The 91,373-nt window shown below is 69.8% G+C and carries 74 protein-coding genes, 1 tRNA gene and 1 pseudogene; 48 read left to right on the top strand and 28 right to left on the bottom strand.

The genetic code is table 11. From position 1 onward, the window contains the following. Positions 1–281: 281 nt before the first annotated feature. Together ACWIFB_RS13310 and ACWIFB_RS13305 are read right to left on the bottom strand one after the other, a co-directional pair. On the bottom strand, positions 282–908 hold the full coding sequence (locus tag ACWIFB_RS13310; protein ID WP_454058498.1) for a hypothetical protein: 627 nt from the start codon (positions 906–908) through the stop codon (positions 282–284). A gap of 163 nt (positions 909–1,071) precedes the next feature. After that, the gene (locus tag ACWIFB_RS13305) at positions 1,072–2,670 is read right to left on the bottom strand and encodes a TROVE domain-containing protein (RefSeq protein WP_454058497.1); all 1,599 of its coding nucleotides are present in this window, start codon (positions 2,668–2,670) and stop codon (positions 1,072–1,074) included. Positions 2,671–4,430: 1,760 nt separating this feature from the next. Here ACWIFB_RS13305 and ACWIFB_RS13300 point away from each other — a divergent pair. Both ACWIFB_RS13300 and ACWIFB_RS13295 read left to right on the top strand, forming a co-directional pair. After that, positions 4,431–5,096: a hypothetical protein gene (locus ACWIFB_RS13300; protein ID WP_454058496.1), complete on the top strand. Its 666-nt coding sequence runs from the start codon at positions 4,431–4,433 to the stop codon at positions 5,094–5,096. Between the two features lie 213 nt (positions 5,097–5,309). Further along, the gene (locus ACWIFB_RS13295) at positions 5,310–5,648 is read left to right on the top strand and encodes a hypothetical protein (RefSeq protein ID WP_335673440.1); all 339 of its coding nucleotides are present in this window, start codon (positions 5,310–5,312) and stop codon (positions 5,646–5,648) included. 247 nt (positions 5,649–5,895) lie between these two features. On the opposite strand, the gene ACWIFB_RS13290 is transcribed toward ACWIFB_RS13295, so the two are convergent. After that, the gene (locus ACWIFB_RS13290; RefSeq protein ID WP_042330399.1) at positions 5,896–6,246 is read right to left on the bottom strand and encodes a metalloregulator ArsR/SmtB family transcription factor; all 351 of its coding nucleotides are present in this window, start codon (positions 6,244–6,246) and stop codon (positions 5,896–5,898) included. Positions 6,247–6,346: 100 nt separating this feature from the next. On the opposite strand from ACWIFB_RS13290, the gene arsB reads away from it, so the two are divergent. The 7 genes and pseudogenes from arsB (at position 6,347) to ACWIFB_RS13255 (ending at position 12,531) form a co-directional block, all read left to right on the top strand. Then, a complete protein-coding gene (gene arsB, locus ACWIFB_RS13285; RefSeq protein ID WP_454058495.1) occupies positions 6,347–7,474 on the top strand; it encodes an ACR3 family arsenite efflux transporter in 1,128 nt (375 codons plus the stop codon). Beyond that, positions 7,471–7,857, top strand: a pseudogene (locus tag ACWIFB_RS13280) (arsenate-mycothiol transferase ArsC); the annotation flags it as partial. The gene arsB and the pseudogene ACWIFB_RS13280, both read left to right, overlap by 4 nt. Positions 7,858–7,896: 39 nt before the next feature. Further along, positions 7,897–8,295 (top strand): arsenate reductase ArsC, encoded by a 399-nt coding sequence (locus ACWIFB_RS13275; RefSeq protein WP_425647215.1) that lies wholly within the window; start codon positions 7,897–7,899, stop codon positions 8,293–8,295. Beyond that, a complete protein-coding gene (locus ACWIFB_RS13270; protein WP_017838565.1) occupies positions 8,292–9,632 on the top strand; it encodes an FAD-dependent oxidoreductase in 1,341 nt (446 codons plus the stop codon). Before ACWIFB_RS13275 ends, ACWIFB_RS13270 begins: the two co-directional genes overlap by 4 nt. A 12-nt stretch (positions 9,633–9,644) precedes the next feature. Beyond that, the gene (locus ACWIFB_RS13265; protein WP_454058494.1) at positions 9,645–10,274 is read left to right on the top strand and encodes an arsenate reductase ArsC; all 630 of its coding nucleotides are present in this window, start codon (positions 9,645–9,647) and stop codon (positions 10,272–10,274) included. A gap of 66 nt (positions 10,275–10,340) precedes the next feature. Beyond that, positions 10,341–11,504 (top strand): MFS transporter, encoded by a 1,164-nt coding sequence (locus tag ACWIFB_RS13260; RefSeq protein WP_454058493.1) that lies wholly within the window; start codon positions 10,341–10,343, stop codon positions 11,502–11,504. A 16-nt stretch (positions 11,505–11,520) separates the two neighbouring features. Next, on the top strand, positions 11,521–12,531 hold the full coding sequence (locus ACWIFB_RS13255; RefSeq protein ID WP_454058500.1) for an ArsO family NAD(P)H-dependent flavin-containing monooxygenase: 1,011 nt from the start codon (positions 11,521–11,523) through the stop codon (positions 12,529–12,531). A 20-nt stretch (positions 12,532–12,551) separates the two neighbouring features. On the opposite strand, the gene ACWIFB_RS13250 is transcribed toward ACWIFB_RS13255, so the two are convergent. The 3 genes from ACWIFB_RS13250 to ACWIFB_RS13240 form a co-directional block, all read right to left on the bottom strand. After that, complete coding sequence (locus ACWIFB_RS13250) at positions 12,552–12,818, bottom strand: helix-turn-helix domain-containing protein (RefSeq protein WP_394277812.1); 267 nt, start codon at positions 12,816–12,818, stop codon at positions 12,552–12,554. 272 nt (positions 12,819–13,090) lie between these two features. Next, complete coding sequence (locus tag ACWIFB_RS13245) at positions 13,091–13,999, bottom strand: MaoC family dehydratase (protein ID WP_452101032.1); 909 nt, start codon at positions 13,997–13,999, stop codon at positions 13,091–13,093. Positions 14,000–14,005: 6 nt separating this feature from the next. Next, the gene (locus tag ACWIFB_RS13240; RefSeq protein WP_454058492.1) at positions 14,006–15,355 is read right to left on the bottom strand and encodes a 3-oxoacyl-ACP reductase; all 1,350 of its coding nucleotides are present in this window, start codon (positions 15,353–15,355) and stop codon (positions 14,006–14,008) included. 125 nt (positions 15,356–15,480) lie between these two features. Between ACWIFB_RS13240 and ACWIFB_RS13235 the strand changes: the two genes are divergently transcribed. Both ACWIFB_RS13235 and ACWIFB_RS13230 read left to right on the top strand, forming a co-directional pair. Continuing rightward, positions 15,481–16,794, top strand: a complete 1,314-nt coding sequence (locus tag ACWIFB_RS13235; RefSeq protein ID WP_454058491.1) for an acetyl-CoA C-acetyltransferase — start codon at positions 15,481–15,483, stop codon at positions 16,792–16,794. Positions 16,795–17,041: 247 nt separating this feature from the next. Then, positions 17,042–18,973: a VanW family protein gene (locus tag ACWIFB_RS13230; RefSeq protein WP_454058490.1), complete on the top strand. Its 1,932-nt coding sequence runs from the start codon at positions 17,042–17,044 to the stop codon at positions 18,971–18,973. A 466-nt stretch (positions 18,974–19,439) separates the two neighbouring features. On the opposite strand, the gene ACWIFB_RS13225 is transcribed toward ACWIFB_RS13230, so the two are convergent. Beyond that, positions 19,440–21,278: an acyl-CoA dehydrogenase gene (locus ACWIFB_RS13225; RefSeq protein WP_454058489.1), complete on the bottom strand. Its 1,839-nt coding sequence runs from the start codon at positions 21,276–21,278 to the stop codon at positions 19,440–19,442. A 236-nt stretch (positions 21,279–21,514) separates the two neighbouring features. Between ACWIFB_RS13225 and ACWIFB_RS13220 the strand changes: the two genes are divergently transcribed. Further along, entirely contained in the window at positions 21,515–22,828 is a 1,314-nt protein-coding gene (locus ACWIFB_RS13220) for a methyl-accepting chemotaxis protein (RefSeq protein ID WP_454058488.1), read from the top strand. 101 nt (positions 22,829–22,929) lie between these two features. On the opposite strand, the gene ACWIFB_RS13215 is transcribed toward ACWIFB_RS13220, so the two are convergent. The 3 genes from ACWIFB_RS13215 to ACWIFB_RS13205 form a co-directional block, all read right to left on the bottom strand. Then, on the bottom strand, positions 22,930–24,351 hold the full coding sequence (locus tag ACWIFB_RS13215; protein WP_454058487.1) for a phytoene desaturase family protein: 1,422 nt from the start codon (positions 24,349–24,351) through the stop codon (positions 22,930–22,932). Between the two features lie 139 nt (positions 24,352–24,490). Then, positions 24,491–24,564, bottom strand: a tRNA-Gly gene (locus tag ACWIFB_RS13210). A 73-nt stretch (positions 24,565–24,637) separates the two neighbouring features. Beyond that, positions 24,638–24,931, bottom strand: a complete 294-nt coding sequence (locus ACWIFB_RS13205) for a hypothetical protein (RefSeq protein WP_452101039.1) — start codon at positions 24,929–24,931, stop codon at positions 24,638–24,640. A 231-nt stretch (positions 24,932–25,162) separates the two neighbouring features. On the opposite strand from ACWIFB_RS13205, the gene ACWIFB_RS13200 reads away from it, so the two are divergent. From ACWIFB_RS13200 to ACWIFB_RS13185, 4 genes are all read left to right on the top strand, one after another. Further along, entirely contained in the window at positions 25,163–25,966 is an 804-nt protein-coding gene (locus ACWIFB_RS13200; RefSeq protein WP_454058486.1) for a hypothetical protein, read from the top strand. Positions 25,967–26,152: 186 nt separating this feature from the next. Further along, a complete protein-coding gene (locus ACWIFB_RS13195; protein ID WP_454058485.1) occupies positions 26,153–26,923 on the top strand; it encodes a hypothetical protein in 771 nt (256 codons plus the stop codon). After that, entirely contained in the window at positions 26,904–27,467 is a 564-nt protein-coding gene (dcd, locus tag ACWIFB_RS13190) for a dCTP deaminase (RefSeq protein WP_230928621.1), read from the top strand. The genes ACWIFB_RS13195 and dcd overlap by 20 nt, the downstream gene beginning before the upstream one ends. A gap of 147 nt (positions 27,468–27,614) precedes the next feature. Further along, positions 27,615–29,015 carry a UDP-glucose dehydrogenase family protein gene (locus tag ACWIFB_RS13185; protein WP_454058484.1) on the top strand — a complete coding sequence of 467 codons (1,401 nt, stop codon included), beginning with the start codon at positions 27,615–27,617 and terminating at the stop codon, positions 29,013–29,015. A 347-nt stretch (positions 29,016–29,362) separates the two neighbouring features. Here the strand turns inward: ACWIFB_RS13185 and ACWIFB_RS13180 are convergent, their stop codons facing one another. Together ACWIFB_RS13180 and ACWIFB_RS13175 are read right to left on the bottom strand one after the other, a co-directional pair. After that, on the bottom strand, positions 29,363–30,616 hold the full coding sequence (locus tag ACWIFB_RS13180) for a pyridoxal phosphate-dependent aminotransferase (RefSeq protein ID WP_454058483.1): 1,254 nt from the start codon (positions 30,614–30,616) through the stop codon (positions 29,363–29,365). An 89-nt stretch (positions 30,617–30,705) separates the two neighbouring features. Further along, entirely contained in the window at positions 30,706–31,797 is a 1,092-nt protein-coding gene (locus ACWIFB_RS13175) for a GAF domain-containing protein (protein ID WP_454058482.1), read from the bottom strand. 68 nt (positions 31,798–31,865) lie between these two features. On the opposite strand from ACWIFB_RS13175, the gene ACWIFB_RS13170 reads away from it, so the two are divergent. Further along, positions 31,866–33,683 carry a flavin-containing monooxygenase gene (locus tag ACWIFB_RS13170; RefSeq protein WP_452099933.1) on the top strand — a complete coding sequence of 606 codons (1,818 nt, stop codon included), beginning with the start codon at positions 31,866–31,868 and terminating at the stop codon, positions 33,681–33,683. A 124-nt stretch (positions 33,684–33,807) separates the two neighbouring features. On the opposite strand, the gene ACWIFB_RS13165 is transcribed toward ACWIFB_RS13170, so the two are convergent. Then, on the bottom strand, positions 33,808–36,987 hold the full coding sequence (locus ACWIFB_RS13165) for a (Fe-S)-binding protein (RefSeq protein WP_454058481.1): 3,180 nt from the start codon (positions 36,985–36,987) through the stop codon (positions 33,808–33,810). Between the two features lie 177 nt (positions 36,988–37,164). Beyond that, positions 37,165–38,787, bottom strand: a complete 1,623-nt coding sequence (locus ACWIFB_RS13160) for a S1 family peptidase (RefSeq protein ID WP_454058480.1) — start codon at positions 38,785–38,787, stop codon at positions 37,165–37,167. A 225-nt stretch (positions 38,788–39,012) separates the two neighbouring features. Here ACWIFB_RS13160 and gdhA point away from each other — a divergent pair, with 225 nt between their 5' ends. The 7 genes from gdhA to ACWIFB_RS13125 all read left to right on the top strand — a co-directional run bounded on the left by gdhA (position 39,013) and on the right by ACWIFB_RS13125 (position 46,924). Then, entirely contained in the window at positions 39,013–40,362 is a 1,350-nt protein-coding gene (gene gdhA / locus ACWIFB_RS13155; RefSeq protein ID WP_454058479.1) for an NADP-specific glutamate dehydrogenase, read from the top strand. 390 nt (positions 40,363–40,752) lie between these two features. Beyond that, positions 40,753–42,606: a molecular chaperone DnaK gene (gene dnaK / locus ACWIFB_RS13150; protein WP_452099929.1), complete on the top strand. Its 1,854-nt coding sequence runs from the start codon at positions 40,753–40,755 to the stop codon at positions 42,604–42,606. After that, on the top strand, positions 42,603–43,181 hold the full coding sequence (grpE, locus tag ACWIFB_RS13145; protein WP_452099928.1) for a nucleotide exchange factor GrpE: 579 nt from the start codon (positions 42,603–42,605) through the stop codon (positions 43,179–43,181). The genes dnaK and grpE overlap by 4 nt, the downstream gene beginning before the upstream one ends. Before the next feature lie 109 nt (positions 43,182–43,290). Beyond that, positions 43,291–44,472 (top strand): molecular chaperone DnaJ, encoded by a 1,182-nt coding sequence (dnaJ, locus tag ACWIFB_RS13140; RefSeq protein WP_454058478.1) that lies wholly within the window; start codon positions 43,291–43,293, stop codon positions 44,470–44,472. Next, positions 44,469–44,894, top strand: coding sequence for a heat shock protein transcriptional repressor HspR (locus tag ACWIFB_RS13135; protein WP_344993139.1), 426 nt, complete (start codon positions 44,469–44,471; stop codon positions 44,892–44,894). Before dnaJ ends, ACWIFB_RS13135 begins: the two co-directional genes overlap by 4 nt. Before the next feature lie 150 nt (positions 44,895–45,044). Beyond that, on the top strand, positions 45,045–45,902 hold the full coding sequence (locus ACWIFB_RS13130) for a carbon-nitrogen hydrolase family protein (protein WP_452099926.1): 858 nt from the start codon (positions 45,045–45,047) through the stop codon (positions 45,900–45,902). Continuing rightward, complete coding sequence (locus ACWIFB_RS13125) at positions 45,899–46,924, top strand: hypothetical protein (RefSeq protein ID WP_454058477.1); 1,026 nt, start codon at positions 45,899–45,901, stop codon at positions 46,922–46,924. Before ACWIFB_RS13130 ends, ACWIFB_RS13125 begins: the two co-directional genes overlap by 4 nt. Positions 46,925–46,964: 40 nt before the next feature. Here ACWIFB_RS13125 and ACWIFB_RS13120 read toward each other — a convergent pair whose 3' ends face one another. Next, entirely contained in the window at positions 46,965–48,308 is a 1,344-nt protein-coding gene (locus tag ACWIFB_RS13120; protein WP_454058476.1) for an FAD-binding oxidoreductase, read from the bottom strand. Between the two features lie 94 nt (positions 48,309–48,402). After that, positions 48,403–49,080, bottom strand: coding sequence for a hypothetical protein (locus ACWIFB_RS13115; RefSeq protein ID WP_454058475.1), 678 nt, complete (start codon positions 49,078–49,080; stop codon positions 48,403–48,405). Positions 49,081–49,234: 154 nt separating this feature from the next. Between ACWIFB_RS13115 and ACWIFB_RS13110 the strand changes: the two genes are divergently transcribed. Continuing rightward, entirely contained in the window at positions 49,235–50,299 is a 1,065-nt protein-coding gene (locus ACWIFB_RS13110) for a DUF368 domain-containing protein (protein WP_454058474.1), read from the top strand. A gap of 4 nt (positions 50,300–50,303) precedes the next feature. Here ACWIFB_RS13110 and ACWIFB_RS13105 read toward each other — a convergent pair whose 3' ends face one another. Then, positions 50,304–51,575, bottom strand: a complete 1,272-nt coding sequence (locus tag ACWIFB_RS13105) for a hypothetical protein (protein WP_454058473.1) — start codon at positions 51,573–51,575, stop codon at positions 50,304–50,306. A gap of 209 nt (positions 51,576–51,784) precedes the next feature. Between ACWIFB_RS13105 and ACWIFB_RS13100 the strand changes: the two genes are divergently transcribed. Beyond that, entirely contained in the window at positions 51,785–55,192 is a 3,408-nt protein-coding gene (locus ACWIFB_RS13100; RefSeq protein WP_454058472.1) for a DEAD/DEAH box helicase, read from the top strand. 37 nt (positions 55,193–55,229) lie between these two features. Here the strand turns inward: ACWIFB_RS13100 and ACWIFB_RS13095 are convergent, their stop codons facing one another. After that, a complete protein-coding gene (locus ACWIFB_RS13095; RefSeq protein WP_452099919.1) occupies positions 55,230–56,021 on the bottom strand; it encodes an ROK family protein in 792 nt (263 codons plus the stop codon). Positions 56,022–56,331: 310 nt separating this feature from the next. Here ACWIFB_RS13095 and ACWIFB_RS13090 point away from each other — a divergent pair, with 310 nt between their 5' ends. Next, positions 56,332–56,964, top strand: coding sequence for a hypothetical protein (locus ACWIFB_RS13090; protein ID WP_454058471.1), 633 nt, complete (start codon positions 56,332–56,334; stop codon positions 56,962–56,964). Between the two features lie 30 nt (positions 56,965–56,994). On the opposite strand, the gene ACWIFB_RS13085 is transcribed toward ACWIFB_RS13090, so the two are convergent. Then, the gene (locus tag ACWIFB_RS13085) at positions 56,995–58,167 is read right to left on the bottom strand and encodes a polysaccharide deacetylase family protein (RefSeq protein ID WP_454058470.1); all 1,173 of its coding nucleotides are present in this window, start codon (positions 58,165–58,167) and stop codon (positions 56,995–56,997) included. Between the two features lie 207 nt (positions 58,168–58,374). After that, positions 58,375–59,205, bottom strand: a complete 831-nt coding sequence (locus ACWIFB_RS13080) for a hypothetical protein (RefSeq protein ID WP_454058469.1) — start codon at positions 59,203–59,205, stop codon at positions 58,375–58,377. A gap of 222 nt (positions 59,206–59,427) precedes the next feature. On the opposite strand from ACWIFB_RS13080, the gene clpB reads away from it, so the two are divergent. The 7 genes from clpB to ACWIFB_RS13045 all read left to right on the top strand — a co-directional run bounded on the left by clpB (position 59,428) and on the right by ACWIFB_RS13045 (position 68,394). Then, positions 59,428–61,980, top strand: a complete 2,553-nt coding sequence (gene clpB, locus ACWIFB_RS13075; protein ID WP_452099915.1) for an ATP-dependent chaperone ClpB — start codon at positions 59,428–59,430, stop codon at positions 61,978–61,980. Between the two features lie 151 nt (positions 61,981–62,131). After that, positions 62,132–63,016 (top strand): sulfurtransferase, encoded by an 885-nt coding sequence (locus tag ACWIFB_RS13070; RefSeq protein ID WP_452099914.1) that lies wholly within the window; start codon positions 62,132–62,134, stop codon positions 63,014–63,016. A 60-nt stretch (positions 63,017–63,076) separates the two neighbouring features. Then, on the top strand, positions 63,077–65,233 hold the full coding sequence (locus tag ACWIFB_RS13065) for a hypothetical protein (protein ID WP_454058468.1): 2,157 nt from the start codon (positions 63,077–63,079) through the stop codon (positions 65,231–65,233). A gap of 142 nt (positions 65,234–65,375) precedes the next feature. Next, entirely contained in the window at positions 65,376–65,933 is a 558-nt protein-coding gene (gene pyrE, locus ACWIFB_RS13060; RefSeq protein ID WP_454058467.1) for an orotate phosphoribosyltransferase, read from the top strand. Positions 65,934–65,935: 2 nt separating this feature from the next. Beyond that, complete coding sequence (locus ACWIFB_RS13055; protein WP_452099911.1) at positions 65,936–66,694, top strand: lysoplasmalogenase family protein; 759 nt, start codon at positions 65,936–65,938, stop codon at positions 66,692–66,694. Beyond that, the gene (locus tag ACWIFB_RS13050) at positions 66,691–67,380 is read left to right on the top strand and encodes a TrmH family RNA methyltransferase (RefSeq protein WP_452099910.1); all 690 of its coding nucleotides are present in this window, start codon (positions 66,691–66,693) and stop codon (positions 67,378–67,380) included. The genes ACWIFB_RS13055 and ACWIFB_RS13050 overlap by 4 nt, the downstream gene beginning before the upstream one ends. A gap of 18 nt (positions 67,381–67,398) precedes the next feature. Continuing rightward, on the top strand, positions 67,399–68,394 hold the full coding sequence (locus tag ACWIFB_RS13045; protein ID WP_454058466.1) for an MsnO8 family LLM class oxidoreductase: 996 nt from the start codon (positions 67,399–67,401) through the stop codon (positions 68,392–68,394). Here the strand turns inward: ACWIFB_RS13045 and ACWIFB_RS13040 are convergent. Beyond that, positions 68,380–69,030 carry a DedA family protein gene (locus ACWIFB_RS13040; RefSeq protein ID WP_454058499.1) on the bottom strand — a complete coding sequence of 217 codons (651 nt, stop codon included), beginning with the start codon at positions 69,028–69,030 and terminating at the stop codon, positions 68,380–68,382. The two genes, ACWIFB_RS13045 and ACWIFB_RS13040, sit on opposite strands and share 15 nt — an antisense overlap. 190 nt (positions 69,031–69,220) lie before the next feature. Here ACWIFB_RS13040 and fbaA point away from each other — a divergent pair, with 190 nt between their 5' ends. Continuing rightward, a complete protein-coding gene (gene fbaA / locus ACWIFB_RS13035; protein ID WP_452099908.1) occupies positions 69,221–70,264 on the top strand; it encodes a class II fructose-bisphosphate aldolase in 1,044 nt (347 codons plus the stop codon). A 240-nt stretch (positions 70,265–70,504) separates the two neighbouring features. Here fbaA and ACWIFB_RS13030 read toward each other — a convergent pair whose 3' ends face one another. Then, positions 70,505–71,092, bottom strand: coding sequence for an Rv0361 family membrane protein (locus ACWIFB_RS13030; RefSeq protein ID WP_452099907.1), 588 nt, complete (start codon positions 71,090–71,092; stop codon positions 70,505–70,507). 181 nt (positions 71,093–71,273) lie between these two features. Here ACWIFB_RS13030 and ACWIFB_RS13025 point away from each other — a divergent pair, with 181 nt between their 5' ends. Continuing rightward, the gene (locus ACWIFB_RS13025; RefSeq protein WP_454058465.1) at positions 71,274–72,668 is read left to right on the top strand and encodes an outer membrane protein assembly factor BamB family protein; all 1,395 of its coding nucleotides are present in this window, start codon (positions 71,274–71,276) and stop codon (positions 72,666–72,668) included. Positions 72,669–72,879: 211 nt separating this feature from the next. Here the strand turns inward: ACWIFB_RS13025 and ACWIFB_RS13020 are convergent, their stop codons facing one another. After that, on the bottom strand, positions 72,880–74,610 hold the full coding sequence (locus tag ACWIFB_RS13020; RefSeq protein WP_454058464.1) for an alkaline phosphatase D family protein: 1,731 nt from the start codon (positions 74,608–74,610) through the stop codon (positions 72,880–72,882). A gap of 52 nt (positions 74,611–74,662) precedes the next feature. Then, positions 74,663–76,117: an NAD(P)-binding domain-containing protein gene (locus ACWIFB_RS13015; protein ID WP_452099904.1), complete on the bottom strand. Its 1,455-nt coding sequence runs from the start codon at positions 76,115–76,117 to the stop codon at positions 74,663–74,665. A gap of 344 nt (positions 76,118–76,461) precedes the next feature. Here ACWIFB_RS13015 and ACWIFB_RS13010 point away from each other — a divergent pair, with 344 nt between their 5' ends. Together ACWIFB_RS13010 and ACWIFB_RS13005 are read left to right on the top strand one after the other, a co-directional pair. Next, the gene (locus ACWIFB_RS13010; protein ID WP_452099903.1) at positions 76,462–76,878 is read left to right on the top strand and encodes a DUF3151 domain-containing protein; all 417 of its coding nucleotides are present in this window, start codon (positions 76,462–76,464) and stop codon (positions 76,876–76,878) included. Next, positions 76,835–78,124, top strand: a complete 1,290-nt coding sequence (locus tag ACWIFB_RS13005) for an FUSC family protein (protein WP_454058463.1) — start codon at positions 76,835–76,837, stop codon at positions 78,122–78,124. Before ACWIFB_RS13010 ends, ACWIFB_RS13005 begins: the two co-directional genes overlap by 44 nt. Here ACWIFB_RS13005 and ACWIFB_RS13000 read toward each other — a convergent pair. Continuing rightward, on the bottom strand, positions 78,069–78,725 hold the full coding sequence (locus tag ACWIFB_RS13000) for a hypothetical protein (RefSeq protein WP_454058462.1): 657 nt from the start codon (positions 78,723–78,725) through the stop codon (positions 78,069–78,071). The two genes, ACWIFB_RS13005 and ACWIFB_RS13000, sit on opposite strands and share 56 nt — an antisense overlap. Positions 78,726–78,856: 131 nt before the next feature. Here ACWIFB_RS13000 and ACWIFB_RS12995 point away from each other — a divergent pair, with 131 nt between their 5' ends. From ACWIFB_RS12995 to ACWIFB_RS12980, 4 genes are all read left to right on the top strand, one after another. Then, positions 78,857–79,684 carry a LamB/YcsF family protein gene (locus ACWIFB_RS12995; RefSeq protein WP_454058461.1) on the top strand — a complete coding sequence of 276 codons (828 nt, stop codon included), beginning with the start codon at positions 78,857–78,859 and terminating at the stop codon, positions 79,682–79,684. Between the two features lie 12 nt (positions 79,685–79,696). After that, positions 79,697–80,467, top strand: coding sequence for a 5-oxoprolinase subunit B family protein (locus ACWIFB_RS12990; protein WP_454058460.1), 771 nt, complete (start codon positions 79,697–79,699; stop codon positions 80,465–80,467). Next, positions 80,464–81,366, top strand: a complete 903-nt coding sequence (locus ACWIFB_RS12985; RefSeq protein ID WP_454058459.1) for a 5-oxoprolinase subunit C family protein — start codon at positions 80,464–80,466, stop codon at positions 81,364–81,366. Before ACWIFB_RS12990 ends, ACWIFB_RS12985 begins: the two co-directional genes overlap by 4 nt. A 111-nt stretch (positions 81,367–81,477) precedes the next feature. Beyond that, positions 81,478–82,764: an adenylosuccinate synthase gene (locus tag ACWIFB_RS12980; RefSeq protein ID WP_259842917.1), complete on the top strand. Its 1,287-nt coding sequence runs from the start codon at positions 81,478–81,480 to the stop codon at positions 82,762–82,764. A gap of 81 nt (positions 82,765–82,845) precedes the next feature. Here ACWIFB_RS12980 and ACWIFB_RS12975 read toward each other — a convergent pair whose 3' ends face one another. After that, a complete protein-coding gene (locus tag ACWIFB_RS12975; RefSeq protein WP_454058458.1) occupies positions 82,846–83,133 on the bottom strand; it encodes a hypothetical protein in 288 nt (95 codons plus the stop codon). Positions 83,134–83,549: 416 nt separating this feature from the next. Between ACWIFB_RS12975 and ACWIFB_RS12970 the strand changes: the two genes are divergently transcribed. Further along, on the top strand, positions 83,550–84,509 hold the full coding sequence (locus ACWIFB_RS12970; protein ID WP_454058457.1) for a hypothetical protein: 960 nt from the start codon (positions 83,550–83,552) through the stop codon (positions 84,507–84,509). A gap of 162 nt (positions 84,510–84,671) precedes the next feature. Here ACWIFB_RS12970 and ACWIFB_RS12965 read toward each other — a convergent pair whose 3' ends face one another. After that, positions 84,672–85,067: a GntR family transcriptional regulator gene (locus tag ACWIFB_RS12965; RefSeq protein WP_454058456.1), complete on the bottom strand. Its 396-nt coding sequence runs from the start codon at positions 85,065–85,067 to the stop codon at positions 84,672–84,674. Between the two features lie 2 nt (positions 85,068–85,069). Continuing rightward, a complete protein-coding gene (locus ACWIFB_RS12960) occupies positions 85,070–86,167 on the bottom strand; it encodes a CaiB/BaiF CoA transferase family protein (RefSeq protein WP_454058455.1) in 1,098 nt (365 codons plus the stop codon). Between the two features lie 256 nt (positions 86,168–86,423). Here ACWIFB_RS12960 and ACWIFB_RS12955 point away from each other — a divergent pair, with 256 nt between their 5' ends. The 5 genes from ACWIFB_RS12955 (at position 86,424) to ACWIFB_RS12935 (ending at position 91,262) form a co-directional block, all read left to right on the top strand. Further along, complete coding sequence (locus tag ACWIFB_RS12955; protein ID WP_454058454.1) at positions 86,424–87,233, top strand: hypothetical protein; 810 nt, start codon at positions 86,424–86,426, stop codon at positions 87,231–87,233. Positions 87,234–87,340: 107 nt separating this feature from the next. Then, a complete protein-coding gene (gene purT / locus ACWIFB_RS12950) occupies positions 87,341–88,576 on the top strand; it encodes a formate-dependent phosphoribosylglycinamide formyltransferase (protein WP_454058453.1) in 1,236 nt (411 codons plus the stop codon). Between the two features lie 53 nt (positions 88,577–88,629). Further along, complete coding sequence (locus tag ACWIFB_RS12945; RefSeq protein WP_454058452.1) at positions 88,630–89,193, top strand: DUF1648 domain-containing protein; 564 nt, start codon at positions 88,630–88,632, stop codon at positions 89,191–89,193. Between the two features lie 205 nt (positions 89,194–89,398). Next, positions 89,399–89,803, top strand: coding sequence for a hypothetical protein (locus ACWIFB_RS12940; protein ID WP_454058451.1), 405 nt, complete (start codon positions 89,399–89,401; stop codon positions 89,801–89,803). Continuing rightward, entirely contained in the window at positions 89,781–91,262 is a 1,482-nt protein-coding gene (locus ACWIFB_RS12935; protein ID WP_454058450.1) for an alpha/beta hydrolase, read from the top strand. Before ACWIFB_RS12940 ends, ACWIFB_RS12935 begins: the two co-directional genes overlap by 23 nt. Positions 91,263–91,373: the final 111 nt, after the last annotated feature.

Below are 91,373 nucleotides of genomic sequence, written 5' to 3'. Positions count from 1 at the left end.
CCTCATGTGTTGATTCTGCCCCATAAACCCCTACCGAAGCGGCTCCTGCGACAGAACCCGTCAAGACGACTTAGTGAGACGCGGGTAGGTGGCCGAAGGCCCAGGAAAACGACTCAAAACCGGCCACCGTCCTGGGCGGTGTCGAGTGTCTTAAAATACTGTAGGTAGATGGGACGATTGGTTTTAGCCGCGGCACTGGGGCCCAGGAGGGCGAACGTGTGCCCGCACGAGATCGCGATGGACGATCGCACAGGCGCTTGCTCGCCGTTTCTGCCCGCCCATCAAGCGACGCTGGCTGACCGTGGCGAGGACAGCGCGGCCGCGAATGCCAGGCCAAGAGCCGGCGCAGCGAGCACCGCGGCTACGAGAATGCCGAACACCTCGTGCACCAGATAGAGCAGCGGAGGAGCTGCAGCGAAAAGCGTGGCAAATGCTGCGGCGGGCTTGGCCAGGTTTCTTGTGGGCCATGCGCCGATGCCTGCGGAGAGGGAGGCGATGAGGTAGGCCATTCCGGCGCCGAGCACCCACGCCTTGTCCTCGGTGTCAGGTTGGGTACCGACTACGAGGAATGCCACTGCGGGGACGACGAACCACGCTGCTGCAACGCCGAGCATCGACCGGCCGAGACGAAGCCTTGCGGGCGGAAATCCTCGACCGGAGCCCCACCACACCGCCAGAGCAAAAATGACGACGGTAGACAGTGCCCACGAAGTGGCACCGGGCACCGCGCATCCCAGCCCATCTGGTGTGACGCCGTAGGCAGCGCGGTACTGCTCGTGGATCCGTTGACAGACGTCGGCTCCGGCTAGAGCTCCGGGGATTACCCCGAGGAACCACGCCAGGAGTCCGAGAACGGCGAGCTGGCCCCAATGCGCCGCAAGAGAGTCCTGCGGCAGCTCTTCAGCCATTGCTTCTCCTCGTTGTCCTTCTTATTGTCCCGACGCCCCCGGCCAGCGACGTCGGCGTGGCGACGATCGGGTCGGGCAGTCGTGTGTGACGGGGGCGTACGCCCTCGGGCCGACGCGCAGCCGTGCTCGCCAGCCGGTGCCGAGATCCGAGGGGAGATCGGTGTCAGATGTCGCCGCGGGCGAAGCCCGAGATCAGTGAGGGGGTGGCCGAGTCGAATCCGGCGATATCCAGCATTCCCGCGTCGGTGGGGTCGGCGATGGTGAACTCGGTGGCGGTCATGCCCACCACGATCAGCTGCGCCTGTGGATTGATCTCGCGTCGGTACTGCTGCAGCGCTTGATGTGGGTGGATTCGTCCGGCCCACGTCTCGTTGTCGGTATACACGGTGAAGACGTCGACCTCCACGCGGTTTTCCAGGGCCCACGTCATGGGTAGTGCGCAATCGGTCCTCCCGAAGGGCAGGTCACTGACTGCGCGAAGTGCATCGTCGAGGCGTTGGCGTGGACTGATGGGCAACTCACTGAGCCCGGTGTGTGCGCGGGCGAACCAGGTCTGCGGGCCGGTGAACCCCACGATGTGGTGGTCCGGTTCGGTTGCGGCCGTAACCAGGGCCAGTGCTGTGGAGGCTTCCCGGGCCGAGAGCGGCATTCCCGAGATGGGGGCCGTCATCGAACCGGAGACGTCCAATGCCAGCAGGTGACGTGTGTTTGAGGGTTCTACCGCCTCGAACGCTGCGTAGAAGGCGGCGTCGAGGGCGTCGACGATAGGCGCCGACGGCGACCATTCGCTCTCGCCGCGGGCGCTGCGGCCTGAGGCGTAGGTGCGTTGCGCGAGCAGAACAGAGATCGGGTGCACGCGAGCACGGGTGAGCCGGTCGACGTCGGTCAGTTGCGCGGCGACCGCAGCGGTACGAGAGCCCATCGGTGTGAGCAGGCCCAGTCGGGTCAACCGGGGGAGCTGGCGAAGCAGCGCCGTCTGCGGCACCCCGGCATCAAGTAGCGCCTCCCAGGTCTCGGGCCGACCCAGCGCCGAGTCAGGCAACATCTCCCAGGACAAGCCGTATTCACGGACAAGGGCGGGGATATCAGCGCCAGCGTGTTGAGCGCGTTCGAATCCTTCGACGATCGCCGGTACGGCATCGACGGTGCCGCGGACGATGTAGTCGAACAGTCCACGACGTTCGGCGTCCCCGGTGACAGGGTGGGCAAGGCGCAACAGATCACGGTGCGTCCATCCATGCCGCTGCCGGTACTTTATTGCCTGGTAGGCGACCTGGTCGACCGCAGGGGTGAGGTACCAGTTGCCCACCGCTCGGCGAAGACCACGCCCCCACCCGCGGAACTGCTCAACGTAGCCAGCGAACAGGAACAGATGCGTGCCGGTGCGCGCCACGTCCGGCAGTGCCTCAAGGGCTGCCGCGCGGCCGGTGTCATCGCCCAGGGAGGCCGCGGCCGCCAGAGCAAATAGTGCCGGGTTCTGCCTCGGAGCTCGCCCGGCCTGCGAGATCGCCACAATCTCCCGGACCAGATCAAGTGGCCGGTTGCGGGCAAAATCCACTACTAAATCGGCGTTGTCTTTGGTCAGGTCCCGAGCCGAGGCGTAGTAGGTGCCCCCCTCGGTGCCCAGAACCAGGAACCGCCGCAACCGAATCTCGGGAGTGACGGTGAACGCGAACCCGCCAGCACTGTTGCGGGCCTGCCGAGGATCGGCCTTGTCCTGCTGCGCGGTCCGTCTGAAGTTGAAGCCGGAAAGGATGTCCATCCGAGACCTCCATTGCCTGGCGTGGTGTTAAGGGATGCGGGCGTGTGATCTCCCACCGGACTTTTACAGAAGGTAACCGATGAAATCCGGCCCGCATCCCTAAGACCTGCAAAGGCAGGATGATCGCGCTGGTCTATCGATCAGGCCACCCCACCGTGTTGGCCCGGCGCCGAAATGCTGACCCCAGACCTTCCCCCTTATGTTAACGCCCCATGGTCCTCGGGTCGGGCTTTCCTGCCCGACCTGACTACCCATCGGGTCGGCCGCCTACGCCCGGGGCAGTAGGTGGGCCTGGTTGCGTCCCGCCGGGGCGAGCAGGGTGATCGGTGCGCTCGCCGGCGGCGGGCGCGGTCTTGGTCCTTCCGGGGCGCCGGTGGCTGGGTGGGGTCTCACCACTGGGTTCGACACCCAGAGACCGCAGAGAGCGAGAACGAGCCTGATTGATGGTGAAGCTGGATCTCGACGGTGTTGCCTTCGTCATCGGCGAAGACGTGCCGTCGGGTGCCCGATATAGTGCTCATCGACTCGCGGGTGTAACCGTGGGCGTTAGCGGCAGAGCGCGCGACGGCGACGGCGACATCCCAGTCCTGAGACAATACCGACGGGAGCCCCCGTTCTCCGATGTCGTATTGCTGGCCGGTGGACCCACCCTGGCCACGGCACGTGGTGAACCGGGCCTGCGTGCGCCGAGTCCAGCCCCCCACCGGCCTGCGTCACGAGTGCGTCCTCAACGTCGGCGCCGACCGCGTCAAGAGAGCTCGTCGTGCGCTCGGCCAGCGATGCCGGCGCCCACGGCAGTCCAGTTGTGCAGGAACTGGTCACCAGCAGGCATGACACCGCCCATGCGAGCGCTCCCACACCCCGGTACTTCATCGCGTTATCGTCGCATGGGCCCGCAAGATGTGGCTCGGGATCTATGCTGGACCGATGAGTGCCTGGTCTTATTGCGAGGGCGAGGGCTGGCTGGTCGCATGACACAACCGCGTCGCGGTCCGATCGTAAAGATTTTAGCGGTCATCGTCTTGGTCGCGGTTGGGTTAAGTGCTGGGAGTACTTGGGTCCGGGAACACGAATTGTGTGGCCACACTTGGGCGGGGCCGGGCGAGGATGGCAGGGACGGTGCGTTGAGGGTCGACCGTGCGAGCGGACAGCCCTGGTTGGAGGATGCACGCCCGCCGGCCCCACCCGTCGATACGGTTCGTTTCACGAGCGCTCCGCCGACCGCTCGGTTCGAAGTAATCGAACCGATTTCATGGACGCCCGTGCAGGGAGCCGAAGTCATCTTGGCTGCAAACGTCTCGAGCAGCCGAGGGGAATTCGTCACGACAGTTTACGAGGACCCGGATATGGTCCGGATCGACCTTCGCCGAATGTCTGACGGTTTGATCTGTGATGCAGCATCCTCTGCGCAGAACCAGAGGCTCGAGTTCCGGGTTAGCTTGTTGGGAGCCGTCGGGTACCGAGAAGTACTTCGAGCGGGTCCCGGCAGATAGCTGGCCGCGCCGGTGGACTAGTTTGCAAGGCCAACTTTGGTGGACGAGGGGTGGCCTTCCGCGATCGCAGCGTTGCCCCGGCATCCTTAGCTTTACAGAACGTCGAATTACCGGATGTCGCCCCCTGTGGGCGTCGCCGTTGTCGTGTCGGAGCCCTTCGGTGGTAGACGCGGCGCGGGACTCGGGGCCTGGGCCGGGTGCTCCACGACCGTGGTCGCCATTGTGGAATCAGCTGTTTCGTGGCTGCGCAGCCGTACCGTGAGTGATGTGACTGTCGATTACGCGCAGCGGTCTGGTCCTTGGCGGCGACGGCGGTTCCTCGCGGTCGATACCGCGTGGTGGTCCAGTCGGCGGGTGGCGATCGCGTTGTCGGTTGTCGTTGTGCTGGTGTTTCTTCCAGCGGTGATGCTTGTTGCTGACCATCCTTTTCTCCTCCGGCGGAACATCGAGCAGGGCGACGTGTTCATCTACTCCATTTTCGCGGTGCCGGTGTTGGGTGTGCTGGGTCTGTTCTGGTTGTCGCTTGTGGTGATGGCTCTGGCCCGCCGGGCACGCTGGACATGGTGGATCGTCGCCCCCGTCGTTTCTGTTCTGGCCTCGACCGCGGTAGTTCTGTTTTTCCCGACCCCCGGGTTCACTGAATCGCGTGACGAGATGGACGCGCTCGTGGCGCAAATCCGTGCTGATCCACCGGAGCGCGGTTTCCAGTCCTACGACCCGCCGCGGCAAGTTGGTGCAGTCGAGATCCGTTCAGTGGACGCTCGCACTCCGGGCGAGGTGAGAGTGTCCGACGCCGACACGTCCTTCTTCCAGGTCTCCGGATGGATCTACCGCGACGGCAACGGTGCCCCGGCCACACCTGGTGAAGGTCGCGAGTCCGACACGCTCGAGCACATCGACGACTCGTGGTGGAAGTACTCCTACACATGGTGACCTCCGGGGCGCTGCGGCGGCGGCGCAGCAGAAGGATTTGGCGCCTGCAGCTGTCACAGTCACAGGGGGATGCGCGTCCGCCCGTGCTCCAGTAGGCGCGGTCACCACCGGGTGCGGTATCGACCTGTCTTCGCATGGCCGGGCCACGCATCGGGAATCTCGAGCAGAGCGGTTCCAGGGCGCTGGTGGTGGCCGGTGTTCTAGCGTCTGGCCATGAGGGATCAGACAGTTCGAGGCGTGCTGGTTGGGGCAGGATGGGCGGTGCTGTCGGCTCCTGCGGCGGCTGGCCTGACGGCCCTTGTCTGGCAGTTTCCGTTGGTCCTGGCAGGCACCGAGGGCGGATTTGGGGCTGTACCCGGCGCGATAATCAGCATGGTCCTGTTCATGACGCTGTTCTCGTTCTTCGCTGGCATGGCCGCTATCGGCGCCGTGGGGGCCGGAGCCGGCTATTTCGTGCGGGAGCGCTCTGCCGTGGCAGCCGCGATCGCCGGCATCGCTGTGGGCGTGGTGGCAGCGCTGATCGTCGCAGTCGCCGACGTCTACCTCACGTAGGTGGTGCGCACCCGCTGCGCGTCCGACTATCTAGCGGGCCACGTCACCAGGGTGGGAGCCCAGGGGAACAGGCCGGAACTTGACATAAGACCTGGTTACCGGCCGTGGTGTACGTGCCATAGATGGGTAGGCATCCAGCCACCTGCATTCTGGCAGCGACTCACTTTCGCGGGCTGCAGCTGCGTGGTCCGCGTAGCGACTCCGGCCGGATTGCCTACTGGTGAAACGGCTACCGCTCCGGGTGGCCTCAGGCCAAGTCTAGGAAGCGGCGTAGGTCGACGAACGTCTCGTGCACGACTGAGTAGTGTGCCCACTTGCCGCGCTGGTCTCGGGTCAAGAGTCCTGCGTCGACGAGTTTCTTGAGGTGGTGGCTGATCGTGGGCTGGCTGATGTCGACCACGTCGAGTAAGTCGCACGCGCACACCGACTCGCAGCCTTGCGCGGCGATGTGGGACAGCAGTCGCAGGCGTGTCGGGTCCGCCAGTGCTTTGAGCGTGCGCGCCATCTGATCTGCGGTCTCGGCGGTGATCGGAGCTGATGACAGGGGGCAGCACTCGTTCTGCGTCCGAGTCGGAAGGACGTCGTTTGCTGAAGTCATTTCCTCGATCACCTCACCTTGAACAATACATTGACACATGCCGATATGTGAGCATAGCCTCCAGCATAGACGTTCATCGATATGAGGGAGTTTCGTGCCAATGAGCACCACCACAGCCCGGGCTGTTGCGCCGGTCGCCAAGAAGATGTCGTTTCTCGACCGCTACTTGGCCGCATGGATCCTCGTGGCCATGGCCGCCGGCCTGCTGCTCGGGCGCTTCGTCCCAGGCCTGGATGCCGCATTGGACTCGGTGAAGATCGGCGGCATCTCGGTGCCGATCGCGATCGGCCTGCTGGTGATGATGTATCCGGTCCTGGCGAAGGTGCGCTACGACGAGACCCACAGGGTGACCGGCGACCGCAAACTCCTCACGCTGTCGCTGATTTTGAACTGGATCCTCGGGCCGGCATTCATGTTCGCGTTGGCGTGGATTTTCTTGCCGGATCTTCCCGAGTTTCGTACCGGGTTGATCATCGTGGGACTCGCCCGGTGCATCGCGATGGTGTTCATCTGGAACGACCTGGCGTGCGGGGACCGGGAGGCCGCCGCGGTACTGGTGGCGATCAACTCGGTGTTCCAGGTCGTGGCGTTCGGCGCCCTGGGCTGGTTCTACCTGCAGCTGCTCCCCTCCTGGCTGGGGTTGGAGACCACCTCAGCGCAGTTCTCCGTGTGGTCCATCGTGATCTCCGTGCTGGTCTTCCTCGGCATCCCCCTGCTGGCCGGTTTCCTCACCCGCGTGTTGGGGGAGAGGGCGAAAGGACGGCACTGGTACGAGGAGACCTTCCTTCCCCGGATCGGCCCGTGGGCGCTGTACGGGTTGCTGTTCACCATCGTGTTGCTGTTCGCCATGCAGGGCGAGGCGATAACCTCGCAGCCGCTGGATGTGGCCCGGATGGCCGTGCCGCTACTGCTGTACTTCGTCCTGATGTTCTTCTTCAGCTGGTTCGTCTCCAAGGCGGTGGGGCTGAACTACGCCAAGTCGACCAGCGTCGCCTTCACCGCCTCGGGTAACAACTTCGAACTCGCGATCGCGGTGTCGATCGGCACCTTCGGTATCGCCTCGGGCCAGGCCCTGGCGGGTGTGGTCGGCCCGCTGATCGAGGTTCCTGTTCTGATCGGGCTCGTCTACGTCGCGCTCTGGGCTGGCCCCCGACTGTTCCCGGGAGATCCAACCCTTCCGCCACCTCGCACGGACCCGGCCCGCAACACCGAAGGAGCCCGGTCATGACCAGCACTCCCAGCGTGTTGTTCGTGTGCGTCAAGAACGGCGGCAAGTCCCAGATGGCGGCCGCGCTCATGCGCCTGCACGCCGGGGAGGCGATCGAGGTCCACTCCGCGGGCACCCGGCCCGGTTCCGCGGTCAACGCCCTAGCCGCGGAAGCGGTCGCCGAGCTCGGCGCCGACATGTCCGACCAGACACCCACGGCCATCGACTCCGAGCTGCTTCGGCGGGTGGATCGCGTGATCGTTCTGGGAGAGGAAGCCCAGGTCGAACCGGTCGACGGGATGGCGGGCACGATCGAGGTGTGGGATACCGATGAGCCCTCCGCCCGCGGAATCGAGGGGATGGAGCGGATGCGGTTGGTCCGCGACGACATCGACCACCGAGTACGCGATCTGCTCGCAGAGATCACCAATGGCAAGCCATGCGTGTTGTTCGTCTGTGTCCACAATGCCGGGCGTTCCCAGATGGCCGCCGGCTACCTCTCGCATCTGGCGGGGGACCGGATCGAGGTCCTCTCCGCCGGTTCGCAGCCAGCCGAGCAGCTCAATCCCGTCGCGGTGGAGGTGATGGCAGAAGAAGGCATCGACATCACCACCGCCACACCGAAGGTGCTGACCACCGACGCGGTCAAGGCCGCCGACGTGGTCATCACGATGGGCTGCGGAGACACCTGCCCGGTCTTCCCGGGAAAGCGGTACGAGGACTGGGAACTGGCCGATCCAGCCGGTCAGGGCAAGGACGCTGTCCGCCCGATCCGCGACGACATCAAGCGGCGCATCACCACCCTGATCGCCGAACTGGCACCGAAGGAGAACACCCAATGAGCACGAACTTCAACGAGCTTCCGGTAGTAGTCATCGGCGCCGGCCCCGTGGGGCTGGCCACGGCCGCGCACCTGCGAGAACGGGGTCTGACCCCGTTAGTGCTCGAGGCCGGCGCCACCATCGGCGCCGCTATCGAGCAGTGGGGGCACACCCGCCTGTTCTCGCCCTGGCAGTACGACATCGACAGCGCCGCCCGACGCCTACTCGAGCCCACCGGCTGGACCGAGCCCGACCCGGACGCTCTGCCCACGGGGCACGAGCTGATCAAGCACTACCTGGCCCCGCTCGCCAAGCTCCTGGGCGACGATGTCATCCGCACCGGCGCCCGCGTGGTGGCGGTTTCCAGAGAAGGAATCGACAAGACCCGCTCGGCGGGCCGCGAGCAGACCCCGTTCCTGGTCCGAGTCCAGGCCGCTGATGGCGCCGTGACCGATGTGCGGGCCCGCAGCGTCATCGACGCCTCCGGAACCTGGGGCCAGCCCAATCCGCTCGGCCGCTCCGGTCTACCCGCACCCGGTGAGAACGCGGCGATCGACAAGGGCCTGATCACCGCGCCGCTTCCGGCCGTGACCGGGTCAGAGCGCGACCGTTTCGCCGGACGTCACGTCCTGGTCGTGGGGGCCGGACACTCGGCCGCCAACACCCTGCTCGACCTGGTTGACCTCGCGAAGCAGGACCCTGCAACGCGGATCAGCTGGGCGGTGCGCACCCCTGAGGTGTCGAGCGTCTACGGAGGCGAGGACCGCGATGAACTGGCGGCCCGCGGAGCGCTCGGCACCCGCCTGCGCGAAGCCGTCGAGTCCGGAGTGATCGAGGTCCACACCTCCTTCACCATCAACGAATTCACCCCGAAGACCGACAATCTGACCGTGCACGCCAGCACCCCACAGGGTCCCACTCGACTCGAGGTGGACCTACTCGTCCCGGCCACCGGATTCCGCCCCGACCTGTCCATCCTGTCCGAGCTTCGGCTCGCTCTCGACCCGGCCGTGGACGCTCCGTATCAGCTCGGGCCGCTGATCGATCCGGAGTTCCACTCCTGCGGAAGCGTGGCACCGCACGGCGAGAGCCTGCTGGCGCATCCCGAGACCGGCTTCTACATCGTGGGAATGAAAAGCTACGGCCGGGCACCAACGTTCCTCATGGCCACCGGCTATGAGCAGGTCCGTTCCATCGCCGCCGCACTCGCCGGTGACCGGGCCGCCGCCGATGATGTGCACCTCGACCTGCCCGAGACCGGAGTCTGCTCCACCGACCTCGGTGGCTCGTGCGATGCACCGGCAACCCCACAACTGATCTCGCTCGGCGCCACCACCTCCACCTCTTCCTGCTGCTGAAAGGTCCCCGCCATGACTATCGACGCACCCGAATTGGACGTCCACGTCCTGCAGCGCACGGCCGATGACCTCGCTCGAACGTACGAGGGCATGTTCTCGGCCGAGACCATAGAGCGGTACGTCTTCGAGTCCTACACCGCGCTGGCTCGCACGGCGACGATCAAGCGGTATCTCGCGGCGCTGGCCCGAAACTTCGCCTCAGACAGGCTCCGTGCACTGGCGTTGTCACAGGGCAAGATCCAGTCGACCGTCCCACAAGTGCTGTTCGTGTGTGTCCACAATGCCGGCCGCTCCCAGGTTGCCGCGGCCCTGCTCAAGCACTACGCCGGTAGCGGCGTCGAGGTCCGGTCAGCCGGTTCCCTGCCGGCTGGCGAGGTCGACCCCCACGTGGTGGAGACGCTGGAGTCTCGCGGAATCGACATGGCGGGGGCGTTCCCGAAGCCGCTGACGGACGACGTGGTGCGGGCTGCCGACTACGTCATCACCATGGGGTGCGGCGATGCGTGCCCCGTCTATCCGGGCAAGAACTATCTGGACTGGGACCTCGCAGACCCCGCAGGTCAGGGCCCCGAGGTCGCTAACCAGATCGTCGACGACATCGACGAGCGAGTCCGCGCCTGGTGGGCAACGGTTCAGAAGTAACCCACCGCGACCCAGTGGCCACACACTACGTTCGATCCGGTGTCCCCAGCAGCTGCGAAACCGCATATGCCTGACCGGCCCCGCGGCGGGCTCGCGGCGCTGTGTATCGCGCAGACCACCAGTTGGGGCCTACTGTTCTACTCCCTGCCCGCCGCAGTCGCACCGATCTCCCAGGAGACCGGCTGGAGCGACACCGCCATCACTGGGGCACTGTCAGCCGGTCTGCTCGTCTCGGCGATCGCGGGCCTGAAAGTGGGCTCCGTTCTGGATTCCCACGGTCCACGCACGGTCATGACCCTCGGAGCGGTCATCGGGGTGGCCGCGCTGGCACTGGTGGCGTGGTCGCCCACCCTGCCCCTGTTCTATCTGGCCTGGCTGGCGGCAGGTTTAGCCCAATCGGCTGTGCTCTACCCGCCCGCGTTCGCTGTCATCACTCGCTGGTACGGCCCGCGACGAGTCGGCCCCCTGATGACGCTTACACTCGTCGCCGGACTGTCCTCCACTGTCTTTGCCCCGCTCACTGCCTACCTGATCGAGCAGTTTGGTTGGCGCACCAGCTACCTCATCATGGCCGGCATCCTCGCCGTCGTATCTGTGCCCCTGCACGCCTTCTTTCTCAACTCCACCTGGTCCGGCACCGGCAGCGAGCCGACCGTGCAGCAGTCCCGAACCGAGATCCGCCAAGTCACCAGAACCCGCCAATTCCTCACCCTGCAAGTAGTGATGACGGTAGCCACGTTCACGCTGTTCGCCGTCACGATCAACCTCATCCCGCTGTTGCTGGAACGAGGAATCGACTACTCGACCGCAGCACTGGCCTTCGGACTGGTGGGCGCAGGACAAGTCATCGGCCGGCTCGGCTACCCATCACTGACCCGAAGAACCACACCCCAACACCGCACCCTGGTGATCCTCGGCGCCGGCGCACTCGGCCTGTGGGGTCTGGCGACAATTCCCGGCCCGACCTTGGTACTGATCGCTCTGGCCGTCGGCACGGGCGCGGCCCGCGGCTGCCACACCCTTCTTCAGGCCACCGCCGTCTCCGACCGGTGGGGCACCCAAAACTTCGGCGCCATCAACGCCTTATTCAACGCACCGATGACCGCCGTCACTGCACTCGCGCCCGTGTCCGGACCCCTATTGGCCAGCCTCGTCGGGGGATACCCCGCAATGGCGATCGTCATGGCAGTCCTGCTCACCATGGCCGCAGCACTAAGTGCCCGAACGTGAACAGGAGCTGACCACCATTTGTGCCACATCCCGCCCCGCAGATCACTGCGAGGCAATCATCATCGGCGGCGGGCAAGCAGGCCTGGCCACCGCCTACTACCTGCTGCGGGCAGGCGTGGACATCCTCGTTCTAGATGATCAACCCAACCCCGGCGGGGCATGGTTGCACGTATGGCCGTCCCTGCGACTGTTCTCCACCGCCGAGTTCTCCAACCTGCCGGGCTGGCCGATGCCCCCTTATGACGGGTTTCCACCGGCCTCCCATGTCGTGGACTATCTCGCTGCCTACGAACAGCGCTACCGGATTCCGGTCCAGCGCCGCGTCGCGGTCGATGAGGTGACGTACGAGGACGGCATCTACCACGTTCGGGCGGGAACTAAGTCGTGGACAACCGAGAACGTGGTCGCGGCCACCGGGACGTGGTCCGCCCCCTTTGTTCCCTCCTACCCAGGAACCTTCGCCGGCACGCAGTGGCATTCCGCCAACTACCCCGGTGCCACTCCCTTTCGAAGTACCACGGTCGCGGTCGTGGGCGGCGCGAACTCCGGCGCCCAGATCGCCGCAGAACTCACAAGCGTCGCCAAGGTGACCTGGTACACCCGTCAGCCACCACGCTGGATGCCCGATGAGGTCGATGGACGAGTACTGTTTCGCCGCAACCGACTACGTGCCCTTGCCCTGCAGCGCGGGGAGCCCGACCCCGGGACAGACTCAGCCTTAGGAGACATCGTCGTCCTGCCCGAGGTGCGCCGCGCCCGCGACACCGGACGGCTGCAGGCCACACCGATGTTCACCTCACTGGATGAGATCGACGCCGAGCACCTGATCTGGTGCACGGGTTTTCGCCCCGCGATCGGGCCGATACGCCGACTGCTCGACCACGGTCGACCAAAGCATCCGGGACTCCATGTGGTCGGCTACGGCGACTGGACCGGCCCCGGAGCGGCAACGATCACCGGTGTGGGGCCCTATGCCAAACAGGCTGCCCGGAGAATCGCCGCATCAGTTGGCAGAACCGTGAAATAGGCGCAGCCACCAAGGGGCGGTCATGCCGGTACGCCTGATAATCCGTCGGTGTCGTCGAGGTAGCCGACATCGCGCAAGGCCGCCTCGAGAACCCGGATATACGGAAGATGCAGTTCGGTAGCCATGCCGTCGAGGGTCGTTCGGGCTGGCAGGCCGCGCAGTCCGCGGGTGCGCCATAGGTGCAGATTCTGGCGGGTGATCCCGATTCGGCGGGCTAGCTCGGACTCGCCGACGCCGTAGGCGCGTTTGTGGGCGTCGATGAGCTCGACCAGGCGAGGGGTCTCCATGCTCTGAGTGTCCGCGTGCGCCACGGGTACCGTCAAGGGGTAGTTAACCGTTCCGGCAAGGGTAACTTTACAGAATATAAGTTACCGGCGTGGGTGTCCCGGCTGGTGGGGAAGGGTTTCTTGGCCTCGTCGTCGGGCCAGATCGTGGCGTGGTTGGCCGATGGCGCACCAGGGTGCAATGCCCGTTTGGTAACCGACAGAAACCCCGGCCACCTGCCGGATGAGCCAGCAGATGACCGGGGTTCAGTGTGGAAACCGCGAGTGGAGTGAGGCTAGAGCTCCTCGAGCGTCGCCGTGGCGTGCACGGTGCCCAGCTTGCGGGGATTGCGCGCGGTGATCGTCCAGGCCGGATCGCCTGCGGCCACCGCACGCCGGGCGTAGACGCCCAGCTTGGCCGGCAGGACCACGGGCTTGCCGAACTCGACCGAGTAGCGGGCCCGCTCCGGGATCTCGCCCTCGACCGATCCGAGCAGCGTCGCCGCCGTCCACATGCCGTGGGCGATCACGTTCGGGAAGCCGAACGCCTTGGCGCCCAGACCGGAGACGTGGATCGGGTTGCGGTCACCCGAGACGGACGCGTACTCCGCGATCTGCGCCTCGGTGACGGACTTGACCACCGTGGGATCGCCGATCTCCTCGGCGGTCGGCGGCTCGGGCCGCGGCGGACGCGGCGCGTCCTTGGCCGGGGTCAGGGACGTCCGGCGCTTGGACAGCATGCTGGAACGCTGGAGCCACGCGGGCTCGTCGTCGTCGCCCGTCCGGATCTCCGTGACCACTTCCACCAGCAGCCCCGACGGGTGCTCGCGCAGGTTCTCGGCGTGCGACCGGATGGACAGCTCGTCACCGACGCGCAGGGCGCGGCGGGAGGAGATCTCGTTGAGCAGGTGCACCGACCCCATGGCCGGGAACGGGAAACCCGGGTCCAGCATGAGCTGCATCGTCAACGGGAACGACAGCGTGAACGGGTACGTCAGCGGTAGGGCGTCGCTCAGGCGCAGGCCGCAGACGCGGGTGTACGCGGCGAGGTTGGCCACGTCGACCTTCACACCCGACACCTCGACGCCCTTCGCAGGCAGCGACGTGGCGTCACGGCTGCCACCCACGACGGGCACCGAGCCGAGCGCGGCCCTGCCGTACTGCGACAGCAGGTTGGGGATCCCGGGGAGCTTCCTGTACTCCATGTCAGATCACGCGCCCAGCAGCGACTGGCCACACACGCGGATCACGTTGCCCGTGACCGCGGAGGAGGCGGGGCTGGCGAAGTAGGCGATCGTCTCGGCCACGTCGACCGGGAGGCCACCCTGCTGCATCGAGTTCATACGGCGGCCGGCCTCGCGCGTGGCGAAGGGGATCGCGGCGGTCATCTGGGTCTCGATGAAGCCCGGGGCCACGGCGTTGACCGTGACCTTCTTGGACGCCAGCTCGGTGGAGGCGCCGTCGACGAAGCCGATCACGCCGGCCTTGGACGCGGCGTAGTTGGTCTGGCCGCGGTTACCGGCGATGCCGGCCATCGAGGACACGCCCACCACGCGCGAGCCCTCGCCCAGCACGCCATTCTCGGCGAGCTCGGCGGTGATGCGCTCGGGGGCGATCAGGTTGACGGACATGACCGAGTCCCAGCGGGCGGCGTCCATGCCGGCCAGGGTCTTGTCGCGGGTGATACCGGCATTGTGGACCAGGATGTCGATCGTGCCGTCGTGACGGTCCTTGACGTGCTGGGCCAGGACCTCGGCGGCGTCGGCGGCCGTGACGTCCAGCGGCAAGGAGGTGCCGCCGACCTTGTTGGCGGTGGCCGCGAGCGACTCGCCGGCGGCCGGGATGTCGCAGCAGATCACGTGCGCGCCGTCGCGCGACAGGACCGCCGCGATCTCGGCACCGATACCCCGGGCCGCGCCGGTGACGACGGCGACCTTGCCCTCGAGCGGACGGTCCCACGAGGCGGGGGCGCTCGCTGCGCCGGCGCCCACGGTGAACACCTGGCCGTCGACGTAGGCCGACTTGCCGGACAGGATGAAGCGAAGGGTGGACTCCAGGCCCGAGGCGCCGGTGTCGGCATCCGCGGACACGTACACCAGCTGCACGGTGGCGCCGCGCTTCATCTCCTTGCCGAGCGACCGGGTGAAGCCCTCGAGCGCGCGCTGGGCGATGCGCTCGTCGACCGCGCCCGTCTCCTCGGGGGTGGTGCCCAGCACCACGATTCGGCCGCTCGGGGCGACGCGACGCACGACGGGGTTGAAGAAGTCGAACAGGGAGCTGAGTTCCTCGGGGGAGCGGATGCCCGTGGCGTCGAAGACCAGGCCGGCGAACTTGCCCTCGGCGTCCGCGCCGGCGATCTCGTAGTCGCCCTGCAGCATGTCGCGCACGGGCTCGACGAGGCGACCCTCACCGCCGACCAGTACCGGGCCGTGGAGCGCGGGCTGGCCCACCTCGTGGCGGCGGAGCTGCTCTGGCTGCGGGAGACCGACCTTGCCGGCGATGAATGACCCGGGGGCCGAGGTGACGAACTGGGAGTAGAGGTCGAGGTTGCCCTGTGCCATGGCGATCATCTCCTGGGGAGTTTCGGTAGTGCGGGGTCGACAAGTAACTTACTCCCGAGTAACAATACTCGTTGGGCCGCGCTTTGGGCCAACGGATACCGAGAAGAAAAACGGGAGTGACACACGTGACCACCAGCCCCCGCAAGGTCGCCATCGTCGGCGGCAACCGAGTCCCCTTCGCGCGCTCGAACGGCAAGTACGCGGACGCCTCCAACCAGGACATGCTCACTGCCACGATCGACGGCCTGGCCGCCCGCTACAACCTGCAGGGCAAGCGCCTCGGCGCCGTCGCCGCCGGCGCCGTGCTCAAGCACGCCCGTGACTTCAACCTCACTCGTGAGTCGGTCATCGGCTCCGTGCTCGACTCCTCCACCCCGGCCTACGACGTGCAGCAGGCCTGCGGCACCGGCCTGGCCACCGCCATTCAGATCGGCGACCAGATCGCCATGGGCCGTATCGACTCCGGTATCGCCGGCGGCTCCGACACCACCTCGGATGCCCCGCTCGCCGTCAATGACGACCTGCGCAAGATCCTCATCAAGGTCTCCGCCGCCAAGACCAACCTTGACCGGATCAAGCTTCTCGGTGACATCCGCCCGCAGGCGATCGTCCCCGAGCAGCCGCAGAACGCCGAGCCGCGCACCGGCCTGTCGATGGGCGAGCACGCCGCCATCACCGCCCGCGAGCTCGGCGTCTCCCGCGAGGACCAGGACGCCCTGGCCGCGGAGAGCCACAAGAACCTCGCCGCCTCCTACGACTCTGGCTTCCAGGACGACCTGGTCACCCCGTACCTGGGCGTGCAGCGCGACGACAACCTGCGCCCCGACTCCTCGGCCGAGAAGCTGGCCAAGCTCAAGCCCGTCTTCGGCAAGCGTGACGCCGAGGCCCACGGCACCGAGGCCACCATGACGGCCGGCAACTCCACCCCGCTCACCGACGGTGCCTCCGCGGTGCTGCTGGCCAGCGAGGAGTGGGCCAAGGAGAACAAGCTCCCGGTCCGTGCCTACCTGGTGGACTCCGAGACCGCCGCGGTCGACTTCATCCACGGTCACGACGGCCGCACCCCGGACGGCCTGCTCATGGCCCCGACCTACGCGGTGCCGCGCCTGCTCGAGCGCAACGGCCTGACCCTGCAGGACTTCGACTTCTACGAGATCCACGAGGCCTTCGCCTCGCAGGTCCTGGCCACGCTCGCGGCCTGGGAGTCCGAGGAGTACTGCACCGAGCGTCTCGGCCTGGACTCCGCACTGGGCTCGATCGACCGCAGCAAGCTCAACGTCAACGGCTCCTCGCTGGCGGCCGGCCACCCGTTCGCCGCGACCGGTGCGCGCATCCTGGCCGCCACCGCCAAGCTGCTCGAGGAGAAGGGGTCGGGCCGCGCGCTCATCTCCATCTGCGCCGCCGGTGGCCAGGGCGTCACCGCGATCGTCGAGCGCTGACGCCGCGGCGGATCCGACGCGGCCCGGCACGTCGGGCCCGTCCGCCGTCAGATAAACGTATCCTCGATCCAACAGGTCACGGGCTGATCCCGTGAGTGAGTGCAGCCCCCGCGTCCGGCGCGGGGGCTGCACTCATCGGTACCGGTCCGCCATAGTGGACCCAGTGGTTCGGGTGGGGCATCCCACAAGGACCGGTTTCGGCGGCCCGCCGGGCCGGTGCCGCCACCCGTGAGGAGCGTGAGAGCGCGTGGACGATTCCACCACCCACGACGGCGGCCCGGCCCGCCCCGTCGAGATCGAGGGTGCGGCCCCTCGTCCGGCTGCGTCCGATCGCCGCCGATACCGGGTGCGGTCACGCTGGATCTACACCGCCGTCGGGATCTTCATGGGACTGGCGGTGCTGTACGGGTTCGACCTGGTCAACAGCATCGGCCGCGTGCCGCGGGGGACCGAGGTCGCGGGGATCAACGTCGGTGGGATGCGCACCGTCGACGCCGAACAGCGCCTGATCACGGAGTTGGGGCCGCGGGTCGACGAGGAGGTGGACCTGCGCGCCGGCGTGGTGTCGACGACACTCGACCCCCGGGCGGTCGGCTTGTCCGTCGACTGGCAGGGCACCCTCGACCGCGCGGGCGAGCAACCGCTCAACCCGTTCACCCGCCTGATCAGCCTCGTCTGGACCCGCGACGTGGGGATCGCGAGCGTCATCCCGGACGAGCGCCTCACCAACTTCCTCGAGCGCCTGGCACTGCAGGCCGACTTCGAACCCCGCGAGGGCGCGATCTGGTTCGACCAGGCGAAGGTCCGCTCGGCGATCCCGCTGGACGGACAGCGCCTGGAGATCGAGAACTCGCGCGACGCGGTGCTGGAGAACTGGCTCAACGAGGACGGGGTGGACCTGCCGGTCGAGTTCACGCCGACCGAGACCGACGCCGACGAGGTGCGTGCGCTCATCCGCGAGGTGGCCGAGCCCGCCGCGTCCCGCGATGTGACGCTGTTGGCCTCGCGGCTGCGGCCCGACGGCGCCGAGCCGCCCACCGAGACCATCCCCACCCGGATGCCGGTACCGCCGCCCGCCCCGGGTCAGCCGCGCGCCAACCCGTCCGAGCGTGAGATCGAGATGGTGGTCCGCGACGACCCCGATGCCGTGCCGGTCGAGTTCCCGAGGGACCGGATCGGCGAGTACCTGTCCTTCGTCCGCGAGGGTGCCGTGCTCGAGCCACGCTTCGACGCCGATGCCGCCAAGGGGATCCTCGAGCCCCTGCTGGAGGAGACCGAGCAGGAGGGCCGAGACGCCACCTTCTCGTTCAGCGGCGACACGGCCACGGTCGTGCCCGCCGTCCAGGGGCGCACCATCGAGTGGGGTCCGCTCCTCGGGGCGCTGCCGGGTCAGCTCACCGATCTTGAGGGTCCGCGCGTCATGCCCGTCAGCTACGTCGGCCGCGACCCGGAGCTCAGCACAGCGGACGCCGAGAAGGCCGGGATCCGGGCACCCGTCGGCGAGTTCACCGTCGCGGTGGGCGCGAACGGCCAGGCGCAGTCGATGATCGCGGAACTGGCCGGGCACTTCATTCCCGCCGGCGAGAGCTTCTCCATGGAGGCGGTGGCCGGAACCGCGTCCGGGGACACCTCCGCGGACGCCGTGGCCACCGCCCTGTTCAATGCCGCACTGCAGGCCGGCGCCCAGGACATCCAGCGGACGCCCAGGGGCGTCGACAGTGACGCCTTCCCGGTCGGCCGCGACGCCACCGCCGCGGCGGACGTGGGATTCCGCAACGCGCAGGGCACCGCCCTGGTGATCGACGCCTCCGCGAGCGCGAGCTCGGTGACCGTCCGCCTCTGGGGCACGCCCGAGTACGACGTGCGCATCTCGACCTCCCCGCGCACCAACATCCAGCCGCCGCGGACCCGGGTCGTCACCACGGCCGGCTGTACCCCGTCCGCGGGTGAGGACGGCTTCACCGTCAGCATCACGCGGGTGGTGATGCGCGGAAACGACCGGGTCAGCTCGGACAGCTTCTCCTCGACGTACCCGCCCCGCGACCGGATCGAGTGCCGGGGAGACGACGCACCCCCCGCACCCGGCGAGGACGCCCCTCCGCCGGGACCGCCGGCTCTCGAGATCCCGGGGCTGCCGCGCATCGAACTCCCCGGCATCCCCGGGCTCCCCGGCAACTGACCGCGCCCGGCCTCGTACGCCCACCCCCTTACGCCCCGCGCCCCTTACGCCCCGCTCCCGTACGCCTCGCCCCGACCGAGCAACCCGCCGTTGCAGGACCCGAGCCCCGCGGTTGCAAGACAGGCGTCGCGAGTTGCCTGACAACAGGTGCGATCTTCGGCGTGGATTCCGCGCCATTCGTCGTGCAGCCGGGATGGGATGTCTTGCAACCACTGGGCGGGGCGGGGCGGGGCGGGGTTGGGGGTTGCCGGTGACGGGCCGCGCGCGGGGCGGGGGCTGGCGGCTCTGGGGCGCTGGCGGATGCGGACGGGGTGAGCTGAGTGGGCGAGCTGAGTGGCGGCCGGCCAGACGACAGTGGGCCCCGCGCCGTGGTGGCGCGGGGCCCAGAGTCGGCTCAGGCGCGGGGCCCGTCCGGGACGTGCCCGCTCAGAGTTCTCGTGCGACTTCTGCGTGGGCGCGGTCTAGATCAGAATGCGGCCTCGTCCAGCTCCATGAGGTCGTTGCCGAGGTCGGCGACGATCCCGCGGGTGGCGGTCAGCAGCGGGAGCTCGTTCTTGGCAAACCAGCGGGCCGCCGCGATCTTGCCGTTGTAGAAGGCCTTGTCGTCGTCGTTGGCGCCCTCGAGGGCTCCGAGCGCGACCTCCGCGCCTTCCAGCAGACGCCAGCCCATGACCAGGTCGCCGAAGGCCATCAGCACGCGCACCGACGCGAGGCCGATGGTGTACAGGCGCTTCGGCTCCTCCTGCGAGCCCATCAGGTGCTCGAAGCAGGTGCCGAGCATGGCCTCGACATCGCCCAGGGCGGTGGCGAGGCGCTCGCGCTCGGCGGCGAGCGCGCCGTTCGAGTTGTCGTTCTCCAGGAACTTCTTGACCTGCGCCGACACGTGGCCGACGGCGGTGCCGCGGTCGCGGGCGATCTTGCGGAAGAAGAAGTCCTGCGCCTGGATCGCCGTGGTGCCCTCGTAGAGGGAGTCGATCTTGGCGTCACGGATGTACTGCTCGATGGGGTAGTCCTGCAGGAAGCCGGATCCGCCGAAGGTCTGGAGCGACTCGGTGAGCAGCTCGTAGGCGCGCTCGGAGCCGACACCCTTGACGATCGGCAGCAGCAGGTCGTTGACGCGGTGGGCCATCTCGGCGTCGGCGCCGGAGACGCGCGCGGCGATGGTGTCGTCCTGGTGGGCGGCGGTGTACATGTACACGGCGCGCAGACCCTCGGCGAACGCCTTCTGGCGGATCAACGCGCGGCGGACGTCCGGGTGATGCATGATGGTGACGCGCGGGGCGTTCTTGTCGGCCATCTCGGTCATGTCGCCGCCCTGGACGCGCTCCTTGGCGTACTCGAGGGCGTTGAGGTAGCCGGTCGACAGCGTGGAGATGGCCTTGGTGCCGACCATCATGCGGGCGTGCTCGATGACGTCGAACATCTGACGGATGCCCTGGTTGAGCTCGTCGCCGCCGATCATCCAGCCCTTGGCCGGGACGCCGTGGCCGCCGAAGGTCAGCTCACACGTAGTGGAGACCTTGAGGCCCATCTTGTGCTCGACGTTTGTGACGAAGACGCCGTTGCGCTCGCCCATCTCGCCGGCCTCGAAGTCGAAGTGGAACTTCGGCACGAAGAACAGGGACAGGCCCTTGGTGCCGGGACCGGCGCCCTCGGGGCGGGCCAGGACCAGGTGGAAGATGTTCTCGAACATGTCGTCCGAGTCCGCCGAGGTGATGAAGCGCTTGACGCCCTCGATGTGCCACGAGCCGTCGTCCTGCTTGACGGCCTTGGTACGGCCCGCGCCCACGTCGGAGCCGGCATCAGGCTCGGTGAGGACCATGGTGGCGCCCCAGCCGCGCTCGACGCAGGTGGTGGCCCACTTCTTCTGCTCCTCGGTGCCGTTCTCGTACATCACGGCGGCGAAGGACGGGCCGGCCGAGTACATGTAGGCGGCCGGGTTCGCGCCGAGCATCATCTCGCCGGTGGCCCAGACCAGGCTGCGCGGGGACGGCATGCCGCCGAGGTCCTCCGGGAGGCCCATGAGCGTGTAGCCGGCGTCGTACCAGGCGGCGAAGGACTTCTTGAAGTCCTCCGGGATCGAGACCGAGTGGGTCTCCGGGTCGAAGACCGGCGGGTTGCGGTCGGCGGAGGCGAAGGACTCGGCGACGGGACCCTCGGTCAGCGTCTGAACCTCGCTGAGGATGCCCTTGGCGGTCTCCGTGTCCATGTCGCCGAACTCGCCGGCGTCCAGTGCCTCGTTGATTCGCAGGACCTCGAAGAGGTTGAACTCGAGATCCCGGACGTTGCTCTTGTAATGACCCATATCGGTCTTCTCCGTTCGGAGTGCGGTGTCATGGATTTGGTTATGCCGGTCGAAACGCTGCAGGTCGCGGCCGCATGCCGGAACCTACTCGCCGGTAACAAGATCGATGCTAATGGGTTGTCAGCAAACAGTCCAAGGTGAGGGATGGCTCTGTTTTTCCGTTGTCATTCTGCAGACCTCGGGCCGAGTCGTATGTGCTGGTCACGATGAGCGTGAGAGTGGGGCATCATCGGCATATGTCAGATATCCAGCCGAGGTTCCCCGGTCCGTCGTCGGTAGTCGGTGCCGCGACCCGCCTCGTCGCGTGGGAGATCCGCGTCGCGCGGTACATGTGGTCCATCCCCGCGCGCATCGCGCTCCTGCTGGAGGATGCCGAACTGATCGTGGCCAGGGTCAATTCGATCATCGCCAACATCGACCGTGCGGTGGCCGCGGTCGACCAGGTCATCCTCGCCGCGGCGAACTCGGTGGACGAGGTCGACGACACGGTGGCCCGCGTCGGCCGGACCGTCACCCGCGCCGAGCTCGCGGTCGGTGCGGCGGAGGGGATCGTCGCCCGCGTCGAGACCGCGGTGAGCAGGGTCGAGCCGGTGGTCGACAGGGTCGAACCGATCGTCGGCCGGGTGGAGACGGTTGCCGGCCACGTGGAGAGGTTGGTGCTGCGGGTGGATTCGGCGGTGACCGACGCCGAGGGGTTGGTGCTGCGGGTGGATTCGGCGGTGACCGACGCCGAGGGGTTGGTGCTGCGGGTGGATTCGGCGGTGACCGACGCCGAGCAACTCGTGGAGCGCGTGGCGGCTGCGGTCGGTGACGCCGAGGAGCTCGTCCTGCGGATCGATTCCGCGGTGGGCGCCGCCGAGCAGCTGGTGCTGCGTGTGGACTCGACAGTCGGCTCCGCCGAGGGACTGGTGCTGCGTGTGGACTCGACCGTGGGTGACGCCGCGCAGCTGGTGCGCCGGGTCGCGACCGCGGTCGGCGACGCCGAGGACCTCGTCCTGCGCGTCGACTCGACGGTGGATTCGGCGGACGGCCTCGTCGTGCGGGTCGACTCCACGGTGGGCGCCGCCGAGGGCGTCGTCCTCCGAGCTGACTCGACGGTGGGGGACGCCGAGCAACTCGTGGAGCGCGTGACACCCGTCCTCGAACTCGTGGAGACCACCGTCGCGGAGGTGCGCCCCGTCCTGGAGGAGCTGCTCCTCGAGGAGGGCGCCCTGTCGGATCAGGCCAAGCTCATCGCCACCCGGGTCACCGAACTGCTGGTGGTGGCCGACGACGTGGCCACCAAGCTCATGCCGGTCGTGGGGCGGGTCGCCGACACCGTGGACTCTGACGACTTCGAGGCCGTCCTCGACGTGATCGACAACCTGCCGGCGATCATCAAGGCGGTGGAGACGGACGTCCTGCCGGTGGTCAGGTCTCTCGACACCGTGGCGCCGGAGCTGTCCGAGATCCTCGTGGTGGCGAACAACTGCCTGGAGGCGCTGAACGGCATCCCGGGTTTCCAGCGCCTGCGCCGCCGCGGCGGGGAGGGCAACAACAGGCTGACCTAGTCGGTCGCGCGGTCGACCGGCCGAGCGTCCGTGTCGGAGTAATTCTCCACGGGCCCCTGCGGCGTGGTGATCAGCATGACGTCATTGTGCTGCGCCCGCCGTCACCGCGATCTCAGATGCTCCAGGGCGGAGCGGGCGGCGTTCCACCCCGCCATCCCGTGGGCGCCGGCGCCGGGCGGGGCCGCCGCAGAGCAGATGTACACGCCCGGGATCCCCGCCGAGTAGGGGTTGAGGGCCACCCGGGGGCGGAAGACCAGCTGGAACGGCGTGTTGGCGCCGGTGACGATGTCGCCGCCGACGAAGTTGGGGTCATAATCCTCGATCTGCTGGGTCGACAGTGACCGGGTGGAGCGGATCCGGTCCCGGAAGCCCGGTGCGAACCGCTCGATCTGGTCGATGATCGTCCGGGTGGCATCACCGGTCCACCCGGCGGGGACGTGGGCGTAGGCGTCGACGGGATGGACGCCGTCCTTCGCGCGGTGCGGGTCGGCGACGGACTGCTGCCCCACCAGGATGAACGGACGCTCCGGCATCTCCCCGCGCACGACCCGCCGTTCAGCGTCGGCGATCTCGGGAAGCGTTCCGCCCACGTGGACCGTGCCCGCATGTCGGGAGGGCTCGTGGGCCCAGGGGATCCCGCCCTCCACGGCGAACGCCACCTGGAACGCGGCGGGGCCGTGCCGGAACCGTCGATAGGCGCGGCCGACCCGCGGGGGCAGGTCGTCGCCGAGGATGTCGGCGGCCGCGGAGGGGGAGGTGTTGAGCAGGAGCAGGTCGGGGCGGCCCAGCTCGCGGTGGTCCCGAACGGAGACGCCGGTCTCGATCCGGCCTCCGAACTCGGCGAGGCGGGTGGCCATCGCGGTAGTGATGGTGGACGAGCCGCCGGCCGCCACCGGCCAGCCGTACCGGTGCGCGGCGGTGCCGAGGGCGACGCCGATCGCCGACGACATCACCGAGCCCAGGGGGCGGAACGAGTGCGCGGCCACGCCGGCGAACAGCGCCCGCGCCTCCTCGGACTCCCAGCGGCGGGCCAGGAGTGCGGCGGGCAGTGCCGCGTACAGCCCGAACCTCGCCAGCGGGACCGGGTGGCCGGGCACGTGGACCAGCGGCTGCAGGAACTCGTCGACGATCTGGGGAAACCGCCGGGTCAACGGTCCGAACATCCGGCGGTAGGACTCGTTGTCGTCGTCGCCCAGTTCCCCGGCGGTGCGGTCCACCGATCGCCACACCGACGCGCCACGTCCACCGTCCAACGGGTGGGAGTACTGGACCTCCGGCAGCGACCAGCGCAGGCCGTAGTCCTCGAGGCCGAACTGGCGGCTGAAGCCGGTGTCGACAGCCAGTGGGTGGAACCCCGAGCAGTGGTCGTGCAGCAGGCCCGGCAGCGTCAGCTCGCCGGACCTGGTGCCGCCGCCGATGGAGTCGGATGCTTCCAGGACGGTTACATCGACTCCACCGGCGGCCAGTGTCAACGCGGCTGCCAGACCGTTGGGCCCGCTTCCGACGATGATTGCTGAGGGCATGGGATCAGTTCTATCCCACCGTGGACTCGTCGCGACGGGTCACGGCGGACCTGTCGGCGAGCGGCCCCTCGCCGCGTCTGCGGGGATGGCTCCGCAAAATGAGGAATGTCCCGGACCAACGAGGATCCGGGACACTACTTGGAGCCGATGACGGGAATCGAACCCGCGCTGTCTGCTTGGGAAGCAGAAGTTCTACCATTGAACTACATCGGCACTGCCCGCTCGGGCTGGTTCAGGTTAGCACGCCCCCGCCGCGCATTACCGCCGCGGGTCGGTCGCGCTGCTCCTACTTCTCGTCGGTCGCGGGCTTCTCGGCGGACTTCCGCTTCGCGGCGGCGGCCTTGCGGCGCGCGCTCGACGTCATGGGCCGCCTGGGCTGGTCGAGCGAGGCGCGGGGCACGAAGCCGAACCCGATGCCCCCGATCACGGCCACCGCGATCGCCCCGATGATCCACGGGGTGAGCGACATGTAGCTGGTGATCCCCATCAGCACGATGAGTACGGCCAGTCCGACGCAGACCCACGACCACACGGTCCAGCGCCAGACGTACTTGGAGGGCTCTTCCCTGAACTCGTCCATGCGCCCCATTTCACCACGTCAGCCGGGGTCGGTGCACATCCGGTCGCTGCAGCCGGGGCCCCTGGGGTCCCCCGTGCGCCCGGTGGAGGACGTTGATGTGTCCAGTTTCACGCACCCGTTTGTTACTGGCGGGTAGCATTTCGGCCGACGAGAGCGCTTAATGAGGAGGGCGGTCCGTTTCAGGGGTCGGAGTATCGACCGGCGGATGCCACCCTGCCCTGGAGGTGCGCGATGAACGACGTGACGCAGCAGCCCATCGCCGAGCGTGTCCGCACGGTGCTCGCCCGCGGCGCGGTCGGAACGATCGAGGCCGGGATCCTGCGCCGTCCACTGCGCTCGGCACGTGTGCGTGACGACGGCGTCGTGGTCCTCGTCGTCGACGTCAACGGCATGTCCCGCGCCGTCGGGGACGAGGCCCGCGTGGCCGCCGTGGGCGCCTCCGCGACCGTCGAGATCGTGGACTCCGTCTGTACCGGGCGCTGCCGTGGTGCCGCCCCGCGACCGTCGTTCGCGCTGGACGGCCGGCAGGTGGCACGTCCCGAGGGGTGCGACGACGACTGCGCCGTCATCCGTGGGGTCGTCACGATGTCGGGGATCGTCACCGCGTCGTCCGATGCGCGTCGCCGCCGTCTTGTGGCTGCGGACGGTGGCTCGATGAGCCCGGCCGGGGGCCTGGGTTCTATGCGCCTGAGCGAGCTGCAGCCGCTGGAGATCACGTACCTCGGCAGTGACGGCGTGGACATCGTCTCCCGCGCCGAGCTCGCCGCGGCGCCCGTCGACCCGATCGGCGTGGACGAGCAGGCCTGGCTCCGCCGGATCGGGGCGGACGCCGGATGGGCTGCGCGTCTGGCGCTGCGTGCCGGACGGCAGATCGCCGGCACGAACCCGCGGATCGTCGGCGTCGACGGCCGCGGCCTGGACCTCGACGTGGCCTCGGTCGGCGGCGGATTCCGCGAGGTCGTGCGAGTGCCGTTCTCGCAGGTCTGCCTCGATTCCGAGATGCTGCGCGCCGAGCTCGAACTCCTCGATTCCTGACCCTGTCGGACCGGTCCGCGCGGATAATTTTCTGCTGAGTTTCCGCCAAGTCCTTGCGTTGTAGGTGAGCCTTACCTAAGTTGATCGGCGCGGGTAGTCACGTCCCCGCCCCCGAACCGTTCCGGCGCCAATCCCTGAGGCGCCGGAACGGGCCGGGTACCGATTCCACGAGAGGGGTTCGACTCCATGCGATCACTGGTGGGGCCCGTCCCCGAACCTGCCGAGCGCGTCGGTTCCGCACTCCGCCGCTGCGGCCGGGCAACGCTGACCATCGGGTCCGGCACCCCGGCCGTCACCGTGACGCTGGCGCATCACGCCCCCGGGACGGCAGACCTCTGGCTGGTCATCCCGATGGCCGACGCCGCCGCGATCACCGCCGGGGGGCTGTACGCCCGGCTCGAAGTCCTGGACGTGATCCTCGGAGGGGTCGCCGACGGGCGGTGTCGTCGTGTCGTCGTCGTCGAAGGCCGGGTCGAACTGCCCGGCGGCCACGCGCAGCGCCACGTGGCCACCCACATCGCCGTGGACCTCCCCGACCCCTCACTGCTGGGCGTCGGCGGCGACCTCGCGCTGGTGCGGCTCCGCGCCGACCGGATCGTCCTCACCGACCACGACGGCGTCACCGACATCGAGCCCGACGACCTCGCCACGTCCGGCCCCGACCCGTTCGCCGACCTCGAGGGGCACTGGCTCGACCACCTCAACGATCCGCGCTGCCGGATCGTCCCGCGGATCGCCATGCGCGTGTGTCGCTGCCTGCCCGCGCAGCGACCGCTGCTCGTCGGAATCGACCGCGCCGGCGTGGACCTCGAGTTCACCGACCGCGACGACAACACCCACCGGCAGCGGCTGCCGTTCGCCGAGGCGTGCACCGAGGTGGCCGAGTTGGGGACCCAGATCCGATTGCTCGCGGGCGGGCCGCGGTACCCTCTGGATCGTGCTGCTCTCCGACCGTGACCTTCGTGCCGAGCTCGCCGACGGGCGGGTCGCGCTCGACCCGTTCGACCCGTCGCTGATCCAGCCCTCGAGCATCGACGTCCGGCTCGACCACCGGTTCCGCGTGTTCAACAACTCGCGCTACACCCACATCGACCCGGCGCAGCAGCAGGACGAGTTGACCGAACTGGTCGAGGTGTCAGGCGGCGATCCCTTCGTCCTGCATCCCGGCGAGTTCGTCCTGGGTGCCACGCTCGAGCGGCTCGAACTGCCCGACGATCTGGCCGGACGTCTCGAGGGCAAGTCCTCGCTCGGGCGGCTCGGCCTGCTCACCCACTCCACGGCCGGGTTCATCGACCCCGGCTTCGGCGGGCACATCACGCTCGAACTGTCGAACGTGGCCAACCTGCCCATCACCCTGTGGCCCGGGATGAAGATCGGCCAGCTCTGCCTGTTCCGGCTGTCCAGCCCCGCCGAGAACCCGTACGGCAGTTCGGCGATGGGCTCCAAGTACCAGGGCCAGCGCGGGCCGACGGCGTCGAAGGCGTACCTCAACTTCCAGTGACAGCGCGCCGGGGCCGGTCCGGCGGTCCGCGCGCACGTTGGCAGGCCGGTGGGGGGCCGGTCGGGGCCGCCGAGAGTTCATCGGGCGTCGCCCGGCGCGTCATCCTGAGTCCTCCGACCGGTTGACCGGGGTCGATAGCATGACGACATGCGTATGACCGTCTTCGGAACCGGATACCTCGGCGCCACCCACGCCGCCTGCATGGCCGAACTCGGTCACGAGGTGCTCGGGGTGGACGTGGACGCGGTCAAGGTCGACCGGCTGTGTCGGGGCGAGGTCCCGTTCTTCGAGCCGGGCCTGCCCGAGATCCTGTCCAGGCACGTCGAGTCGGGTCGGCTGCGTTTCACCACCGACTACGCGGAGGCCGCGGAGTTCGCGGACCTGCACTTCATCGGTGTGGGCACGCCCCAGCGCAAGGGCGACTTCGCGGCCGACATCTCGCACGTGGAGGACGTGGTGGCGCGGCTGGCGCCGCTGGTGAGCCGGGACGCGGTGATCGCGGGGAAGTCGACGGTGCCGGTCGGGACGGCGGCGCGGCTGCAGGAGATCGCCGACCGCTCCGCGGCTGACGGCGTGCGGGTCGACGTGGCGTGGAATCCGGAGTTCCTGCGCGAGGGCTTCGCCGTCGAGGACACCCTGCGGCCGGGCCGGATCGTGGTGGGCCTGTCCGATCCGGAGTGCGCGGCCAGGGCGCTGATCGACGAGGCGTACGCGCCGATCATGGAATCCGATCCGTGCCCGGTGATCGTCACGGACCTGGCCACCTCCGAGATGGTCAAGGTGAGCGCCAACGCGTTCCTGGCCACCAAGATCAGCTTCATCAACGCCGTGTCGGAGGTCTGCGAGGCCGCCGGCGCCGACGTGACCGTGCTGGCGGATGCGATCGGGATGGACCCGCGGATCGGGCGCAAGTTCCTCGGCGCCGGCCTGGGCTTCGGCGGCGGCTGCCTGCCCAAGGACATCCGGGCGTTCATGGCCCGCGCCGGTGAACTGGGCGCGGCGCAGGCGCTGACGTTCCTGCGGGAGGTCGACACGATCAACATGCGGCGACGCGACAAGATGGTCGACCTCGCGGCCGAGGTGTGCGGCGGGACGGTGATCGGCAAGACCGTGGCGGTGCTGGGCGCGGCGTTCAAGCCGAACTCCGACGACGTGCGGGACTCGCCGGCGCTCAACGTGGCCGGCATGCTCTCGCTCAAGGGCGCGCGGGCCGTGGTGTACGACCCGCAGGCGCTGGACAACGCCCGGGCCCTGTTCCCCACGCTCGCCTACGCCGACTCGGCGCTGGAGGCGTGCGAGGGCGCGGACGTGGTGCTGGTCGCGACCGAGTGGGGCGAGTTCGTGGAGCTGGACCCGGCCGCGGTCGCGCGGGTCGCGCGCGGTCGGGTCCTGCTTGACGGCCGCAACTGCATGCCGGGCGAGCGGTGGCGGGAGGCGGGCTGGACCTACCGGGCCCTCGGGCGTGGTGTGTCCACACCTGCCGACGCCCGGGCGCTCGCCGGAGTGGTGGCGGCGGCTGTCGGAAGCGCGGCGATGGCCCGGGCCTGACCGGCTACTGCGTGCGCGGTCGCATTTGCCGGTCGCATCTGCCCGCTCGCGTGTGCGCGACGCCGTGCCCCCGAGCCGCGATGTCGCGGTTTGGTTGCACCACTGCGAAGTTTCGGACTGTTCCTCGCGGTGCTGCAATCAAGCCTCACCGTAGCGTCGACAAACGGCTGGGCCGGCGAACGGGGCAGGCCGGGCGGGTCCGACGCCCCGTCGAGAAGAGCATTCCGCACACATCGCCCGAGAGCGGGCGCGCGGAACGCTCTTCTCGATGACGGTTACTGGCGGTGTGAGGGTTACTGGCGGTGTGTGGGTTATGGGCGGTACGGGCGCTACTGGCGGTACGGAGGCTACTGCCGGTACGAGCTGAGGAAGTTGCCGATCCGCTCGATCGCCACGCCCAGGTCGCGGCCCGGCGGCAGGGTCACGATCCGGAAGTGATCCGGGTCCGGCCAGTTGAAGCCCGTGCCCTGCGTGATGAGGATGCGCTCGCGCTCCAGCAGGTCCAGGGCGAACTGGCGGTCGTCGTGGATCTCGTGGACGTTCGGGTCCAGCTTCGGGAACACGTACAGTGCGCCCATCGGCCGCACACAGCTCACGCCGGGGATGGAGTTGAGCTTCTCCCACGCGATGCCACGCTGCTCGTGCAGGCGCCCGCCCGGCTCGATGAGCTCGTCGATCGACTGGTACCCGCCCAGGGCCACCTGGATGGCGTGCTGCGCCGGCACGTTGGGGCACAGGCGGGTCGAGGCCAGCAACTCCAGCCCCTCGAGGAACCCGGCGGCGTGTGCCTTGGGGCCGGTGATCGCCATCCAACCCGCTCGGTAGCCGGCCACACGGTAGGTCTTGGACAGGCCGTTGAAGGTCAGCACCAGCAGGTCGTGGGCCAGCGTGGCGATGGACGTGTGCTGGGCCTCGTCGTAGACGATCCGGTCGTAGATCTCGTCCGCCAGGATCAGAAGGCTGTGTTCGCGGGCCAGGTCGACGATCCCCTGCAGGACCTCTCGCGAGTACACTGCGCCCGTCGGGTTGTTGGGGTTGATCACCACGATCGCCTTGGTGCGCGGGGTGATCTTGGCGGCGATGTCCTCCAGCGACGGGTTCCAGTCGTCGGACTCGTCGCAGAGGTAGTGGACCGGCTTGCCGCCGGACAGCGAGGTCATGGCCGTCCACAGCGGGTAGTCCGGGGCCGGGATGAGGACCTCGTCCCCGTCGTCGAGCAGCGCCTGCATGGTCATGGTGATCAACTCGGACACGCCGTTGCCGAGGAAGATGTCGTTCACGCTCAGGCGCGGGAAGTCGGGCACCAGCTCGTAGCGCGTGAAGATCGCGCGCCGGGCCGACAGGATGCCCTTGGACTCCGAGTACCCCTGCGCGTGGGGGAGCGCGGCGATCATGTCGCGCATGATCACGTCCGGCGCCTCGAACCCGAAGGGCGCGGGGTTGCCGATGTTGAGCTTGAGGATCCGGTGGCCCTCGGCCTCCAGCTGGTTCGCCCGCGCCAGCACCGGCCCGCGGATCTCGTAGAGGACGTCCTTGAGCTTGGAGGACTGGTCGAGCGGGCGCGGCTGGTGGTGCGTGCGTCCCGGGTTCTCAGGCGTCATACCTGCCGATTGTGCCACTTCGGCGCGGGTGCCCGGCATCACGTGCCCAGCCGGCGGCAGGGCCGGGCCTCCGGGCCGGATCGACGCGGTCAGATCCCGTATCGGAGGTCGACGATCGCCGGGATCTCCGAGTCCGGGAGAAGCTCGTCGGGATGCTCGACGCGCAGAAAGTCCACACACTCGCGCTCGAGCGGACACAGCGAGTACGGCTGGGACTCGATCGACAGCCCGGTGGCCCGGCGGAGACGACGCACCTCACCGCGCACCGTCGTGGTGGCGGCCGGATCCTCATAGAGAGCCTCCGACAGCGCCCGCGCCGACCACGCCTCACGGGAGGCCAGCAGCGCCACGAGTTCGGCCCGCCGGGGCGTGAGCGGGATCGAGGTCCCGTCCGCCCGGATCACGGCTGGTTTCCACCCGAGCAGTCGGATCGCGGTGACAGGGTTGGAATGGTCGGCCGGGACGTGGCCGGGTGCGTGGGCGGCGGCGTTGTCGTCGTCGTGCCCGGGGCCGGCGGCCGCGGCGGGGAATGACGGGAGCGCGGCGAGCAGGGACTCGGCGAGTCGAGCGCCGCAGCGCACCAGCGCGGCGGTCTCCACCGACGAGAACCGCAGCGGGTGGGACACGTCGAGGACCCCGATGACCCGCCCCCGCGGATCCCTGATCGGACTCGCAGTGCACGTCCAGCCGTGGTGGGCGCGGACGAAATGCTCGCCCGCGGTGGCGTGGGTGAGGGCCCCGGTTTCGAGAGCCAGCGAGATGCCGTTGGCGCCGATGCCCTTCTCGGACCAGTCCGCGCCCTCCGCGAACGCGATCGAGTCCGCGCGACGCAACGCCTGCGCGCTGCCCGCGCGCCACAGCACGCGCCCCCGGGTGTCGGAGACGACGACGAGGTGGCGTCCGGCGGCCGAGGTGTCCGCCACCGATGCCACGACCTCGGCCGCGACCCGGTGCAGCGGCGTCATCTCGCGTGCGGTCGCGAGCTCGTCCCGCGACAGGACGCTGCGCGGGACCTGCTGGTCAGGGGAGATTCCCGCGTCCCCACTGCGTTGCCAGGCGCGCAGCACACGGGAGTCCAGATCGGGCGTCTGACCGCCGGCCAGCGCTATCTCATGGGCCTCGATCGTGCGGGCCGCGAAGGCGCCGGGGTCGGAGAACCGCAGCGCCGATTGCAACGACATTGCCACCCCCTGGGGAAGACAGTGTGATCTACGTCATTGAAACGCTACAGCAGAGCGAAGGAGTGGGTATGACCCAGACGACCGAAGCGCCGGCACAGGCCGACAACGCCGACCGCGCCGTGGAGACGTGGCTGGCGGAGTTCGGCGAGGCGTTGAGTGCGGGTGACACGGGCCGGGCGGCCGGGATGTTCGAGACCGAGGGGTGCTGGCGCGACTTCGTGTCCTTCACCTGGAACCTCCGGACCCTCGAGGGGCGTGAGGAGATCGGGGAGATGCTCGACTGCCAGCTCGCCGCGGTAGCCCCCACCGGCTGGGAGCTCGCGGAGCCGGCCGCCGAGTCGGGCGGCGTGATCGAGGCGTGGATCAATTTCGAGACCGCGGCGGGTCGCGGCTGGGGCCACCTGCGACTGCGCGACGGACGGGCCTGGACCCTGCTCACCACGCTGCAGGAGCTCAAGGGGCACGAGGAGAAGAGGGGCCGCGACCGCGACAAGGGCGTCGAACACGTCATCCGCCGCGGACGCCGGACCTGGCTCGAGCAGCAGACCGAGCGGCGGGAATCGCTCGGCTACACCGAGCAGCCCTACGCGGTGATCATCGGCGGCGGTCAGGGCGGGATCGGCCTCGCGGCCCGGCTCAAGCGGCTCGGCGTGCCCACGATCGTGATCGAGAAGAACGAGCGCGCCGGCGACTCGTGGCGCAAGCGCTACAAGTCGCTGCACCTGCACGACCCGGTCTGGTACGACCACCTGCCCTACATCCCGTTTCCGGACGACTGGCCCGTGTTCCCCGCCAAGGACAAGGTGGGGGACTGGCTCGAGCACTACACCGCGATCATGGACCTCGACTACTGGTCCGGGACGCAGTGCCTGGGCGCAGAGTTCGACGAGACGACAGCGACGTGGCGTGTCCGGGTCGACCGGCGGGGCGAGGAGATCGAGCTCAGGCCGACCCAGCTGATCTTCGCGCTCGGGGTGTCCGGCTACCCCAACATCCCGCACTTCGACGGCGCCGAGGACTTCACCGGCGACCAGTGGCACTCGTCCGAGTTCACCGGCGAGGGCGACGTCGAGGGCAAGCGCGCCATCGTGATCGGTTCCAACAACTCGGCCCATGACATCTGCGCCGCCCTCTGGGATCACGGTGCGGACGTGACGATGATCCAGCGCTCGTCCACCCACATCTCCCGGAGCGAATCGCTGATGTCGCTCGCGCTCGGTCCCCTCTACTCGGAGGAGGCGCTCGACGCCGGCGTGACCACCGAGAAGGCGGACATGCTGTTCGCCTCCTGGCCGTACCGGCTGCTGCCGGACGCGCAGATCCCCGTCTACGACCAGATGGCGGAGAAGGACGCGGAGTTCTACGACAAGCTCCGGGACGTCGGGTTCGACCTGGACTTCGGAGAAGACGGGTCGGGCCTGTTCCTGAAGTACCTCCGGCGTGGCTCGGGGTACTACATCGACGTCGGTGCCAGTCAGCTCCTGATCGACGGCGAGGTGGCCCTCGAGCGCGGACAGGTGACCCGGATCCTGCCCGACGGCGTCGAGCTCGACGGCGAGCGCGTGCTTCCCGCCGACCTGATCGTCTACGCCACCGGGTACGGCTCGATGAACCAGTGGCTCGTGGACCTGGTGTCCCAGGAGGTCGCGGATCAGGTCGGAAAGGTGTGGGGCTACGGCTCCGACACCACGCGCGATCCGGGCCCGTGGGAGGGGGAGCTGCGCAACATGTGGAAGCCGACCAACGTGGAGCAGCTGTGGATCCACGGAGGGAACCTGCACCAGTCGCGCCACTACTCCAAGTACCTCGCGCTGCAGCTCAAGGCGCGGATGGAGGGGATTCCAACGCCGGTGTACCGGGTGCAGGAAGCGCACCACACCTGCTGACCGGTCCTCGCCGCCTGCAGGATCGCGACGGGATTTCACGTTTCGCGACCGGCTTGCCCCGGAAACGACCGCGGCCCGTGATCAGAACTTCTGATCACGGGCCGCGGTCGCGTTGTCTTGTCGGTCAGCCGAGCGAGAGGCCGTATCCGCCGGACTTCTTCGACCGGGGGATCGCTCCGCCCGCAGCGGGCTTGGCCGGGGTCTCCGAGGCAGGTGCCTCGTCGGCGGCGTCGGCCTTCGAGGGCTCGGAATCGGCGGCCTCGGCAGGGGCCTCGGGCTTCGTCGGCTCCTCGGTCGCCGGAGCGGCCGCCGCCTTCGGTGCGCCCGGGGCCTTGGGAGCACCGGGGGCCTTGGCTCCACCCTTCAGCCCCAGGCCGACGGTCGGCTTGGCGGGCTTGGCCGGCTCGGCGTCGGCGGCCGGGGCCTCCGTGGCCGACGCATCCGAAGCCGGGGCCGGGGCGTCGGACTCGGCGGGCGCCGCAGCAGCCGGAGCGGCAGCCTTCGGCGCGCCGGGAGCCTTGGCCCCACCCGGGGCCTTCGGTGCACCGGGAGCCTTGGCGCCACCGCCGAGCGAGAGACCGCCCGACTTCGGTGCGCCCTTGGCGGCACCGGTGGTGGCCGGAGCCTCGCCCTGGGCTGCCTCTCGGGTCTCCTCGGTGCGCTCGGCGTCCTTGACCTCGGACTGGGCCTCGGCGCCGACAGCGTTGGCACCACCGGGGGCCTTGGCACCACCGGGGGCCTTGGGTCCGCCGGGCGCCTTGCCGCCGCCACCGAGCTTGAGGCCGCCCGACTTGGGCGCGCCCTTCGAATCGGCGACGGACGCGCCCGCCGCTGCGGCGCTGACCGCACCGGCGGTACCGGCGGCGGCCAGCTCGGCGCCCTCGCCCTTGTCGGTCACCTCGTTGTCCGGGGCGGCCTCGGCGGGCGCCGCCGTGGCGGTGGTACCGGCCTTCTCGGCCTCGGCGGCCTCGCGCTCGGCCTGCTCGGCCTCCTTCTGCGCAGAGGTCTTCTCACGCTTGGGCTTCTCGATCCACGACGCCTCGCGCGGCTCGGGCAGGCCACCGTCGCGGGTGACGGACTCCAGCAGCAGCTGGGCCACGTCCACGACCTCGACCTGACCCTCCATCTCGGTGCCGTCGGTCTGGGCGGTGGTGCCGTCCGAGAGCATCACGCGGCAGAACGGGCAGCCCGTGGCGATCTTGGTGGGCGTGGTCGACAGCGCCTCGTCGACACGATCGACGTTGATGCGCTTACCGACCGTCTCCTCCATCCACATGCGCGCGCCACCGGCGCCACAGCACATGGAACGCTGCCCGTGACGCGGCATCTCCTTGAGGGTCACGCCCGAGCCGTCCATGAGCTCACGCGGCGCCTCGTAGACCTGGTTGTGGCGGCCGAGGTAGCACGGGTCGTGGTAGGTCACGGTGCCATCGATCGGGGCCACCGGCACCAGACGCTTGTCCCGCACGAGGCGGTTGAGCAGCTGGGTGTGGTGGACCACCTGGTAGTCGCCACCGAGCTCGCCGTACTCGTTCTTGAGTGCGTTGAGGCAGTGGGCACAGGTCACGACGACCTTGCGCTGCGCGGTGGGCACGCCGTCGAAGGCGTTGTTCATCGTCTCGATGTTCTGCTCGGCGAGCATCTGGAACAGGAACTCGTTGCCCGCGCGGCGGGCGGAGTCACCGGTACAGGTCTCGCCCTGGCCCAGCACCGCGAATTTCACTCCAGCGGTGTGCAGCAGCGTCGCCACGGCCTGCGTGGTCTTCTTGGCGCGATCCTCGAAGGCGCCGGCACAGCCGACCCAGAACAGGTATTCGGTGTCGGAGAAGTCCTCGATGTCCGAGCCGATGACCGGGATGTCGAAGTCGAGGGCGTTCATCCACTCGTCGCGGCCGGAGTTGTTCTGGCCCCACGGGTTGCCCTTGTTCTCGAGGTTCTTGAACAGGCCCGCCAGCTCGGTCGGGAACTCCGACTCGATGAGCACCTGGTAGCGACGCATGTCGATGAAGTGGTCGACGTGCTCGATGTCCACGGGGCACTGCTCGACACAGGCGCCACAGGTGGTGCAGGACCAGAGGGCCTCCGGGTCGATGATGCCGGCGAGGGTGGGGTCCTCGGAGACGTCGCCGGTGGTGCTGCCGACCAGCGGGCGCTGGGCCTCGATGCGGGCGGCCTCGGGGATCTTCGCCAGCTTGGCCTCGTCCGGGTTGCCCTCGGCGTCGACCAGTCCGGTCTCCTCGCCCATCGTGGTCTTGCCACCCGCGAGCAGGTACGGCGCCTTGGCCGCGCCGTGGTCGCGCAGCGCCATCATCATGAGTTTGGGGCTCAGCGGCTTACCGGTGTTCCAGGCGGGGCACTGCTCCTGGCAGCGGCCACACTCGGTACAGGTGGAGAAGTCCAGCCAGCCCTTCCACGAGAAGTCCTCGATCGCGCCGGCGCCCAGGAGGGGCTCGAAGTCCTCGTCCTCCTCGGTGCGCTGCTCGATCTTCTCCATGGTCAGAGCCTCGCCGTCCATGGTCATGGGCTTGAGCGCGCCGAGCGCGGTGCGGCCGTCGGCCTCGCGCTTGAAGTAGATGTTGAAGAACGCCGAGAAGCGGTGCCAGGCGACGCCCCAGGTGATGTTGCGGCCCACGACGTACAGCCAGATCATGCCGGTGAGCAGCTTGATCAGCGCGAAGATCGAGACCATGAGTTCGTTGGCGGGCAGGATCGTCGACAGCGGGCCGGTGACCCAGTCGGTGCTCCAGTGGAAGCCGTATCCGTCGGCGCGCAGCAGGGCGAGCTTGCCGGCCTTGACGAAGATCATGCCCAGGCCCTCGAGCAGCACGACGGCCTCGACGAAGTAGGCGGCCTTGCGGTCCGATCCGGTGAACCGGTTGAGGCCCTTACGCTGGTTGACCTGGCGGATGATGATAAGTACCAGAATGCCGATGACGGTGCCCAGGCCCAGGAACTCGTCGATGGCGTGGTACCAGACCTGGTCCGACAGCCACGGCCAGCCGCCGCGCGGGTTGAACGTCTGGATGTAGGCCTCGAACCAGACGATCGAGCCGAGCATGAAGCCCACCATGACGAACCAGTGGAAGAAGCCCACCGAGCGCTTACGCGCCATCCGCGTGTGGGCGGCGACCTCCACGATGACGTTCTTCAGTCGGGCGAAGACCGGCCCGAATCGATTGAAGCCGTCCTTCTGGCCGAGCATGATGCTCCGCACCATCCGCGAGACTCCTCCGATGAAGGAGGCCCAGCAGATCAAACTGAGTAGGACGCCTATCGTCCCGAGAGTGATGGTCACGCCTGACATGGTTCGCGGCCTTTCGTCGCACTTCTCGACGCACGGGCACCGTATTTCCGTATTAAAGGCACCCGACGACAGTGTTGAGGTCAAAGGTATGCCACAAGGGCCCCGTTCCACGAGTTGAGGTCTCCCTTACCTGAGAGTTCCCCACTCGCGGACGGGGCCCGCGTGACGATCAGCGTTTTAGTTGGTGCGCAGTGTCAGACCCTGGTGCGCGGCGAGCACGTCGGAGATCGGGACCGCCGACAGGCGCGGGGTGAACCCGGCGGCCTTGGACACCGCCTCGGCGTTGGCGCAGGTCCCGGTGTCGGCCACGTTGGAGGCGCTGGAGATGCCCAGTGCGCGGTCGCCCGAGAAGACCACGCCGCCGCTGTCGCCGGGGAGGGCGCACAGGTCGACCGTGAACGCGCCGGCGATGGTGCGCGAGCCGGCCACGTCGATGTCGGCGTCCACCTGCGAGACGGTGCCGCAGGAGAATCCGGTGCGGAAGCCGGTCTTGCAGGCCTTCTGGCCCACGACGGGCTCGGCGGTGCCGATGATCGACTGGGGCGCGTTGCCGTCGGCGCTGACGAGGTTGTTGCTGAACCGCTCGGCCGCGTCCTCGTCCACCGCGATGAGGGCGGTGTCGATCGCCTCACGCTTGGTGCCGGTCATGGTGCCGAACTCCTCGCCGTCGGCGAGGGCGGCGCGGGTGCCGTCTGCGCCGGCGCAGTGGGCGGCGGTGATGACGACGGGCTTGCCGTCCAGCTCACCGTTGAACCCGGTGGAGCACTCGAGCACCCCGTTCGGAACGCGGACCATGTAGCCGGTGCCGCCGACGACCGGGCCCCTGGGCGCCGCGTCCGCCTGGGCGCGCTGACGCGCCTGCGGCGTGGGCTGCGGGTCGGGGTTGGGCACGGTCTCGTTCATTCCGTCGATGATCGAGCCGGTCCCAGGGGTCAGACCGGACAGTAACTCGACGATGGTGCGCATCGGGCCCTCGGGGATGAACCCGGTCTCGTTGAGTAGTGCCAGGCTTCCGAGCGAGCCGCCGTCGCCGCCGGTCAGCGCGCCGAGTCCGGCGCCCGCGCCGGCGCCGCCCGCGCCCTCACCGGTGGCGGCGGGCGTGAGTCCGTCGGTGGTCGGCTCGCCGCCGGAGCCGGTCTCGCCGCCCTGGCTCCCGAACGGCGCGGTGTCCCACGCCGGGTCGGGGGCCTCGATCATGTCGACCTCGGCGAGGTCGTGGAGCCGGGAGTCGATGGTGCCGAGCTGGGCGGCGTCACCGCCACGGGTGGTGACGACGACGGCGTTGCGGGTCGGATCGACACGCACACCGGTGACGAGTTCCCTGAGGTCGGTGGGCATGCCCTCGACGATCGCGCCGACCTGTCGTTCACGCGCATCGAGCTCGTGTGTGGTCAACGCCACGTCCCGGACGGTGAATCCGGCGTCGGTCGCCTCGTCGCGGAGGGTGTCGCCGATCGCTCCCTCGACCACGCCGACGATGCCGGTGCCGTCGTCGTCGAGCCAGACGCCGCCGAACGCCTCGCGGAACTTCTGCTCCCACCCGGGACGCGCCTCGGCGAGGCGCTGGCCGATGCCGGCCTGGTCGAGGAACTGCTCGGGCGTCAGACCGAGATCGCGCTTGAGCGCCTCGACGAGCGACGTCAGCTGGGGTCCCAACGCCCCGTCGAGCGCGGGGAGGGCCGTCGCGGAGGGGGAGGGGGGTGCCGCGGGCGCGGGGGCGGGCTCGGCGCCGGCGGGCGTCGCGGTGACGACGAGTGCCGCGGCCGCGCCGAGTGCGGCGAGTTTCGAAGAGATACGCATGGTGGCCTTCCGTGATGCACGGTGAGCGACTGGAGAGGTCGACCGGTCGCGAGCAAGATTACGGAGCTGTGATTACTGAGTCCAGTGTGACACGTGTGATTAGTGGGATTAGTTGGGCGATTTTTCAGAAGAGGCTGAGTCGAAGAATTTCGCCACTGGGCGCTAGGCTGCCTCTTCGGCAACGACGTACGCGTCATCCCCAGATACATATCGACCGGAGGTCCCATGTCCGACGCAGACGCCGCACTCCACGAGGCTCTCGACACAGTGGTGCGACGCAATCCCGGACAGGTTCTCTTCCGGCAGGCCGTGCACGAAGTCCTCGAGTCGCTCGCGCCCGTCGTGCACCAGCACCCCGAGTACGTCGAGGGGGGCATCCTCAAGCGCATCATCGAGCCCGAGCGCGTGGTCTCCTTCCGTGTGCCCTGGGTGGACGACAACGGCGTGGTGCAGGTCCAGCGCGGCTTCCGCGTGCAGTTCAGCTCGGACCTCGGCCCGTACAAGGGCGGCCTGCGCTTCCACAAGTCCGTCGATGAGGACACCCTGAAGTTCCTCGGCTTCGAGCAGGTGTTCAAGAACGCCCTCACCGGCCTCGGCCTGGGCGGCGGCAAGGGCGGTTCCGACTTCGACCCACACGGCAAGAGCAACGGCGAGGTCATGCGCTTCTGCCAGTCGTTCATGGCCGAGCTGGCCCACCACATCGGTGCCGACCTGGACGTGCCCGCCGGCGACATCGGCGTGGGCGGTCGCGAGATCGGCTACCTGTACGGGCAGTACCGCAAGGTGACCGGCCGCAACGAGGCCGGCGTGATCACCGGCAAGGGCGTCGGTTACGGCGGTTCCTGGGCGCGCACCGAGGCCACCGGCTACGGGCTGGTCTACTTCGTCCGCGAGATGCTGCGCGACTGCCCGGGGCTCACCCTCGAGGGCTCGCGCGTCGTGGTCTCGGGTTCGGGCAACGTCGCGCTGTACGCGGCCAAGAAGGCCTCGCAGCTCGGCGCCACCGTCGTGGCCTGCTCGGACAGCCAGGGTTACGTGCTGGACGAGGACGGCCTCGACCTGGACCTGCTGTCGGAGATCAAGGACGTGCGCCGCGAGCGCCTCTCGGCCTATGCCGACGAGCGCGGCAACTGCACCTACTTCGAGGGCCGGTCGGTGTGGGAGGTCGAGTGCGACATCGCGCTGCCGTGTGCCACCCAGAACGAGCTCGACGGTGACGCCGCGCGCACGCTCGCCGAGAACGGCTGCCGCCTCATCGCCGAGGGTGCCAACATGCCCTGCACCGAGGAGGCCATCGAGGTCATCCACGCCAAGGGCATCCTGTTCGGCCCCGCCAAGGCCGCCAACGCCGGCGGCGTGGCCACCAGTGGCCTGGAGATGCGGCAGAACGCCGGCCGTCTGCTGTGGGACTTCGAGCGCGTCGACTCCGAGCTCGACCGCATCATGACCAACATCCACGCGACCGCCGCCGCGACCGCCGAGGAGTACGGCCAGCCCGGCGACCTGATCGCCGGCGCCAACATCGCCGCGTTCCGCCGGGTCGCCGACGCGATGCTCGCCCAGGGCGTCATCTGACCCGAGTCCGTCGGCCCACCGGGCCACGGGCGATACGACGACGACAACGACCACCACGTCGTTGTCGTCGTCGTCCTCATTTCAGGGGCGGGTGACCCGGCAGCCCCCGGGGCACTGTCGCCGTGCGCGCCCGGCCTCGTCCGCGTCGCCCGGCCGACTTTGAGCCGGCGCGGCGCAGGTCTGTGTGTGAGTTGGCTCACTCCGGGAATGGAACCCTGCGCGTCTTAGTTATACGGAGCGTCAAACCTCAGCGGCCCAGGCTCAACTCGGGTTGACTCGCCACCGAACGGCGGGCAGTGTGGACACCACACTGTGGAGGGACGGGCCCCGGACTTGAGTCGGGGTCGCTGAACAGCAGTCATCATTCGCGGGAACAGTAAGGAGTTCACCATGGGACGTGCAGTCGGTATCGACCTCGGCACCACCAACTCGGCGGTCGCGGTCCTGGAGGGCGGCGAGGCCCAGGTCATCGCCAACGCCGAGGGGTCGCGCACGACCCCGTCGGTGGTCGCCTTCGCCAAGAACGGCGAGGTCCTCGTCGGCCAGCCGGCCAAGAACCAGGCGGTCACCAACGTCGACCGCACCATCCGCTCGGTCAAGCGGCACATCGGCACCGACTGGAAGTCGGATCCGATCGACGACAAGACCTACACCCCGCAGGAGATCAGCGCCCGTACGCTGCAGAAGCTCAAGAGGGACGCCGAGTCCTACCTGGGTGAGGACGTCACGGATGCCGTGATCACCGTTCCGGCCTACTTCAACGACGCCCAGCGTCAGGCCACCAAGGACGCCGGCCAGATCGCCGGGCTCAACGTCCTGCGCATCGTCAACGAGCCCACCGCCGCGGCCCTGGCCTACGGGCTGGACAAGGGCGAGCAGGAGCAGACCATCCTGGTCTTCGACCTCGGTGGCGGCACGTTCGACGTCTCGCTGCTCGACATCGGCGACGGCGTCGTGGAGGTCCGCGCGACCTCGGGCGACAACCACCTCGGTGGCGACGACTGGGACCAGCGGATCGTGGACTGGCTCGTCGAGAAGTTCAAGGCGCAGAACGGCATCGACCTGACCAAGGACAAGATGGCCCTGCAGCGTCTGCGGGAGGCCGCGGAGAAGGCCAAGATCGAGCTGTCCTCCGGGCAGTCCACCTCGATCAACCTGCCGTACATCACGGTCGACGCGGACAAGAACCCGCTCTTCCTGGACGAGACGCTCACCCGCGCCGAGTTCCAGAAGATCACCCAGGACCTGCTCGACCGCTGCCGTCAGCCGTTCCAGGCCGTGATCAAGGACGCCGGCATCTCGGTGTCCTCGATCGACCACGTGGTCCTGGTCGGTGGCTCGACCCGTATGCCCGCCGTGACCGACCTGGTCAAGGAGCTCACCGGGGGCAAGGAGCCCAATAAGGGCGTCAACCCGGACGAGGTCGTCGCCGTGGGTGCCGCGCTGCAGGCCGGCGTGCTCCGTGGCGAGGTCAAGGACGTCCTGCTGCTCGATGTGACCCCGCTGTCGCTGGGTATCGAGACCAAGGGCGGCGTCATGACCAAGCTCATCGAGCGCAACACCACCATCCCGACCAAGCGCTCGGAGACCTTCACCACGGCGGACGACAACCAGCCGTCGGTGCAGATCCAGGTGTTCCAGGGCGAGCGTGAGATGGCCGCGCAGAACAAGCTGCTCGGCTCCTTCGAGCTCGCCGGCATCGCCCCGGCTCCGCGTGGCGTGCCCCAGGTCGAGGTGACCTTCGACATCGACGCCAACGGCATCGTCCACGTCACCGCCAAGGACAAGGGCACCGGCAAGGAGAACACGATCGTCATCCAGGACGGCTCCGGTCTGTCCAAGGAGGAGATCGACCAGATGATCAAGGATGCGGAGGATCACGCCGCCGAGGACGCCAAGCGTCGCGAGGAGGCGGACGCCCGCAACCAGGCCGAGTCCACGATCTACCAGACGGAGAAGTTCGTCTCGGAGAACGAGGACAAGATCCCGGCCGACAAGAAGTCCACGCTCGAGTCGGCGATCGCCGAGGCCAAGACCGCTCTCGAGGGCTCGGACGTCGACGCGATCAAGGCCGCGGTCGAGAAGGTCAACACCGAGGCGCAGGCCGTCGGCCAGGCGATCTACGAGGCCTCCGCGGCCGAGGGCGCCGAGGCCGGGGAGGGCGCATCCGCGGGGTCCGATGACGACGACGTGGTGGACGCCGAGGTCGTCGACGAGGACGAGACCGGGAGCGATTCCAAGTGACCTCGCCCCACGCTGACGGACCGGAGACCGACAAGGCCGCATGGGCCGGTGCCGACGCCGAGACCGTCGACGCGGCCGAGGTGGCCGACGAGGCCGCGGCGGCTGAGGCCGCCGCGGCCGGCGGGGACGGTGCGCTCGAGGGCGAGATCGTCGACGAGGCGTCGACAGGGCTGCAGGCGCAGCTCGACGAGCGCACCGCCGACCTACAGCGGGTGTCGGCGGAGTTCGCCAACTACCGCCGCCGCATGGACCGCGAGCGCACGGCCGGCATCGAGGCCGCCCGCGCGGGGCTGCTCTCCGAGCTGCTCCCCGTGGTGGACGATCTCGACCGCGCCCGCGATCACGGCGACCTGGCCGACGGGCCGCTCAAGGCCTTCGCCGACAAGATGGTCGCGCTCCTGGCGGGCCAGGGCGTCGAGCAGTTCGGCGAGGAGGGCGACCCCTTCGACCCGAACCTGCACGAGGCCGTGCAGGACGAGTCCGACGGCGGCGAGCCCGTGCTCGGCACCGTCCTGCGCAAGGGCTACCGCATGGGCGAGCGCACCCTGCGCGCGGCGATGGTCATCGTCCGCTGACAGAGGCGACCGGCACGTGCAGGTGCGGCCCGCATCAGGCGGACCGCACCTGCACACCCCGGCAGACCTGAGAAACTAACTACAAAGCAGGACAGAAAGGAGGCGTCTGGTGAGCCAGCGCGAATGGGTCGAGAAGGACTACTACGCCGAGCTGGGCGTCTCCAAGACCGCCACGCAGGACGAGATCCGTAAGGCGTACCGCAAGCTCGCCCGCGAGAACCACCCGGACTCCAACCCGGGCAACACCGCGGCCGAGGAGAAGTTCAAGCGGATCAGCGAGGCGAACGACGTCATCGGTGATCCGGCCAAGCGCAAGGAGTACGACGAGTTCCGCGCCCAGGTCTCCTCGGGCGGGTTCGGCGGCTTCGGCGCGCCCGGAGGCGGCGGCGGTTACACCACCACCAGCGATTTCGATCTCGGCGACCTGTTCGGCGGCGGCGGACCGGCCGGCGGGGCCGGAGGCTTCTCCGACCTGTTCGGCGGGTTGTTCAACCAGGGACGCGCCGGCGGCGGCGGAACCGGTCGGTCCCGGGCGCAGCGCCCGCGCGGAGGTCAGGACGTGGAGACCGCGCTGACGCTCTCGTTCCGCGAGGCCGCGCTCGGTGAGACCGTCCAGATCAAGCTCTCCTCGGCGTCGCCCTGCCTGACCTGTCACGGCAGCGGCGCCAAGCCCGGCACCAGCCCCAAGGTGTGCGGCACCTGCCACGGCGCCGGCGTCACCCAGCGCAACCAGGGTGCGTTCGGCTTCGCCGAGCCCTGCACCGACTGCGGCGGTACCGGGTCCAAGATCGACGACCCGTGCACCGACTGCGGAGGCAGTGGCGTCACCGACCGCACCCGCACGATCAACGTCAAGGTGCCGGCGGGGGTCTCCGACGGCCAGCGCATCCGGCTCTCCGGACAGGGCGAGGCCGGCTTCCGGGGCGCGCCCTCCGGCGACCTGTACGTCACGGTGACGGTACAGAAGGACGCGGTTTTCCAGCGCGACGGCGCGGACCTGCTGGTCGACCTGCCCGTGTCCTATCCCGAGCTCGTGCAGGGTGCACAGGTGTCCGTCCCGACCCTGACCGGCCGGGTGACCGTCAAGGTCCCCGCCGGATCGCGGGACGGCCAGATCCTGCGGGTGCGGGGCCGGGGCATCGCACGCAAGTCCGGAACCGGCGACCTCAAGGTCACGCTCCGGGTGGCCACGCCCCCCGCCGGGATGGCCGAAGCCGAACTCGCCGCATACGACGAGGCGCTCCGCGCGGCAGGCTTCGATCCGCGGTCGGGCTGGGCCGGGTCGGCATGAGCCCCCGGCTGGACGTCGAGGACCTCGGTCCCGACGACAGCGTGCTCGTGATCTCCATGGCCGCGGAGCTGTCGGGGCTGCACGCCCAGACGCTGCGCACCTACGACAGGCTCGGGATCGTCACCCCCGAACGCACCCGGGGCGGCGGCCGCCGCTACTCGCTGCGCGACGTGGCCATGCTGCGCGAGGTGCAGCGGCTCAGCCAGGAGGAGGGCGTGAACCTCGCCGGCATCAAGCGGATCATCGAGTTGACCAATCAGGTCGACGCGCTGCGCAGCCGTGTGGCCGACCTGATCGACGAGCTCGCCGACCTGCAGCGGAGGCAGGGACGACCCGGCCGCTCCGGCGAGTTGGTGCACGTGCCGCGTTCCACCTCCGTGGTGGTCTGGCGGCCCCGCCACCAGCGTGACGACGAGGACTGAGGCCGGGGCGCGCGTGGTCAGGCGCACAGTCGGCCGACGGGTCCGGGCCCTCGCGGACGGGTAACGTCGAGCGCAGTCCGATCCCGGTCAGGCGCCCGCCCGGCCCCGGGGTCGACCGCAGTTCGACCGCAGCCGACGAGGAGGCCCGCAGTGCGCATCGCCGCCGCCCAGATCCTGTCCGGACGCGACCCGCAGGACAATCTGCGCAAGGTCCGCGAGCGGGTGGCCGAGGCCGCCGGCCGGGGGGCACGCCTCGTGGTGTTCCCCGAGGCCACCATGCGCGCATTCGGCGCCGGCCGGCTGGACGAGATCGCCGAACCCGTCGACGGCCCGTGGGCGACCGCGGTGGCCGAGGTCGCGCGGGAGTACGGCGTCGTCGTCGTCGTCGGCATGTTCACCCCCGGCGAGGGCGGCAGGGTACGTAACACCCTCCTGGTCACCGGGCCGGCCGGGGACGGCGCGGGCGGCGCCGGCGAGGACCTCCACCTCGGCTACGACAAGATCCACCTGTTCGACGCGTTCGGGTTCGCCGAATCCGACACGGTCGAGCCCGGTGACACCACGCGCGTGGTGACCATCGACGGCGTGGGGATCGGGCTGAGCGTCTGCTACGACATCCGCTTCCCCGGCCAGTACCGGCGCCTCGCTGCCGACGGCGCGCGCCTGACGCTGTGCAGCGCGTCGTGGGGGTCGGGGCCCGGCAAGGTCGACCAGTGGCGGTTGCTGGCCGGCGCCCGCGCGCTGGACGCCACCACGTTCCTGCTCGCCGTGGACCAGGCGGATCCCGAGGTGGAGGGCGTCGAGGTGAAGAACGGCGCGCCGACCGGCATCGGTCACTCGCTGCTCGTGGGGCCGGACGGGACTGTGCGTGAGGAGATCGCGGCGCAGGGCTCGGGGCTGCTGGTGGTGGAGATCGACGACGACGAGGTCAGCCGCATCCGGAAGGCGGTCCCCGTGCTCGCGAACGGGCGGGTCACCGAAGAGCCGGCCGCGGAGGTGGGGCGGTGACCGGACCGCGTGATCCGCGCGACGGCGATGATTCACGCAACGGCGACGGCCCCGCAGATCCGCCCACCGAGCAGTTCCCGCCCGCCGCGAACGAGGGCGGTGACCCGCCCACGCAGCAGTTCCCACCGGCCGACCCGCCGACCAACGCGCTGCCGCCGGTCGAGTCGGGCCCAGGGTCGGTGGCGTGGTCGCAGTACGACGACGAATCTGACGGGCCGGCTCCCACGGCCGGCATCGCGGCCGGCGGACCGGCTCACACGGGCGAGATCCCGGCCGGCGACGTCCCGCCGCCCGGTGACGTCCCGCCTGGGGGGCCCGGCTCGGGCGGTGATGGCCGGGACGACGACGGTGGCCGGAACCCGACGCCGTGGATGATCGTCGCGGCGCTGCTCGCGGTGGTGCTGGTCGCCGGCACCGTGATGTGGCTGGCCTCGCGCAGCAACAGCGACGACCAGACCGCCACGCCCACCACGACGCCCACCAGGTCGACGGTCACCTCCACCACGCGCAGCTCCCCGACCACGACCACGCCCACCACGACAGGGCCGCCGACCGCCGCACAGCGGTGCACGGCGGGTTTCGTGGCGGACGAGCTCGGCGAGGGAACCAGGGTGCGCGAGTGCGATCCGCAATTCCTGCTGGTCACGCGCGACGGCGGCGAGAGCGAGCTGTACACCTGGCGCGAGGACCACTGGGAATTCCTGGCGGCCCCGGCCTCCGATGTATGCCGTGAGCAGCTCGAACAGCTGGGTGTGCCGGACCAGTTCCGTCGCGTGTTCCAGCCCTGCGGCGTGACGACCAGTCGCACGACGAGCTCCTCCACGACCAGCCCCACGACGAGTTCCTCCACCAAGAGCTCGTCCACGAGCTCGACGACGCGCACCACCACGTCGGGCACCTCGAAGTCCACCACGAGCCGGTCGCAGAACGGCGTGGCCGCCGATCCGGACGAGGGCGAGGGCGAGGACAGCGGCGACGATGCGGTCGCGAACCGCGGAGCTGACGGCAACGCCGGCGTCTGAGACCTCCGACGTCTGAGGCAGGGGCCGTCGAGGCGGCGCCTCAGGGGCGGTCGAAGTCGATGTTCTCGCGCGGGGTGCCGGCGGCCACCATGCCGCGGACGGTCGCTCGCAGCATGTCGGGCGAGCCGGCGATGATCACCTGGCGGTCCGCCCACGAGCCCCAGCGGGTGACCGCGTCGACGAGCGTCCCGGTCTGGCGCCGGTGCAGTGTCCGGGGGAGTTCCTCGGCGGGGCCGGCCCACCACGGGTCCTCGTCCTCCTCCGACACCGGCTGGATGGTCAGCCACGGGGACGTGGCCGCGAGGTCGACCAGGGTGGGCAGGTCGTACAGGTCGCCGGGGAACCGGGCGCCGTAGAACAGGTGCACGCGTGGGTTCTGGCCGTGGCGCAGCATGTCCAGCACGAGGCAGCGCAGCGGCGCGATCCCGGTGCCGCCGGCGATCATCAACACGTCGCGGAACGGCTCGGTGCGGTCCACCTCGAGCATGCCGAGCGGCCGGGCCAGCACCCATCGGTCGCCGACGCCCACGCCACGCACCAGCGAGCCGCTGAGTTCGCCGCCCGGCACATCGCGGACGTGGAACTCGATCTGCCCGGCCGGGTTCGACGGGATGGACGGGCTCAGCCGCCGCCACACGCCCGGCGAGTACGGCGTGAGCACACTCAGGTACTGGCCTGGGTGGTAGTCGATCATGGTGTCGCTGATCAGCCGTACCACCGCGACGTCCCGGGTGGGACGCATCACCTCCACGACGGTCGCGCCGACGCGTGCGGGCCCGTCCTCCTGCCCGGCTCCCTGCTGAAGTGCAGACGACAGCACCCGGTACGCGGTGCCCAGCGTCGTCTGCAGTCTGTCGTCCCAGTCCTTCCCGGCGAGATGCCGCAGCGTGTTGGTGAGCGCCTCTCCGAAACGCTGATGGTGCCGGGGAGCGAGTTCGAGCTTGCGGTGGTCGGCGCCCAGGTGCCGGGCGAAATCGACGACCTCCTCGACCTTCGTGCGGTCGCCCCGCGCCTCTTCGGTGGTGACCAGCGCCCACGACATCGCCCGAACGAACTCGCGCAGCACCGGCCCGGCGTCGCGCGGGAACAACTCACGGAAGTCGGGGTCGGCGTGCCGTAGCGCGCGGTGGAAGATCTCGGGGAAGCGCTCGTCGTTCAGCAGGTCGCGCAGCACCAGCAGCGGGGGCGCGGAGACATCGACTGCGGCGGGCTCGTCGAGCGGCCCGGCCAGCGGGTCGTGGCGCCGATCGAGGTAGGGCTCCAGGTCGATGTCGTCGACGACCTCCTCGACGTCGGGGAGGCGGTAATCGTCGTCCACACGGCCCGCGCCGTCCGTGGACCACACGTCGCTCGCGTCCTCCGGTCCGCGCTTCTCACTGCCCACCTGATGCGCCTCCCGTCACGTCGTCGTCTGGTACTCCCGTTGGCCGTGGCTGTCGTCGTCGGGCGTGGTCTTCAGCTTAGCCGCGGCGGCGGACTCACCGGCCCAACGAGATGTCGACACCCGCGCGCAGTTCGTCCTCGGTGTAGACCAGCTGGCCGCGGCCGGGGAGTTCGATCAGGTACAGCGTGCCGTCCGGCGTGACGTCGGGGAACTGGAAGGTGAACATGCAGGAGGACAGGTCGCCGCCGTCGTAGGCCAGGCGGGCATCGATCTCGCGGCCGGTGTGGTCCTCGACGAGGGTGAGGGGCGTGCCCTCGCCGATGTCGGAGAGGGAGTCGGGCATGTCGCAGCCGGCGCGGTCGCCGGAGACGGGGTCGGCGGGCGTGGACACGACGGTGAACGTGCCGTCGACGGTGAACTCGCCCGGGCCGGGGATCGGCGCCTGCGCGGGGCCGGAGCCCGGGAACGGACCACGGATGGTGTCGGTGGGGCCGCTGCGGTCGGCGCCGGGGCCGAACAGTGCCATGCCGACGACGGCGACGACGACGAGCGCGAGCCCGCCCACGATCGCGACAGCGGCGACGGTTCCGCGCGGGCGGGATGATCCGGCGGGCGCCACGGGCGGTGATGCGTCGCCGGGGAGGCCGGGAGCGGTCGGCGGCGGCGAGTTCGGCGACAGGGGGTCGGGGCCGGGCTCGGGGGAGGGCAGCGGACGGGGCTCGTCGCCGTAGCGATAGGTGCCGTCGGCGAGCGGGGGATAGTGCATCGGCATCGCGCACGCTCCTTTCCCGCCGGCCCGCGCGCGAGGAGGGCGCGGATCTGCAGATCGATTCTAGTCGCCTCGGCGATGACGGGTTGGTCACACTTCCTGCGGCGAAGCGGGTGGTGGTTAGCCGCCCGGGTGGTTCTTCGGGGAAGGTGGAGGGATGTCTGTCGAGCCTTCCCGTCCCGACTCCGAGCCCGTCGAGGCCACGCCCGCCGGCACGGTGCCCGCCGAGTCGGTGCACCACGACCCCGTTGCGGACTCCGATCTCGATCCCGCCAGCCCCGTCCCCGGTCGGCCCGGCCCGGTCGAGGCGGTCGGCAATGTGCTGAGAGGCGCACTGATCGGTATGGCCGAGCTGGTCCCGGGTATCTCGGGTGGCACGGTCGCGCTGGTCGTGGGCGTGTACCCGCGTCTGCTCGACACCGGCGCGCACATCGTCGACGGCATGCGCTCGGCGATCCTCGGCAAGGGCCGGGCTGCCCGGACCAGGGCCGCGTTCCGGCACGCCGACTGGTGGCTGCTCGGGCTTCTCGCGCTGGGCATGCTCGCCATGGTCTTCACCATGGCCGGCGTGCTGGGAGACTTCGTCGAGAACCAGCCGGAGATCTCCAGCGGCCTGTTCTTCGGCATGGTGGCCGCGAGTATCTTCGTGCCGTTGAGCATGGCCCGCCAGACCCCGGGTGGGCGTACGTGGGTGCTCGCACTCCTGCTCGTGGTGGGCGCCGTGCTGGCCTTCTCGCTGACAAGCCTGCCCCGCGGCGATATCAGCGATCCGTCCCACCTGCTGGTGTTCGTCGCGGCAGCGGTGGCGATCTGTGCGCTCGTGCTTCCGGGGATGTCCGGCTCGTTCCTGCTGATGGCGCTGGGTCTGTACGTGCCCACGATGAACGCCGTCAGCGACCGGAACATCCCGTACATCGCGGTGTTCATCGCCGGCGCGTTCGTGGGGATCGCGCTGTTCGTCAAGGTCCTCGATCGACTGATGGAGGACTTCCGCAAACCCACGCTGATCGTCATGGTGGGTCTGATGATCGGCTCGCTGCGCGCCCTGTGGCCGTGGCGTGACGACGAGGTGGGCGCCGTGTTCGGCCCCGGCGACGACTGGCTCGTCGTGGTGGCGGCCGCGATCGGCGGCGCGATCCTCGTGGCTCTGGTGATCGTCGCCGAGCACGTGCTGTCCCGCCGGGCGGCCGGGGCGCACGACGCCCCGGGCGCGCAGGCCTGACCGTTCAGCCCTCGCGAATCATGCGTAGGTAGTCCTCGACGGAGACGCCCAGGGCTGCGGCCCGGGCGGCGTCCGCAGACTTCTGCGTTCCCACCTCGGGTGGGACGAACTCGCCGCGCTCACGGTTCGTGGACGGGTCGGTCGTCACCGTGTACCAGACCGGTCGGTCATGATCGGGCATGGCGTCGATCCGGTACAGCAGTGTGCCCTCGGCGCCCATGTCGACGAGTTCGGGTTCGAGACCGTCGAGGAGCGCGGCCGGCGGCATGGACGAGTACGCGGCGATTCTCACGTCCGGCCATTCCATGTCGCGGACGTACCGCATCGTGAGCGCGCCGTCGACGATCGCCCGGTGCGTCCAGCCCGGGAAGAGGACGCCCGTGAGGAAGTGCAGCCCGGCGCCGCCGGCGAACTCGATGGCGGGCCCGGATTCGTGGTGAAACCGCGGCCGCCCGTCTACCCCCGGTGCCCCGAGTAGACGCAGGACCGGTCGTCGAGCGATCGCGATCTCGCCGTCCACCAAAGCGAGATAGCCGAGCCCCGCACAGAACGCGTCGGTGAGGAGCCGGCCGATCTCCAGGTCCGTCCCGAACTCCTCGATCACCCCGTCCCGGGGATGCCAGTCGTGGTCCCATCCGGCCGCGCCCTGGTCGATCATGAACCCGACATAGGCCTCCACGAGGTCGGTGACCGGCGACAGGAGGATCCCCTCGAACACCCCGTCGGTCTCCACCCAGCGCCCGGCCTCGGCATAGGCGCGCACGACGTGACCGAGGCCGTCGCTTCCGCCCGAGACCGGGTCCGCGGTGCGGCTGTGCGTCGCCGACCACTCGCGCAGCCGGCGCACGAGCCGCCGGTCGGCCAGGATCCCGAGGTGGCGCACCCACCCCATGCGCAGGGGGTTCTCCGAGCGCTCGTCGCGGCACAATTCGGCGAACGCCTCCGGGTCCACGGGGAACTCGGCCGGGTCCTCGATCAGGCGGATCCGTGTGTACTCGAGGTGCGCCAGCGCGGCGACCTCGCGGACAGCGTCGAACACGACGTCCCGATCCCATGCGACCTCCGACAGCACGAGGGCGTCGGTGCGCTCGAGGACCCGACCGGGTCCGTCCGGCCAGTGCGCGGCGACCCGCGCGGGCCCCGCGGCGGAATCGGCACCGTCGGCGCGGGGCGGTTCGTCGTGGGGCGATTCGGCGCGGGGGGACCCCATTCCGGCCATGCGCAGCGCGTCGAGGGCGGCGGCGAGCGGTACCGGCTCTCCCCCGTGGGTGGTCATGGAGCCTCCTGGCGAGCCTGGTGAGACCGGCGGGTCCCGGATGTGCGTCGAGCATGGTGGATCACGATCGATCGGGTGTCGACACAGTAGCGCCGCAGTCCGACAGGCCGCAGCCCCCGGCCATCCACAGCCTTGTCCGTCTCCACAGGGACGGGCCCCCGTGCCGAGCGGCGGGCCGCGTTGTCGTCGTCGTCCTCTAGCCTGGCGGCGTGCTCCAGTCCGACGTGTGGGTCCCCGAGTCCGAGATCGAGTCCTTCGTGGGCTCGGCCGCGCTGGGGCGCGCTCGCGGTTACGCGAACGCGGGCAGGCTCCGGCGCGTCACCTACCACTCGGACGACCGTCGGTTCACCGCCGAGGTCCGGGGCAGCGGCTCCCGGTGGTACTCCACGGCCGTCCACCTCACGGCGCCGGACCCGGACGGTTCGGCCCGGCCCACCCGCTCGATCTGCTCGTGTCCGGTCGCGCTGAACTGCAAGCACGCCGCGGCGCTCTTGCTGTTCGTGGGCGAGCAGAGGCGCCACCACGCGGCCATCCCGGAGTGGCGCAGGCTGGCGGAGGAGTCCGTGAAGTCGCTCGAGATGCACCGCGCGCACGTTGTCGAGGCTCCGGTGATCGGACTCCAGTTGTCGCTGGTGGCGGACGATTCCGAGCTCGAGCACGGCTCGGGTGGCATCCAGCCAGGGCTGGGCAACCGGCTCAAGGCGCGGATCGTGGTGCCGGGTAAGGGCGGCCGCTGGAAGTCGGCGGGTGTGGAGTGGGATCGGCTGCGCTACGGCTGGGACGGCGGGATGTCGCACGCGCAGTCCGGGTGGTTCCGGGCCGTCGACGCCCTCGCGCGCAGTCATCGTCAGGCGCGTGTGTGGCTCGATCTGTGCGACGCCGAGGTGCCCGCGCTCTGGCCCCTGTTCGCCACGGCGGCGGAGGCGGACGTGGAGATCGTGCCCGGTGACGGGTTGCTCGACGTCCGGCCCGGCCCGCCGCGCCGCGTGGGATTGACCACCTGGAGTCCGGACGGGTCGGAGCTGGTCGTGGTCGCCGCGGCAGAGGTACCGCGGGACGGTGCCGGCGGCCCGGATGGAGGTGACGACGACCACGACGACGACCACGGCGACCTCGATGACCGTGACGACGACGAGTTCGGACGCCCCCTGCCCGGCGCTCTCGTGGGTGAGCGCGGGGACATGGTCGCGGTGATCAGCGGCCGGGTGTTGGAGCTCTGCCCGGTGGGGCGGCTGGAGCCCGGGGTGGCCGAGCGGCTGCGCAGGTGGCGCTCACTGAGCATCCCCGACGAGGCGGTCGCCGAGTTCTGTGCGGAGTTCCTGCCCGAGCTGGTCGAGCGCTTCCCGGTGATCGACCGCGTGGGGCGGCTTGAGCTGCCCGAGTTCGACCATGTGGAGTTGGAGCTGACCATCCGCCCCTCCACAGTCCGCGATTCCGGGCCGGGTCGGCGGCGGATCGACTCCGGTCTGGACCTGGTGGCGCAGTGGTACCACGTCATGGTGCTGCGAGTGTCCGACGGGACGCACACGCGGCGGAGCAGTCCGTTGACCGAGGCGGACCTGGGGCTCACCGGGCCGCACGAGGCGGACCCGCGCGCGATCGAGTTGATGAACGCGGTCGCGGAGGCCGGGTGGGAATGGCTGGTCGACGTCGGTGGGTTCCGGGTTGGCGGAGCGGACGCCGGCGCGTTGCTCGTTGAGGGCGTGGGCGAGCTCAACGCGCTGGAGGACATCAGCGTGACCGTCTCGGACGAGGTGCCCGAGATCCGACGGGCCGCCGAAGGGCTGCGGGTCTCGGTGGAGACCGAGGAGGACACCTCGGGGATCGACTGGCTGGGCCTGTCGGTGGCGGTGAGTGTGGAGGGGCGGCCGGTGCCGTTCGCCGCGGTCTTCGAGGCGGTGGTCCGGGGGCAAGAGGAATTCGTCACGGCCGACGGCGTGCTGGTGACGGTGGATCTGGAGCGGTTCGGGGAGCTGCGGGTACTGCTGGAGGAGGCGATCGCGGCCTCTGCCGACAAGGCCGGACGGACCCCCGACGGCACCGGGATGCGGATCGGCCTGGGACAGGCGGGACTGCTTGCGGACCTGGCCGAACTGGCCGACGACCTGGCCCCGCCCACGGGCCGTGCCAAGGCACTGCTCGAGCTGGCCTCCGACACGCCCGATCCCGTCCCGGTGCCCGTGATGCTGGAGGCCGAGCTGAGGCCGTATCAGCAGCAGGGGCTCGATTGGCTGGCCATGCTGTGGCGGCACCGGATCGGCGGGATCCTCGCCGATGACATGGGCCTGGGAAAGACCATCCAGTCGTTGGCGCTCATCGCCCACGCCCACGAGTCCTATGCACATTCGGAGGGCGTGGGCTCGACCACGGAGGCGTCCCCGGGGCCGTTCCTCGTGGTGGCACCGTCCTCGGTCGTCCCGAACTGGGAGGCGGAGGCGCGCAAGTTCGTCCCCTCCTTACGGGTCGCCCGCCGGTCGGCGACGGAGGCCAAGTCCGCCACCACGGTCGCCGATGACGCGGCCACGGCAGACATCGTGGTGACCTCCGCGACCGTCCTGCGCCTGGACGCCGAGTCGTACGCGGACGTGCCGTGGGCGGGAGTGTTCCTCGACGAGGCGCAGCAGGCCAAGAACCCGTCGTCAAAGCTTTTCGCCGCGCTCGCCGGGCTGCGGGCGGACTTCCTGCTGGCGGTCACCGGAACGCCCATGGAGAACAACCTCGCCGAGCTCTGGGCGGTGGCAGCACTGTCCTGCCGGGGCGTGCTGCCCGATGCCAAGGAGTTCCGGGCGCTCTACCGCACCCCCATCGAGAAGAACGGCGACGCCGAGGCGCTGCAGCGCCTGCGCCGCAGACTGCGGCCGTTCCTGCTCCGCCGTCGGAAGGAGTTGGTGGCCGGGGAGCTGCCACCGCGCTCCGATGCGGTGATGGAGGTCGACCTCTCGGCCGCGCACCGCCGGATCTACGACCGCGAGCTCGCCCGGCAGCGGGCCTCACTGTTGGCGTTGCTGGACGACTTCGACGCCAACCGCATCTCGATACTCGCCGGCCTCACCGTGCTGAGGCGGCTCTGCCTGGACGCGTCGCTGATCGATCCGGACCACGCGCACATCCCGTCCGCCAAGACGGACGAGCTGGTGGCCTCGCTGCGTGAGGTGGTGGCCGAGGGGCATCGTGCGCTGGTGTTCAGTCAGTTCACCACCTACCTCGACACCGTCGTGGACCGGCTGCGGGCCGAGGGGATCACGGTGGCGCACCTCGATGGCAAGACCACCGACCGCGCCGGGGCCGTGGGGCAGTTCACCGAAGGCGGGGCGCAGGTGTTCTGCCTGAGCCTCAAGGCCGGCGGAGTGGGTTTGAACCTCGTGGGCGCCGACTACGTGTTCCTGCTGGACCCGTGGTGGAACCCGGCGACCGAGGCGCAGGCCGTGGACCGGGCTCACCGCATCGGCCAGACCCGCCCGGTGCTGGTCTACCGGATGGTCGCCCGCGACACCATCGAGGAGCGCGTGGTGGAACTCCAGCAGCGCAAGGCCGAACTCTTCGCCTCCGTACTGGACAGTGGCGAGCACTTCTCCGCCGCCCTGACCGCCGACGACCTGCGGGGGCTGCTCGAATAGCGACGCTGCGGGCCGGCGGTGACCGCTCGCGCCGGTCCTAGCGCATCTCCGGCAATGCGAGCCCCGCCGCCACCGCCGCCCCGAACAGGGCGGTGTCGCGGGAGGGCGAGTACACGACCCGGGGCGTCGGCACGGAGATCGGCAGGGTGTTGAGCTGCTCGGCGACGGGGCCGTGCAGCGCCTCGCCCAGGCCCACCACGATCCCGCCGGTGAGCAGCACCGTCTGTGGCCGGAACATCTGCACGGTGTCCACGAGGAACGAGGCAAGTCGGTACGCGTAGAGCTCCGCCGCGTCGTCGCCGTGCTCGCGCTCGAGGTCGTAGAGGCCGTGGCCGCCGAGTGCCCACCACGCCTCGGTGTTGGTGTGGTCGTCCACGATCCGCCAGTGCCCCATGTCCCACCCGGTGACACCGCAGGGATGGATGAGCGCGCCGTGGCTGTTGAGGGCGCCGAATGCCAGGGATGCGCCGAGGGAGATCGCGATGCCGCCGTGGCGGACTTTCGGCAGGCGGGTCATGGCCAGGGCGTGGGCGTCCCCATCTCCGATCACCGAGACCGGGGCCTCGATCCGGGCGACGAGTTCCGTGCGTAGGTCGCCCTCGGCCCAGGCCGCTGCCCGCGAGGCCAGGACCCGGCCCCGGTCCGCGTCGACACTGCCGCTGAGGGAGACGCCCACGCCGGCGGGGGCGGGGTCCACGGCGAGGACGGCCGCCGCGAGATCCTCCGCGGTGGCGACATGGGCACTGTGCACCCGTACGACGTGGCCGTCCACGACCGCACCGATCCGCGTTCCGCTGCCGCCCATGTCCACGACGACGCCGTCTCTCATCTGCACACCTCCGTTTGCTGCGCACCATTGTCCTCTCAATTCGGCGCGGGCGTGGGAGTAGATGGATCGGGGGCGTCCATAGTCCCGGACGCGCCCGGACGCGCCCGGACGCGAATGCGGATACGGGGCGAAGGGTCGCGAGGAGTGCGATGATCGAGGTTCCAGGGGTGCGGGCCTGTCGGATCCAGGGCGCCGTGCTCGAGTACTCGTCGAGGAGGCGTGCATGGGTTACAGGCGCGGTGAACCGATTTCGGCCGCTATGGCCGGTGGCCGTGACGAACCTCGCGGACGTGGGCCGTCGAAGGGACCGATGCTCCTGCTCGTCGGCGTATTGGCGGGCGCCCTGATCGCGCTCGTGGTGTTCCTGGTGGTCGATCGTGACTCCGAGGACGGCACTCCGGTCGCAGCGGAACAGCCGGCGGCCGCCGAGACCACCGCGCCGACCGATGACGAGCGTGACGGGGCGGAACAGGACGGCGCCGCCACTGCCGGCGACCCCGTCGCGACCCGCGCGCCGGGTGAGCCGACCGCGCCGCGCGAACCGGCCGCGCCCGGTGAGCCGGCCGCACCAGGTGAGTCTGCCGAACCCGGCCAGCCGACCACATCGCCGCAGCCAGGGGAGAACATGATCGCCCCGGCGGCCGGCAACTACGGTGGCCAACTGGTCCAGCGCGGGCCGGGCCAGTCTGACTACGCGGTCGACGTGCGGATGAGCTTCTCCTCCGCCGGGTCCGGCGTGAGCTACCCGAACTCGGGATGTCGGGGCGCTCTTATCCCGATGGGAGACCAGGGCGGGGCCCGCGTCTACCGGGAAGAGATCTACTCCGGCGCCTGTGACCCCACCGGCACCTGGCTCATCACCCGGGGATCCGATACGGGGATCAGTGCCGAGTACCAGCCGCCCACCGGCGAGTACATGGTCGAGGGGCGGCTGACCAGGTAGGCGCCCTGCCCGCTACCGCCACCGCTGCTACTAGTTGGCGGGCAGGACCGGTGACGGGGTGGCGGCCAGCGGCGCGGGAAGCGGGGCCGCCATTCCCGGGCCGGGCGCCGGAGGTGCGCAGTAGAACTCGACGGGACAGTTGGGCCGTGCCTCGAACAGGTCGTCAAGGGTGACGAAGGTGTACCCGCGGCCGTGCAACGAATCGATGATCCCCGGGACAGCGTCGACCGAGGACCGGTGGATGTCGTGCAGCAGGATCACGTCACCGGGGGCGACCTGACCTTCCACGTGCTGCACGACGGTCGCCGAGTTACGGTACAACCAATCCTGCGGATCGACTTCCCACAGCACTGGACGCATCCCGTGGGTCGGGGTGTAGCCGGGCGTCCACGCACCGTACGGGGGCCGCATGTAGCGGGGTGTGTACCCGAGCACCCGGGACAACTCCTGGTTGGTCCGGGCCAGTTGGTCGGTCACGCCGGCGGGGGAGAGCATGGTCAGGTTGGGATGATCCCAGGTGTGGTTCTCCACGCCCATCCCCAGCCGCTGCATGCGGAGGACGATGTCCTCGTTACCCGCGATGAGCGTGCCCAACACGAAGAAGTTGGCCGGGATCCCGCGGGACTCGAGGATGTCCAGCAGCGCGGGGGTCGTGTGGCGGTCCGGGCCGTCGTCGAACGTCAGGACCGCGCACTTGAGGACGGTGCAGTCCGGCCGGGGCTCCTCGACGATCGCGGCGATCTCCGGCGGCAGTGGGATGTCGGAGCTGGCCGCCGACGCGATGGTGAACGTGCTGGGCGCGATACCGGACACCATCACCGAGCCGACCGTGCACAGCGTCAGCAGACTCGCGGCCAGGGCGACGCGCGTGGCCGGACGACGACGCCCGGTACGCGACTGCCCGGCGACGCCGACGCGCTCGGCGGACGCCTTGTGGGGTCCGGGCGGGGAGGGGTGCCCCGATCCGGCCGGGCCGGGGGTGTCTGTACTACCGGAGACGGGCAGCTCGTCGTCGTCGCGATGCTCGTTGACCCCGGCCGCGGCCGGGGTCTCGGCTCGGACGCTGGCGGCCGACGGGAATGATGAGAGCTGGCTGGTCGTGGCGGTCCGGCGCCGGCCCACCAGGGCCGCGATGAGGCCGACGACGACAACCGCGACGACGGCAGCGGGGCCCAGTAGGCGGCTCCATAGGGGACGACTCATCGGGCGCCGGAGGGAGGGGGAATGAGGATAATTCTGCTGCTCAGCCCGGTTGAAGCCCGCCTCAGACATCTCATCCCATCCGTTGTACACGCGGCGCCGTTCTCTTGTGTATCGCCGTCGCGATGACCATAGTCGACGGCTCTGACATTCCCGCCGCCACGGCGAGCGATTCCTTATTTCGGGGGGCGGCGACGGTGGCGGTGGCGATCAGCGGCAGCCGACCATGTGGAGGGCGAACTGGTCACCGGGCCCGAGGGCTGTTCTGAAGTCGTCGAGTCGTCTGGTGGTCATGATCTCGTGACGATGGTCGCCTGCGTGACCCACGCCCAGGGCGTGCATGAGTTCGTGCAGGGTCAGCCTGCGGCTCCACGGGTCGCCGGGGTACGGGGTGACCTGACCGGGCCGAAGCGTGACCGCGCCCTGCAGTACCAATCCGTGCGGCCAGGCCGCAACCCCTCCGACGCCCGCGATCTCGGGGTCGCTGAACATCGGATGGTCCCCGTGGAAGACGGAGATGGCGCCCTCGGCGTCCCGCTCGCCGTCCGTTCCCGGGCCCGCGTACCACAGGGGCAGGCCGCTGGCGAAGGCCAGTGTCTCGATCGCCCAGATCAAGTCCCCTTCGCTGCCCGGAGGTGCGTCGAACGAGCGGACGGGGATCTCGTGCTCGCACGGCCAGTGCGTGATGTGGCCGTCCTCGGTGATCTCGACCGAGTAGTCGATTCCGGAGGCCAGGCCGGCCGGGGACGAATAGTCCCCGGGGCGCCGTGGAGACCAGTCCCCGTGGCGGGGCAGGGGCAGGCCCTGGACGGTGGAGTTCGAGGCGCCTGCGTCGTCGAACCCGAAGATCCCCCCGTCCGAACCGGACAGGCGGGCGGCGCCGTCGCCGAACGCGGCGACGGTCCCGCGGTGCTCCTCGGGCACCTTCTCCAGCAGCGTCGGGGACGAGCCGATCACCGCCAGGACGATGGCGATTGGAACGGTGATCGCGAGGAGGTAGACGACGGCGGTGATCGCCGGATGCGGGCGCCAGTAGGTCATCGGCGGACCGGAGTCGCGGCGCGGCAGGGGCGGGTGCCGGGGAGGGGAGGGGAGGCGCCTGAAATGAAAACTTACCCAGTCGTGGCGGAGTTCACGCATCATCGGCCCACCTTGAGCGGAATAGACTCAAGGCGAAGTGGGTTGTACAGACTGTCCGGAGCGGCAACGCGCCGGGATTGATTCCAGTACGCTCAACCATACGTCGAAGAAAGGACCGGTCGCATGAGCCAGTTCAACCCCACGACCAAGACCCAGGCGGCTCTGTCGGCCGCAGTCCAATCCGCCTCCGCGGCGGGGAACCCGGACGTTCGTCCGGGCCACCTGCTCGTGGCGCTCCTCGAACAGCAGGACGGCATCGCCGGCCCCCTGCTCCAGGCCTGCGGCATCGACCCGCAGCTGGCACTGAGCCAGGCCAAAGAGCTCGTGGCCGGCTACCCCAAGGCCTCCGGCTCGGGGATGGCCGCACCCAACTTCAACCGCGACGCGCTCGCCGTCATCAGTACCTCGCAGGAGCTCGCGGCAGAGATGGGGGATGCCTACGTCTCCACCGAGCATGTCCTCGTCGGCATCGCCGCCGGGCACACGGGTGGCGACGCGGCCAGGATCCTGAGTGAGCTCGGCGCCACCGCTGACGCGCTCAAGGCCGCGTTCACCTCGGTCCGGGGCAACACCCGCGTGACCACCGAGAACCCCGAGGACCAGTACCAGGCACTCGAGAAGTACTCGACCGATCTCACCGCCCGTGCGCGCGAGGGCAAGATCGACCCGGTCATCGGGCGTGACTCGGAGATCCGCCGGGTCGTGCAGGTGCTCTCGCGGCGGACCAAGAACAACCCCGTGCTCATCGGTGAGCCCGGTGTCGGAAAGACCGCGATCGTGGAGGGGCTGGCCCGGCGAATCGTGGCCGGGGACGTCCCCGAGTCGCTCAAGGGCAAGACGCTGCTCTCGCTCGACCTGGGATCGATGGTCGCCGGCGCCAAGTACCGCGGCGAGTTCGAGGAGCGGCTCAAGGCCGTCCTCGACGAGATCACGGCTTCCGAGGGCCAGATCATCACCTTCATCGACGAGATCCACACCATCGTCGGCGCCGGCGCGACCGGCGAGGGCTCGATGGACGCGGGAAACATGATCAAGCCGATGCTGGCCCGTGGCGAGCTGCGGCTGGTCGGCGCCACCACGCTCGACGAGTACCGCAAGTACATCGAGAAGGACGCGGCCCTCGAGCGCCGGTTCCAGCAGGTCTTCGTCGGGGAGCCGAGTGTCGAGGACACCGTCGGCATCCTGCGCGGGCTCAAGGAGCGGTACGAGGTGCACCACGGTGTGCGCATCACCGACTCCGCGCTGGTGTCCGCGGCGACGCTCTCGGACCGGTACATCACGTCCCGGTTTCTGCCGGACAAGGCGATCGACCTCGTCGACGAGGCAGCCAGCCGTCTGAAGATGGAGATCGACTCCCGCCCGGAGGAGATCGATGCCGTCGAGCGGATCGTGCGGCGACTCGAGATCGAGGAGATGGCGCTGCAGAAGGAGACCGACGCAGCCTCCAAGGACCGGCTCGTCGCGCTGCAGGGCGAGTTGGCCGACTCCAAGGAGAAGCTCGCCGAGCTCACCGCGCGGTGGCAGAACGAGAAGAACGCCATCGAGGGCGTGCAGAAGGTCAAGGAGGAGCTCGACGCGCTGCGTACCGAGTCCGAGAAGGCCGAGCGTGACGGCGACTTCGCCCGGGTGGCCGAGATCCGCTACGGGCGGCTGCCGGAGCTGGAGAAGCAGCTCGCCGACGCGGAGGAGTCCGAAGCCGCATCGGGCGCGATGCTCAAGGAGGAGGTCGGCCCCGAGGACGTGGCGGAGGTCGTCTCCACGTGGACCGGCATCCCCGTGGGCAAGATGCTCGAGGGCGAGACCGAGAAGCTCCTGCGCATGGAGGACGAGCTCGGCAAGCGGGTCGTGGGCCAGGGCGAGGCCGTCCAGGCCGTCTCCGACGCCGTCCGACGGGCGCGCGCCGGGGTCGCCGACCCCAATCGGCCGACCGGCTCGTTCCTCTTCCTGGGCCCGACGGGCGTGGGTAAGACGGAGCTCGCCAAGGCGCTCGCGCAGTTCCTGTTCGACGACGAGCGAGCCATGGTCCGGATCGACATGAGCGAGTACTCCGAGAAGCACTCGGTCTCGAGGCTGGTCGGGGCCCCTCCGGGCTACGTCGGCTACGAGGCCGGCGGGCAGCTCACCGAGGCGGTGCGGCGCAGGCCGTACACGATCGTCCTGCTCGACGAGGTCGAGAAGGCACACCCGGACGTCTTCGACATCCTGCTGCAGGTGCTCGACGACGGCCGCCTCACTGACGGGCAGGGCCGCACGGTCGACTTCCGCAACACGATCCTCGTGCTCACCTCCAACCTGGGCGCGGGTGGCACGCGGGAGCAGATGATGGACGCGGTCAAGCGCGCCTTCAAGCCGGAGTTCATCAACCGGCTCGACGACGTGGTGATCTTCGACCCGCTCAGTGAGGAGCAGCTCGAGTCGATCGTCGACATCCAGATCGACGAGCTCGCGGCACGCCTCAAGGCGCGGCGGCTGACCCTCGAGGTCGGCGACGCGGCCAAGGGCTGGCTCGCCCGGCGCGGTTACGACCCCGCCTACGGCGCCCGTCCCTTGCGCAGGCTGGTCCAGCAGGCCATCGGCGACAAGCTCGCCCGGGCGCTGCTGGGCGGCGAGATCCGCGACGGCGACACCGTCACCGTCTCGCTAGCCGAGGACGGGGATTCGCTCAGCCTCGCCTGACGCGAAGCAGCCTCGCCTGAGGCGCAGCGGCCGTGGGCTGACCGCACGTGGGAATCGAGGGGCCCGGCCACCGGGGATGGTGGTCGGGCCCCTCGTGCGTTCACGGCGCCGAACGGCACACCTCGTCGTCGTCGCGACTATCCTTGGCCCCGTGACCACAGATCCCGCTTCCGCCACCATCAACCAGGTCAGTCCCCTCCTCGTCACGGCCCGCGAGCTCATCGAGGACGTCGCTACGCTGCCGACTCCGGTGATCATCGACGTGCGGTGGCAGCTGGGCGATCCGCACGGACGCGAGCATTATTTCTCCGGCCATATCCCGGGCGCCCAGTACCTGGACCTGTCGTCCGCCCTCGCGGGCCCGCGAACCACGCGCGAGGGTCGCCACCCGCTGCCGCCTCGCGACGAGTTCCAGGAGGCGATGCGCCGTATCGGGATCAACGACGACAGCCGCGTGGTGATCTACGATGACAGTGGCAACATGTCCGCCGCCCGCGCCTGGTGGCTGCTGCGCTGGGCGGGCAAGGAGGACGTCTCCCTGCTCGATGGTGGCCTGAAGGCCTGGATCGCGGAGGGCGAGGACCTCGCTGTGGGTCCGGGTAACCCGATCGAGTACGGCGATTTCACCTTCAGGTTCGATCACATGCGGACGGTCAACGCCGACACGGCCGCCGAATGGCCTGACCGGGGTGTGCTGATCGACGTGCGCCATCGCGACCGTTACGCGGGCCGCACGGAGCCGATGGATTCGCGCGCGGGCCACATCCCGGGCGCGATCAACATGCCCACGGACGGATTCCTCGACGAGCGCGGGCGGTTCCTGCCGGCGGAGGAGATCCGCCGGATGTTCGCGGACGCGGGTGTGACGGAGGGCAAGGACGCGGTCATCTACTGCGGGTCGGGCATCCGCGCCTGCCACGCGCTGGCGGCTATGGAGGTCGCGGGCCTGGACGTGGGCGGGTTGTACCCGGGCTCGTGGTCGCAGTGGTCGGCGGATCGTTCGCGCCCGATCGCGCTGGGGGAAAACCCGCGCTAAGCCCCGCAGCGCCGCGGCGGGTGTGGGGGCGGGCCGCCGCGGCTGACTACCCTTTGGTGCATGGTCCTGTTCTGGTTCCTTCTGGCCCTCGTGCTGCTCGTGGCGGCGCTCATCATCCTGCGTCTGGACGCGAAGCAGCGTCGTGGCCGTGCCGACGCTCAGCGGCCGGAGGTGGAGCAGGATCGAGCGAGGTCGTCCGGCGAGGAGGACGAAGGCGCCGGCGGTGACGCCGTGGAGAACGACCGGGACGACGACGCCGCCGAGCACTCCACACCGCCCACCGGGGAGGGGGACGCGGACGACGGGCAGGCAGGGGATCCGGGCGAACCGAGGCTCGCTCCGTTCCAGCGTGCAGCCGACGCGGATCCTGTCGCGGGAGCCGCTGCCGACCCTGTCGCCGACGCCGACCCTGTCGCCGACGCCGACGCCGACGCTTACGCGGCCGCCGACGCTACCGCTGACGACGAGGCCCTCGCCGCCGCGTCCGTCGCCGTTCCCGCTCCGCTGGACCCGACCGAGCCGACGGTGGAGTCGTCGCCGCGACTTCTCGACCGCGTCCGGGCACTGCTGCCGACACGCAGGGCGACCAGGCGGAGCCCCGAGCAGTTCGAGCCCGAGCCCGTGGATCCGCTCGCCGGCTCGCCGGTGGTGCGCTGGCTGGAGGACCGCGAGTTCGCCCCCACCCCGACGCCGGCCCCCGAGTTCCGGCACGGTGACTTCGCGGGCGGGCTCAGCGCGCTGGGCACCGTCTCCCACGGGGTGTTCCGCGGCCGTCGGGCGATCATGGGCGTGACCGGTGGTCGTACCGTCCTGGCGCTGCGCCGCGACACCGCCTCCGATGTCGTCCTCGACCTCAGCCGCCCGGATGTCGACTCCGAGCCGGGCTTCCACGATGCCGGGGACGTCGGCGGGTTCGAGGCCCGAACGACCGATTACGGGCGCCTGGACCTCGTCGACCGGGACCGCCTGATCGAATCCGTGCGGGATGTGCCGCCGAGCGTGCGCCGGGTCTGGGCGGAGGGCGAGTGGGTGGCGGCCACGATCGACGGAGTCGACGACCCCGCTGGCTGGGACGACGTGGTGATGGCCCTGCACGCGGCCGCCGACGTTCTGGCACCGTTCCCGCCGATCGGCGGCAGGGCCCGCGCGCTGCCGGCGGAGCTGGACCCCGGTGCTCCGGCCTCCGCCGAGGGACCGGATGCCGACCCGACGGTGGGCATGGACGGGGAGGTGGGAACCGGAACCCACGGGATCGCTCCGCTGCCGGACCCGGAGGACCACGTCGTCGTCGACGATCCGGCGGATTCCACTGCCGGCCCTGTCCCGGCAGGCACCACTCCGAGCGACGCGCCGACCTCGACGATCCCCGTCGCCGCGGCGGCCGGGCCCCGGCGGGCCGGCCACCTGCGGCTGGTGCCCGACCGGCCCGCCGCGCGCGACCTGTCGGACGTGCCCGTGGTGGCCGACCGCGGCGATGCGGCCGAGGACACCGGCGCGGCCGGACCAGCCGAGCCGGTGGGTGAGGCAGACGCTGCCGCGGACGTGGAGCCCGCGGTCGAGGAGTCGGACCCGTTCGACGAGATCATGAAGCCGTCGGCGCCGGTGGAGGCACGCGGCGACGTCGCGGCCGACCATCTCGAGCCGAGGCCCCCGCTGTCACGCCCGACGCGCGGCATCGGGCAGGCCTACCCGGAGGACGCAACGGTTCCCCCGCTGGCCGCGGGCGCAGCCAGCGGCGGGGCGGGCATCAAGCCGCTCGGTTCCGAGGACGACGAGGACGAGATCCGCGACGAGGTCGAGCGCTTTGACGCCGCTCGGATCGACGGGCGTTCGGACCTCGACGAGCCCTCGACCGGCCGCCACGGCGGGGCCGACCAGGAGTCGGGTGGGCGTCACGGGGCGGACGATGTGGATCCGTCCGAGGTCACGCAGCGGCTGTCGGTGGCGGAGCTCGCGGCCCGGATGGGGATCGACCCGTCCGAGATGAAGACGTCGGGGCGGCGGCGTCGTCGGGCGGAGGCCGGGGACTCCGCGAGCAAGGGGGGCGACGGCGGGGCGACCGACTCAGACGCGGACACCGATTCCGGCACCGATTCCGACGCTGGGGCCAGCCCCGCGGATTCGGACGAGCCCGCTCGGGGCAGGGAGCGGCCCGGAATCGAGCCGGACGTCGAGCAGACCGCTCGCCTGCAGCTCCCGCCAGACATCAAGGACTGACAGACAAGCCCGGGGGCCCACCCGCGCTGGATGCGCGGGCGGGCCCTTCGCGTTGCGGGAGCCGGGTGGCGGACCCGTCGGTGTCTGTCTGAGGGGCCGTCTAGAGTCATCAGCGTCAGCTGCACCGACCTCAAGGAGCCCGATGACCGCCGCCCCCGATGTCGATCCCGACGCGCGCCGCAGGCTCGCCGAGCTGGTGGCCGAGCTCGCCGTCGTCCATGGTCGCGTCACGCTCTCGTCCGGCCGCGAGGCGGACTACTACGTCGATCTTCGTCGCGCGACCCTCCACCACGAGGCGTCGCCGCTGATCGGGCGGCTCCTGCGTGAGTTGACCGCGGACTGGGAGTTCGACGCGGTGGGCGGGTTGACCCTCGGCGCGGACCCGGTCGCCACCGCGATCATGCACGCGCCCGGCCGGCCGATCGACTCGTGTGTGGTGCGCAAGGAGGCCAAGAAGCACGGTATGCAGCGCCGCGTGGAGGGACCGGACATCGTGGGCAAGCGGGTGTTGGTCGTGGAGGACACCACCACCACGGGAAACTCGCCGCTGACCGCTGTGCAGGCCCTGCGTGAGGCGGGCGCCGAGGTCGTGGGGGTGGCCACCGTGGTGGACCGCGCGACGGGAGCCGACGACGTGATCCGCGCCGAGGGCGTGGAGTACCGGGCCTTGCTGGGCCTGGCCGACCTGGGACTGGAGTGACGATGACAACGACGACGAGTGCGTTCGCAGCCACCCTGGGGCAGGCGCTGAAGAAGCGCGTCGATTCCCTGATCGACACCTCGCGTCCGGAGGGGCCCGCGTTCCTCGCGGCCACCGGCGGCACCGAGATCGCCAAGGCCACGCAGTTCGGCGCGTTGGAGAAGCTGTGCAAGCCGCTCATCGTCCCGGCGGCGCTGGCGATCGCGATGCGCGAGGGGCGGCTTTCCGCGGCCGACACGGCGCTGCTGTCAGCCACCGCCGCGGGCTACACCACGGGCGACGTGATCCTCATGCTCGGCGGCGGGCACGCCAGTCGGTCGAAGGGCCGTCTGATCGCGGGCGCCGCGGCGTTCGGCGTCGGGCACCTGGCGATCGGCTCGCTGATGCTGCGCTCGGGGCTGCGCTTCAAGCCGCTGCAGGCTGCCGTGCACGGGGTCGTCGCGGGCGGAGCGGGCGCGGTGCTGCTGGCCGAGGGCAAGGAGAACGCTCCGCTCGCCGCATATGGCGGGCTCCTGGCCGCCCTGTCGGCGCTGGCCACCTCGGTCGACCGGTCGCACGGGCCGGCGGCATCGGTGCTGGCGGTGGCCGGGCCGGCCTTCCTGCTGAGCGACGGCCTGATCCTGGCCCGCCGCAAGGCCGAGGGCGGTTCACTGTCGGCCCGCGCGCTGGACGTCGGCGTGATCGACACCTACGCGACAGCCGCGCTGCTCATGCTCACCGGAACCGCCGCGGCGGCCAGGTTCACCGGAAGCGGGCGGTGAACTCGGCCGACGCTGCCGACCCGGCGGGGCAGGACGTTGCCGGGCCGACCGAGTGGGGCGACGGGCAGGTCGGCGTCGGCCCGTGGGAGATCGAGCACCCGGGGCGGCCCCGCCCGACCGGTGATCAGTGGGATCCCGAGCTGCTGGATGCCGGCGACCGCCGCAACGTCGTCGACCGGTACCGGTACTGGCGCCGCGAGGCGATCGTCGCCGACCTCGACACCCACCGGCACCAGTTCCACGTGGCCATCGAGAACTTCGGCCATGACGCCAACATCGGCACGGTCGTCCGCACCGCCAACGCCTTCCTGGCCGCCGAGGTGCACATCATCGGGCGCCGCAGGTGGAACCGCCGAGGAGCCATGGTCACCGACCGCTATCAGCATCTTCGGCATCACGCCGACGTCGCCGAACTCATGACGTGGGCGGAGTCGGAGGGGCTGCCCGTCGTCGCCGTCGACAATCTCCCCGGCGCCGAACCGCTCGAGACCGCGCGGCTGCCACGCGGGTGCGTCCTGCTCTTCGGCCAGGAGGGGCCCGGGGTCAGCGACGACGCGCGCCTGCGGGCCGCCAAGACCGTCTCCATCGCCCAGTTCGGCTCGACCCGCTCGATCAACGCGGGCGTCGCCGCCGGCATCGCGATGCACGCCTGGATCCGTGAACACGCCGGAGCGCCCGGGAACTGACGGCGCTACGGTGGGGCCGTGGCCTCCACCGACCTGCCGGACACGCTCCGGCTCTCACTGCTGGATCGGTCCCGCACCCGCCACGCCGAGCCGCATGCCTCCGCCCTCGAGGCGACGCTACGCCGGGCCGAACACGCTGACTCTCTGGGCTTTCACCGCTTCTGGATGGCCGAGCACCACTCGGTCCCCGGCATCGCCAGCGGCAGCCCGCAGCTCCTGATCGCGGCCGCCGCGGCGCGCACCGGGCGCATCCGCCTGGGCTCCGGCGGCGTGATGCTGCCCCACCACCGCCCGATGATCGTCGCCGAGCAGTTCGCCATGCTCGAGGCCCTGTACCCGGGCCGGATCGACCTGGGCGTCGGGCGGTCCCTGGGATTCACCGCGCCGGTGCGCGCGGCGCTCGGTGTCGAGGAGTACGACGACGACGCCTTCACCCACGACATCAGCTCGGTTCTGGACTTCCTGCACGGGCGCGGCCCCGTCACCGCGCTGCCCGTCATCGAGGATCCGCCGCCGGTCTTCGTACTCGCGACGGGCCGTGGCCTGGAGATCGCGGCACGGGCGGGGCTGCCCGTCGTGGTGGGCGGGCCCCGGTTGCTCGCCGACCCGACGCCGCTGGAGTGCTACCGCGCGGATTTCCGGCAAGGCGGTGCCACATCGGAGCCGTACGTGGTGGTGAGCCTGGAGGTCGCGGTCGCCGAGTCGACCACCTCCGCGCGCGAGTTGCTGGCCTCGGAGGCCTGGGCGATGGCCGAGTCCCGCGAAACCGGGGCGTTCGGGCCGTTGCGCTCGCCGGCCGAGGTGATGGGCCGGAAGTTCCGGCCGCAGCAGCTGCGCCGGATGGACGAGTGGATCGCCGGAACCCTCTACGGCGACGCCGAGCAGGTCGGCGCCCAGCTAGCCGCGCTGGTCGAGCGTACGGGCGCTGACGAGGTCATGGCCTCCACGTCGATGTACGACCGTGAGGCACTCGCCCGATCGGACGCGGCTCTGGCGGGCCTACTCGCCGGGTAGGTCAGAGGCCGGGGCCGCGGGCCCGTTGCGGATCCGATTGATTAGCTTGGGGCCGGCCGTGATGATCATCGGCAGCACGGACACCAGCACGATCCCGATGAGGATCAGGTCGATGTGGTCCTTGATGAACGTGAACTGCCCCAGCCACGCACCCAGTGCGGTGACGCCCGCCGCCCAGAGCACCGCGCCCACGACGTTGTAGGTGACGAACACCCGGTAGCGCATCCCGGCCATACCCGCGACCAGCGGAGCGTACGTACGGACGATCGGCACGAAGCGGCACAGGATGATCGTCGCGGGGCCCCACTTCTCGAAGAACTCGTGGGCCTCGGTGATGTACGCCTGCTTGAAGATCCGCCCGTCCGGCCGGTTCTGGAGGTGGTGCCCCCACCGGTTGCCGATGAAGTAGCCGACCTGGTCGCCGAGGAACGCGGCGATCGGTGCCGTCACCAGAACGACCCACAGCGGGGCGAAGGGACTGTCCTGCTGGGTGAGCAGGCCCGCGGTGAAGAGCAGCGAGTCTCCGGGCAGGAACGGGAACAGGAGGCCGGACTCGATGAACACCACGGCGAGCAGGGCCGGCAGGATCGCATTGCCGAACGGGCCGTCGCCGGAAAGCCAGAATTCCGGGTCCATGAAACCGGGGCCCAGGGCCACCACGTGCTGTGCCTGTTCGGCCAGGATGTGCGTATTCACCCTACGAGGCTATGCCAGTACGCCTGCGAATCCGCTGAAGGCGCGGGCGCGCGGCCAGCCCCGGGCCCGCTACCACCCGAAACCTCGTAGGATGGGGCCAATCACAGCGCCGACATCTGGAGGATCGTCAATGCCTATCGCCACCCCGGAGCAGTACAAGGACATGCTCGACCGGGCCCGCACGGAGGGGTTCGCCTACCCGGCGATCAACTGCACCTCCTCGGAGACCATCAACGCAGCCATCAAGGGCTTCGCCGATGCCGGCTCGGATGGCATCATCCAGTTCTCCACCGGTGGTTCCGAGTTCGGCTCCGGCCTGAACGTCAAGGACATGGTGACCGGTGCCGTCGCGCTCGCTGAGTTCGCGCACGTCATCGCGGAGAAGTACGACATCCTGGTCGCGCTGCACACCGACCACTGCCCCGAGGACAAGCTGGACACCTTCGTCCGCCCCCTCATCGAGATCTCCCAGGAGCGTGTCGACCGCGGCGAGAACCCGCTGTTCCAGTCGCACATGTGGGACGGCTCGGCCACCCCGCTCGACCGGAACCTCGAGATCGCCAAGGAACTCCTCGAGAAGACGGCCAACGCCAAGCAGATCCTCGAGATCGAGATCGGCGTCGTCGGCGGCGAGGAGGACGGTGTCGAGAACGAGATCAACGAGAAGCTCTACACCACTCGCGAGGACTTCCAGGCGACCCTCGACGCGCTCGGCGCCGGCAACACCGGTCAGCGCTACCTGCTCGCGGCGACATTCGGCAACGTCCACGGCGTGTACAAGCCGGGCAACGTCAAGCTCAAGCCCGAGGTCCTCAAGATGGGCCAGGACGTGGCCGTCGAGAAGCTCGGCCTCAACGCCGGCGACCTGCCGTTCGACTTCGTCTTCCATGGCGGCTCGGGCTCGGCCAAGAGCGAGATCGAGGAGGCGCTGAGCTACGGCGTCATCAAGATGAACGTGGACACCGACACCCAGTACGCGTTCACCCGCCCGATCGCCGCGCACATGTTCGGCAACTACGACGGTGTGCTGAAGGTCGACGGCGAGGTGGGTAACAAGAAGGTCTACGACCCCCGCTCGTACCTCAAGAAGGCTGAGCAGGCCATGTCCGAGCGCGTCGTCGAGGCGTGCAACGACCTCAAGTCGGCCGGCAAGTCCAAGGGCGTCAAGGCCTGATCTGACCTCCCTGACGGCGAGAGCCCCGCGACCTCATCGAGGTTTCGGGGCTCTTCGCTTGCCGGCTGGCCATGCGCCGGGGCCGGGTGGCCGCAATATCGGCCATGTGGTCGCACGCCGCCTATCTGATGTCGCGCTGCCTGTCAGATCTGGCAGGTGGCGCGACATCGGATAGGCGGCGCGGCGTCTACGCGAGATCTCATGGGCGGCGAGCGGTCGCACGGGTGAGTCAGGGAGCGATCAGCCGGGCTGGCCCTCCTGCGGGACGGCGCCCATGCCGACGCCGGGCTCGCAGAGTTTCCACGCCCCGTCTTCGTTACGCATCTGGATCTGCTCGTTCGTCGTCTCGCCGTCCTCGCCGCCGGACTCGACAGTCGCGCTGGCCTCGGTCCCGTTGCCGTCGACCTCGACGCCGGTGACCTGGAGGTCGGCCGGGAACGATCCCGCGATGGACTCCCGCAGCATCGAGTCCAGGTCCGTGCCGGTCTGTTCGCCCGAGGCGGTGATCTGATCCACCAGTTCCTGCGGGACGCGGTTCTCCGCACACATGTGGCTGTTGAACTCGGCGAACGACTCGGCCGCGCTCATGTCGTCGAGCGTCTGCGCGACCTCGCGCTCGACCCTGCCCGCCGAAGACATGGGGCCCATCGTGAACAGCCAGCCCAGCACGGCGACCAGGACGACCACCGCGAGGAAAACGCCCGCCCAGACCAGCGAGCCCCGACGGGCGGGCCGCGCCGCTTCTCCGCAATCGCCCGCTCCGCGGCCGCCTGCACCGGGACCTCGGGACGGGTCCCCGGCGGGTGGTTGCTGGCTCGTCGTCGTCATCCACTACTCCCGGTACGGCTCGCGCGCCCCGGTCGGAGCGCATCGACCCGCCACGGTAGCGGAACCACCTGTGAGCCCGGCAGCAGCGTCCGTCTCCGATGCGGACAAGCGACCGGGGCGTGGCGGCACAGAGAGCGGACTGCCAGGTCTGTCTCAGGAAACAGCAAGTTACCCTTCCGGTATGCCTTCAACGCGACTCGATCCACGCCGTGTCATGACCAGCTTTCTGCTCGCCTCGGCGGTCGTCCTCGCCGGCATCGGATCAGCCCACGCGGACCCCGCCGACTGGACCCAATACCGGCACACCTCCACGAACAACCCCCGCGTGGTCTCCGGCGTGAATGAAATATTCAGCGGGACGATCCCCACCGCGAACGAGGTGCGGGCGACCCCCGTGGTCGCCGACGGCAAGGTCTTCGTGGGTAATCACGACAGCGGCGAGTTGCAGGCGTTCGACCTGACGACCGGTCAGCTGCTCTGGCAGGCGCAGGCCCCGAACTGGGTGCATTCGGAGATGATCCACGCCGACGGACGGGTGTTCGTCGGATTCGGGAACCGCTTCTTCCAGGACGGCTCGGAGGGGTACCGCGGTACCGGCGAGAGCGGAGTCCTGGGACTTGACCCCCACACGGGCGAGATCCTGTGGCGCCACTACACACCCGGCGAGGTGATGCCGACGCCGGTGGCCGTGGGCGGCGCGGTCTGGGCCGTGACCGGGGACCGGCGACTGTACAAGCTGGATCCGGGCACGGGAGAGGCGCTCGACGTGGTCGAGACCGGCCATATCGCCAGCATGTCCTCTCCGTCCGAGCGGGACGGCGTCCTGTTCTTCGGCGGTGGGGCCCCGGCTCCGTACACTTTTTTCGCCTACGACACGGGGGTCGACGACTTCGCGTGGCAACGGGAGTTCCCCGAGTTCAACCGCGGGCTCGACGACGTGCCGCCGGCGGTCGACGCGGGCGTCGTGGTGACCACCGCCAATCGTGCCCTCATCCCGGGGCCGGCGGGCTTTCGTGAGGAGCACTCCATCGTGGCGATGGACACGCGGTCAGGCGAGATCATGTGGCGCGACGTGCTCGGTGTGGGACCGGCGCCGACCAACAACCGGTCGGGTGCGCCGATGATCCACGACGGGGTCGTGTACGTGGGCAGCCCGACCACGGGTGCTGCCTACGCCTACGACCTGCACACCGGCGTGAGGATCTGGCGCAATCCGATCGGGACGATCAAGGCGGCCCCGGTGGCAGTGGGCGACGACGTCTACTTCTCGACGACCGCCGGCGATGTCTATCGTCTGGACACGGCGACGGGAGCGACCACCGGGATCCTGGAACTCGACGGCGCACTGGCACCCGCCGGGCCGATCGTCGTGGACGAGACACTGGTCGTGCCCAGCCAGAGCCGCAACGTCTACTTCGTGCCGCTGGCCGAGTTCCCGGACGGCCCGGCGGCGGCGGGGGGTTCGCTGGCGAGCCTCGGCGACCCTGCGGCGCCGCTCGGCTCGGCCGGTGAGGCCCTGGGTGCGGCCGCGGGGTCGCTCGGCGCCGACGCGGGGTCGCTCGATCCGGCGTACTGACGCGCGACCGGAGATCCGCCGCTCGGAGATCGATCTGTCGCCGGAGGTCCGCAAGCAAATCGAGATCCGAGCGGCAGATCGGGCGGGAGCCGTGAATCCGAGGAGCGGATCGGGCAGGGGCAGCGAATCCGACCGGCAGATCGGGCAGGGGCAGCGAATCCCAGCGGCGGATCGTGGCCGGTGACGAAGCCGGCCACGGATCCGCCTGACCTCAGGGCAGCGGGCCTGCGGGCGCCACTTGGTTGGTGCCGTGCGCGGTCCGCCAGCTGTGCATGGGGTAGGCCCCGCTGTCGGCGCGCGTGTGATCGTGCAGCGCCCAGTAGTCGGCGTGCGCGTAATCCTGCGTGAACTCGACCACCGTGTAACCGTGTCGGTCCAGGTCGACCCAGCGGATGTGGTGGTTCGCGCCCATCAGCGCACCCTGCGCGGCCGCGGACAGGCCGTTGCCCTCGGGCAGCCCCAGGATGTCGTCGACGTTGTTGCTGGTGATCGACGGGGTCACGAACTCCACCGCGTCGGTGCCGGCGCCCGGGTATTCCGCGGCGTCGGTGGGCACCTCGTTGACCCACGAGCTGTGGATGTCGCCGGTGAGGAACACGAAGTTGCGGTTACCGGTCGCGCGGATCACCTCGAACAGGCGGCGGCGCTCACCGGCGTACCCGTCCCACTGGTCGGAGTTGTAGGTGATGCCCTCGCGCGGCATGCTCAGCAACTCGGTCATGGCGCTCATGGTGCGGTTGTCGAGCGGCGGGATCAGCACCGGCGCGACCATCACGGAATTGCCGATCACGTTCCAGCGGGCGGTCGACGAGCCCAGGCCGCGGGCCAGCCAGTCGAACTGCTCGGCGCCGGTCATGGTGCCGGTCTGGTCGACCGCGCGGCCGTCGAACCGGCCGGGCGACTCGGTGCGGTACGAGCGCAGGTCGAGCATGTTCAGTTCGGCGAGCGCGCCCCAGCGTAGGCGGCGGTAGAGGAAGCCGCCGTCGCGCAGCGAGTCGGGCCGGATCGGCATCCACTCGAAGTAGGCCTGCGAGCCGGCGGCCTTGCGGTCGGCCCACGAGCCCTCGTGCGGCTGGTGGTTCTCGGCGCCGTGCTCCCAGGCGTCGTTGGCGAGCTCGTGATCGTCCCAGGTGCAGATCCACGGCACGTGCGCGTGCAGCGACTGCAGGTCCGGGTCGGTGTGGTACTGCGCCATGCGGATGCGGTAGTCGGCGAGGGTGACGATCTCGTGCGGCGGGTCGTGGGGGCGGACGGCGCCGAACTTGGCCGTGTACCCGCCGCGCTCGTACTCGTAGATGTAGTCGCCGAGCTCGATCACCACGTCGAGGTCGCCACGCTGCACGAGGTGGCGGTACCCGGCGAAGTAGCCGGCCTCCCAGTTGGAGCAGGAGACCACGCCGGTGCGCCAGCGGCCGGAGGCGGGCATGGCGCCGTCGGCGGGGGCGGTGCGGGTGCGGCCGACGGGCGAAGTCTGGCCCAGGGCGCGGAAGCGGTAGTGGTACCAGCTGTCGGGGGCCAGGCCGGTGGCGTCGAACTTGACCGTGTGGTCGCGCCCGGCGTCGGTGGTGACGCTGCCCGAGGCGGTGATGGTGACGAACGAGGGGTCGGGGGAGACCTCCCATTCGACGACGACGGCGTCGCCGATCCCCGACCCGGGGGCGGCCTCGGCGGACGGCGTCACGCGCGTCCACAGGATGACGCGGTCCGCCATGGGGTCGCCCGACGCGACGCCGTGCTGGAAGGCCGCCACCGCGCCGCCCGCGGGGGCCCCGGCGCCGACCGGAACGGCCGCGCCGGCGGTGGCGGCCTGACCGGCGAACGCCCCGGTGCCGACAGCGGCGCCGGCCAGCGCCCCGGCCCGGAGAACGGTCCGCCGGTTGAGCCCGGTGGCGGCCCGGCCGGACGGGGTGGACGACGACGCGGGGGAGGACGGCACAGTCATGCGTCCAGTTTGCCGCTCGCTCAGGTATTCCGGGGCGAACTCCGCCTAGTCGTCACCGAACGTTCACGCGGGCGTGGCCGTCGACGCCGTTGACGGAGATCTCCTCGCTGATCACCACGGTCTCGGAAGGCTGGTCAGAGTCGGTGGGCGCGGCCGACTCCGCCGGCGTGGACAGGTAGCGCTCGAGGGAGTCGTCGAGCTCCTCCAGCCACGGGGTGTGGTGCGTGGTGGCCATGGTGCCGGTCATGACCGAGCGGTGGTTCTTGTCGCGGTAGGTGAGGATGTTCTTCACCTTGTCCTCCTTCCAGTCCAGGAAGATCTGCACGACCTCGTCGATGTCGAACATCGGGTAGTCCGTGGCCTCGATGAGGTCCCGGATGTAGTCACCCTGGAAGCGCACGTCGTCGGCATCGCCGTCCAGCTCCTGGAAGCGCTTACGCCACGAGCGCATATGGGCGGCACGCTGCTCGGCGGCGGGCAGCGTGGCCCGGCCGAGGATGAGGTCGCGGACGTACCAGGCCTGCGCGTCGAACATGTTGAACGTGAACCACTGGTCCTGGGCGCCCAGGTAGTACAGCTTCGGGTTCTTCTGCCAGACCACGCCGCGGTAGAGGCCGGCGGGGTAGATGTTGTTCGGTGACTGCAGCGCCAGCTCGGCCGGCAGGAACGGGTACTTGTGCAGGTACCCGGTGCACAGGATCACGGCGTCGAACTCGCGGGTCTCGCCGTTCGAGAAGTGGACGGTCTGACCCTCGAACCGGTCGAGGAGCGGGAGCTCCTCGATACCGTCTGGCCAGTCGTAGCCCATGGGGCTGGTGCGGTAGGACATCGTCACGGAGGCGGCGCCCATCTTGTGTGCCTGCACGCCGATGTCCTCGGCCGAGTACGAGGCGCCGATCAGCAGAACGCGCTTGCCGTCGAGGGCCTCCGCGCCACGGAAGTCGTGGGCGTGCCGCACCGAGCCGGGGAAGGTCTCGATCCCCTCGAAGTCGGGGACGTTCGGGAAGCTGAAGTGGCCGCTGGCCACGATCACCCGGTCGAACTCGGAGCTGGTGGTCTTGCCCGAGCGCAGGTTCTCCACCGTCACGGTGAAGGTGTCCTGGTCGCGGTCGTAGTCCACCCAACGGACCGCGGTCGAGAACTGCACCTTGTTCTTGACCTTGGACCTGCGGACGCGGCCGTCGATGTAGTCCCACAGCACCTCGCGCGGCGGGTACGAGGAAATGGGCCGGCCGAAGTGTTGGTCGAAGGTGTACTCGGCGAACTCCAGGGCCTCCTTGGGGCCGTTTGACCACAGGTTGCGGTACATCGAGGAGTGCACCGGCTCGCCGTAGCGGTCCGTGCCGGAACGCCAGTCGTAGTTCCACTGCCCGCCCCAGTCGTCCTGCTTCTCGTAGGCGACGATCTCGGGGATCTTCGCCCCGGCGCGCTGGGCGGACTCGAATGCCCGCAGTGCGGCGATCCCGCTCGGTCCGGCTCCGATAATCGCAATACGCTGTCTTGACACAGATTTCCTTCCGGCCCACGTGCGGCCTGTCCGTTTCTCCGACTGGCCCCGGCGGAGGCAATACCCGGCGCGATCGACTCATATGATCCGCGCTCCGAGGCCTCGACACCGACACCACGATCCCGCTCAGGAGCGGCGACCCGGGAGGGGCGCCAGCAACGAGCGCGCGGCGCCCTTTCGGAACGCCGCATGTCCTTCATGATAGCAAAACTGCACTTCACAAGCGTTCGCTTCACCCTTCTCCTGCGTATGTGACGTCTCAACCAGCAGCGATGTGGTCTGGGGCGGGTGGTCCCTGCACGCACGCGGCCAGTCGCTCGGCGGAATCATGGACAATGGAACGCATGACCCAGTTCGGAGACCTTCTCGGCCCCCCGCCCACCCGTCTGACCGGCGACCCGGAGGCGGAGGACGCCCTCGCCGCGGGCGAGGAACCCCGCACGGTGGCGGCCTCGCACCCGTCGGCGTCGGTCGCATGGGCGGAGCTGGCCGAGCGCGCGCTGGACGCCGATGACGCGGTGTCGGCGTACGCGTTCGCCCGCACCGGCTACCATCGCGGCCTCGACCAGCTGCGCCGCCACGGCTGGAAGGGCTTCGGCCCGGTGCCGTATGACCATGAGCCCAACCGCGGCTTTCTGCGCGCCGTCGCCGCACTGGCCCGTGCCGCGCAGACCATCGGCGAGGAGGACGAGTACATCCGTTGTCTGGACCTGATCAATGAGTCAGACCCGCACGCCGCCGCGCCTCTCGGCCTGGCGTGACCGACTCGACGCCCGCGCGCTGGGCGTCTACGCCGCGCTGCCGGTTCCGCTGAGGACGCGGAGCCGGCGTCTGGCGTACGCATTCCTGCCGATCCTGCAGTGCGGTATCGCCGCTGGCCTGGCCTGGTTCATCGCCAACGACCTCCTGCACCACCCGCGACCGTTCTTCGCGCCCATCGCCGCGGCCATCGCGCTGGGCATCGGCATGGGCCGGCGGGTGCGCCGCGGCATCGAACTCGTGATCGGAGTAGTGGTGGGCGTCGGTCTGGGCGACCTGCTCATCGCGCACATCGGCTCGGGGCCGTGGCAGATCACGGCCGTGGTGGTGCTGGCGATGTCGGCGGCGGTGTTCCTCGACCGGGGCGCCCTGGTGGGGACCCAGGCGGCGTCGTCGGCGATCCTCGTGGCCACGCTTCTGCCGCCGGGCAGTACCGGCGGTTACGATCGGATGGTCGATGCGTCCGTCGGCGGCGCCGTGGCGCTGCTCCTCATGGCGTTGATGCCGGTCCACCCCCTCAAGCGGGTCCGCCGCGAGGCCGCATCGCTGCTGGGCGTGGCGTCCTCGGTACTCGGGGAGGTGGCGGACGGGTTGGAGACCCGCGATTCGGACCGGATCCGACGCGCGCTGCAGGACGCGCGCGACACCCAGCCGGCGATCGACGCGATCGAGGAGCAGCTCGCCGGGGCGCGCGAGCTCGTGAAGATCTCGCCGTTCTACCGGCGGCGCAGGCCCGAGGAGGTCACGCTCGCGGCGGTCCTCAACCCGCTGGACAACGGCATCCGCAACATCCGTGTGCTCGCGCGACGGGCGATCGTCGCCGTGGACGACCAGGTGGACGTGCCGCCCGCGCTGGTCGCTCTGCTCAGGTCGCTCTCCGACGCGGTGGAGCTGCTGGCGCGGCGGGTGGCGAACGACCCTGACGCGCCCAAGGACGCGCAGGTTCACCGCGAGTTGCGGGCCGTGGCCTCGCGCGCCAAGCGTGAGCTGCTGTTCGATCCGGGCCTGACCGAGACCGTGATGCTGGCACAGGTCCGCTCGGTCCTGGTGGACATGATGCAGGTGGCGGGGCTGAGCAAGATCTCGGCCGTGGCCACCCTGCCGCCGACCGTGCGGACCCCGTCGGTGGAGCCGGAGTTGCTCGAGGAGTGGCCCGATTCGCCTGACCGGCCGACGTCCGTGCTGCCCCCGTTCAAGGCAACACGAGCCTCAATGGCTCGATATGACGGTAAAAAGTCGTCCTCTTGACCGGCCGCCGCGCGGTGATGCCGTCGCGGGTGATCAGCGCGCCGGGCGTGCCCACCTGGACGGCGCGCGCCTGGAACCACTGCCGACGCCGGAACCTGCGGGGCCGGTCCGCGGTGGCGCGAACTCCCGGCAGGTCGCGGGAGACGCGCACCGTGAGGGCGTCGACCTTGCCGGTGAAGACCCTGTCGTCGTCGGCGTAGGCCTCGCCCACCAGCACGTCGTCGCCGGCCCCGGTCACGGTGGCCTCGCCCACCAGCACCGCCCCGGTCTCGTCGCGCACCAACGGCACCTCGTGCGCCCGGCCCTGCACGCCCAGCTTCGCGGCCGCCGAACCCGTCGGCAGTCCGTAGGCGCGCGTGGCCGGGGTGGCGTCCTCGGCGATGTAGGCGATCTCCACATCGAGATTCTCAGTGCGCATCAGGCGCGTGAGCAGCGCGGACAGGCCGGCGTCGGTGCCACACACCAGTAAGCGGCGCCGGGCCCCGACCTCTGCCAGCGCCCGGTTGATCTCGTCCTTGTTGGGCACTTCGCTCACCTCGATGCGCGAGTGCTCACCCAGGACCGTCGGGACCGGCGTCGAGCCGCAGCGGATGACGATCATGACTTCCATCATGACCGTCCCGGGCCGCGGGGGCGAACCAGGGGCTGTCGCCGGCGGGGCGGGGCCCGCGAGGGGGTCGAACCACGGCCGGAGCGCCGGACCGGAGTCGACATGTGGGGCAGGATGGAGGGATGCGCAGGATCGACCTCAACTGCGACCTCGGTGAGGCCCGCCGGGGGACGCCGCGCTGGGCCGCGTCTCTCGCGCCCGGGGCCGGCCCCGACCCGGACGATGCCGCGCTGCTCGACGTGGTGACCTCGGCCAACGTCGCCTGCGGGTTCCACGCCGGGAACCGGCCCACCATGAATTCCACCGCCGTGGCCGCCGCGCAGCGGGGCGTCGCGCTGGGCGCGCACCCCTCGTACCGGGACGGGGCCAACTTCGGGCGGGTGGCGCAGGACCTGTCGCGTGAGGAGGTCGCCCGCCTGGTGCAGTTCCAGCTGGAGGAGCTCGACATGGCCGCCCGCCGCCACGGCACGCGGGTGCGCTACCTCAAGCCCCACGGCGCGCTCTACAACCGTATCGTCCACGACGCGGAACAGGCGGCCGGCGTAATGGACGCCGTGCTGCGCTACGCCGAGCTGGCCCGCGAGGAGCCGCTGCCGGTGCTCGGCCTGCCGGGGTCGGTGGTGCTCGACCACGCGTCGGCAGCCGGGGTGCGGGCGGTGGCGGAGGCGTTCGCCGACCGCGGGTACCGGCCCGACGGCACGTTGGTGCCCCGCGGCGAGCCGGGCGCGGTCCTGAGCGACCCGGACCAGGTCGCCGCGCGCGTGGTGGCCATGGCGACCGGTCAGGAGATCACCGCGGCGGGCGGGGCGCACGTGGTGATCGACGCGGCGTCGGTGTGCGTGCACGGCGACACCCCCGGTGCGCTCGACCTGGCCCGCCGGGTGCGGGGCGACCTGGAGGCCGCCGGCGTGGAGGTGGCGCCGTTCGTGGAGCCGGCCGGGTCCGGGTAGGACCGGCCCGCCATGACGACGACGAGGATCCGCCCCTGCGGAGAGGCCGCGCTGTTGCTGGAGTGCGCGGATCTCGCGGCTGCGGTCGGGTGGGCCGAGGAGATCGGGGCCGCGCCTCTCGGGGCGGTGGATGTGGTGGCGGCCGCCCGGACCGTGCTGGTGACCGCCCGCGGTGCCGCCGATCTGCCGCGGCTGCGGCGGGCGCTGGAGGCCCTGCTCGCCGCCGGCCCCACGGCCCGCCCCGAGCCCGCGGGGGTAGAGGTCGAAGCTGGGGCTGGTGCTGCAGCGGGCACGGTGACGCTGGATGTCCGCTACGACGGCCCCGACCTGGCCGACGTCGCCGAGTTGGCCGGCGTCTCCGTCGAGGCGTTCGTCCGGATGCACACCTCGATCACGTGGAAGGCCGCGTTCGGTGGGTTCGCTCCGGGCTTCTTCTACCTCGTCGACGCGCGAGAACTCGGAGCCGGCGAACTCGATACCGGCGCTGACCCGGGCCCCGGGCCGATGCCGACGATCCCGCGGCTGGATTCGCCGCGGCCGAAGGTGCCGGCGGGATCGGTGGCCGTGGCCGACCGGTTCTGCGCCGTCTACCCCGGCGCTTCACCCGGCGGGTGGCGACTGCTCGGCACCACCGACGCGCCACTGTGGGACATCGATCGTCCGCAGCCCGCGCTGCTCGCACCCGGCACGCTCGTGCGGTTCCGTGACATCGGTGCAGACGGCGCCGGCAGCGCCGGCAGCGCCGGCAGCGCCGACATCGGCAGCGCCGGAGGGGCCAGATGAGTCTGCTGGTGCTCCGGGCCGGGCCATCGGTGCTCGTGCAGGACCTGGGCCGGCCCGGGCACGCCGACATCGGGGTGACCGCCTCGGGGGCCGCCGATCGCGCCGCCGCGGCCACTGCGCTGCGGGCCGTCGGCACCGACCCCGCGGCCGCCGTCCTCGAGGTGCTGCTCGGCGGGCTGACCATACTGACCGATGTCCCGGCGGTGGTGGCGGTGACGGGGGCGGTGGGCGTTGTCGTCGTCGTCTCTCCGGGCGGCTCCCGCCGCACCGCCGCCACGGGCGAGGTCCTCCGGCTCGAGGCCGGGGCGACCCTGGAGATCGGGCGGCCCGACGCAGGACTGCGCGCCTACCTGGCCGTGCGCGGCGGCATCGACGTGACGCCCGTGCTGGGCAGCCGCTCGCGCGACACCCTCGCCGCGCTGGGGCCGCCACCCGTCGTCACGGGGGGCCGGCTCGGCGTGGGCGACCTCGTGGCGGGGCCGTGGGCCGAGGGCTGGCACCCCGCGGTGGGCGGCGGCGTCGGTCCCACCAGCGGTGACGTGGGCGTCGAGCTGGACGTGATCCCCGGGCCGCGCGACGACCTGTTCCCCGACGAGGCGTGGGACGTGCTCGCTCGCACCGGGCACGTCAGTGGGCACGCCGACCGGGTGGGCGTGCGCATCGACCCCGCCCGCCCCGTCCCGCGGCTCTCCCGCGCGGAGATCCCCAGCGAGGGCATGGTGCGCGGCGCGGTACAGATACCGGCCGACGGTGCGCCCGTGGTGTTCGGTCCCGACCACCCGGTGACCGGCGGGTACCCCGTCATCGGTGTGCTCACCGCGCGGTCCGCGGACGCGATCTCGCAGCTTCTACCGGGAACGCCGGTGCGATTCCGCAGGCTGCGGGGCGTCGCCGACTAGGGTGTTCACGGCGGTACGGACTATTCTGGGGCGTTGGTGTGCGCGGATTCGCTGTCAGGTGTCTGACGCCGGTGCACCGTGACGACGACTCATTCGAGGTGAATGCGAACCATGCCAGCGATCGTTCTGATCGGCGCCCAGTGGGGCGACGAGGGCAAGGGTAAGGCCACCGACATCCTGGGCGGCCACGTGGACTACGTGGTCAAGCCCAACGGCGGGAACAACGCCGGCCACACCGTCGTGGTGGGCGGTGAGAAGTACGAGCTCAAGCTCCTGCCCGCCGGCATCCTCTCGCCCACCGCCGTGCCGGTGATCGGCAACGGCGTGGTGGTGAACCTGGAGGCGCTCTTCGAGGAGATCGAGGGACTGCAGGCGCGCGGCGCCGACACCTCCCGCCTGCGGATCTCCGCCGACGCGCACCTCGTGGCGCCGTACCACCAGCAGCTCGACAAGGTCACCGAGCGGTTCCTCGGCAAGAAGGCCATCGGCACCACCGGGCGCGGCATCGGCCCCACCTACGCCGACAAGGTCTCGCGTGTGGGGATCCGCGTCCAGGACGTGTTCGACGAGTCGATCCTGCGGCAGAAGATCGAGGGTGCGCTGCACCTCAAGAACCAGATCCTGGTCAAGATCTACAACCGCCGCGCGGTCGAGGTCGAGGAGATGGTCGAGTACTTCCTCGGTTACGCCGACCGGCTGCGGCCGATGGTCGCCGACACCACGCTCATGCTCAACCAGGCGCTCGAGCGCGGCGAGTCCGTGCTCATGGAGGGCGGCCAGGCCACCATGCTCGACGTGGACCACGGCACCTACCCGTTCGTGACGTCGTCCAACCCGACCGCCGGTGGCGCCTGCGTAGGTTCGGGCATCGGGCCCACCAAGATCACCCACTCGCTGGGCATCGTCAAGGCGTACACCACCCGCGTGGGCGCCGGGCCGTTCCCCACCGAGCTGTTCGACAAGTGGGGCGAGTACCTGCAGGTCACCGGCGGTGAGGTGGGTGTCAACACCGGCCGCACCCGCCGCTGTGGTTGGTACGACGCCGTGATCGCCCGGTACGCCGCGCGCGTCAACGGCTTCACCGACTACTTCCTGACCAAGCTGGACGTGCTCACCGGCATCGGCGAGATCCCGATCTGCGTGGCCTACGACGTGGACGGCGTGCGGCACGACGAGATGCCCATGTCGCAGACCGACTTCCACCACGCCGAGCCGATCTACGAGACCATGCCGGGCTGGGAAGAGGACATCACCGGAGCCCGCGTCTTCGAGGATCTGCCGCCCGAGGCGCGTGATTACGTGCTGCGGCTCGAGGAGTTGGCCGGGTGCCACATGTCGTACATCGGCGTGGGGCCCGGCCGCGACCAGAACGTGGTGCGGCGCGACATCCTGGCGTGAGGCTGTTCGCCGCGCGAGCTGACGAGCGCCCCGCGCCCTTCTCCTGAAGGGTGCGGGGCGCTTTTCTCGCTGCGTGGGCGCTTAGACCGGGAGCCCGGGGAACGGCGGGAGTTCGATCGCGCCGCCACCGATGCCCGCGCCGACCGCCAACGCGATCGAGACGCCGATGCCGGCGATGAGGACTAGCCCCACCTGCACGGCCTCGTTCTCCAGGGACCCGCTCGCGGAGGACTCGGCGCCGGTCGTGTCGTACTGCACTGTTGCCGAATCCACGGTGGCGGCGGGGGCGGCATGGGCGGGGGCGACGGCCACGGTGGCGGCGGTCAGCGCCAGAGCGGCGGCGAAGGAACCGGTGCGGGACTTGTTCATGTGTGTCCTATCGGGCGCGTTGCCGGGGGCATTACCGAGAGTGCCGCGTTTCACGGCGTCGCCGCTCCTTGCCGGGAGGGGCAACTGGACCGGGGCTGGCCGGGCCTTGCTACCTACCGCGAGGGATCCGCATCCCATTTCTGATCGGTCGCGTTCTGGCAGGCATCGGCCGAGTAGACCCCTGCAAGATCGCGACCGGATCTCACGATATGCGACCGGATTTCACGAATCGCGACCGACCGGGCAAGGGCAGAGATGTCGGCGGGGGCGGCGCCCTGAGGCCGCAACTGAGCCCGCTGCCGAGATTCCTGCCAAATGAGGCCGCCTGGCGCAGAAACTCGGTGTCTTCGCACGTCAAACCCTGTGGATCGTCGACGGGTTATCCACATTCCGCCCTGTTCGTCGCCGATCGCCCAGTGGCCACCGACGACGATGGAATCGTGGCGCTAGATAACCCAGCAGATTTCGCGACGAGCCGGCCATCGGCAGCACGGTTTGTGGATGCGGTCTATCGCGGAGAACCCTTTCTCGGCCGGGCCGCGCTGCAGTACGGAGTGCTGACCCGCCATGATCTGCAGACCCGATTCCGAAAGGTGCACCCACGGGTCTTCGTGGCGAGGTCAGCCGAGCTGACGACGTATCAGACCATTCGGGCGGCCTGGCTCTGGGCCGGCCCCGGTTCAGTGCTGTGTGCTGGTACAGCGGCATTCCTTTCTGGGGAGGAGTACTTCGGGACTGAGATGGTCGACGACGCCGTGCAGCTCTGGAGACCGGACTTCCGAACCCCGCCGCCCGGCATAGTCGTTCGGAGATGGCGCGCTGCCCCTGAGTCCGTACAGGTCGGCGGCATGTCTGTCACCACACCAGCTCGCACGGCGATCGACCTGGCTCGGCAACTCGACTCGGATGTCAGAGCGGTCGCCGCGCTCGATTCGATGTGCAGGACCGGGCGCGCAACTCCGGACGCAATCGCCGAGACCGCGTTCACAATGGCTGGCCACACTGGCGTTCGACGGGTTCTCGGTCTCTTGCCGTCGGTCGATCCCAAGGCCGAGTCCCCTAAGGAGACCGAGTTGCGGTTGCTGATGGCAGCAACGGACCTTCCGCAACTGGAATCACAGGTCGAGGTATTTGATGAGCTGGGGCGACTCGTTTCTCGGCTGGATCTGGGGAACCGGGAGTGGAAGGTGGGACTGCAGTACGACGGGGAGGAACATCTCAAACGGGAGCGCCGCGACCGTGATTCCATGTCGAATGCCCGGCTAGGAGTTCTGGGCTGGGACGTGCCCCGCGTGACACATGGGATGTTGAGGTCGCCGAAAGACCTGATCGGCTTTGCGCGCGCCGCATTCGAGCGTCAAGGCTGGCGGCCGTGACAGCGTCACCGCGGTGTTCGGTGACTGGAAGTCGATACGCGATGGTGGTAGGTCGCGATTCGTGGAATCTCGTCGCATTTCGTCAAACGATGTCGCGATCCTGCAGGCGGCTACTCGGCCGATGCCTGCAGAATCGCGACCGATCGAAGGGCGCGAGACTGGTCAGTCAACGTGGCTATATGCCACGCGGACCGCGGTGATCGCCTCGTTCAACGTGAAACCAGAGCCGACGGCCCGTTCGGCGAACTCCTCGGCGGCGCGGGTCAGAACCGCGCTCGTCCGATCGGGAGCCGTGACGAACGTTCCTGAGCGGCCGCGGCCCTCGAGCATTCCCGCCTCCTCGAGTTCGCTGTAGACCTTGGCTGCCGTCCTTGCCGCGATCCCGACCTCCGTCGCCATGGTGCGGATCGCCGGCATGCGGGTCCCGGGGGTCAGCGTTCCACGGCGGATGGCCTCGACAATCTGCCCCTTGAGTTGGCGAAACGGGGGCTCGGTCGAGTGTGGGTCCAATGCCAGAACTATCCCGTCAACCTGCGAGCCGGCCCCCGCCTCGCTCATGGTCAGACCCAGACCTGGTCGATGTCGGTCACCTCACGCGGCGGCGGGGCCGGGACCGGGGCGGCAGGGGTGCGCGAGAATCGCGGCGCGGGCGCCGGGCCCATGTCGCCGTTGACGTCGACGAAGGTCTCGCGCGCCACGTTGTGGGGGTGGTCCAGCGACTCCGTGTACGTCAGAACCGGAGTGGTGCAGGCGTCGGTGCCGTAGAACTGCTCGGCCCACTCGTCGCGGGTCTTCTCCGCGAACTTGCCGGCGATGACCTCTCGCAACTCGTCCCAGCGGTCCACGTCGAACTGGCCGGGGACCTCGTCGCCGTCGATGCCGAGAATGCGGGCGAACTCGGCGTAAAACTGGGGCTCAAGCGCGCCGACGGCCATGAACTTGCCGTCCGAGCAGGTGTAGACGTCGTAGAACGGGTATCCCGTGTCGAGCATGTTCGTGCCGGCGACGTCCGACCATTGATCGCGGCCGCGCATGGCCCACTGGAACTGACCGAGGACGGAAGCGCCGTCGGTCATGGCTGCGTCGATGACCTGACCGATTCCGGAGGTCGAGCGCTCGATGATTGCCGCGAGGATGCCCTGGATGAGGAACATCGACCCGCCGCCGAAGTCGCCCACGAGGTTCAGCGGGGGCACGGGGCGCTCGCCCTTGCGGGCGGTCGCATTGAGGTGGCCGGTGAGCGAGATGTAGTTGAGGTCGTGGCCAGCGGTGTGGGCGAGCGGCCCGAACTGCCCCCAGCCGGTCATCCGCGCGTACACCAGCCTCGGGTTGAGTTCGAGGCACTCGTCCGGGCCCAGGCCCATTCGTTCCGTGACCCCGGGGCGGAAGCCTTCGACCAGCACATCCGCCTTGGCGATCAGGCCGCGCACCTGTGCCAGGCCCTCATCGCTCTTGAGGTTTGCCTCCACGACGGTTCGGCCGCGACGGGTGATGTGTGCCCAGCCGTCGACCTGGGTGGCCAGTTCACCCGGACGCATGACGGTCACGACGTCGGCGCCCAGGTCGGCCATCATCATGCAGGCGTGCGGGCCGGGGCCGATGCCGTTGAGTTCGACGACGCGGATGCCGGCGAGCGGGCCGGTAGATGCAGTGGTCACAGGTGTGCCCTTTCGTGTGGCTTTCCCCACACGTTATCGCCTTCACCGCCTGACGAGCGCGGCACCTCCAATGTGGCACGAGTGACACAAGTGGCACAGGTGGGCGCCGGGAGTGAGAATCAGCTCATCTTGTGGATCGGTCGTCCAAATAGCCACGCAGTTCCTGTGACTTCCACCACCGTGGGCCACGGCATTCACTGAGACGTCAACGCGTCCATCAGGTTTGCGCGGAGTTTTCCCCACGCAAGGAGTTTCAATGTCTTGTCTCAAAGGATTCGCTGCCGGCGCTTCTGCGCTGGCGTTGGCCGCCGGAACCACTCTCGCCGGGGCCGGCGTCGCTGCCGCGCAAGACGACGATCAGGGTGCGACCGGCTCACTCGGTAGCAGCTCACTTGGCCTCGGAGACGTCGCCGGTGACCTCGAGACCGCCGCTGAAGCGCTCAACGGCCCGGTTGCCGTGACGCCGAACGCCGAGGGCGGCCCTGCCATCACGTACGTCAATGAGACCGATGGCGCGCAGGAGTGCCTCGGTTTCACCGCGCCGTACTCGACGGTGCTGGAAAACGACATCGACACCGACTACGACCCCGACGACGCCGTAGCGGCCCTCGCTCTGATGGACGCTCTCGAAGAGGGCGGCGACGTCTCGCTCTTCGGTGGGAACGCCGAGGGCGAGCCGATAGTGAGGGCGGATCCCAATCCGGCCGAGGGCGGCGACGTGGCGGGATTCGTGGCCGGGTTCGCACTGGGCTTGGGCGGCGAGAGCATCACCGTCGATTCAGGCGACCAAGTCTCCTGGACGCCCCCCTCGCCGGAGACGTCCGCGCTCGCCGTGGTGGTGTGTCTGCCTGAGGGGAGCGGCGACCGAGAGACCTACAACGGCATCGACAAGCAGGTCGTCGCGGACCAGATCAACGAAATTGTTCCGGGCGGATCGATCCAGGCTGGCTCCGTCTCGGGCGGCAGTGTCGAGACCGGCGTCACGGCCCTCGGCTCGCTGGCCTCAGCCAGTGCCGGCGACGACGCCGACACCGAGGAGCCCCCGGCCGAGGAGCCCGCCGAGTAATCGGCCAGCCCTCAGCACCATCGCAAACCAGACGGCCCCGGGAGGCCCTCGCCACAGGCGGGTGGACCTGCCGGGGCCGTCTGCTGCCATCTACTAGCCTGTGTGCCATGACCAGCGCGCATGATCCCCTGGCTCCGCCCGTTACGGACCGCTTCGGCACCCCCGGCGCCCCGGAGGCAACACGCGTTATGCTGCTCGGCTCCGGCGAGTTGGGCAAGGAGGTGGCGATCGCACTCCAGCGCTTGGGTGTGGAGGTGATCGCCGTGGACCGCTACGACGGTGCGCCCGCCCACCAGGTCGCGCACCGTTCACACACCATCGACATGACGAACGCCGACGAGGTTCGCCGGGTGGTGGAGCTGGAGCAGCCTCAGGTGATCCTGCCCGAGATCGAAGCCATAGCCACTACCGCGCTCGAGGAGATCGAGCGCGAAGGTCTGGCGCGAGTCGTGCCCACCGCGCGGGCGGTCAGGCTGACCATGGACCGCGAGGGCATCCGCCGCCTCGCCGCCGAGGAGCTGGGCCTTCCCACCAGCAGGTACGCCTTCGCCTCGTCGCTCGAGGAGCTACGCGAGGCCTGCGACACGACCGGGTATCCGTGCCTTGTGAAGCCGACGATGTCGTCGTCGGGCAAGGGACAGTCCTCCCTCGACGGTCCCGACGACGTCGAGGCGGCATGGAACTACGCGCAGTCCGGCGCCCGCGTCGCGGGGGCGCGCGTGATCGTGGAGTCGTTCGTCGACTTCGAGTACGAGATCACCCTGCTCACCGTACGCAGCGTGGACCCGGAGACCGGTCGGATCCGCACCGACTTCTGCGAGCCGATCGGCCACACCCAGGAGCGTGGGGACTACGTGGAGTCGTGGCAGCCGCAGGCCATGACCCAGGACGCCTACGACTCGGCGCGCTCGGTCGCGGCGCGGATCACGGGCGCGCTCGGCGGGGTCGGCGTGTTCGGTGTCGAGCTCTTCGTCAAGGGCGTCGACGTGTACTTCTCCGAGGTCAGCCCCCGACCTCACGACACCGGTCTGGTCACGCTACGCAGCCAGGTGCTCAGCGAGTTCGAGATGCACGCCCGCGCAGTGCTGGGCCTGCCGGTCGTCACGACGATGTCCAGCCCGGGCGCGTCCGCGGTGATATACGGCGGGATGGGCGCCGAGGGTGTGGGCTTCACGGGCGTGGCCGCGGCGATGGCTGTGCCGGAAGCCGACCTCCGCCTGTTCGGCAAGCCCTCGACCAGCGAGTTCCGCCGCATGGGAGTGGCTGTGGCCACCGCCGAGAACATCGAGACCGCCCTCGAGCGCGCCCGCAAGGCCGCGTCGCACGTGCGGGTGGTGAAGTAGGTGCCGCGTGCGGTACTGATCGTGGCGAAGACTGTGCCCGAGGGGTCCGACATATGACGACGACGAGTTCGCCGATCGACGACGCCCGCGACCTGCCGCGTGAGCCCACTGCACCGTGGATCCGTGTGCTGGCGATCGTCGCGGTGGCGGTCTGGCTGGCGGTGGTGATCTGGCAGTTCATGGTCCTGCCCGACCGGGTCCCCACCCACTTCGACGGCTCCGGCCGGGCAGACGGCTGGTCCAGCAAGAACGGCGCGCTCGCGTTCTCGGTGTTGATCCCCTTGCTGTGCGTGATCCCGCTGCCGTCGCTGGCCCGACTGGTGCTGCGTTGGCCGCAGGCCATCAACGCGCCCAATCGGGACTGGTGGATTACATCCGGCCCACGACTACGCAGGTTCGAGCGGCTGATGCGGGAGGACCTGTGGCTGATCACGGTTCTCACGCTGGCTCTGCTGGTGGCGATCGACGTGGGGATCACGATGACCGCCCGGGCGGAGTCGGATTCCATGGCGAACGGGGTGTTGTACGGCTCGCTCGCGGTGTTCGGCGTAGGACTGTTCGCGGTGTTGGCCCGCATGTACGCCGGTGGCCGCTACGCCGAACAGGATGTGCTCTGAGCAGGCGTTGAGCGGCTTTATGCGAGCCGATCGGGCGCGTGTGCGTGCCCTGTTGCGCGGTTGCGCCGACCTCCCGCGGTGTCTCCTGTGAATGGTCGTCCACCCCATCCACAGCACCCCGTCGGAAGCGCTGTCCGGCCGCTGCCCGCACCTAGCGTGATGCCCTGAGCGGCCCGGGCGTGCGGGCCGGAGGGGAGCGGGGCAGATGGCGGAGCAGGATTCAGCGGCGGACCCAGGGGAGGAGTCGCGACCGGGCCGTGGGCTGGGGCCGGACCACGGCGGCGCGGGGTTGCTGGCGTTCCAGCGGGCAGCGGTCCTCGGCCAGGCGGACCGGGTCCGCGAGGCCGGGGAGGCCGGCGCGACGCGCTCGGCGGAACTCGTCGGGGCACTCGAGGAGGTCTCGGCGGCCGCGTCCGGGATGGCTGCGTCGGTGCCGGGCGGCCTGATCTGCGGGCCCGCGCTGGCGGAGTGTTCGGCACTGCTGGCGCGGAGGGCGCGAGACAGCGCGGAAGAGACCGACCGGATCGCCGGGGCGATGACCCGCGGGGCCGGGCTGCTGGCGGAAGTGGACGAGGAGGTGGCGCGCCGTGTCTCCCGCGCCGCGGGCTGAGGCGCTGGTCACGGCCATCGACCACGCCGAGGCGCGCTCCGCCGCCGTGGGGCGCGCGGTGTCGGACGCGGCCGAGGACCTGGACGCGGTCGCCCGCCGGCTGGGCGCGGGCCCCGAGCGCGGCGGGTGGTTCGGCCGCGCGGGGCGCCGCGCGCGGGCGAGTGTGGCCGATGCCGCCGCCGAGTCGCGGACGATCGCCGGCGCGTGTCTCTTCCTGTCAGATGTACTGCGCGTGGAAGGTGCCGGGTTGGCGCGGGCGGTGATGAGTTGGGACGACGACGAGCTCGCCCGTCCGGGCGCTGGCGATCACACGGCCGTGGTCGACGCTGATCATGCCCTCGTGCAGCGGCTTCGCGAGGCGGCGGACGTGCTGGCCGGTGCCACGGACCCGGATGCCCGGCCATGCCTTGACCTCTCCGGGACGACCGGCGACGACCCGCGTGCGATCGCCGCCCTGTGGCACTCGCTCGGGCCCGCCGACCGCGAGCGGCTGGCCCGCGACAAGCCGGAGTTGGGGTCGGTGGCGGGGTTGTCATCGGCCGCGCGTGATGCCCTCAATCGGACTCGTTTGCGACGGCTGCTCGACGCCCTCGACCGCGGCGGGGCAGACGCCGGGCTCGCGGACGCGGGGCCGGGGCTCGCTGCGCTGTCCGAGTACCTCGACGCCGACCCTCGTCGGCATCTGCTCACCCTGCACGCCGATGGTCGGGCGGTGGTGGCGAGCGAGAATCCCGATGTCGCGGACCGGGTGGTGACGCTGGTGCCCGGCACGGGATCATCGCTCGAGACACTCGGGCGAACCGGCGAGCGCGCGGCAGCTATGTGTGAGGCGGCGGACGAGGTCCGCTCGCCGAAATCTCGGAACGCAGAGCCCGTCGATGCGGCGCCGGTCGACGCGGAGACCACGGCGTGCGTGTCGGTGGCGTGGCAGGGCTACCACGCGCCGGACACCATCGCCGAGGCGGGTCGATCCCTGGCATCCGCACGAGCGCACGACGAGGACCTGCGTACGTATGCCGCTGGTCTGGATGCGGTCGAGGCGATGGACGGCGACGACGCCCCGCACACGGCCGTGGGATACAGCTACGGATCAGCGACGCTCGGGGCGGCGGCCTCGGATCCGCGAGGGCTGGCGGCCGACCTGATGATCCACGTCGGTAGCCCTGGCGCTTCTGTTGAATCGATCGAGCAGCAGTGGGTGGACGAGGGCGGCGCATCACGGCGGGCACACGACCGGGAGGTCGCGGGCGTGGCGAGCAGGTGGGATGCAGTGCCGTGGTGGTCGATCACCGGGGTGCTGGGCGAGCGGCCCGGAAGCGGGGACTTCGGCGGGTTCGCCGTGGACGTCACCGAGCCCGGGGCCGGGCCTCGGTCGGTGGGCACCACCCATTCGACGTACTTCGATCGCGGGACGGTGTCGCTGGAGGAACTGGGCAGGCTCATCGCTGACACCGAGTAGCCGCCCCGTCCGCACACCGCCCGTTACCGTTATTGAACCTCCGGTGGTCGGAGGTCTGGTCGCTTGAGTGGGCATGGCTTTCTTGCCCTGCCATCAATGGTCCGGGGGGTG

It is taken from the genome of Dietzia sp. NPDC055340, assembly GCF_053645335.1.
The sequence above is the reverse complement of the archived record's forward strand: the minus strand, read 5'-3'. Positions and strand labels throughout refer to the sequence as shown.

Coding starts and splice junctions, on each gene's coding strand:
- ACWIFB_RS13310 (WP_454058498.1), bottom strand. CDS start 908: ATGGCTGAAGAGCTGCCGCAGGACTCTCTTGCGGCGCATTGGGGCCAG.
- ACWIFB_RS13305 (WP_454058497.1), bottom strand. CDS start 2,670: ATGGACATCCTTTCCGGCTTCAACTTCAGACGGACCGCGCAGCAGGAC.
- ACWIFB_RS13295 (WP_335673440.1), top strand. CDS start 5,310: ATGAGGGATCAGACAGTTCGAGGCGTGCTGGTTGGGGCAGGATGGGCG.
- ACWIFB_RS13290 (WP_042330399.1), bottom strand. CDS start 6,246: ATGACTTCAGCAAACGACGTCCTTCCGACTCGGACGCAGAACGAGTGC.
- arsB (WP_454058495.1), top strand. CDS start 6,347: ATGAGCACCACCACAGCCCGGGCTGTTGCGCCGGTCGCCAAGAAGATG.
- ACWIFB_RS13270 (WP_017838565.1), top strand. CDS start 8,292: ATGAGCACGAACTTCAACGAGCTTCCGGTAGTAGTCATCGGCGCCGGC.
- ACWIFB_RS13265 (WP_454058494.1), top strand. CDS start 9,645: ATGACTATCGACGCACCCGAATTGGACGTCCACGTCCTGCAGCGCACG.
- ACWIFB_RS13260 (WP_454058493.1), top strand. CDS start 10,341: ATGCCTGACCGGCCCCGCGGCGGGCTCGCGGCGCTGTGTATCGCGCAG.
- ACWIFB_RS13250 (WP_394277812.1), bottom strand. CDS start 12,818: ATGGAGACCCCTCGCCTGGTCGAGCTCATCGACGCCCACAAACGCGCC.
- ACWIFB_RS13245 (WP_452101032.1), bottom strand. CDS start 13,999: ATGGAGTACAGGAAGCTCCCCGGGATCCCCAACCTGCTGTCGCAGTAC.
- ACWIFB_RS13240 (WP_454058492.1), bottom strand. CDS start 15,355: ATGGCACAGGGCAACCTCGACCTCTACTCCCAGTTCGTCACCTCGGCC.
- ACWIFB_RS13225 (WP_454058489.1), bottom strand. CDS start 21,278: ATGGGTCATTACAAGAGCAACGTCCGGGATCTCGAGTTCAACCTCTTC.
- ACWIFB_RS13220 (WP_454058488.1), top strand. CDS start 21,515: ATGTCAGATATCCAGCCGAGGTTCCCCGGTCCGTCGTCGGTAGTCGGT.
- ACWIFB_RS13215 (WP_454058487.1), bottom strand. CDS start 24,351: ATGCCCTCAGCAATCATCGTCGGAAGCGGGCCCAACGGTCTGGCAGCC.
- ACWIFB_RS13205 (WP_452101039.1), bottom strand. CDS start 24,931: ATGGACGAGTTCAGGGAAGAGCCCTCCAAGTACGTCTGGCGCTGGACC.
- ACWIFB_RS13200 (WP_454058486.1), top strand. CDS start 25,163: ATGAACGACGTGACGCAGCAGCCCATCGCCGAGCGTGTCCGCACGGTG.
- ACWIFB_RS13195 (WP_454058485.1), top strand. CDS start 26,153: ATGCGATCACTGGTGGGGCCCGTCCCCGAACCTGCCGAGCGCGTCGGT.
- ACWIFB_RS13185 (WP_454058484.1), top strand. CDS start 27,615: ATGCGTATGACCGTCTTCGGAACCGGATACCTCGGCGCCACCCACGCC.
- ACWIFB_RS13180 (WP_454058483.1), bottom strand. CDS start 30,616: ATGACGCCTGAGAACCCGGGACGCACGCACCACCAGCCGCGCCCGCTC.
- ACWIFB_RS13175 (WP_454058482.1), bottom strand. CDS start 31,797: ATGTCGTTGCAATCGGCGCTGCGGTTCTCCGACCCCGGCGCCTTCGCG.
- ACWIFB_RS13170 (WP_452099933.1), top strand. CDS start 31,866: ATGACCCAGACGACCGAAGCGCCGGCACAGGCCGACAACGCCGACCGC.
- ACWIFB_RS13165 (WP_454058481.1), bottom strand. CDS start 36,987: ATGTCAGGCGTGACCATCACTCTCGGGACGATAGGCGTCCTACTCAGT.
- ACWIFB_RS13160 (WP_454058480.1), bottom strand. CDS start 38,787: ATGCGTATCTCTTCGAAACTCGCCGCACTCGGCGCGGCCGCGGCACTC.
- gdhA (WP_454058479.1), top strand. CDS start 39,013: ATGTCCGACGCAGACGCCGCACTCCACGAGGCTCTCGACACAGTGGTG.
- dnaK (WP_452099929.1), top strand. CDS start 40,753: ATGGGACGTGCAGTCGGTATCGACCTCGGCACCACCAACTCGGCGGTC.
- ACWIFB_RS13135 (WP_344993139.1), top strand. CDS start 44,469: ATGAGCCCCCGGCTGGACGTCGAGGACCTCGGTCCCGACGACAGCGTG.
- ACWIFB_RS13115 (WP_454058475.1), bottom strand. CDS start 49,080: ATGCCGATGCACTATCCCCCGCTCGCCGACGGCACCTATCGCTACGGC.
- ACWIFB_RS13110 (WP_454058474.1), top strand. CDS start 49,235: ATGTCTGTCGAGCCTTCCCGTCCCGACTCCGAGCCCGTCGAGGCCACG.
- ACWIFB_RS13105 (WP_454058473.1), bottom strand. CDS start 51,575: ATGACCACCCACGGGGGAGAGCCGGTACCGCTCGCCGCCGCCCTCGAC.
- ACWIFB_RS13095 (WP_452099919.1), bottom strand. CDS start 56,021: ATGAGAGACGGCGTCGTCGTGGACATGGGCGGCAGCGGAACGCGGATC.
- ACWIFB_RS13090 (WP_454058471.1), top strand. CDS start 56,332: ATGCTCCTGCTCGTCGGCGTATTGGCGGGCGCCCTGATCGCGCTCGTG.
- ACWIFB_RS13085 (WP_454058470.1), bottom strand. CDS start 58,167: ATGAGTCGTCCCCTATGGAGCCGCCTACTGGGCCCCGCTGCCGTCGTC.
- ACWIFB_RS13080 (WP_454058469.1), bottom strand. CDS start 59,205: ATGACCTACTGGCGCCCGCATCCGGCGATCACCGCCGTCGTCTACCTC.
- clpB (WP_452099915.1), top strand. CDS start 59,428: ATGAGCCAGTTCAACCCCACGACCAAGACCCAGGCGGCTCTGTCGGCC.
- ACWIFB_RS13065 (WP_454058468.1), top strand. CDS start 63,077: ATGGTCCTGTTCTGGTTCCTTCTGGCCCTCGTGCTGCTCGTGGCGGCG.
- pyrE (WP_454058467.1), top strand. CDS start 65,376: ATGACCGCCGCCCCCGATGTCGATCCCGACGCGCGCCGCAGGCTCGCC.
- ACWIFB_RS13055 (WP_452099911.1), top strand. CDS start 65,936: ATGACAACGACGACGAGTGCGTTCGCAGCCACCCTGGGGCAGGCGCTG.
- ACWIFB_RS13040 (WP_454058499.1), bottom strand. CDS start 69,030: ATGGACCCGGAATTCTGGCTTTCCGGCGACGGCCCGTTCGGCAATGCG.
- fbaA (WP_452099908.1), top strand. CDS start 69,221: ATGCCTATCGCCACCCCGGAGCAGTACAAGGACATGCTCGACCGGGCC.
- ACWIFB_RS13030 (WP_452099907.1), bottom strand. CDS start 71,092: ATGACGACGACGAGCCAGCAACCACCCGCCGGGGACCCGTCCCGAGGT.
- ACWIFB_RS13025 (WP_454058465.1), top strand. CDS start 71,274: ATGCCTTCAACGCGACTCGATCCACGCCGTGTCATGACCAGCTTTCTG.
- ACWIFB_RS13020 (WP_454058464.1), bottom strand. CDS start 74,610: ATGACTGTGCCGTCCTCCCCCGCGTCGTCGTCCACCCCGTCCGGCCGG.
- ACWIFB_RS13010 (WP_452099903.1), top strand. CDS start 76,462: ATGACCCAGTTCGGAGACCTTCTCGGCCCCCCGCCCACCCGTCTGACC.
- ACWIFB_RS13005 (WP_454058463.1), top strand. CDS start 76,835: ATGAGTCAGACCCGCACGCCGCCGCGCCTCTCGGCCTGGCGTGACCGA.
- ACWIFB_RS13000 (WP_454058462.1), bottom strand. CDS start 78,725: ATGATCGTCATCCGCTGCGGCTCGACGCCGGTCCCGACGGTCCTGGGT.
- ACWIFB_RS12995 (WP_454058461.1), top strand. CDS start 78,857: ATGCGCAGGATCGACCTCAACTGCGACCTCGGTGAGGCCCGCCGGGGG.
- ACWIFB_RS12990 (WP_454058460.1), top strand. CDS start 79,697: ATGACGACGACGAGGATCCGCCCCTGCGGAGAGGCCGCGCTGTTGCTG.
- ACWIFB_RS12985 (WP_454058459.1), top strand. CDS start 80,464: ATGAGTCTGCTGGTGCTCCGGGCCGGGCCATCGGTGCTCGTGCAGGAC.
- ACWIFB_RS12980 (WP_259842917.1), top strand. CDS start 81,478: ATGCCAGCGATCGTTCTGATCGGCGCCCAGTGGGGCGACGAGGGCAAG.
- ACWIFB_RS12975 (WP_454058458.1), bottom strand. CDS start 83,133: ATGAACAAGTCCCGCACCGGTTCCTTCGCCGCCGCTCTGGCGCTGACC.
- ACWIFB_RS12965 (WP_454058456.1), bottom strand. CDS start 85,067: ATGAGCGAGGCGGGGGCCGGCTCGCAGGTTGACGGGATAGTTCTGGCA.
- ACWIFB_RS12955 (WP_454058454.1), top strand. CDS start 86,424: ATGTCTTGTCTCAAAGGATTCGCTGCCGGCGCTTCTGCGCTGGCGTTG.
- purT (WP_454058453.1), top strand. CDS start 87,341: ATGACCAGCGCGCATGATCCCCTGGCTCCGCCCGTTACGGACCGCTTC.
- ACWIFB_RS12945 (WP_454058452.1), top strand. CDS start 88,630: ATGACGACGACGAGTTCGCCGATCGACGACGCCCGCGACCTGCCGCGT.
- ACWIFB_RS12940 (WP_454058451.1), top strand. CDS start 89,399: ATGGCGGAGCAGGATTCAGCGGCGGACCCAGGGGAGGAGTCGCGACCG.